The 109,128-nt window shown below is 68.7% G+C and carries 111 protein-coding genes, 1 tRNA gene and 2 pseudogenes (2 of these 114 cut by a window edge); 56 read left to right on the plus strand and 58 right to left on the minus strand.

All coding sequences use genetic code 11. The annotated features are described in order from the left end of the window. A protein-coding gene (locus NBE95_RS03810) for an LrgB family protein (protein ID WP_289894552.1) crosses the window boundary here: on the plus strand, positions 1-208 show its final stretch. Its footprint begins 509 nt before the window's first position; 208 of the gene's 717 nt are visible here — the last part of the coding sequence; its start codon lies beyond the left edge, outside the window; it ends in the stop codon at positions 206-208. A gap of 34 nt (positions 209-242) precedes the next feature. On the opposite strand, the gene NBE95_RS03815 is transcribed toward NBE95_RS03810, so the two are convergent. Both NBE95_RS03815 and NBE95_RS03820 read right to left on the minus strand, forming a co-directional pair. Beyond that, complete coding sequence (locus NBE95_RS03815; RefSeq protein ID WP_289894553.1) at positions 243-1,019, minus strand: aminoglycoside adenylyltransferase family protein; 777 nt, start codon at positions 1,017-1,019, stop codon at positions 243-245. A 118-nt stretch (positions 1,020-1,137) separates the two neighbouring features. Then, positions 1,138-1,458: a DUF6280 family protein gene (locus NBE95_RS03820; protein WP_024842734.1), complete on the minus strand. Its 321-nt coding sequence runs from the start codon at positions 1,456-1,458 to the stop codon at positions 1,138-1,140. Positions 1,459-1,805: 347 nt separating this feature from the next. Between NBE95_RS03820 and efp the strand changes: the two genes are divergently transcribed. The 10 genes and pseudogenes from efp (at position 1,806) to NBE95_RS03870 (ending at position 11,062) form a co-directional block, all read left to right on the plus strand. Further along, the gene (efp, locus tag NBE95_RS03825; RefSeq protein WP_289894554.1) at positions 1,806-2,369 is read left to right on the plus strand and encodes an elongation factor P; all 564 of its coding nucleotides are present in this window, start codon (positions 1,806-1,808) and stop codon (positions 2,367-2,369) included. 115 nt (positions 2,370-2,484) lie between these two features. After that, positions 2,485-2,790, plus strand: a complete 306-nt coding sequence (locus tag NBE95_RS03830) for a GNAT family N-acetyltransferase (RefSeq protein ID WP_289894555.1) — start codon at positions 2,485-2,487, stop codon at positions 2,788-2,790. 275 nt (positions 2,791-3,065) lie between these two features. Beyond that, positions 3,066-4,130, plus strand: a complete 1,065-nt coding sequence (chvE, locus tag NBE95_RS03835; RefSeq protein WP_289894556.1) for a multiple monosaccharide ABC transporter substrate-binding protein — start codon at positions 3,066-3,068, stop codon at positions 4,128-4,130. Between the two features lie 63 nt (positions 4,131-4,193). After that, positions 4,194-5,768 carry a multiple monosaccharide ABC transporter ATP-binding protein gene (gene mmsA / locus NBE95_RS03840; protein ID WP_289894557.1) on the plus strand — a complete coding sequence of 525 codons (1,575 nt, stop codon included), beginning with the start codon at positions 4,194-4,196 and terminating at the stop codon, positions 5,766-5,768. Further along, positions 5,761-6,945, plus strand: coding sequence for a multiple monosaccharide ABC transporter permease (mmsB, locus tag NBE95_RS03845; protein WP_289894558.1), 1,185 nt, complete (start codon positions 5,761-5,763; stop codon positions 6,943-6,945). The genes mmsA and mmsB overlap by 8 nt, the downstream gene beginning before the upstream one ends. After that, the gene (locus NBE95_RS03850) at positions 6,942-7,859 is read left to right on the plus strand and encodes a 2-dehydro-3-deoxygalactonokinase (protein ID WP_289894559.1); all 918 of its coding nucleotides are present in this window, start codon (positions 6,942-6,944) and stop codon (positions 7,857-7,859) included. Before mmsB ends, NBE95_RS03850 begins: the two co-directional genes overlap by 4 nt. Then, entirely contained in the window at positions 7,856-8,458 is a 603-nt protein-coding gene (locus tag NBE95_RS03855; protein WP_289894560.1) for a 2-dehydro-3-deoxy-6-phosphogalactonate aldolase, read from the plus strand. Before NBE95_RS03850 ends, NBE95_RS03855 begins: the two co-directional genes overlap by 4 nt. Then, a pseudogene (locus NBE95_RS03860) lies at positions 8,455-9,297 on the plus strand (SMP-30/gluconolactonase/LRE family protein). The gene NBE95_RS03855 and the pseudogene NBE95_RS03860 overlap by 4 nt, the downstream one beginning before the upstream one ends. Continuing rightward, entirely contained in the window at positions 9,294-10,304 is a 1,011-nt protein-coding gene (locus tag NBE95_RS03865; RefSeq protein WP_289894561.1) for an aldose epimerase family protein, read from the plus strand. Before NBE95_RS03860 ends, NBE95_RS03865 begins: the two are co-directional and overlap by 4 nt. 44 nt (positions 10,305-10,348) lie before the next feature. After that, positions 10,349-11,062, plus strand: coding sequence for a GntR family transcriptional regulator (locus NBE95_RS03870; protein ID WP_289894562.1), 714 nt, complete (start codon positions 10,349-10,351; stop codon positions 11,060-11,062). A gap of 89 nt (positions 11,063-11,151) precedes the next feature. On the opposite strand, the gene NBE95_RS03875 is transcribed toward NBE95_RS03870, so the two are convergent. The 3 genes from NBE95_RS03875 to NBE95_RS03885 form a co-directional block, all read right to left on the minus strand. Next, the gene (locus NBE95_RS03875) at positions 11,152-11,997 is read right to left on the minus strand and encodes an ureidoglycolate lyase (RefSeq protein ID WP_289894563.1); all 846 of its coding nucleotides are present in this window, start codon (positions 11,995-11,997) and stop codon (positions 11,152-11,154) included. A gap of 31 nt (positions 11,998-12,028) precedes the next feature. Further along, positions 12,029-12,766 carry an SDR family oxidoreductase gene (locus NBE95_RS03880; RefSeq protein ID WP_289894564.1) on the minus strand — a complete coding sequence of 246 codons (738 nt, stop codon included), beginning with the start codon at positions 12,764-12,766 and terminating at the stop codon, positions 12,029-12,031. 115 nt (positions 12,767-12,881) lie between these two features. Further along, on the minus strand, positions 12,882-14,324 hold the full coding sequence (locus NBE95_RS03885; protein WP_289894826.1) for an aldehyde dehydrogenase family protein: 1,443 nt from the start codon (positions 14,322-14,324) through the stop codon (positions 12,882-12,884). Between the two features lie 181 nt (positions 14,325-14,505). Here NBE95_RS03885 and NBE95_RS03890 point away from each other — a divergent pair, with 181 nt between their 5' ends. The 3 genes from NBE95_RS03890 to NBE95_RS03900 all read left to right on the plus strand — a co-directional run bounded on the left by NBE95_RS03890 (position 14,506) and on the right by NBE95_RS03900 (position 17,311). Then, positions 14,506-15,162: a peroxiredoxin gene (locus NBE95_RS03890; protein WP_289894565.1), complete on the plus strand. Its 657-nt coding sequence runs from the start codon at positions 14,506-14,508 to the stop codon at positions 15,160-15,162. A gap of 149 nt (positions 15,163-15,311) precedes the next feature. After that, entirely contained in the window at positions 15,312-16,223 is a 912-nt protein-coding gene (locus NBE95_RS03895) for a glycosyltransferase family 8 protein (RefSeq protein WP_289894566.1), read from the plus strand. Positions 16,224-16,279: 56 nt separating this feature from the next. Continuing rightward, positions 16,280-17,311 (plus strand): polysaccharide pyruvyl transferase family protein, encoded by a 1,032-nt coding sequence (locus tag NBE95_RS03900; protein ID WP_289894567.1) that lies wholly within the window; start codon positions 16,280-16,282, stop codon positions 17,309-17,311. A 113-nt stretch (positions 17,312-17,424) separates the two neighbouring features. Here NBE95_RS03900 and pnp read toward each other — a convergent pair whose 3' ends face one another. From pnp to NBE95_RS03935, 7 genes are all read right to left on the minus strand, one after another. Continuing rightward, positions 17,425-19,572, minus strand: coding sequence for a polyribonucleotide nucleotidyltransferase (gene pnp, locus NBE95_RS03905; RefSeq protein WP_289894568.1), 2,148 nt, complete (start codon positions 19,570-19,572; stop codon positions 17,425-17,427). A 285-nt stretch (positions 19,573-19,857) separates the two neighbouring features. Next, positions 19,858-20,610, minus strand: coding sequence for a hypothetical protein (locus NBE95_RS03910; RefSeq protein ID WP_289894569.1), 753 nt, complete (start codon positions 20,608-20,610; stop codon positions 19,858-19,860). Between the two features lie 296 nt (positions 20,611-20,906). Beyond that, positions 20,907-21,176: a 30S ribosomal protein S15 gene (gene rpsO, locus NBE95_RS03915; RefSeq protein ID WP_017999129.1), complete on the minus strand. Its 270-nt coding sequence runs from the start codon at positions 21,174-21,176 to the stop codon at positions 20,907-20,909. A 149-nt stretch (positions 21,177-21,325) separates the two neighbouring features. Next, a complete protein-coding gene (locus tag NBE95_RS03920) occupies positions 21,326-22,228 on the minus strand; it encodes a calcium-binding protein (RefSeq protein ID WP_289894570.1) in 903 nt (300 codons plus the stop codon). A 107-nt stretch (positions 22,229-22,335) separates the two neighbouring features. Continuing rightward, positions 22,336-22,914: a DUF1643 domain-containing protein gene (locus tag NBE95_RS03925; protein ID WP_354670354.1), complete on the minus strand. Its 579-nt coding sequence runs from the start codon at positions 22,912-22,914 to the stop codon at positions 22,336-22,338. Next, the gene (locus tag NBE95_RS03930) at positions 22,850-23,503 is read right to left on the minus strand and encodes a YggS family pyridoxal phosphate-dependent enzyme (RefSeq protein WP_289894571.1); all 654 of its coding nucleotides are present in this window, start codon (positions 23,501-23,503) and stop codon (positions 22,850-22,852) included. The genes NBE95_RS03925 and NBE95_RS03930 overlap by 65 nt, the downstream gene beginning before the upstream one ends. 69 nt (positions 23,504-23,572) lie before the next feature. Further along, complete coding sequence (locus tag NBE95_RS03935; protein ID WP_289894572.1) at positions 23,573-24,568, minus strand: porin; 996 nt, start codon at positions 24,566-24,568, stop codon at positions 23,573-23,575. 340 nt (positions 24,569-24,908) lie between these two features. On the opposite strand from NBE95_RS03935, the gene NBE95_RS03940 reads away from it, so the two are divergent. From NBE95_RS03940 to NBE95_RS03960, 5 genes are all read left to right on the plus strand, one after another. Further along, the gene (locus NBE95_RS03940) at positions 24,909-25,403 is read left to right on the plus strand and encodes a DUF3576 domain-containing protein (RefSeq protein ID WP_289894573.1); all 495 of its coding nucleotides are present in this window, start codon (positions 24,909-24,911) and stop codon (positions 25,401-25,403) included. A gap of 67 nt (positions 25,404-25,470) precedes the next feature. Continuing rightward, positions 25,471-28,005: a leucine--tRNA ligase gene (gene leuS, locus NBE95_RS03945; protein WP_289894574.1), complete on the plus strand. Its 2,535-nt coding sequence runs from the start codon at positions 25,471-25,473 to the stop codon at positions 28,003-28,005. Beyond that, positions 27,992-28,477, plus strand: coding sequence for an LPS assembly lipoprotein LptE (gene lptE, locus NBE95_RS03950; RefSeq protein WP_289894575.1), 486 nt, complete (start codon positions 27,992-27,994; stop codon positions 28,475-28,477). Before leuS ends, lptE begins: the two co-directional genes overlap by 14 nt. Next, the gene (gene holA / locus NBE95_RS03955; RefSeq protein WP_289894576.1) at positions 28,474-29,502 is read left to right on the plus strand and encodes a DNA polymerase III subunit delta; all 1,029 of its coding nucleotides are present in this window, start codon (positions 28,474-28,476) and stop codon (positions 29,500-29,502) included. Before lptE ends, holA begins: the two co-directional genes overlap by 4 nt. Before the next feature lie 47 nt (positions 29,503-29,549). Continuing rightward, positions 29,550-30,707, plus strand: coding sequence for a TIGR03862 family flavoprotein (locus tag NBE95_RS03960; protein WP_289894828.1), 1,158 nt, complete (start codon positions 29,550-29,552; stop codon positions 30,705-30,707). On the opposite strand, the gene NBE95_RS03965 is transcribed toward NBE95_RS03960, so the two are convergent. Next, positions 30,683-31,270, minus strand: coding sequence for a glutathione S-transferase family protein (locus NBE95_RS03965; RefSeq protein WP_019352217.1), 588 nt, complete (start codon positions 31,268-31,270; stop codon positions 30,683-30,685). The two genes, NBE95_RS03960 and NBE95_RS03965, sit on opposite strands and share 25 nt — an antisense overlap. Before the next feature lie 120 nt (positions 31,271-31,390). Here NBE95_RS03965 and NBE95_RS03970 point away from each other — a divergent pair, with 120 nt between their 5' ends. The 7 genes from NBE95_RS03970 (at position 31,391) to NBE95_RS04000 (ending at position 39,297) form a co-directional block, all read left to right on the plus strand. After that, on the plus strand, positions 31,391-32,635 hold the full coding sequence (locus tag NBE95_RS03970) for an MFS transporter (protein ID WP_289894577.1): 1,245 nt from the start codon (positions 31,391-31,393) through the stop codon (positions 32,633-32,635). A gap of 90 nt (positions 32,636-32,725) precedes the next feature. Next, positions 32,726-33,523 (plus strand): 5'-nucleotidase, lipoprotein e(P4) family, encoded by a 798-nt coding sequence (locus NBE95_RS03975; RefSeq protein ID WP_289894578.1) that lies wholly within the window; start codon positions 32,726-32,728, stop codon positions 33,521-33,523. A gap of 81 nt (positions 33,524-33,604) precedes the next feature. Beyond that, positions 33,605-34,804 carry an MFS transporter gene (locus tag NBE95_RS03980; RefSeq protein WP_289894579.1) on the plus strand — a complete coding sequence of 400 codons (1,200 nt, stop codon included), beginning with the start codon at positions 33,605-33,607 and terminating at the stop codon, positions 34,802-34,804. Beyond that, positions 34,791-35,822 carry a glycosyltransferase family 4 protein gene (locus NBE95_RS03985; protein WP_289894580.1) on the plus strand — a complete coding sequence of 344 codons (1,032 nt, stop codon included), beginning with the start codon at positions 34,791-34,793 and terminating at the stop codon, positions 35,820-35,822. Before NBE95_RS03980 ends, NBE95_RS03985 begins: the two co-directional genes overlap by 14 nt. Continuing rightward, entirely contained in the window at positions 35,819-36,433 is a 615-nt protein-coding gene (locus NBE95_RS03990; RefSeq protein ID WP_289894581.1) for a glycosyltransferase family 29 protein, read from the plus strand. The genes NBE95_RS03985 and NBE95_RS03990 overlap by 4 nt, the downstream gene beginning before the upstream one ends. Before the next feature lie 101 nt (positions 36,434-36,534). After that, the gene (locus tag NBE95_RS03995) at positions 36,535-37,557 is read left to right on the plus strand and encodes an aspartate-semialdehyde dehydrogenase (RefSeq protein ID WP_289894582.1); all 1,023 of its coding nucleotides are present in this window, start codon (positions 36,535-36,537) and stop codon (positions 37,555-37,557) included. A 96-nt stretch (positions 37,558-37,653) separates the two neighbouring features. Then, entirely contained in the window at positions 37,654-39,297 is a 1,644-nt protein-coding gene (locus NBE95_RS04000) for a DUF4139 domain-containing protein (protein ID WP_289894583.1), read from the plus strand. Between the two features lie 65 nt (positions 39,298-39,362). Here the strand turns inward: NBE95_RS04000 and NBE95_RS04005 are convergent, their stop codons facing one another. Beyond that, positions 39,363-41,012, minus strand: coding sequence for a peptidoglycan-binding protein (locus tag NBE95_RS04005; RefSeq protein ID WP_289894584.1), 1,650 nt, complete (start codon positions 41,010-41,012; stop codon positions 39,363-39,365). Between the two features lie 231 nt (positions 41,013-41,243). Here NBE95_RS04005 and NBE95_RS04010 point away from each other — a divergent pair, with 231 nt between their 5' ends. Beyond that, the gene (locus tag NBE95_RS04010) at positions 41,244-41,534 is read left to right on the plus strand and encodes a hypothetical protein (protein ID WP_289894586.1); all 291 of its coding nucleotides are present in this window, start codon (positions 41,244-41,246) and stop codon (positions 41,532-41,534) included. Positions 41,535-41,550: 16 nt separating this feature from the next. Here the strand turns inward: NBE95_RS04010 and speB are convergent, their stop codons facing one another. After that, a complete protein-coding gene (gene speB / locus NBE95_RS04015) occupies positions 41,551-42,522 on the minus strand; it encodes an agmatinase (protein WP_289894587.1) in 972 nt (323 codons plus the stop codon). Positions 42,523-42,591: 69 nt separating this feature from the next. After that, positions 42,592-43,254 carry a hemolysin III family protein gene (locus NBE95_RS04020; protein WP_289894588.1) on the minus strand — a complete coding sequence of 221 codons (663 nt, stop codon included), beginning with the start codon at positions 43,252-43,254 and terminating at the stop codon, positions 42,592-42,594. Between the two features lie 247 nt (positions 43,255-43,501). Between NBE95_RS04020 and NBE95_RS04025 the strand changes: the two genes are divergently transcribed. The 3 genes from NBE95_RS04025 to NBE95_RS04035 all read left to right on the plus strand — a co-directional run bounded on the left by NBE95_RS04025 (position 43,502) and on the right by NBE95_RS04035 (position 44,192). Continuing rightward, positions 43,502-43,627, plus strand: a complete 126-nt coding sequence (locus tag NBE95_RS04025) for a hypothetical protein (protein ID WP_289894589.1) — start codon at positions 43,502-43,504, stop codon at positions 43,625-43,627. Between the two features lie 2 nt (positions 43,628-43,629). Further along, complete coding sequence (locus tag NBE95_RS04030) at positions 43,630-43,890, plus strand: hypothetical protein (protein WP_289894590.1); 261 nt, start codon at positions 43,630-43,632, stop codon at positions 43,888-43,890. Positions 43,891-44,015: 125 nt separating this feature from the next. Next, the gene (locus NBE95_RS04035; RefSeq protein WP_289894591.1) at positions 44,016-44,192 is read left to right on the plus strand and encodes a hypothetical protein; all 177 of its coding nucleotides are present in this window, start codon (positions 44,016-44,018) and stop codon (positions 44,190-44,192) included. A 94-nt stretch (positions 44,193-44,286) separates the two neighbouring features. Here the strand turns inward: NBE95_RS04035 and NBE95_RS04040 are convergent, their stop codons facing one another. The 3 genes from NBE95_RS04040 to NBE95_RS04050 form a co-directional block, all read right to left on the minus strand. Beyond that, positions 44,287-44,949 carry a 5'-methylthioadenosine/S-adenosylhomocysteine nucleosidase gene (locus NBE95_RS04040; RefSeq protein WP_289894592.1) on the minus strand — a complete coding sequence of 221 codons (663 nt, stop codon included), beginning with the start codon at positions 44,947-44,949 and terminating at the stop codon, positions 44,287-44,289. A 65-nt stretch (positions 44,950-45,014) separates the two neighbouring features. Beyond that, positions 45,015-46,598 carry a PAS-domain containing protein gene (locus NBE95_RS04045; protein WP_289894593.1) on the minus strand — a complete coding sequence of 528 codons (1,584 nt, stop codon included), beginning with the start codon at positions 46,596-46,598 and terminating at the stop codon, positions 45,015-45,017. Between the two features lie 75 nt (positions 46,599-46,673). Continuing rightward, positions 46,674-48,011 carry an ActS/PrrB/RegB family redox-sensitive histidine kinase gene (locus tag NBE95_RS04050; protein WP_289894594.1) on the minus strand — a complete coding sequence of 446 codons (1,338 nt, stop codon included), beginning with the start codon at positions 48,009-48,011 and terminating at the stop codon, positions 46,674-46,676. Between the two features lie 88 nt (positions 48,012-48,099). Between NBE95_RS04050 and NBE95_RS04055 the strand changes: the two genes are divergently transcribed. From NBE95_RS04055 to NBE95_RS04065, 3 genes are all read left to right on the plus strand, one after another. Then, positions 48,100-48,516, plus strand: coding sequence for an SCO family protein (locus NBE95_RS04055; protein ID WP_289894595.1), 417 nt, complete (start codon positions 48,100-48,102; stop codon positions 48,514-48,516). Positions 48,517-48,569: 53 nt separating this feature from the next. Beyond that, on the plus strand, positions 48,570-49,118 hold the full coding sequence (locus NBE95_RS04060) for an ActR/PrrA/RegA family redox response regulator transcription factor (protein WP_289894596.1): 549 nt from the start codon (positions 48,570-48,572) through the stop codon (positions 49,116-49,118). Between the two features lie 84 nt (positions 49,119-49,202). Beyond that, positions 49,203-49,511 (plus strand): H-NS histone family protein, encoded by a 309-nt coding sequence (locus tag NBE95_RS04065; RefSeq protein WP_289894597.1) that lies wholly within the window; start codon positions 49,203-49,205, stop codon positions 49,509-49,511. 44 nt (positions 49,512-49,555) lie between these two features. Here NBE95_RS04065 and NBE95_RS04070 read toward each other — a convergent pair whose 3' ends face one another. The 3 genes from NBE95_RS04070 to NBE95_RS04080 form a co-directional block, all read right to left on the minus strand. Further along, on the minus strand, positions 49,556-50,164 hold the full coding sequence (locus tag NBE95_RS04070) for an HD family hydrolase (RefSeq protein ID WP_289894598.1): 609 nt from the start codon (positions 50,162-50,164) through the stop codon (positions 49,556-49,558). Positions 50,165-50,300: 136 nt separating this feature from the next. Further along, entirely contained in the window at positions 50,301-50,822 is a 522-nt protein-coding gene (gene secB, locus NBE95_RS04075; protein WP_289894599.1) for a protein-export chaperone SecB, read from the minus strand. 49 nt (positions 50,823-50,871) lie between these two features. Further along, a complete protein-coding gene (locus tag NBE95_RS04080; protein ID WP_289894600.1) occupies positions 50,872-51,453 on the minus strand; it encodes an FxsA family protein in 582 nt (193 codons plus the stop codon). Positions 51,454-51,564: 111 nt separating this feature from the next. On the opposite strand from NBE95_RS04080, the gene NBE95_RS04085 reads away from it, so the two are divergent. Together NBE95_RS04085 and NBE95_RS04090 are read left to right on the plus strand one after the other, a co-directional pair. Beyond that, a complete protein-coding gene (locus NBE95_RS04085) occupies positions 51,565-52,221 on the plus strand; it encodes a Tim44/TimA family putative adaptor protein (RefSeq protein ID WP_289894601.1) in 657 nt (218 codons plus the stop codon). A gap of 3 nt (positions 52,222-52,224) precedes the next feature. Next, positions 52,225-52,827, plus strand: coding sequence for a Smr/MutS family protein (locus tag NBE95_RS04090; RefSeq protein ID WP_289894602.1), 603 nt, complete (start codon positions 52,225-52,227; stop codon positions 52,825-52,827). Here NBE95_RS04090 and NBE95_RS04095 read toward each other — a convergent pair. The 4 genes from NBE95_RS04095 to hslV all read right to left on the minus strand — a co-directional run bounded on the left by NBE95_RS04095 (position 52,824) and on the right by hslV (position 56,164). Then, positions 52,824-53,897 (minus strand): alpha/beta fold hydrolase, encoded by a 1,074-nt coding sequence (locus NBE95_RS04095; protein ID WP_289894603.1) that lies wholly within the window; start codon positions 53,895-53,897, stop codon positions 52,824-52,826. The genes NBE95_RS04090 and NBE95_RS04095 overlap by 4 nt on opposite strands. Before the next feature lie 60 nt (positions 53,898-53,957). Then, positions 53,958-54,134: a PLD nuclease N-terminal domain-containing protein gene (locus NBE95_RS04100; protein WP_019351746.1), complete on the minus strand. Its 177-nt coding sequence runs from the start codon at positions 54,132-54,134 to the stop codon at positions 53,958-53,960. Positions 54,135-54,190: 56 nt separating this feature from the next. Then, the gene (gene hslU, locus NBE95_RS04105) at positions 54,191-55,495 is read right to left on the minus strand and encodes an ATP-dependent protease ATPase subunit HslU (RefSeq protein ID WP_289894604.1); all 1,305 of its coding nucleotides are present in this window, start codon (positions 55,493-55,495) and stop codon (positions 54,191-54,193) included. Positions 55,496-55,609: 114 nt separating this feature from the next. Further along, complete coding sequence (gene hslV / locus NBE95_RS04110; RefSeq protein WP_289894605.1) at positions 55,610-56,164, minus strand: ATP-dependent protease subunit HslV; 555 nt, start codon at positions 56,162-56,164, stop codon at positions 55,610-55,612. Between the two features lie 113 nt (positions 56,165-56,277). Here hslV and NBE95_RS04115 point away from each other — a divergent pair, with 113 nt between their 5' ends. Continuing rightward, positions 56,278-57,180 (plus strand): hypothetical protein, encoded by a 903-nt coding sequence (locus NBE95_RS04115; protein ID WP_289894606.1) that lies wholly within the window; start codon positions 56,278-56,280, stop codon positions 57,178-57,180. A 22-nt stretch (positions 57,181-57,202) separates the two neighbouring features. On the opposite strand, the gene trxA is transcribed toward NBE95_RS04115, so the two are convergent. From trxA to dapB, 6 genes are read right to left on the minus strand one after another with little or no spacing between them, the layout of a single operon-like run. Next, positions 57,203-57,526, minus strand: coding sequence for a thioredoxin (gene trxA / locus NBE95_RS04120; RefSeq protein ID WP_199259637.1), 324 nt, complete (start codon positions 57,524-57,526; stop codon positions 57,203-57,205). Positions 57,527-57,579: 53 nt separating this feature from the next. Further along, the gene (gene addA / locus NBE95_RS04125; RefSeq protein WP_289894608.1) at positions 57,580-60,954 is read right to left on the minus strand and encodes a double-strand break repair helicase AddA; all 3,375 of its coding nucleotides are present in this window, start codon (positions 60,952-60,954) and stop codon (positions 57,580-57,582) included. Then, positions 60,944-63,886: a double-strand break repair protein AddB gene (gene addB / locus NBE95_RS04130; RefSeq protein ID WP_289894609.1), complete on the minus strand. Its 2,943-nt coding sequence runs from the start codon at positions 63,884-63,886 to the stop codon at positions 60,944-60,946. The genes addA and addB overlap by 11 nt, the downstream gene beginning before the upstream one ends. Continuing rightward, the gene (locus NBE95_RS04135; protein ID WP_289894610.1) at positions 63,879-64,550 is read right to left on the minus strand and encodes a nucleotidyltransferase family protein; all 672 of its coding nucleotides are present in this window, start codon (positions 64,548-64,550) and stop codon (positions 63,879-63,881) included. Before NBE95_RS04135 ends, addB begins: the two co-directional genes overlap by 8 nt. Next, complete coding sequence (tsaE, locus tag NBE95_RS04140) at positions 64,547-65,965, minus strand: tRNA (adenosine(37)-N6)-threonylcarbamoyltransferase complex ATPase subunit type 1 TsaE (protein WP_289894611.1); 1,419 nt, start codon at positions 65,963-65,965, stop codon at positions 64,547-64,549. The genes NBE95_RS04135 and tsaE overlap by 4 nt, the downstream gene beginning before the upstream one ends. Before the next feature lie 30 nt (positions 65,966-65,995). Beyond that, positions 65,996-66,802 carry a 4-hydroxy-tetrahydrodipicolinate reductase gene (gene dapB / locus NBE95_RS04145; protein WP_289894612.1) on the minus strand — a complete coding sequence of 269 codons (807 nt, stop codon included), beginning with the start codon at positions 66,800-66,802 and terminating at the stop codon, positions 65,996-65,998. A gap of 69 nt (positions 66,803-66,871) precedes the next feature. Here dapB and rbfA point away from each other — a divergent pair, with 69 nt between their 5' ends. The 3 genes and pseudogenes from rbfA (at position 66,872) to truB (ending at position 68,931) form a co-directional block, all read left to right on the plus strand. Further along, a complete protein-coding gene (rbfA, locus tag NBE95_RS04150; RefSeq protein ID WP_289894613.1) occupies positions 66,872-67,288 on the plus strand; it encodes a 30S ribosome-binding factor RbfA in 417 nt (138 codons plus the stop codon). A gap of 43 nt (positions 67,289-67,331) precedes the next feature. Next, a pseudogene (locus NBE95_RS04155) lies at positions 67,332-68,033 on the plus strand (phosphodiester glycosidase family protein). A gap of 1 nt (position 68,034) precedes the next feature. Further along, positions 68,035-68,931: a tRNA pseudouridine(55) synthase TruB gene (gene truB, locus NBE95_RS04160; RefSeq protein ID WP_289894614.1), complete on the plus strand. Its 897-nt coding sequence runs from the start codon at positions 68,035-68,037 to the stop codon at positions 68,929-68,931. Here truB and NBE95_RS04165 read toward each other — a convergent pair. The 10 genes from NBE95_RS04165 to NBE95_RS04210 form a co-directional block, all read right to left on the minus strand. Further along, the gene (locus NBE95_RS04165; protein ID WP_289894615.1) at positions 68,918-69,763 is read right to left on the minus strand and encodes an isocitrate lyase/phosphoenolpyruvate mutase family protein; all 846 of its coding nucleotides are present in this window, start codon (positions 69,761-69,763) and stop codon (positions 68,918-68,920) included. The genes truB and NBE95_RS04165 overlap by 14 nt on opposite strands. Before the next feature lie 99 nt (positions 69,764-69,862). Further along, the gene (locus NBE95_RS04170; protein ID WP_289894616.1) at positions 69,863-70,819 is read right to left on the minus strand and encodes an MBL fold metallo-hydrolase; all 957 of its coding nucleotides are present in this window, start codon (positions 70,817-70,819) and stop codon (positions 69,863-69,865) included. A 127-nt stretch (positions 70,820-70,946) separates the two neighbouring features. After that, entirely contained in the window at positions 70,947-71,594 is a 648-nt protein-coding gene (locus NBE95_RS04175; RefSeq protein ID WP_289894617.1) for a pseudouridine synthase, read from the minus strand. After that, complete coding sequence (locus NBE95_RS04180; RefSeq protein ID WP_289894618.1) at positions 71,591-72,217, minus strand: LysE family translocator; 627 nt, start codon at positions 72,215-72,217, stop codon at positions 71,591-71,593. Before NBE95_RS04180 ends, NBE95_RS04175 begins: the two co-directional genes overlap by 4 nt. 49 nt (positions 72,218-72,266) lie before the next feature. Beyond that, entirely contained in the window at positions 72,267-72,662 is a 396-nt protein-coding gene (locus NBE95_RS04185; protein WP_289894619.1) for a GFA family protein, read from the minus strand. Further along, a complete protein-coding gene (locus tag NBE95_RS04190; RefSeq protein ID WP_289894620.1) occupies positions 72,640-73,092 on the minus strand; it encodes a GAF domain-containing protein in 453 nt (150 codons plus the stop codon). Before NBE95_RS04190 ends, NBE95_RS04185 begins: the two co-directional genes overlap by 23 nt. A 31-nt stretch (positions 73,093-73,123) precedes the next feature. Next, positions 73,124-73,498, minus strand: a complete 375-nt coding sequence (locus NBE95_RS04195; RefSeq protein WP_289894621.1) for a hypothetical protein — start codon at positions 73,496-73,498, stop codon at positions 73,124-73,126. Positions 73,499-73,602: 104 nt separating this feature from the next. Continuing rightward, positions 73,603-74,424: an NAD(P)-dependent oxidoreductase gene (locus tag NBE95_RS04200; RefSeq protein ID WP_289894622.1), complete on the minus strand. Its 822-nt coding sequence runs from the start codon at positions 74,422-74,424 to the stop codon at positions 73,603-73,605. Beyond that, the gene (locus NBE95_RS04205; RefSeq protein ID WP_289894829.1) at positions 74,421-75,257 is read right to left on the minus strand and encodes a glycosyltransferase; all 837 of its coding nucleotides are present in this window, start codon (positions 75,255-75,257) and stop codon (positions 74,421-74,423) included. Before NBE95_RS04205 ends, NBE95_RS04200 begins: the two co-directional genes overlap by 4 nt. 8 nt (positions 75,258-75,265) lie before the next feature. Beyond that, positions 75,266-76,483 (minus strand): NAD-dependent epimerase/dehydratase family protein, encoded by a 1,218-nt coding sequence (locus NBE95_RS04210; RefSeq protein WP_289894623.1) that lies wholly within the window; start codon positions 76,481-76,483, stop codon positions 75,266-75,268. A 150-nt stretch (positions 76,484-76,633) separates the two neighbouring features. Here NBE95_RS04210 and NBE95_RS04215 point away from each other — a divergent pair, with 150 nt between their 5' ends. The 6 genes from NBE95_RS04215 to NBE95_RS04240 all read left to right on the plus strand — a co-directional run bounded on the left by NBE95_RS04215 (position 76,634) and on the right by NBE95_RS04240 (position 80,882). Then, positions 76,634-77,080 carry an Rrf2 family transcriptional regulator gene (locus NBE95_RS04215; protein WP_289894624.1) on the plus strand — a complete coding sequence of 149 codons (447 nt, stop codon included), beginning with the start codon at positions 76,634-76,636 and terminating at the stop codon, positions 77,078-77,080. A 165-nt stretch (positions 77,081-77,245) separates the two neighbouring features. Beyond that, positions 77,246-78,109 (plus strand): shikimate dehydrogenase, encoded by an 864-nt coding sequence (locus NBE95_RS04220; RefSeq protein ID WP_289894830.1) that lies wholly within the window; start codon positions 77,246-77,248, stop codon positions 78,107-78,109. Further along, the gene (coaE, locus tag NBE95_RS04225) at positions 78,106-78,702 is read left to right on the plus strand and encodes a dephospho-CoA kinase (protein WP_289894625.1); all 597 of its coding nucleotides are present in this window, start codon (positions 78,106-78,108) and stop codon (positions 78,700-78,702) included. Before NBE95_RS04220 ends, coaE begins: the two co-directional genes overlap by 4 nt. Then, entirely contained in the window at positions 78,695-79,414 is a 720-nt protein-coding gene (dnaQ, locus tag NBE95_RS04230; RefSeq protein ID WP_289894626.1) for a DNA polymerase III subunit epsilon, read from the plus strand. Before coaE ends, dnaQ begins: the two co-directional genes overlap by 8 nt. A gap of 74 nt (positions 79,415-79,488) precedes the next feature. After that, on the plus strand, positions 79,489-80,367 hold the full coding sequence (locus tag NBE95_RS04235; protein WP_289894627.1) for a YihY/virulence factor BrkB family protein: 879 nt from the start codon (positions 79,489-79,491) through the stop codon (positions 80,365-80,367). 83 nt (positions 80,368-80,450) lie between these two features. Then, positions 80,451-80,882, plus strand: a complete 432-nt coding sequence (locus tag NBE95_RS04240; protein WP_289894629.1) for a nuclear transport factor 2 family protein — start codon at positions 80,451-80,453, stop codon at positions 80,880-80,882. A 16-nt stretch (positions 80,883-80,898) separates the two neighbouring features. On the opposite strand, the gene NBE95_RS04245 is transcribed toward NBE95_RS04240, so the two are convergent. The 3 genes from NBE95_RS04245 to NBE95_RS04255 are packed head-to-tail and all read right to left on the minus strand — an operon-like array spanning position 80,899 to position 83,433. After that, a complete protein-coding gene (locus tag NBE95_RS04245) occupies positions 80,899-82,680 on the minus strand; it encodes a histidine kinase dimerization/phosphoacceptor domain -containing protein (protein ID WP_289894630.1) in 1,782 nt (593 codons plus the stop codon). A gap of 8 nt (positions 82,681-82,688) precedes the next feature. Then, on the minus strand, positions 82,689-83,282 hold the full coding sequence (locus NBE95_RS04250; protein WP_289894631.1) for an RNA polymerase sigma factor: 594 nt from the start codon (positions 83,280-83,282) through the stop codon (positions 82,689-82,691). Between the two features lie 4 nt (positions 83,283-83,286). Then, on the minus strand, positions 83,287-83,433 hold the full coding sequence (locus NBE95_RS04255) for a NepR family anti-sigma factor (protein WP_019352327.1): 147 nt from the start codon (positions 83,431-83,433) through the stop codon (positions 83,287-83,289). A gap of 95 nt (positions 83,434-83,528) precedes the next feature. Here NBE95_RS04255 and NBE95_RS04260 point away from each other — a divergent pair, with 95 nt between their 5' ends. Continuing rightward, positions 83,529-84,332: a response regulator gene (locus NBE95_RS04260; RefSeq protein WP_289894632.1), complete on the plus strand. Its 804-nt coding sequence runs from the start codon at positions 83,529-83,531 to the stop codon at positions 84,330-84,332. Positions 84,333-84,443: 111 nt separating this feature from the next. On the opposite strand, the gene NBE95_RS04265 is transcribed toward NBE95_RS04260, so the two are convergent. From NBE95_RS04265 to NBE95_RS04315, 11 genes are all read right to left on the minus strand, one after another. Then, positions 84,444-85,412 (minus strand): nitronate monooxygenase family protein, encoded by a 969-nt coding sequence (locus NBE95_RS04265; protein ID WP_289894633.1) that lies wholly within the window; start codon positions 85,410-85,412, stop codon positions 84,444-84,446. A 74-nt stretch (positions 85,413-85,486) separates the two neighbouring features. Beyond that, positions 85,487-86,542 (minus strand): aldo/keto reductase, encoded by a 1,056-nt coding sequence (locus NBE95_RS04270; RefSeq protein ID WP_289894634.1) that lies wholly within the window; start codon positions 86,540-86,542, stop codon positions 85,487-85,489. A gap of 21 nt (positions 86,543-86,563) precedes the next feature. Next, a tRNA-Sec gene (locus NBE95_RS04275) sits at positions 86,564-86,659 on the minus strand. Positions 86,660-86,663: 4 nt separating this feature from the next. Continuing rightward, the gene (gene selB, locus NBE95_RS04280) at positions 86,664-88,589 is read right to left on the minus strand and encodes a selenocysteine-specific translation elongation factor (protein WP_289894635.1); all 1,926 of its coding nucleotides are present in this window, start codon (positions 88,587-88,589) and stop codon (positions 86,664-86,666) included. Continuing rightward, positions 88,586-89,920, minus strand: coding sequence for an L-seryl-tRNA(Sec) selenium transferase (gene selA / locus NBE95_RS04285; protein ID WP_289894636.1), 1,335 nt, complete (start codon positions 89,918-89,920; stop codon positions 88,586-88,588). The genes selB and selA overlap by 4 nt, the downstream gene beginning before the upstream one ends. Continuing rightward, positions 89,920-90,828, minus strand: coding sequence for a formate dehydrogenase accessory protein FdhE (gene fdhE / locus NBE95_RS04290; RefSeq protein WP_289894637.1), 909 nt, complete (start codon positions 90,826-90,828; stop codon positions 89,920-89,922). The genes selA and fdhE overlap by 1 nt, the downstream gene beginning before the upstream one ends. A 44-nt stretch (positions 90,829-90,872) precedes the next feature. Beyond that, positions 90,873-91,559: a formate dehydrogenase subunit gamma gene (locus NBE95_RS04295; protein WP_289894638.1), complete on the minus strand. Its 687-nt coding sequence runs from the start codon at positions 91,557-91,559 to the stop codon at positions 90,873-90,875. Further along, the gene (gene fdxH / locus NBE95_RS04300; protein WP_289894639.1) at positions 91,559-92,551 is read right to left on the minus strand and encodes a formate dehydrogenase subunit beta; all 993 of its coding nucleotides are present in this window, start codon (positions 92,549-92,551) and stop codon (positions 91,559-91,561) included. The genes NBE95_RS04295 and fdxH overlap by 1 nt, the downstream gene beginning before the upstream one ends. Further along, a complete protein-coding gene (fdnG, locus tag NBE95_RS04305) occupies positions 92,548-95,631 on the minus strand; it encodes a formate dehydrogenase-N subunit alpha (protein WP_289894640.1) in 3,084 nt (1,027 codons plus the stop codon). The genes fdxH and fdnG overlap by 4 nt, the downstream gene beginning before the upstream one ends. Before the next feature lie 173 nt (positions 95,632-95,804). After that, positions 95,805-96,881, minus strand: coding sequence for a hybrid-cluster NAD(P)-dependent oxidoreductase (locus tag NBE95_RS04310; protein WP_289894641.1), 1,077 nt, complete (start codon positions 96,879-96,881; stop codon positions 95,805-95,807). Next, positions 96,881-98,119, minus strand: a complete 1,239-nt coding sequence (locus NBE95_RS04315) for an aromatic ring-hydroxylating dioxygenase subunit alpha (protein WP_289894642.1) — start codon at positions 98,117-98,119, stop codon at positions 96,881-96,883. Before NBE95_RS04315 ends, NBE95_RS04310 begins: the two co-directional genes overlap by 1 nt. Positions 98,120-98,678: 559 nt before the next feature. On the opposite strand from NBE95_RS04315, the gene NBE95_RS04320 reads away from it, so the two are divergent. The 7 genes from NBE95_RS04320 to NBE95_RS04350 all read left to right on the plus strand — a co-directional run bounded on the left by NBE95_RS04320 (position 98,679) and on the right by NBE95_RS04350 (position 105,902). Further along, the gene (locus tag NBE95_RS04320) at positions 98,679-99,125 is read left to right on the plus strand and encodes a CopD family protein (RefSeq protein ID WP_289894643.1); all 447 of its coding nucleotides are present in this window, start codon (positions 98,679-98,681) and stop codon (positions 99,123-99,125) included. Between the two features lie 120 nt (positions 99,126-99,245). Continuing rightward, the gene (gene rho / locus NBE95_RS04325; protein WP_028711757.1) at positions 99,246-100,517 is read left to right on the plus strand and encodes a transcription termination factor Rho; all 1,272 of its coding nucleotides are present in this window, start codon (positions 99,246-99,248) and stop codon (positions 100,515-100,517) included. 16 nt (positions 100,518-100,533) lie between these two features. Then, positions 100,534-101,793: a tRNA uridine-5-carboxymethylaminomethyl(34) synthesis GTPase MnmE gene (mnmE, locus tag NBE95_RS04330; RefSeq protein ID WP_289894644.1), complete on the plus strand. Its 1,260-nt coding sequence runs from the start codon at positions 100,534-100,536 to the stop codon at positions 101,791-101,793. 8 nt (positions 101,794-101,801) lie between these two features. Then, a complete protein-coding gene (gene mnmG / locus NBE95_RS04335) occupies positions 101,802-103,661 on the plus strand; it encodes a tRNA uridine-5-carboxymethylaminomethyl(34) synthesis enzyme MnmG (RefSeq protein WP_289894645.1) in 1,860 nt (619 codons plus the stop codon). Beyond that, a complete protein-coding gene (gene rsmG / locus NBE95_RS04340) occupies positions 103,658-104,245 on the plus strand; it encodes a 16S rRNA (guanine(527)-N(7))-methyltransferase RsmG (RefSeq protein WP_354670355.1) in 588 nt (195 codons plus the stop codon). The genes mnmG and rsmG overlap by 4 nt, the downstream gene beginning before the upstream one ends. Further along, the gene (locus tag NBE95_RS04345) at positions 104,238-105,014 is read left to right on the plus strand and encodes an AAA family ATPase (RefSeq protein ID WP_289894646.1); all 777 of its coding nucleotides are present in this window, start codon (positions 104,238-104,240) and stop codon (positions 105,012-105,014) included. Before rsmG ends, NBE95_RS04345 begins: the two co-directional genes overlap by 8 nt. Positions 105,015-105,023: 9 nt before the next feature. Continuing rightward, a complete protein-coding gene (locus tag NBE95_RS04350; RefSeq protein WP_289894647.1) occupies positions 105,024-105,902 on the plus strand; it encodes a ParB/RepB/Spo0J family partition protein in 879 nt (292 codons plus the stop codon). Positions 105,903-105,989: 87 nt separating this feature from the next. Here NBE95_RS04350 and NBE95_RS04355 read toward each other — a convergent pair whose 3' ends face one another. Together NBE95_RS04355 and hrcA are read right to left on the minus strand one after the other, a co-directional pair. Continuing rightward, entirely contained in the window at positions 105,990-106,535 is a 546-nt protein-coding gene (locus NBE95_RS04355) for a nucleotide exchange factor GrpE (protein ID WP_289894648.1), read from the minus strand. A gap of 7 nt (positions 106,536-106,542) precedes the next feature. After that, entirely contained in the window at positions 106,543-107,598 is a 1,056-nt protein-coding gene (gene hrcA / locus NBE95_RS04360; RefSeq protein ID WP_289894649.1) for a heat-inducible transcriptional repressor HrcA, read from the minus strand. Positions 107,599-107,684: 86 nt separating this feature from the next. Between hrcA and rph the strand changes: the two genes are divergently transcribed. The 3 genes in view from rph to NBE95_RS04375 are tightly spaced (each overlapping or abutting the next) and all read left to right on the plus strand, a layout consistent with a single transcriptional unit that may run on beyond the window. Beyond that, a complete protein-coding gene (gene rph / locus NBE95_RS04365) occupies positions 107,685-108,407 on the plus strand; it encodes a ribonuclease PH (protein ID WP_289894832.1) in 723 nt (240 codons plus the stop codon). After that, positions 108,395-109,000, plus strand: a complete 606-nt coding sequence (rdgB, locus tag NBE95_RS04370) for an RdgB/HAM1 family non-canonical purine NTP pyrophosphatase (protein ID WP_289894650.1) — start codon at positions 108,395-108,397, stop codon at positions 108,998-109,000. The genes rph and rdgB overlap by 13 nt, the downstream gene beginning before the upstream one ends. Next, positions 108,993-109,128, plus strand: the beginning of a protein-coding gene (locus NBE95_RS04375; protein ID WP_289894651.1) for a RidA family protein. Its footprint extends 239 nt past the window's final position; the window shows 136 of its 375 coding nt (coding positions 1-136); its start codon is at positions 108,993-108,995; the stop codon falls past the right edge of the window. The genes rdgB and NBE95_RS04375 overlap by 8 nt, the downstream gene beginning before the upstream one ends.

Here is a 109,128-nt window from a genome sequence, read left to right on the forward strand (position 1 = left end):
GATCATCGCCACGCCGCTGCTGAACGCGCTGGGGATCCGCGACTGGCGGGCGCGCGGCTTTTCGCTGGGGGTGGCGGCGCATGGCATCGGCACGGCCCGCGCCTTTCAGGTGAACGAGACCGCCGGCGCCTTCGCCGGCATCGGCATGGGGCTGAACGCGGTGCTGACCTCGATCATCGCGCCGCTGGCGCTGCATCTGTTCGGGTAAGGACCGAGGCGAGGCGGCCCGGAGGCCATTCTTGTCACAGGGAACCGGCGACCTGTTCGCCCATATGCGCTGCCAACCTCCGGGCAGCATCATCCTGGCTGGACCAATCGTCGGCGATCTCGCCAAGATAGGCCCGTCGCGCATGGTCCAGCGTCGCCGCGCGCTGTCCCGACAGGCGCGCAATCGCCCAGCCGGCGGCGACATCCTTTGCCACGAACCGGCCCGTGCAGGCCGTATGCCACATCCGGGCAAGCGTCAGCAGGACATTCCGCTCATCCCCATGCAGCCCGTCCAGCAGATCCGGTAGCGCATCGCGCATTGCCTGACGGACCTGCTCGGGGGGAACCTCTGCCAGCAGTTCGTCCCCCGGCGGACCGAACAGGGGAACGGCCTGGCGACGGGCCTGCGCGATAACCAGTGAATACTCGGGATTTCGGTCGGGCATTGGCGTTTCCCCGGCCTCGAAAGCGTCGCGGAGCCACTCTCCATAGACGAACTCGGCCCGGGCCGGATAATCGCCCCGGGCAAGGTCGGACCGGCGAAAAATCATGACCTCAAGGCAGCGGGCGCCGCCGGGCGCGGCAGGGTGGCGACCGGAAAGGCGCAGCAGTCCCGCCAGCAGATCATGACGCTGGCTCTCGCTCAGCCCAGACTCGACCACTGCCAGCAGATCAATGTCGCTTTGCGGCCGAAGCCCGCCTGACACCAGCGACCCATGCAGATACGCGCCGATCAGCGCATCGCCAAGACTGCGATGCAAGATGTCCAAAGCTGACCGGATCTGTTTTGTCTGCCGGGGCGTCGTCTGCATGATCGTCTTCTAACCGGCGCAGCCCGTCATCGGAAGGCGGCTCCGTCCCGCAGGCCCCGTCCCCCCAATAAAAAAGGCCGCCCCGCGGGACGGCCCAGCCTATGCGCGGCGCCGGCGCTTATGCCGCGTCGGCTTCCTCGGCGGCGTGGCGGCGCTCGCTTTCCTCGCGCGACAGCGCGACCGAGGTGCGCACGCCCTTGGCCACGAATTCCATCAGCCCCTTCACCACCCGCTCGTTCGGGTCGATGCCGGCGCAGGACAGCACCTCGCGCCCATCGCGCGAGCGGGCCCAACGGGCAATCTGATCGGGCCCGTTGCCGTATTTCTTGTCATCGGCGATCGCGTCGTCCAGCGCAGCCAGCACAACGGCCGCAAAAAGCTTGCGGGCCCGCTGTCCCTGTTCGAAATTGAAAGCCGAGCCATCCACGAAATCGCGCATCATCTGTTTCCTGTTTTTCTTGCGGTGCCCCCGCACCTTGACCAATGCCAAGGTTGCTGCATCATCTTGCCTCATAGGCGGCGCTCGCCGGCTTAGCCGATCCGGGCCGTGATTCGGTATGCCTCCAGCCGCATGACCGCCATGCATGTCGTGCAAGCCCCGGCAGATATGCGAAATAACCACCAAAAGCAACGATCTTGCGACATGCGGAAATGCGCAGGAACCCTTGACAACGCCCAAAACCGCTTTCAGTTGCCTTGACGCACGGCTATGGATATAGGGTGGCGCAATCGCGGTTCAACCCTTGGGCCGCCAGAAATTCCCCAATATTTTCAAGGTAATCCCGAATGGCCAAGATCAATGGCAATGAAATCAAGCCCGGCTTGGTGCTGGAACATGACGGCGGGCTCTGGGCGGCGGTCAAGGTCAGCCATGTCAAGCCCGGCAAGGGCGGCGCCTTCGCCCAGGTCGAGCTGAAGAACCTGCGCGACGGCCGCAAGCTGAACGAGCGCTTCCGCTCCGAGGACAAGGTCGAGCAGGTTCATCTGGAGTTCAAGGACCAGCAATTCCTTTACGAAACAGACGGCAAGCTGGTGTTCATGGACAGCGAGACCTTCGAGCAGACCGAGCTGGACGCCGATCTGCTGGGCGACCGCCGCCCCTTCCTGCAGGACGGCATGATCGCCGCGGTGGAATATTACGGCGACGAGGCGCTGTCGGTGCGCCTTCCCCAGAAAGTGATCTGCACCGTGGCCGAGACCGAGCCGGTGCTGAACGGCCAGACCGCCGCGAAAAGCTTCAAGCCGGCGATTCTCGACAACGGCCTGCGCATCATGATCCCGCCCTTCGTCGGCGCCGAGGAACGCATCGTCGTCAATACCGAACTGTTCGAATATTCCGAGCGGGCCTGAGCCCGGCCGGCGGCGCCCCCCTTCGGCGCCCCCCTTTGGCGGATTCGTGACGTCACGTCACGGACCCCGGTCGCACCGCCATGCGTTATCGCCCGGAAAGCAGCGGGAGAGACGCATGGCGCAACCCACCTTCCATGTCGCGCATGAGGATTACGGCAGTTCGGGCCGCTATGTGGTCACGCTGCCCGGCATCCAGGGCGAGGCCGAGCTGACCTGGCGCAACGGCGGCCCCGGCATCATCGTCGCGGACCACACCTATGCCCCGGATTCCATGCGCGGCACCGGCGTCGCCGCCGCCATGGTGCAGCGGCTGGTGGCCGATGCCCGGGCCCGCGGCCTGGTGATCGTGCCGGCCTGCAGCTATGTCCGCGCCCAGTTCGAGCGGCATCCCGAATGGGCCGATCTCTGCGCCGATGGCTGAGGCCATCGGGCGGGCGCCGGCGGGCGCCGGCATGTTAGCGCCAACCGCCATACCAATTCCGGTATGCAAACGCACTTTCTGAATAATTGACGGACATATCGGGCGGGTCTAGCCTCGCGCTCAGGCAGGTGGTCCGCGACCGCTGCCGCGGCGCTGAATGGCCGGGCACGACCCGCATTCCGCCCCGCGCCGGAGACAGGGGGGAGGGCACCGGCCGGACCAGGACCGTGGAGGCGGTCCCCGGCGCGGGGCGCGACAATCGACATGGAGGAAACATGCTGAACTTCAGGAAATACGCCGTGGCGCTGGCCTCGGTCGCCGCGCTGGCCCTGCCGGGCGTCGCCGCGGCCGAGGGCATGGTCGGGATCTCGATGCCGACCAAGACCTCGGCGCGCTGGATCGACGACGGCAACAACATGGTCAAGCAGTTCCAGGACGCGGGCTATCAGACCGACCTGCAATATGCCGACGACGACATCCCGAACCAGCTGGCGCAGATCGAGAACATGATCACCAAGGGCGTGAATGTGCTGGTGATCGCCGCCATCGACGGCACCACGCTGTCGAACGCCCTGGCCAATGCCAAGGCCGCCGACATCAAGGTCATCGCCTATGACCGGCTGATCCGCGACACGCCCGACATCGACTATTACGCCACCTTCGACAATTTCAAGGTCGGGGTCGAGCAGGCCACCACCCTGGTCGACGGGCTCAAGGAGCGCTTCCCGGACGTGAAGCCCTGGAATGTCGAGCTGTTCGGCGGCAGCCCGGACGACAACAACGCCTATTTCTTCTACGACGGCGCCATGTCGGTGATCCAGCCGCTGATCGACGACGGCTCGATCGTGATCGCCTCGGGGCAGATGGGCATGGACAAGGTCGGCACCCTGCGCTGGGATCCGGCCACCGCCCAGGCGCGCATGGACAACATCCTGTCGGCCAACTACACCGACAAGCAGGTGAACGGGGTGCTGTCGCCCTATGACGGGCTGTCCATCGGCATCCTCAGCTCGCTCAAGGGCGTCGGCTACGGCTCGGGCGACCTGAAGATGCCCATCGTCACCGGCCAGGATGCCGAGGTGCAATCGGTCAAGTCGATCCTGGCGGGCGAGCAGTATTCCACCATCTTCAAGGACACCCGCGAACTCGCCAAGGTCACCGTCGGCATGGTCGACGCGATGATGAAGGGCGAGGAGCCCGAGGTGAACGACACCAAAAGCTATGACAACGGCGTCAAGGTGGTGCCCTCCTACCTGCTGGAACCCGTCGCGGTCACCGAAAAGAACCTCAAGGACGTGCTGATCGGCTCGGGCTATTACACCGAAGACCAGCTGAAGTGACCCCACCGCCGCCGCCGCGGAAAGCCCTGCGGCGGCGCATCCCTTTCAAGGCGGCAGGCGAGCATGGACCATATCCTGGAAATGCGGGGGATCACCAAGGAATTCCCCGGCGTGAAGGCCCTCGACAACGTCAACATGACCGTGCGCCGCGGCGAGATCCGCGCCCTGGTCGGCGAGAACGGCGCCGGCAAGTCCACGCTGATGAAGGTGCTGTCGGGCGTCTACCCGCATGGCAGCTACCAGGGCGAGATCCTCTACAAGGGCCAGCCCATGGCCTTCCGCGACATCAAGGACAGCGAGGACCGCGGCATCGTCATCATCCACCAGGAGCTGGCGCTGGTGCCGCAGATGTCCATCGCCGAGAACATCTTCCTGGGCAACGAGATCGCCACCCGCGGCGTCATCGACCGGCGCGAGACCAACCGCCGCACCGCCGAGCTGCTGGCGCAGGTCGGCCTGCGCGAAAGCCCCGAGACCCGCGTCGGCGAGCTTGGCATGGGCAAGCAGCAGCTGATCGAGATCGCCAAGGCGCTGTCGAAAAAGGTCGATCTGCTGATCCTGGACGAGCCGACCAGCTCGCTCAACGAACATGACAGCGACGCGCTGCTGCGCCTGCTCGCCGGCTTCCGCGACCGGGGCATGACCGCGATCCTGATCTCGCACAAGCTCAATGAAATCAGCCAGGTCTGCGACAGCATCACCGTGCTGCGCGACGGCGCCACCGTCGCCCATCACGACGGCATGGTCGAGGAATCGCGCATCATCCGCGACATGGTCGGCCGTTCGATGAACGACCGCTATCCGCCGCGCCAGCCCCGGGTCGGCGAGGTGGTGATGCAGGTCAGGGACTGGACCGTCGCCGACCCGGCGCGCGAGGGGCGGCTTCTGGTCAACCGCGCCAGCTTCGAGCTGCGGCGCGGCGAGGTGCTGGGCATCGCCGGGCTGATGGGCGCCGGCCGCACCGAGCTGGCGATGAGCCTGTTCGGCCGCTCGATGGGCGACTGGCAGTCCGGCTCGGTCAGCATCCACGGCAAGCCCGCCGACCTGACCACCGTGCCGCGCGCCATCGCCGCCGGCCTCGCCTATGTGACCGAGGACCGCAAATCGCTGGGCCTGGTGCTCGAGGACACGATCCGCCGCAACATCCCGCTGGCGAACCTGGCCGGCATCTCGGCCCGCGGCGTGGTCGACCGGGCGCGCGAAGGGGCGGTGGCGCGCGATTATCGCCAGCGCATCAACATCCGCTCGCCCTCGGTCGAGCAGAAGACCGTGAACCTTTCCGGCGGCAACCAGCAAAAGGTGGTGCTGGCGAAATGGCTGTTCGCCGAGCCCGAGATCCTGATCCTGGACGAGCCGACGCGCGGCATCGACGTCGGCGCGAAATACGAGATCTACACCATCATCCGCGACCTGGCCGCTTCGGGGAAATCCATCATCGTGATATCCTCGGAAATGCCCGAGCTTCTGGGCATCACCGACCGCATCCTGGTCATGAACGAGGGCCGGCTGGTCGGCGAGATGCCCACCGCCGAGGCCACGCAGGAGCGCATCATGCAGGTCATCATCAGGTCGGGCCACGACCTGACCGACAAGACCGTCACCCCCGAGGAAATCGAGGCAGAGGCCGCCCATGTCTGACACGACCACCGAGCGCCGCGGCGACACTTTCGGCTTCATCCGCCGCAACATCCGCGAATACGGCATCCTGTTCGCGCTGGTCGTGATCATGGTCTTCTTCCAGATCGTGACCGGCGGCATCCTGTTCCGGCCGGTGAACCTGACCAACCTGTTCCTGCAGAACAGCCATATCGTCATCATGGCCGTCGGCATGCTGCTGGTGATCGTCGCCGGCCATATCGACCTGTCGGTCGGCTCGGTCGCGGCCTTCGTCGGCGCGCTGGCGGCGCTGATGGTGGTCAAGCTGGGCCTGCCGATTCCGCTGGTGGTGGTGCTGAGCCTGGCGGCCGGCGCGGTGATCGGCGGCATCCAGGGCTACTGGATCGCCTATTGGAAGATCCCCAGCTTCATCGTCACCCTGGCCGGGATGCTGGTGTTCCGCGGCCTGACCATGTGGATCCTGCAGGGCCAGTCGATCGGCCCCTTCCCGCGCGGCTTCCAGATGATCTCCTCGGGCTTCATCCCCGACCTGTTCGGGCCGGACAAGCCCAACACCCTGTCGCTGGTGCTGGGCTGGGGCGCGGCGGTGCTGATCCTGTGGCTGCAGATCCGCGCCCGCAGGCGCGAGGAGGCGGTGGGCATCGCCGACGAACCCTTCGCCTTCTTCGCCGCCAAGAACGCGCTGATCTTCCTGGCGCTGGTCTGGATGACCTGGGCGCTGGCGAATTTCCGCGGCCTGCCGAATGTCTTCCTGGTCATGGCGGTTCTTGTGGCGCTCTACGCCTTCGTGTCCGAGCGCACGACGCTGGGCCGGCGCATCTATGCCATCGGCGGCAATGCCAAGGCCGCCAAGCTCTCGGGCATCAATTCGGAACGGGTGGTGTTCCTGACCTTCATGAACATGGGCATGCTGGCAGCGCTGGCCGGGATCGTGGTCTCGGCCCGGCTGAACTCGGCCACGCCCAAGGCCGGCGTCGGCTTCGAGCTGGACGTGATCGCGGCGGTGTTCATCGGCGGCGCCTCGATGGCGGGCGGCGTCGGCACGGTGATCGGCGCGGTGGTCGGCGCCTTCATCATGGGGGTGATGAACAACGGCATGTCCATTCTCGGCATCGGCATCGACTACCAGCAGGTAATCAAGGGCCTGGTGCTGATGGCGGCGGTGATCTTCGACGTCTCGAACAAGTCGAAGTCGTGACGCCCGAACGATCCGCCATCGACTGGATCGCCGTCGACTGGGGCACCACCCGGCTGCGCGCCTGGGCCATGCGGGGCGGGCAGCCGCAGGCGGCCCGCGCCTCGGACCGCGGCATGGGCGCGCTGTCGCCCGAGACGTTCGAGCCGGCGCTGCTGGATCTGGTCGCGGACTGGCTGCCGGCGGCTGGGCGGATGCCGGTCATCGCCTGCGGCATGGTCGGCGCCCGCGGCGGCTGGGTCGAGGCGGATTACCGCCCCACCCCCTGCCCGCCGCTGGACCCGCGCCGCGCCGCCGTGCCGCCGACCAGCGATCCGCGGCTGGATGTCCGCATCCTGCCCGGCCTGTCGCAGGCCGATCCGCCCGATGTCATGCGCGGCGAGGAAACCCAGATCGCCGGCTTCCTGGCCGGCGAGCCGGGCTTCCGGGGCACGCTTTGCCTGCCCGGCACGCATAGCAAATGGGTGCGCATCGCCGATGGCCAGGTGCTGGGCTTCCGCACCTTCCTGACCGGAGAGCTTTTCGCCCTGCTGGCCCGGCAATCGGTGCTGCGGCTGACCATCGCGGCGGCCGAGCCCGACCCGGACGCCTGCCTGCAGGCCGGTCGCCAGGCGCTGGCCGACCCGCATGCCGCGTCATCCGGGCTGTTCGCGCTGCGCGCCGCATCGCTGCTGCAGGGGCTGGCGCCGCCACAGGCCGCCGGCCGCCTCTCGGGCCTGCTGATCGGCGCCGAGCTGGCCGCCGCCCGCGCGTTCTGGCAGGCCGCGCCGGTGGCGCTGATCGGCGCCCCCCGCTTGACAAGGCTTTACGAAACCCTGCTGTTGGCAGCAGGCGCCCGGGCATGCCACAAGGATGGCGGAACTGCCGTCCTTGCGGGTCTCGCCGCCGCGCGCCAGGCCATGCTGGAGGAGACATGACCCAGCCCATCATCGCCATCCTTCGCGGCCTCACCCCCGCCGAGGCCCTGCCGATCGGCCGCGCCCTGATCGAGGCCGGCATCGACCGCATCGAGGTGCCGCTGAACTCGCCCGAACCGCTGGAAAGCATCCGCCTGATGGCGGACATCCTGGGCGGCCGGGCCAGCATCGGCGCCGGCACCGTGCTGACGGTCGAGCAGGTGGCGCGGGTCGCCGAGGCCGGCGGCCGGATGATCGTCTCGCCCAATGCCGACCCGGCGGTGATCCGCGAGACGCGGGCGCGCGGCCTGGAATCCTGGCCCGGCGTCTTCACCGCCACCGAATGCTTCGCCGCCATCGCCGCCGGCGCCAGCGGGCTGAAGCTGTTCCCCGCCGACCAGGCCGGCACCGGCACGCTCAGGGCGCTGCGGGCGGTGCTGCCGCGCGAAACCGCCGTCTATGCGGTGGGCGGCGTCGGCCCGGCGGAGTTCGGCGCCTGGCTGGCCGCCGGCGCGCAGGGCTTCGGCCTCGGTTCGGCGCTCTACCGGCCCGGCGACAGCCCGGCCACCGTCGCCGCCCGCGCGCGCGAGGTGACCGCGGCGCTGCGGAACCTGGCATGAGCGCCGCGGTCTTCGACCCCCGCATCTGCGCGCTGGGCGAAGGCGCCTTCTGGCACCCGGAACGGGCGCAGCCCTTCTGGTTCGACATCCTCGGCCGCCGGCTCATGTCGCAACTGGATGGCGCGCCGCTGGAATGGCAATTCGACGAGATGGTCTCGGCCGCCGGCTGGATCGACCGCGACCACCTGCTCATCGCCAGCCAGACGGCGCTGCTGCGCTTCGACCTGCGCACCGGCGGCCAGAAGAAGCTGATCGCGCTCGAGGCGGACAAGCCCGGCAACCGCTCGAACGACGGCCGCGCCGACCCGCGGGGCGGTTTCTGGATCGGCACCATGTCGCGCCGCGCCGAGGCTGGAAAAGGCGCGATATACCGCTATCTTGACGGCGAACTGCGACTCCTGCGGGGCAATATGTCGATCCCGAATGCCATCTGCTTTTCCCCCGACGGGCGCCTGGCCTATTTCGCCGACACCGCCGCCCAGACCGTCTGGTCGCAGGACCTGGACCCGCAGGGCTGGCCCTGCGCCGAGGCGCGGGTGTTCCTGGACCTCGCCGGCACCGACCAGTTCCCCGACGGCGCCGTCACCGACGACCAGGGCCGGTTCTGGAACGCGCGCTGGGGCAGCGGCTAGGTCGCCTGCCACGCGCCGGACGGGCGGCTGCTCAGGCGGCTGGACCTGCCCGCCGCGCAGCCCAGCTGCCCGGCCTTTACCGGGCCGGGACTGGCGCAGCTTCTGGTCACCAGCGCCGCCGAGGGGCTGGACGGCCGGCAGGACGGCTGCACCTGGCTTCTGGACCCCGACGCAAGCGGCCGCCCCGAGCCTCGGGTGCGCATATGAGCGAACAGCGGTTCGGGACGCTTCCCGACGGCCGGCCGGTGCTGCGGATGACGATCTCGGCGCATGGGCTGACCGCCGCGGTGATCACGCTGGGCGCCTCGCTCCAGGACCTGCGGCTCGACGGCATCGACCACCCGCTGGTGCTGGGCTTCCCCCGGCTCGAACCCTACCTGGCCGAGGGACGCTATTTCGGCGCCGTGGTCGGGCGCTGTGCCAACCGCATCGCCCATGGCCGCGCCCGGCTCGACGGCCGCGAACTGCAGCTCGACCGCAACCAGCACGGCCGGCACATGCTGCATGGCGGCAAGGACGGCAGCGACCAGCGCAACTGGATGCTGGCCGACCGGACGCCGGATTCGCTGGCGCTGGCCGATCACCTGCCCGCCGGCCATATGGGCTTTCCCGGCGCCATGCTGGTCCGGGCCACCTATACCATCCTGCCCGGCCCGGCGCTGATGCTGACCATCCTCGCCACCGCCGACGAAACCACCTTCTGCAACTTCGCCCAGCACAGCTATTTCAACCTCGACGGCAGCGCCACGGTGGCGGAGCACCGCCTGACCGTCCCGGCCGAGACCTATCTGCCGGTGGATGCCGAACTGATCCCGCGCGGCGCCCCCGCCCCGGTGGCCGGCACGCATCTGGATTTCCGCGCCCCGGTGCGGCTGGAAACCCGGCTCTCCGGCCCGGCCATCGACCACAATCTCTGCCTCGACCGCCAGCGCCGCGCCCTGCCGCGCAAGGTGGCGGTGCTGCAGGCCGGCGGGCTAAGCATGGCCTTGCGTTCGACCGAACCGGGGCTGCAGGTCTATCCCGCCAACCACCTTGCGCCCGGCGCCGCCGGACTGGCCGGCCGGCCCTATGGCCGCCATGCCGGCATCGCCCTGGAATCGCAGCTCTGGCCGGATGCGCCGAACCATCCCGACTATCCTTCGGCAGAGCTGCAGCCCGGCCAGCTCTACCGCCAGACCACGGTGATGGGTTTCCACCGCACCGCCAAAGGTTGACGCCGGGTAAACCAAGCTACTAATGCGGGAGGCAAGGAGGATTCATGCACCCCGCGACGATCAGGCATTCCCCCGCCCAGGCGCCCTTCGCGGCGCAATTGCAGGGCCGGCTGCGGCAGCGCATCATGCGCGGCGAGCTGCCCCCCGGCACCCGGCTCTCGGAACAGGAGATCGCCGACCAATACCGGCTGTCCCGCCAACCCGTGCGCGAGGCCTTCATCCGCCTGGCCGGCGAAGGGCTGCTCGAGGTGCGGCCGCAGCGCGGCACCTTCGTCACCCGCATCGACATGGAATGGGTGCTCTGCACCCGCTTCATCCGCGAATCGGTCGAGGCCGACATTCTCCGCCAGGCCGCCCGCGACGCCACCCCGGCCGATCTGGACCTGCTCTACCGGCAGATCGCCCTGCAGGAAGCGGCGCCGGACGTCGCCGGCCTGGCGCAGCTCGACGAGGAATTCCACGCCATGCTCGCCGGCATCGCCGGCAAAACCCGGGTCTGGACGCATCTGCAGCAGATGAAGATCCACCTGGACCGCGCCCGCCACCTGCTGACGGCGCTGACGCCGCGCGACGTGATCATCGGCCAGCACCGCGCCGTGGTCGAGGCGGTGGCCGCCGCCGATCCCGACCGGGCCGAGGCGGCGATCCGCCGGCACCTGCGCCGGGTGCTGCAGGACCTGCCCGAGGTGCTGAAACTCTCGCCCGACCATTTCACCCGCACCGACGCGCTGGCCGAGGCCCTCGCCGCCGAGATCTGAAACGGCCTTCTTCCCCCATCCGCGGCCGGGCCGTCCCGCGGCACCGCGCCCGGCTTCACCGTTTCCCAAATAACCCCGCGCCGGCGCCGTCAGTCGCTGCGCCGCACCCTCTGGCGCTGCTCGCCCAGTCCGGCGATGCCCAGCCGCATCACCTCGCCGCCGCGCAGGAACACCGGCGGCTTCCGCCCCATGCCGACGCCCGGCGGCGTGCCGGTGGTGATCACGTCGCCCGGCATCAGCGTCATCAGCCGCGAGCAATAGGCGACGATCTCGGCCACGGTGAAGATCATCGTCGCGGTCGAGCCCTGCTGGAAGCGCTGGCCGTCCACCTCCAGCCACAGCGCCAGCGCCTGCGGATCGGGCACCTCGTCGCGGGTCACCAGCCAGGGCCCGATCGGGCCGAACGTGTCGAAGCCCTTGCCCTTGTCCCAGGTGCCGCCGCGCTCGGCCTGCCATTCGCGTTCGCTGACGTCGTTGACCACGCAATAGCCGGCGACATGCTCCAGCGCCGCCGCCTCCGCGACATGGCTGGCGCGCGAGCCGATGACCACGCCCAGCTCGACCTCCCAATCGGTCTTCTGCGCCCCGGGCGGGATCAGCACGTCGTCCTCCGGCCCGCTGATGCAGCTGGTCCATTTGTTGAACACCACCGGCTCGGACGGCACCGGCAGCCCGGCCTCGGCGGCGTGATCGGCATAGTTCAGCCCGATGGCGACGAATTTCGGCACCTGCCCCACGCAGGCCCCCAGCCGCGGCTGGCCCGAGACGATGGGCAGCGCGTCCAGCTCCAGCGCCGCGATCCGCGCCAGCCCCTCGGGGCCCAGCGCCGCGCCGGCAATGTCGGCGACATGGGCCGACAGGTCGCGGATCCGGCCCTCGCCGTCCAGCAGCCCCGGCTTTTCCCGGCCCGCCGGGCCATAGCGCAGCAGTTTCATCGCTCGTCCTTTCGCTCGTCCGGTCTCGCCCTCAGCCCCGTCCCACGAAGGGCATGGTGGTCGCCATCACCGTCATGTGCAGCACGTTGGCGCCCTCGGGCAGGCTGGCCATGTGCAGCACCGCCTCGGCCACGGTCGCGGCGTCCATCAACGGCTCGGCCCTGAACGAGCCGTCGGCCTGCGGCGCCCCCACCCTGCCCACGGCGGAAATCATCTCGGTCGCGGCATTGCCGGCGTCGATCTGGCCGCAGGCGATGCCAAATGGCCGCCCGTCCAGCGCCAGCGTGCGCGTCAGCCCGGTCACCGCGTGTTTCGACATGGTATAGGGCACCGAGCCGGGGCGCGGCGCCTCGGCCGCGATCGAGCCGTTGTTGATGATCCGCCCGCCCATCGGTTGCTGGCGGCGCATCTGCCGGAAGGCGGCGCGGGCGCACAGGAACATGCCGTCGATGTTCACCCGCGCCACGCCCTGCCATTCCTCCCAGGAAATCTCGTCGATCAGCCGCGAGATCAGGATGGCGCCGGCATTGTTGAACAGCACGTCCAGCCGGCCCCATTCGGCGACGGCGCGGGCAAAGGCCGCATCCACCGCCTCGGGCACGGTCACGTCGCAGGGCAGCACCAGCGCCTGCGGGTGGCCCGCCGCGGTCTCGGCCAGCGCCGCCGCGCGCCGGCCGATCAGCCCGACCGTCCAGCCGGCCTCCAGGAACCGCCGGGCGGTCAGCCGGCCGATGCCGCTGCCGCCGCCGGTGATCAGGATGGTCTTCACGCGCCTGCCCCCCTCGTCCCGTCGCCCGTCGCCCGTCGCGGGCGGATGCTAGCGGCAACAGCCGGCAAGGAAAAGGGCCGCCCCGGCGGACGGCCCCGATGATCGCCCGCCGGGCTCAGGCCTCGGGATCCCAGCCGCTGATCTGCTTGCTGTCCATGAACTCCTCGAGCCCCCAGACGCCGCCCTCGCGCGCCCGGCCCGAGGCCTTGACGCCGCCAAAGGCCGACCCCCTGCCCCGGCTTTTCCCGTTCATCTCGACCATGCCGGCGCGCAGCTGCCGCGCCAGCCGGTTGCGCCGGGCGCCGTCCTGGCTCTGGACGTAGTTGGTCAGGCCATAGACGGTGTCATTGGCGATGCCGACCGCCTCCGCCTCGGTATCGAAGGGGATGATCGACAGCACCGGGCCGAAGATCTCCTGCCGGGCGATGGTCATGTCGTTGTTCACATCCGCAAACACCGTCGGGCGCACGAAATAGCCGCGGTTGACACCCTCGGGCAGGCCGGGGCCGCCGGCGACCAGCCGGGCGCCCTCGTCGATGCCCTTCTGGATCAGATCCTGGATCTTGTCCCATTGCGGCTTGCTGACCACCGGGCCGATATGCCGCCCCGGCTGATGGGCGCTGGCCACCGCCGTCTCCTCGGCCACCTTGCGGGCCTGCTCGACGGCGGTCTCGTAGAAGGACCGCTCGACCAGCATCCGCGTCGGCGCGTTGCAGCTTTGGCCGCTGTTGTAGAAGCAATGCCGCGCGCCCCGCGTCACCGCCTTCTCGTCGGCATCGGCAAAGACCAGGTTGGCGCCCTTGCCGCCCAGTTCCAGCACCACCTTCTTCACCGTGTCGGCAGCGGCCTTGGTGATGGCGATGCCGGCGCGGGTCGAGCCGGTGAAGCTGATCATGTCCACGTCGGGATGCACCGAAAGCTGCGAGCCGACGCCCGCGCCGTCGCCGTTCACCATGTTGTAGACGCCCTTGGGCAGCCCGGCCTCATCGACGATCTCGGTGAAGACGACCGAGGACAGCGGCGCGATCTCGCTGGGCTTCAGCACCACCGTGTTGCCGGCCAGCAGCGCCGGGATCACCTTCAGCGTCACCTGGTTCATCGGCCAGTTCCAGGGCGTGATCGCGCCGACCACGCCCACCGGCTCCCAGGCGACCATGCTGGTCGGGGCGTCGGGGCGCAGCGGGCGGACGAATTCGAAACCCTTGAAGGCCTCGATGAAATTCTCGATGTGATAGCTGCCGGCCGCGGTCTGGTCGGCCAGCGCCATGTCCTGCGGCGCGCCCATCTCGGCGCTGATCGCCGCGGCCATGTCGGGGGCGCGGCGCTGGTAGATCTCCAGGATCTTCTCGACATGGGCCAGCCGTTCGGCCGGCGCGGTCGCGGCCCAGGCCGGAAAGGCCGCCTTGGCCGCCGCCACCGCCGCATCGGTATCGGCCTGGCCGCCCAGGCTGATCACCGCCACCGGCTCCTCGGTCGAGGGGTCGATGACCTCCAGGTCGCGCGGCGCGGCCGGCGCGACCCATTGCCCGTTGATGTAGAACTTCCGCTTGTCTGCCAATTCGCTCATGAGCGGCTCCTTTCGGTCTCTCGCCGGTAACGTGACACCCGCACCGCCGCTTCGCAAGAGAGGCCGCCCGGCTTCCCCGGCCGCCGGCCTTAACACGACTTTGCGGGTCGTGTTGCAAATGCCCGTGCAGAACCTATGGTGATGCGCAGCGAACCAACCGAAAGGATCGGATATGTCCCTGCGCATCAACGACACCGCCCCGGATTTCACCGCCGACTCGACCGAGGGCCAGATCCGCTTGCACGACTGGATCGGCGACGGCTATGCGATCCTGTTCTCGCATCCGCGCGACTTCACCCCGGTCTGCACCACCGAATTTGGCGCCGTGGCGCAGCTGGTCCCGGAATTCGAGAAGCGCGGCACCAAGGTTCTGGGCGTCTCGGTCGATTCGGTCGAGGACCATGGCAAATGGAAATCCGATATCGAGAAGGTGGCCGGCGTGCCGGCGAATTTCGCCATCATCGACGACAGCGACCTGGCGGTGGCCAAGGCCTATGACATGCTGCCGGCCGACTACTACCTGCCGACCGAGGGCCGCACGCCGCAGCATTCGGCGACGGTGCGCACGGTGTTCATCATCGGCCCGGACAAGAAGGTGCGGCTGACGATGACCTATCCGATGTCGGTGGGCCGCAACTTCGCCGAGATCATCCGGGCGCTGGACGCGGTGCGGAAGACCGACGGCGTGCCGCTGGCCACGCCCGCGAACTGGGTGCCGGGCCAGGACGTGATCGTGGCGCTGGCGCTGGACGACGCAGCGGCCGAGGCGCAATACGGCGCGCTGGACAAGCAACTGCCCTATCTGCGCTTTGCCAGGGATCCGGCGTAAGCCCGGGCGGGGCCGCGCCTTCCGGGGCGCGGCTTTGGCGCGGGGCGCGCGGGCCGCGGCAAGGGCGCCGGGTGCAGCAGCGATGTTGCCCGGATTGGAAAAGTCCAATATCAGGGATCTGTCCCGATCCGGAACGAACGGAGCCTTCGTTGACGACGCCGCCCCGCACGGTCAAGGTTGCCTATGTTACCGACCGCGGCTTTCTCAGGCCGACCCTGGTTTCCGTCTGGAGCCTGCTGCGGCATCTGCAGGGCCCGGCGGAATTGCACGTCTGGGGCGACGGGCTGCAGGCCGCGGACTGGGCCGATGTCGAGAAGGTCGCTTCGGAAAACCCCCGGGTGACGCTGCATTGCAAGGATATCGGCAACGGCTATCTCGAGGGCGCGCATGGTCCGCAAAGCTACATCTCGGCCGCCACCATGGGCCGCCTGTTCATTCCCAGCCTGATCGAAGGCTATGTGCTCTACATCGACGGCGACACGTTGGTGACCGGCGATGTGTCCGAACTGTTCCGGCTTGACCTGGGCCAGGCCTATGCCGGCGTGGTGCGGGATTACACGGTCGCGCATTGGCTGGCCGATCGGGATGGACGATCAGGCTCGCGGAACGACAGGCTTTCCGAACTCCGGCAGCTGATGGATCCGGCCCCGGTCCAGGACTATTTCAATGCCGGGGTGCTCTTGCTGAATTGCGACGCCCTTCGCGATGAACCGGCCCTGCTGGAGCGGGTCACGGATGTCGTTGCGGCATCGGCCTGCAGCCATGGAGACCAGGACCATCTGAACGCCCTGTTCCGCGGCAATGTCGTCCAGCTGGACCTGGGATGGAACGCATCCTGGGGCCGGATCCGGAAACACCGTGCCCATCTGTCGCGCAATGGCGCCCCGGCAGCCGGCGCCATGCCCGATCGGGGATCCGTCATCCTGCACTATCATGGGCCGGAAAAGCCTTGGCGGGCTGCGGGATGGGATATCTGGTCTTCTCGTGGCCGGGCGACCAGGATCTATCACCGGAGCCTGCGCCGTTTTCTGCGCAAGCATCCCGATCTGCGCCCGACCTGACCAGGAACGATACGCACCAGGCGCATAAGCACAGAGGCACGCTTCAGGAGCTGGATTTGACGCAAGACCATCGCGCCCCTTCGCAAGGCAGCCCCGCCCGCGCGCTTCTGGTGGGGCATCTTTCCACCGTGGGCGATGTCGAGGTGCTGCGGCAGATCGAGCGGCGGCTCGATGCCCTGGGCATGGATTACGACGTTTCCCCCTATACCGATGCCCGGCTGACCGTGGACCGGTCCTGGCTGGACAAGCACCGGCTGGACCCGCGGCGCTATACGCATCTGATCGTGATCTGCGGACCCTTCACGCCCCAGATGGCCGTGCAGCACGACAGCATCTTCGGCCGGTTCCAGCATTGCGTGCATATCGGCGTGAACCTGACGATGGTGGAGGGGCTTCAGGACTTCAATCCGTTCGAAGTCCTGCTGGAACGCGACAGCGACAGGGCCGTGCGCGCCGACCTGAGTTTTCGCGAGGCATCGGACCCGGTTCCGGTCGTGGGACTGTGCCTTGCCAGCCCGCAGCGCGAATATGGCGAGCGTCGCCGCGGCGATCTGGCAGCCCAGAGGCTGCGCCGCCTGATCCGCGAGTCCGGCGTTGCCTTCATCGAGCTGGATACATCGGTGCCCGTCGAAACCAACCGTTTCGGCCTGTCCAGCGGCGCCGAGTTCGAGGCGATCTGCCGCCGGCTTGACGCCATGCTGACGACAAGGCTTCACGGCATGGTGCTGGCGCTCAAGAACGGCATCCCGACACTGGCGATCGACCCGGTGGCGGGGGGCGACAAGGTCACGCGCCAGGCGCGGGAACTGGGCTGGCCCGAGGTGTTCGACGCCGACGCCGCAAGCGATGACGACCTCGCGGCGGCGCTTGCGCGTTGCCTTTCCCCGGAAGCCCGCGAAAGGGCGGCCCGCGTCCGGGATGCGGCGCTTGCGTCGCTTGCGGATTTCGACGCGCAGTTTGCCGCGGCGCTGGCGGTTCCCGCCGATCCGGCGCTGCGTGCCGACCTGGTGCCGCAGGTCGGCCGGGTGCAGGCCTGGCGCAAGCGGTTCAAGGCCTGGAGGCGCGCGCGAAGGAACAGGCGGTCATAGGCCGGCGCGAGTCGATCCGACGCCGCCGAACTTGCCTCGGGCGCTGTTGCGCGGCCCGGCAGGCATGAAGAAAGGCCCCGCGAATGCGGGGCCTTTCCGGAACCGTCGGCCGATCACTCGGCCTGGGCTTCCTCTTTCTTCTCGGGGGCGATTTCCTCGCCGGTCTCCTGGTCGACCATCTTCATGCCCAGGCGCACCTTGCCGCGGTCGTCGAAGCCCAGCAGCTTGACCTTGACCTCCTGGCCTTCCTTCAGCACCTCGTTGGGGTGGTTCAGGCGCTTGTTGGCGATCTGGCTGACATGCACCAGGCCGTCGCGCTTGCCGAAGAAGTTCACGAAGGCGCCGAAATCGACCAGCTTCACCACCTTGCCGACATAGACCTTGCCCTCTTCCGGCTCGGCCACGATCGAATAGATCATGTCATGGGCCTTCTTGATCGAATCGGCATTGGCCGAGGCGATCTTGATGGTGCCGTCGTCGCTGATGTCGACTTTCGCACCCGAGGTCTCGACGATCTCGCGGATCACCTTGCCGCCCGAACCGATCACTTCGCGGATCTTGTCGGTCGGGATGGTCATGGTCTCGATGCGCGGGGCATGGGCGCTGAACTCGCGCCGGCCCTCGGTCAGGGCCTTCGCCATCTCGCCCAGGATGTGCATCCGGCCGTCCTTGGCCTGGGCCAGCGCCTGCTCCATGATCTCGGGGGTGATGCCCGCGACCTTGATGTCCATCTGCAGGCTGGTGATGCCGTTTTCCGTTCCGGCGACCTTGAAGTCCATGTCGCCCAGGTGGTCCTCGTCGCCCAGGATGTCGGTCAGCACCGCCCAGCGGCCGTCCTCTTCCAGGATCAGGCCCATGGCGACGCCGGCCACCGGCGCCTTCAGCGGCACGCCCGCATCCATCATCGACAGCGAGCCGCCGCAGACCGAGGCCATCGAGGACGAGCCGTTCGATTCGGTGATCTCGGAAACCACGCGGATGGTATAGGGGAAGTCGGTCGCGGCCGGCAGCACCGCCTGCAGCGCCCGCCAGGCCAGCTTGCCATGGCCGATCTCGCGGCGGCCGGGGCTGCCGACGCGGCCCACCTCGCCCACCGAATAGGGCGGGAAGTTGTAATGCAGCAGGAAGTTCGAGCGCGAGTTGCCGTGCAGCGCGTCGATGATCTGCTCGTCGTCGCCGGTGCCCAGCGTGGTGACGACCAGCGCCTGGGTCTCGCCGCGGGTGAACAGCGCCGAGCCGTGGGTGCGGGGCAGGAAGCCCACTTCGCTGTCGATCGGGCGCACGGTGCGGGTGTCGCGGCCGTCGATGCGCGGATGGCCGTCGATGATGCCGCCGCGCAGGATGCCCGATTCCAGCTTCTTCAGCGCCGAGCCCAGGGCGGTATCGGCCAGCTCGTCCTCGGTCAGGCCGGCCAGCACCTTGGCCTTGGCGGCCTCGATGGCGTCGCGGCGCTCGCCCTTGTCGCGGATCGCGTAGGCGGCGCGCATCTCGGCCTCGCCCAGCGATTTCACTCGGGCATAGAGCGCGCTGTAATCCGGCGCCTGGAAGTCGAAGGGCTCTTTCGCGGCCGCCTCGGCCAGGTCGATGATCAGGTCGATCACCGGCTGCATCGCCTCGTGGCCGAACTTCACCGCGCCCAGCATCTCGGCCTCGGTCAGCTCATAGGCTTCCGATTCGACCATCATCACCGCGTCGCGGGTGCCGGCGACGACCAGGTCCAGCCGCTGCTCGGGGTTCGAGCGCAGATGGTCCATGTCCTGCACTTCCGGGTTCAGCACGTATTCGCCATTGGCGAAGCCGACGCGGGCGGCGCCGATCGGGCCCATGAACGGCACGCCCGAGATGGTCAGCGCCGCCGAGGCGGCGATCATCGCCACGATGTCGGGATCGTTGACCAGGTCATGCGACAGCACCGTGCACATCACCAGCACTTCGTGCTTGAAGCCGGGGACGAAAAGCGGGCGGATCGGCCGGTCGATCAGGCGCGCGGTCAGCGTCTCCTTTTCCGAGGGACGGGCCTCGCGCTTGAAGAAGCCGCCGGGGATCTTGCCGGCCGCGTAGTATTTTTCCTGGTAATGGACGGTCAGGGGAAAGAAGTCCTGGCCGGGTTTCGGTTCCTTCGCGAAAGTGACGTTGGCCATCACGCTGGTCTCGCCCAGGGTGGCGATGACCGAGCCGTCGGCCTGACGGGCAACCTTGCCCGTTTCCAGCGTGAGCGTTTCCTGGCCCCACTGGATGGATTTCTTCACTTCATCAAACATCTGGTTTCCTCTGGCGACGCGCCGGCCCTTCCGGTCGCGTCCCGTGTCAAATGGCGGCCCCATTGCCGCCGCCCCTATCCTTTGCATGTGCCACGGGGCATGGCGTCACGTCACAGATGGCCGGCGCATACAGCAAAACAAGGCGTTTGGGAAGAGAATTGACGATTCAGCCGCCGCCGCCTTCACGCGCCGCCATCAGGGACAAAGGCGCATGGCCGGGGGCCCGCCGCGGCCTGCGGCGGGCATTCGACACGGCGCCTTTGTCCCTGATGGCGGCGCGGCGGGTCAGGCCCGGATCAAGGTCCGCGGCTCCGCCGGGCCGGCGCGATGGGCGCCGTCGCCGGCCACGAAGCGGCTGGCCGCCGGCGGGCTCTGCGCCAAGGTCGTCAGGACGCTGAAGCCGTCCAGCCGCTCGCGCTCCAGCATGGCGATGGCCCAGGCCCGGATGCTTTCCTCGTCCGGCCAGCCGCCTGCGGCCTCGCCTCGGTCGCCGCCACCGGCTTGGCCCGGCGCGGCCGGCTCGGTCCCGGCCGCGCCGGCGCCGGCCGGCCAGCCGGCCAAGGCGCCCTGCCCCGCCGTCGCGGGTGCCGCCGGTCCGGCCGCACCTGTCGCCTGCGGATCCGTCGCGGCCGGCTCTGTGGCCAAGGCGGCCAAGGCCGTGCCCACCGCCGATGCGGGCGGCATCTGCGCCGGCGCGGCAGCCGCATCGGCGGGCGCCCCGCTCCGGCCCGGTCCGCGCAGCCCGTCGGTCGCGGCGGCCGCCGCCGCGTCCCCTGCCCCGGCGACCGCCGAAACCGCGGTTTCCGCCGCCTGCCCGGCCGGCCGGGATGTTCCGGCGGCCGCCGCCGCGACGGCCCCCGGCGGGAAATCGAAAGTCGCACCGCCGCTCTGCCCGGCCGCATCCGGTCCGCCCGCCGGTGGCGGCGGGGGGGTTGCGACCCGTTCGACCGGCGGCAGCGGCGCGGGCGGGGTGGCGGGTTGCGGGGCCAGCGTGCTCAGCAGCGATCTGGTCGATTCGAGCAGGGAACCGATCGGCATTCCGCGTCTCCTTTTCATTTGCGCAGGCCAAAGCCTAGCCGGGCCCGGTCAGCGGTCCAGAAAGGAATGTCGCGCATTTTAGCGAAACGCGGTGTACGCCCGGTGTACGCGCCGTGCACGGTTTCTGCACGCCGATCACCGCCAGAATCCCAGCAATCGCCGGGTTTTCGTCGCGGGCGGCGGGGGCGGATGCCGGGGCAACGCCCGCAGCCGTTGCGCGGCATGAAAAACGCCCGCGGCTTTCGCCGCGGGCGTGGTTCCAGCGTCAGGGGCCGCGCCTCGGCGCGGCGCGCCGGTCAGCGGCGCAGGCCCAGCTTGCCGATCAGGTCGGTATAGCGGGCTTCGTCCTTGCGCTTCAGATAGTCCAGCAGCTTGCGGCGCTGCGCGACCAGCTTCAGCAGACCACGACGCGAATGGTTGTCCTTCTTGTGGGTCTTGAAATGCTCGGTCAGCGTCGCGATGCGCGACGACAGGATGGCGACCTGCACCTCGGGCGAGCCGGTGTCGCCTTTCTTGGTGGCGAATTCGCTCATCACGCGGTTCTTTTCTTCAACCGTGATCGACATCGGGGTCTCCTTTCAGAGTCAAGGGGTTATGGCGCAGGCCGGGATGTCGTCCAGCACAGGCCCGTGGAGGAAACCGCCGGATTCGGACCGGCGGATGCGGGCGTATAGGCGGAATCCACCACAAAGGAAAGGCTTTTCTGCCGACCCGCTCAGCCGGCCGGCGGCAGCGCCGTCAGGGTGATGTCGCCGGCCCGCAGCCCCTCGGCCGCCAGCAGCCGCGCCACCGCGACGCCGTCCATGCGGATCATCGTCGCGCCCTCCGGGTCCAGTTCCAGCGTAAGCTGCGGCACGCTGCCATCGCCCGGATCGGGATAGCGCAGCTCGATCCGGTCCTCGGCCTGGTTGAAATCGCCGATCACCGGCACGGTCTCGCCCGGCTCCTCCAGCGCCGGGTCCGCCGGGCCGATCAGGAACAGATCCTCGCCCTCGCCGCCCTCGGCGAAATCGCCCGCCCCGGCGATCAGCGTGTCCCGGCCCGCCCCGCCATGCAGCCAGGCCGCATCCGGCCGTGCCGAGCCGGTCAGCAGATCGTCGCCCGCGCCGCCATCCAGGTCGTCGGTGCCGCTGCCGGCGACCAGAGTGTCATGGCCGGAATTGCCGGTGATCCAATCGTCGCCCGCGCCGCCGGTCAGGGAATCGTCGCCCGCGCCGCCGAAAATCGTGTCGTTCCCGGCCTGGCCATGCAGCGTATCGTTGCCGCCCTGCCCGGCCAGGGAATCGTCGCCCGCGCCGCCCGCGATCAGATCGGCGCCGCCGGGTCCGTAATCGCCGTCGCCATAGATCCAGTCGGTGCCGCCGCCGCCCAGCAGCGTGTCGTCGCCCTGCCCGCCATGCAGGTCGTCATTGCCGCCATGGCCGGTCAACGCATCGTCGCCTTCGCCCCCGGCCAGCCAATCGTCGCCCTCGGTGCCGTCCAGCGCCGCGCCTTCGGCATCGTCGCCGTCTTCGGGCTCCACCGGGGTGGGATTGTCCGGGTTGTCGGGATCGTCCTCTTCGGCCGGACGGGTCAGCGAGGTCACATCGATCGCCAGACCCGCAAACAGCAAGCTCATCACACTGGCCAGCAGCAACATGACATCACCAAACACGAATCACACAACCCTTGCGGGCAGATTATCCCGCCGCCCACCCCTTGGCATCCTCTTTTGTTAAGAAAGGGTTAACGCCACTCGACCGGCGCCAGGGCGCGCGGCCGATAAAGCGGATGCCGCGGCGCGCCGGATTTCGTCAACCCCAGATGGAGGAGCGGCCGCCCAAGGCTGCGCAGCATCGCCTCGACCACGCGATCCCGCTCCTGCAGCTTGCCGTCGGCGCCCCAGGCGCAAAGCACCAGGTCGGCCCAAAGCGCGGCGCGGCGGATGGTGGCGTCGTTGCCGGCGCCGACCGGATCCGCGGCCGCCCGCAGCTCGTGCGGGAAGGTCGCGCGCCAGGCGAACAGGTTCACGATGCGCAGGGCGCCCATGCCCATGTCGCGCGCCCGGATCTCGCAGCGGGCGATGGTCGGATCGTTGCGGCGGTGGTCGGCGGTCGAGGGGTTCAGCATCACCACCGCCAGCCGGCCGCCCGTCCCCCATTGCCGGGTCAGCGCATAGCGATAGCGCCCGCAGGCCGAGAAGACGGCGCTGGAGCGCTTCTCGCCGTCGCGGTGCCGGCGGGTGATGCGCCCGGCCGCGTCAGCTATAGTCGCGCGCCCCGAAGATCGCGCTGCCGACCCGGATATGGGTGGCGCCCTCGGCAATCGCCGTCTCGAAATCGGCGCTCATGCCCATGGAAAGGCCGGCAAGGCCGTTGCGGGCCGCGATCCCGCGCAGGGCGCGGAAATGCGGCACCGGATCCTGATCCTCGGGCGGGATGCACATCAGGCCGGAGAGCGCCAGGTCCAGCGCCTGGCAATCGGCGATGAAGGCATCGGCCTCGTCCGGCAGGATGCCGGCCTTTTGCGGCTCGGCGCCGGTGTTCACCTGCACGAAAAGCTGCGGACAGCGCCCGGCGCCCTGCACCTGCCGCGCCAGCTTCTGCGCCAGCGAGGGGCGGTCGAGCGTGTGGATGGCGTCGAAAAGCTCAAGCGCCGGTTTCAGCTTGTTGGTCTGCAGCGGGCCGATCATGTGCAGATCGACCCCCGGGAAATGCGCGCGCCAGGCAGGCCATTTGGCCCCGGCCTCCTGCACGTAATTCTCGCCGAAGACGCGATGGCCGGCGGCCAGCACGGCCTCGACCCGCTCGGGCGGCTGCACCTTGCTGACGGCGATCAGCGTGACGCTGCCGGCGGGACGGCCAGCGGCGGATTCGGCCGCGGCGATGCGGCGCCTGATGTCATCCAGTTCCATGGCGCATGGATCCCAAAAGAAAAGAGCGGGCGCAAGGCCCGCTCTTTCCTTGTTGCTTGTCCTGACGGATCAGAACGAGAACTTGATGCCCATGTCGGCAACGGTGTCCTCGAGGTAGTCCGAGTCGATGATGCCGCCGGCCAGAACGGCACCGCCGCCCAGGTCGTATTCGGCGCCGATGCCGAAAGCATCGAACTTCTCGCTGTCGCCACCGAACAGGTCGTACTTGTCCTGGCGCCAGAAGCCTTCGACCAGGATCGCGTCCATCTGGTAGGAAGCGCCCAGACCGGCGGTGTACTTCATCTCGTCCAGATCGAAGAAGCGATCTTCATAGGAGAGGTAGACACCTTTGACGGCGAAGTTGTTGAACGAACCTTCAGCGCCCAGGCCGATTTCGCTGGCATCGCCCCATTTCGAGTAGGACAGCGAGGCCCAGAAGTTCGAGCCTTCGTACTTCGCGGCGACCGAGTAGGCGGTGTCGGATTCGACATCGTCACCCGCAACGTTGCAGGTCGCGTCGTAACCGACGACGGCGCCGACGCCGCACTGGCGGTTGTCCGAACCGTCGCTGGCCGAAGCGAAGAGCGAGATGTTGTTGATGGTGTATTCGTACAGGATCGACGGACCCTGATCTTCGTTCTCGCCGTCGCCGGTCAGGAACCACAGCTCTTCAATGTCGCCACTGAATTCGCCGTCGGTGTAGCCGATTTCATACAGGTCGCCGATGGCGGCTTCCGAAGCCGAGACCACGTCGCCCATCGACAGTTTGCCGTAGGTGCCCGAGATCCAGACCGAACCGGCGGTGCCGCGAGCGGCCGAACGTTCGGTAGCGTCGTTACCAGCGGTGTAGTCGCTTTCCTGGTCGACGCGGAACGCACCGCCGAAGGACAGGCCGGCATCCGATTCACCGGTCAGGGTGAATTTCACGCGGGCGCGGCTGGAGAACTGCACGTCGTTGCCGTCATAGATCATACCCATGCGGCCGTCGCCCGACACGGCGACTTCGGCTGCAGCGACGCCGGCCGTCATGACCAGGGCGCTGGTGGCGAAAAGAACCTTTTTCATGGTTTTCCCTCTTGTCTCTCTCGTGTGCCCCACCCCGGCAGGCCGGCTTGGGGTATGATGGTTGTGTCGCGCTTTCACCCCGGCAATGCAACGGAATCGCATCGGCTTAACCTGTTTCGGCCCCTCTGTGATGCACATGGGCCACACCCCCGTTGCAGGGCCGAAGCGCGGCGAAAGCCCGGGCGGCAAAACCCGGATTTCGCCGCCTTGCGCGCGCGAGCCTTGTCATACCGGCAAAGCCGTATCGGCAAAAAGCCCCGGCCGCGGCGGGCCGGCCTCTCTTGTCGCAAGGGGCGGAATTGCGCTATGGCTCGCGCAAGGACGATCCGGGGGACACCAAATGACCAGACGCGCCGCACGGCTGACCGCCGCCCTGCTTATCTCGGCCGGGCTTGCCGCATGTTCGGGCGGCGGCTCGGGCTCGGCCGGATCCGCGACCTCGGCGCCGGGCGGGAACCGGCAAGCCCAGGCCGCACAGCCGCAACGGCAATCGACGTTTTGGGACCTGTTCTCGAATCGCCGCAGCTCGAACGACACCGTGGCGGTGAACAAGTATCTGTGGAACGCCAGCCTGGAAGTGCTGAACTTCCTGCCGATCCAGTCCATCGACCCGTTCACCGGCGTGATCGTCACCGGCTACGGCACGCCGCCCGGCGGCGGCCGCGCCTATCGCGCCACGGTCAAGATCAGCGATCCGTCGCTGGACGCCCGGGCGCTGAAGCTGTCGCTGCAGGGCGCCGGCGGCGCGGCGGTGGCGCCCGACACGGCGCGCGCGGTCGAGGATGCGATCCTGACCCGGGCCCGGCAGCTGCGGGTGCGCGACGGCCAGCTCTAGACCCCGCTGGACCTGCACCGGGCAAGCGGCTAATACCCTGCGGGCAATCTGACGCCCGGAGGTTCCCATGCCCTATGATCCCGCAATCAGCGAACCGCGCTGGCAAAAGGCGTGGGACCAGGCCGACACGTTCCGCGCGGTGCGGGACGAGCGGCCCAAATATTACGTCCTGGAAATGTTCCCCTATCCTTCGGGGCGCATCCATATGGGCCATGTCCGCAATTACACGATGGGCGACGTGGTGGCCCGCTTCAAACGCGCGCAGGGCTTTTCGGTGCTGCACCCGATGGGCTGGGACGCCTTCGGCATGCCGGCCGAGAACGCCGCCATGGAGCAGGGCGGCCATCCGCGCGACTGGACCTATGGCAATATCGCCACCATGCGCGGCCAGCTGAAGCCCTTGGGCCTGTCCATCGACTGGAGCCGCGAATTCGCCACCTGCGACGATGCCTATGTGGCCCAGCAGCAGGCGCTGTTCCTGGACATGCTGGACGCCGGGCTGATCACCCGCAAGTCGGCGCAGGTGAACTGGGATCCGGTCGACATGACGGTTCTGGCCAACGAGCAGGTGATCGACGGCAAGGGCTGGCGATCCGGCGCCGCGGTCGAGCGCAAGGAGCTGACGCAGTGGTTCTTCAAGATCTCGGACTACTCGGACGAGCTGCTGACCGCGCTGGACGGGCTGGACGGCTGGCCGGAAAAGGTGCGGCTGATGCAGGCGAACTGGATCGGCAAGTCGCGCGGGCTGCAATTCCGCTTTGATACCGTCGACCTGCCGGATTTCCCGCAGATCGAGGTCTATACCACCCGGCCCGACACGCTGATGGGCGCGAGTTTCGTGGCGCTGTCGCCGGACCACCCGCTGGTCAAGGCGCTGGCGGCTTCGGACCCGACAGTCGCGGCTTTTGTCGAAGAATGCCGCAAGATCGGCACCACCGAGGAAGCCATCGAGACCGCGCCGAAGCTGGGCTTCGACACCGGCCTGACCGTGCGCCACCCGCTGGACCCGGATTGGCAACTGCCGATCTGGATCGCGAATTTCGTGCTGATGGATTACGGCACCGGCGCGATCTTCGGCTCTCCGGCGCATGACGAGCGCGACCACGAGTTTGCGACGAAATACGGGCTGCCGATCCGCGCCACCTTCGGCGACAAGGGCATGACGCTGGAACAGGCCGATGCGCTGGTGGCGAAAGCGCCCTTTGTGCCGCTGAAATCCGACACCGTGAGCTATGTGCGCGGCTTTGCCGGCCCGGCCGACCAGACCGGCGAGGCGGCGGTGGATGCCGCCATCGCCCATGCCGAGGCCAAGGGCTATGGCGAGGGCGTGACGAAATTCCGCCTGCGCGACTGGGGCATCTCGCGGCAGCGCTATTGGGGCTGCCCGATTCCCGTGGTGCATTGCGAAAAATGCGGCACCGTGCCCGAGGCCAAGGCGAACCTGCCGGTGCTGCTGCCGCAGGACGTCAGCTTCGACGTGCCCGGCAACCCGCTGGACCGCCACCCGACCTGGCGCAACGCCGCCTGCCCGCAATGCGGCGGCCCGGCCCGGCGCGAGACCGACACCATGGACACCTTCGTCGATTCGTCCTGGTATTACGCCCGCTTCACCTCGCCCCATGCCGCGGTGCCGACCGACCGGCCCGAGACCGACTACTGGATGAACGTGGACCAGTATATCGGCGGCATCGAGCACGCGATCCTGCACCTGCTCTATTCGCGCTTCTTCGCCCGGGCGATGGTCAAGACCGGCCACCTGCCCGAAAGCGCCAAGGAGCCGTTCGATGCGCTGTTCACCCAGGGCATGGTCACGCACGAGATCTACATGACCCGCGACGCGCGCGGCCGGCCGGTCTATCACCTGCCCGAGGACGTGACCGACGGCAAGCTGGCCGACGGCACCGCGGTCGAGATCATCCCCTCGGCCAAGATGTCGAAATCCAAGAAGAACGTCGTCGATCCGGTCAATATCGTCGCCAATTTCGGCGCCGACACCGCGCGCTGGTTCATGCTTTCGGACAGCCCGCCCGAGCGCGACGTGGAATGGACCGCCGCCGGGGCCGAGGCCGCGAATCGCTTCTTGGCCCGGGTCTGGCGGCTGGCCGACGAGATCCCCGAGGGCGGCGACGATCCGGACCTGCTGCGCGCCGCGCATCGCGCCATCGACGAGGTGACGAAATCCATCGAGGGCTTCGCCTTCAACAAGGCCGTAGCCAAGCTCTACGAGCTGGCGAACGCCATCGGCAAGTCGGGCGCAGGCGGCGAAAGCCGGGGCGCGGCGCTGCGCATCCTCGCGCAGCTTCTGGCGCCGATGGTGCCGCATCTGGCCGAAGAGGTCTGGGCCAAGGCCGGTGGCCAGGGCATGGTGGTCGATGCCGCCTGGCCCAAGGCGGATCCGGCGCTGCTGGTCTCGGATTCGGTGGTGCTGCCGATCCAGATCAACGGCAAGCGCCGGGCCGAGATCGAGGTGCCCAAGGACATGCCCAAGGAAGAAATCGAGGCCATCGTGCTGGCCGACGAGACCGTGCAGCGCTTCATGGAGGGGCAGGCGCCCAAGAAGCTGATCGTGGTGCCGGGGCGGATCGTCAATGTCGTGGTCTAGGCGCAGCGTGATCCTGGCCGGGCTGGCGCTGGCCGCCTGCGGCTTCTCGCCGGTCTACGGGCCGGACGGCACCGGAACCCGGCTTTTCGGCCAGATCCGCACCGCCGATCCGCGCACGCCCGACGATTTCAGCTTCGCCGGCCGCATCGCCGAGCGGCTGGGCCCCGAGGCCGAGGCGCGCTTCCTGCTCGACTATCGGCTGCGCATCGCCGTGGTGCCGCAGGCGATCACCCCGGACGAGGTGACGACGCGCTATGCGCTGAACGGCACCGCCGAATTCACCCTGACCGAGGCCGCGACCGGCCGCGAGGTGACGCGCGGACAGGTCAGCAGCTTCACCTCCTATTCCACCACCGGCACCACCATCGCCACCATGGCCGCCGAACAGGACGCGCATGAGCGGCTGGCGCGGATGCTGGCCGACCAGGTGGTGACGCGGCTGATCGCCGTGGACCCGGCCGCTGTTCCATGATCCTGAAGGGCGCCGAGATCGGACGCTACCTGGCGCGGCCCGATCCGACGCGCCCGGCGCTGCTGATCCATGGCCAGGACGCCATGCGCGTGGCGCTGAAGCGGGCCGAGGCGGTCAAGGCGCTGGTCGGACCCGGCGCCGAGGAGGAGATGCGCCTGACCCGCATCCCCGGCGCCGATCTGCGCAAGGATCCGGCGGCGCTGCTGGATGCGGTGAAAGCGGTGGGCTTCTTTCCCGGCCAGCGCGTGGTGCTGGTCGACGACGCGCCGGACGCCGCGGCGCCCGCCATCGCTGCGGCCATCGCGGAATGGAAAAGCGGCGATGCGGTGGTCGTGGTGGCGGCCGGCGGGCTCGGCAAGTCCTCGGCGCTGCGCAAGCTCTTCGAGCCGCATCCCGCCGCCGTGGCCGCGCCGATCTATGACGACCCGCCCGGCGAGGAGGAGATCGGCCGCTGGCTGCATGACGCCGGCCTGCGCGAGGTGCCGCGCGACGCGATGCGCGACCTGATGGCGCTGTCGCGCGCGCTGGACCCCGGCGATTTCCGCCAGACGGTGGCAAAGATCGGGCTTTACAAGCATGGCGACCCGGCGCCGCTGACCCCGGCCGAGATCGCCGCGCTGGCGCCCGCCACCATCGAGGCCGAGGTCGACGAGCTGATCGACTGCGTGGCCGAGGGCCGGGCGCGCGAATTCGCCACGCTGATGCGGCGCATCGAGGGGCAGGGCATCGCGCCGGTGACGCTCTGCATCGCGGCGCTGCGGCATTTCCGGGCGCTGCATGCCGGGGCCTCGGACCCCGGCGGGCCGGGTGCGGGGTTTTCGCGGCTGCGGCCGCCGGTTTTCGGTCCGCGCCGCGACCGGATGATCCGGCAGGCCCAGGACTGGGGCATGCGGGCGCTGGAGGATGCCATCCACCAGCTGATCGAGACCGACCTGGTGCTGCGCTCCTCCTCGCGGGCGCCGGCCATGGCGCTGATGGAGCGGATGCTGCTGCGGCTGTGCATGATGCCGCGGGGCGGGCGGTGAGCGAGGCGGTCGAGGCGCTGGTGATCGGCGCCGGGCCGGCCGGGCTGATGGCGGCCGAGGCGCTGGCCGGGCAGGGCGCGCGGGTGGTTCTGGCCGAGGCCATGCCGACCCCGGCGCGCAAGTTCCTGATGGCGGGGAAATCCGGGCTGAACCTGACGCGGGACCAGCCGCGCGCCGCCTTCTTCGCGCATTATGGTGGCGCTGCCCCCGGCCTTCGGCCTCCCCCGGGGGATTTGGAAAACGGTGAAATGGGGCCGGCCGAGGTCATGACCTGGGCGCGCGGGCTGGGGATAGAGCTGTTCGTGGGATCGACGGGGCGGGTGTTTCCCGTCGGCATGAAGGCCTCGCCGCTGCTCAGGGCCTGGCTGGCGCGGCTGGCCGGGCTGGGGGTCGGGCTGCGGACGCGCTGGCGCTGGAGCGGCTTTGACGGCGACGACTGGCGCTTCGAGGCGCCGGGCGGGATCGAGCGCCTGCGCCCGCAGGTCGTGGTGCTGGCGCTGGGAGGGGCGAGCTGGCCGGGGCTGGGTTCGGACGCGGCCTGGGTGCCGTGGCTTCGCGACAGGGGCGTCGCGGTGGTGCCGTTCCGACCGGCGAACATGGGCTTCCGAGTCGCCTGGTCGGCGGAGATGGCGCGGCATTTCGGCCAGGCGGTGAAGGGCGTGGCGCTGCAGGTCGCGGGCCGGGTCGGACGCGGCGAATGGGTGATCAGCGCCGCCGGGGTCGAGGGCGGCGGGATCTACGAGGTCGCGGCCGCGATGCGCGACGGGGCCGAGGCTTTCGTCGATCTGGCCCCGGATGTCGCGCCGGAGGAGTTGGCGCGGCGCTTCGCCCGGGTCCCGGCCAGGCTCTCGGTCGGCAACCGGCTGCGGCGGGTGCTGGGCGATCCGGTCCGGGCGGCGCTGCTGCTGGAATGGGGCCGGCCGCTGCCCGCCGAACCCGCGCGGCTGGCGGCGCGCGCCAAGGCGCTGCGGCTGCGGCACGAGGGGCCGATGGCGATCGAGCGGGCGATTTCCTCGGCCGGCGGCATCGCCGCCGACAGCCTGAGCGCGACGCTGGAGCTGAAGGCGCTGCCCGGGGTCTTTGCCGCCGGCGAGATGCTGGACTGGGAGGCGCCGACCGGCGGCTATCTGCTGACCGGCTGCCTTGCCACCGGGCGCCGGGCCGGCCGGGGCGCCGCCGCCTATCTGGCCGCGGCGCGCAGATAGGCCGGGCGGGCGCGCATGCGGTCCAGATAATCGGTCAGCCGGTGCTCGGTGATCGGGAAGCGCGCCGTCAGCGCCCAGGTCAGGCAATGCGCCAGGATGATGTCGGGCACCGTCATGTGCTCGCCCATCAGAAAGCCGCCATCGGCCATGCGATGCACCAGGGTGCGCTGGCTGCGCTCGAATTCCCAGCGCAGGGTGTTCTTGATCGCCGCCAGCCGCATCTCCTCGGGCAGCACGAAGCTGTGGCGCGCCGCCAGCCACAGGGCGGCGTCGAACTCGTCCAGCACGAATTGCGTCAGGCTGTCCTGCCGCGCCCGGTCCAGCGTTCCGGCCGGATGGGTCAGCGCCCCGTGCTTGTCGGCGAGATAGGTCAGGATGGCGGTGGAATCGGTGATCGGCGTGCCGTCCACGATCAGCACCGGCACCTTGCCCGCCGGGTTGAAGGGCGTCACCCGCTCGCTATGCGGGTTGACCGGCACATGCTCATAAGGCTGGCCCAGTTCCTCGAGCAACCAGAGCACCCGCATGGCGCGGCTGCGTGCAGTTCCAATGACCTGATACATGGACAGCCCCTTGCGGTTGACGAGGCCAAGGCTAGCGCCCGGCCGCGCCCCGCGCAATGAGCGCCATTGACGCCGCCTGCACCCCGGCGCAGGAATGGCCGGCCGGAGAGAGGAAAAGCCATGTCCGCCAGCACACGCGCGCCGCTGTTCACCGCCGTCCTGGTCGGCGGCTCGATCATCCTGCTGATCAATTTCGCCCTGCGCGCCAGTTTCGGCGTCTTCCAGATCCCCATCGCGCAGGAATTCGGCTGGCCGCGCTCCGAGTTCAGCCTGGCCATCGCCATCCAGAACCTGGCCTGGGGCATCGGCCAGCCGATCTTCGGCGCACTGGCCGAGCGCTGGGGCGACCGCTGGTCGGTGATCATCGGCGCCTTCCTCTATTCCGCCGGGCTGATCCTGACCGCCTATGCCACGGACCCGCTGACCGTGCAGCTTCTGGAGGTGATCGTCGGCTTCGGCATCGCCGGCACCGGCTTCGGCGTCATCCTGGCGGTGATCGGCCGCGCCGCCAGCGACGAGAACCGCAGCCTGGCGCTGGGGATCGGCACCGCCGCCGGCTCGGCCGGGCAGGTCTTCGGCGCGCCCCTGGCCGAGGTGCTGCTGATGCATTACCCGTGGCAGAGCGTGTTCGTCATCTTCGGGGTGATCGTGCTGGCCTGCCTGTTCTTCCTGCCCATGCTGGGCGGCGGCAAGCCCGCCAGCCGCGGCGAGCTGGAAGAGAGCCTGGGCTCGGTGCTGAAGCGGGCCTTCACCGATCCCTCCTATCTGATGATCTTCGCCGGGTTTTTTTCCTGCGGCTACCAGCTCGCGTTCATCACCGCGCATTTCCCCGCCATGGTGACCGAGATGTGCGGGCCGATCAGCCCGATGGGCACCCTGGCCAGCATCGGCATCACCACCACCTCGGCGCTTGGCGCCGCCGCCATCTCGCTGATCGGGCTGGCGAATATCGCCGGGGCGATCTTCGCCGGCTGGCTGGGCAAGCGCTATACCAAGAAATACCTGCTGGCCGGGATCTATACGCTGCGCACCATCGCCGCCGCCGCCTTCATCCTGACGCCGATCACCCCGACCACGGTCATCGTGTTCTCGCTGGTCATGGGCGGGCTGTGGCTGGCCACCGTGCCGCTGACCTCGGGCCTGGTCGCCTATATCTACGGGCTGCGCTACATGGGCACGCTTTACGGCTTCGTGTTCCTGAGCCACCAGCTCGGCTCGTTCCTGGGCGTCTGGCTTGGCGGCAAGATGTATGACGTCTACGGCGACTACACGCTGGTCTGGTGGGTGGGCGTCGGCGTCGGCGCCTTCAGCGCCTTGATCCACCTGCCGGTGCGCGAGGCGCCCTCGCGGCTGGCCGCCGCCTGATCCGCCGGTTTTTGTTTGACCGGTCAATCAACAAACCCTAGCCTTCCCGGTCAGGCGCAGAACGCGCCGGCACATAACGGGGAGAATTCCATGTTCCACAACCGCCTTGCCCGCCGCCTGATGCTGGGCCTGACCGCATCGGCCCTGCTGGCGCCCGGCCTGACCGCGACCGCCGCGCTGGCCCAGGACGCCGCGCAGATGCCGCAATGCCAGGTCCGCGAGTTCGCCATGGGCCTGCGCTACCAGCAGCAATCGGCCGAGGTCCGGGCATTGCAACTGCAGGCCTATGCGCTGGCCAAGGCCAATCTGCAGGCGGCCATCGCCAAGGCCGAGGACCCCGCGAAACTGGCCGTGGTCACCGACCTGGACGAGACGGCGATCGACAATACCCCGCTGCTGGTCCGCGACATGCGGGAATGCCATGTCTACGACACCTGGGACACCTGGGGCGACTGGGAGCTGCACGGCAAGCCGAACGCCATCCCCGGCGCGCTGGAGTTCTTCGACTTCGCCGACAAGGCCGGGGTGGCGATCTATTACGTCTCGGACCGTTTCGGCGAGCCCGAGAACAAGGCCGCGACCATCGCCACGCTGAAGGAGCTGGGCTTCCCGCAGGTCTCGGACGATCATGTGCTGCTTTACGGCACCTCGAAGGTCGAGCGGCGGGCGGTGGTGGCCAAGGATCACCAGATCGTGCTGCTGCTGGGCGACACGCTGCATGATTTCGACGGCGCCTTCCACAAGGCGGCGACCGAGGCGAAGCGCGCCGCGGTGGACGAGAACGCCGCGCATTTCGGCGCCGACTGGATCGTCTTCCCCAACGCCACCTATGGCGAGTGGAGCGAGGCGCCGCTGGCCGCCTGGGACGCGGCGCTGAAGGTCGAGTGACGGGCAGGCCGGGGGCTGACCCCGGCTTGCACTTTCCGGCGGCCTGACGCAGCTTTCGCCCGCAAGGGGGACGGGAAAAGTATGCGCTGGATCATGTCGCCGGGACTGATGTCCCTCGTGCTGGGCTATGCGCTCAGCCAGTTCTACCGGGCCTTCCTGGCGGTGCTTTCGCCGACGCTGCATGCCGAGCTGGGGGCGGGGCCGGCCGATCTGGCGCTGTCCTCGGGGCTCTGGTACATCGCCTTCGCCGCCATGCAGCTGCCGGTCGGCTGGGCGCTGGACCGCTTCGGCCCGCGCGAGGCGGTGTCGGTCCTGCTGGCCGTGGGCGGCGCCGGCGGCGCGCTGGTTTTCGCGCTGGCCCAGGCGCCCTGGCACATCCATGTCGCCATGGCGCTGCTGGGCATCGGCTGCGCGCCGGTGATGATGGGCAGCTTCTTCATCTTCGCCCGCACCCTGCCGCCCGCTTCGATGAGCGCGGCGGGCGGCGCGGTGGTCGGGCTCGGTTCGCTCGGCAACATGCTGGGCGCGGCGCCGCTGGTCTGGATCATCGACCAGACCGGCTGGCGCGAGGCCCTGGGCGGCCTGGCGCTCATCACCCTGGCGGTGTCGCTGGCGATCTTCGCCATCGTCCGCAACCCGGCCAGCCCGGCCGGCAAGCTGCCGCCGGCGCGGCTGCGCGACCTGCTGGCGGTGCGCGAGCTGCGCTGCATCCTGCCGCTGATGGGCGTGACCTATGCCGCCTCGGCCTGCATCCGCGGGCTCTGGGCCGGGCCTTATCTGGCCGAGGTGTTCGGCGCCAGCGACTATCGCATCGGCTGGGTGACGCTGGGCATGGGGCTGGCGATGGTGACGGCCAACCTGTCGGTGGGCCGGGTGGTGCGGCTCATCGGCTCGGACAAGCGGACCTCGGTGGCGAACACGCTGCTGCTTTGCGCGGTGCTGGCGACGCTGTGGCTGGCGCCGGGGGCCAGCCTGTGGCTCTCCTCGGTGCTGCTGGTCATGGTCTGCATCTCGGACAGCTCCTATTCGCTGATCATGTCGCATGGCCGGGTCTACCTGCCGCATCATCTGGTGGGGCGCGGCATCACCTTCATGAACATGGTCTCGATCTCGGGCGTGGGGATCATGCAATTCCTGTCGCGGCCGGTCTATCTGCAAACCTCGGCCGCGCATCCGCCGGCGCAGGCCTATGGTTACATTTTCCTGTTCTTCCTGATACCTCTGGCCATCGGATTGGTGTTCTACCTGTTCAGCCCCGAGGATCGTCATGCCGGATATTGAAGTCGTCGCGCCGAACCTGAAACGCCGCCTGTCGGGGGTGACGGCGACCGTGGTTCGGCTGATCCCGGTGCAGGCGCGCATGATCGGAATCGTCGCCACCGGGCCGGGCCTGCCGCCCGCGCTGCCGCATATCCCGCTGGCCCGCGCCGCGACCCTGCCACGCGACCGCTGGCGGGTCTGGCACGCGCGCCGCAATACCGAAATGGCGGTGGGGCTGATCCTGCGCCGCATCCTGCGGCGCAAATACAAAATGTTGTTTACGTCGGCGGCTCAAAGACAACATACGGGGTTCACCCGCTGGCTGATCCGCCAACAGGACGCGCTGATCGCCACCTCGCCCCAAGCCGCCAGCTACCTGGAGCGGCCGGCGACGGTGATCCTGCACGGCGTGGACCTGTCGGTCTTTCACCCCGCATCCGACCGCGAGACGCTGCGGGCGGGGCTGGGCTTTGCGCCGGACGACATCGTCATCGGCTGTTTCGGCCGCATCCGGGCGCAGAAGGGCGTGGACCTGCTGGTCGAGGCCGCGCTGCGCCTGTTTCCGCAGCGCCCCCGCGCGAAGCTGATCTTCACCGGCCGCGTCACCCCGGACAACCAGGCCTTCTTCGACGCGCAACAGGCGCGGATCGCCGCGGCCGGCCTGTCGGACCGCATCCGCTTCCTGGGCGAGATCCCGTGGGAGCAGGTGGTGCGCATCTATCAGGCGCTGGACCTGTTCGCCGCCCCGGCGCGCTGGGAGGGCTTCGGCCTGACCCCGCTGGAAGCCATGGCCTGCGGCGTCCCCGTGGTCGCCGCCCGCGTCGGCGCCTATGAGACGCTGATCCGCGACGGCGAAACCGGCAACCTGGTGGCGCGCGACGACGCCGAGGCGCTGGCGGCGGCGCTGGCGCGCTGGCTCGACGACGATGCCGGCCGCCGGGCGGCGGGGCAGGCGGCCCGCGCCCATGTCGAGGCCAACCACGCCATCGAGGCCGAGGCCCGCGCCATCGTCGAGGTTTATCGCAGGCTGCTGACGTGACCCGGTCGGGTTTCCTGATCGCGCGGACCCTGCGGAACGATGCCGCGCTGCAACGACTGTCCATGCCGCAGGCGGCGATCCTCGACGCGCTGGCCGGCAAGCGCATCGCCCTGATCGGCAATGCCAGGGCACTGGCCGAGACCCGGCATGGTGCCGAAATCGACGCGGCCGACCTGGTGATCCGCATCAACCGCGCGCCGATGCCCGCGGCCGAAAGCCACGGCACCCGCACCGACTGGCTGGCGCTGGCGACGCGCCTGCCCGATGCCGACCGCGCCCGCATCGCCCCGGATCGCATCCTGTGGATGTCGCCCAAGCGCAAGCGGCTGGACTGGCGGACGGCGACCAGTCCCGGCTTCTACCTGCACCCGCTGGCCGATTATCGGGCGCTGATGCTCCGGCTGGGCGCCCCGCCCACCACCGGCGCGATGATGATCGACCTGATCACGCGCTCGGACATGGCCCGGCTGGACCTTTACGGCTTCGATTTCTTCGCCTCGCTGTCGCTGTCCGGTCGGCGAACCGCCGAACAGGTTCCCCATGATTTTACAGGGGAATCCCGCTGGGTTCAGGAGCTGGAACTGGCAGATCGCCGGATCCACCGGCATTAAGCCGAAATTTCGCTATATCATCAGGCGTTTCGCCGAAATCTCGCTTTCCCTTTCCGGGGAAACGCCCTATATCGCGGCGTCCTTTGTTGAAGGAGACCCCAATGGGCTACAAGGTCGTTGTCGCCGGCGCCACGGGGAACGTGGGCCGTGAAATGCTGAACATCCTGGCCGAGCGCCAGTTTCCTGCTGATGAGGTTGTCGCTCTGGCTTCGCGCCGGAGCATTGGCACTGAGGTCAGCTATGGCGACAAAACCCTGAAATGCAAGGATATCGAGGGGTTCGACTTCACCGGCTACGACATGGCGCTGTTCGCCATCGGCTCGGAGGCGACCAAGACCTATGCGCCGATCGCCGCCAGCCAGGGCTGCGTGGTGATCGACAACTCGTCGCTTTACCGCTACGACCCGGAAATCCCGCTGATCGTGCCCGAGGTGAACGCCGACGCGATCGAGGATTACCGCAACAAGATGATCATCGCCAACCCCAACTGCTCGACCGCGCAGATGGTGGTGGCGCTGAAGCCGCTGCATGACCGGGCGCGGATCAAGCGCGTCGTCGTCTCGACCTATCAGTCGGTTTCGGGCGCCGGGAAAGAGGGCATGGACGAACTGTGGAACCAGACCAAGGGCGTCTACGTCCCGGGTCAGGAGGTCGAGCCGAAGAAGTTCCAGAAGCAGATCGCCTTCAACGTCATTCCGCAGATCGACGTGTTCCTGGACAGCGGCGACACCAAGGAAGAATGGAAGATGGTGGTCGAGACCAAGAAGATCGTCGATCCGGCGATCAAGGTCACGGCGACCTGCGTGCGGGTGCCGGTCTTCGTCGGCCATTCGGAATCGGTGAACGTCGAGTTCGAGGATTTCCTGGACGAGGACGAGGCCCGCGACATCCTGCGCGAGGCGCCGGGCGTGCTGGTCATCGACAAGCGCGAGCCGGGCGGCTACTCGACCCCGGTGGAATGCGTCGGCGATTTCGCCACCTTCATCAGCCGCATCCGCCAGGACGTGACGGTGGAGAACGGCCTGAACATGTGGATCGTCAGCGACAACCTGCGCAAGGGTGCGGCGCTGAACGCGGTGCAGATCGCCGAGCTTCTGGGCAATCGCTGCCTGAAGAAGGGTTGATCGCAAACGGATATGTGAGGGGCGCCCGGACGGGCGCCCTCTTGCTTTTCCGCCCCCCGTCGCGGACCTTGTCGGCGGTCATGAACGAGGGGTCCGATGCGTCATCTGCTGCTTTCCACCACCATCCTGTTCGCAGGGCCGGCACTGGCCGACCGCATCGAGACGACCGCTCGCGTCACCGACGTCACCGTCTATCCCTGGGGCGCCGGCGTCACGCGCGAGGCGGCGCTGGACCTGCCGGCCGGTGCGCATGAGCTGGTGATCCCCGGCATTCCCGAAGGCGTGGACCCCGCCAGCCTGCGCATCCTGGGCGAGGGGGCGGTGATCGGCGCGGTGGGCTTTCAGCAGGAACGCGCCCTGCCCGAGACGCCGGCCAAGTCCCCCGAGCTGCGCGCCGCCGAGGATGAACTGCGCGGGCTTCGGACCGAGCTGGCCCAGCGGGACAGCCGCAAGGCCGAGATCGAGGCCCGCGGCGAGGCGGCCGAGGATCTGATCGAGTTCCTGATGAAACTGGCCGAATCCGACGGCATGGCCGGCAACGACATCGCCACGCTGTCCGCCGCGGTCGGCCAGCAATTGCTGGAGGCGCGTCAGACCGCTATCCGCGCCGAGGCCGAAGCCGAGGCCGCCGACGAAGGCCGCGATGAGCTCGAGGAGCGCATCGCGCGCGCCGAGGCCCGGCTGGAGGCGCTGCGCGGCCCGGAATCGGATCGCGGCGCGCTGGTCGTCGCCGTCCAGGGCCAGGGCCAGCCGGCCCGCATCCGCATCACCACCCTGACCGACGAGGCCAGCTGGCAGCCGGTCTACGACCTGTCGCTGCAGCGCAAGGAGGGCCGGCTGCGCATGGATCGCGGCTTGCTGGTCCGCCAGCAGACTGGCGAGGACTGGACCGGCGTGCACCTGCAGCTTTCCACCGCCCGGCCGATGGACCAAGCGGCGCCCAGCGAATTGGAGCCGCGCTTCCCGCGCCTTGGCGAGAATGAGGCGAAGCTCTACAGCCGCTCGGCCGCGCCGATGGCCGAAGCCGCGATGGATGCCGCCGAGCGTGCCTATGCCCCCGCCCCGGTCGAGGCCAAGGCCGATGGCGTGGCCGGCTCGGCGTTGGCCGGGGTGGTCGGGGAAACCGTGGTCTATGACTATCCGACGCCCGTCACCCTGCGCGACGGCGCCGATGCGCTGCGCCTGCCGCTGGATTCGCACGAGCTGGCCCCCCAGGTGGTGGCCGAGGCGGTGCCGCGCCGCGACGACACCGCCTATCTGGTGGCGGACACGGTGAATTCGACCGGCGCGGTGATCCTGCCGGGGGACGCGACCTTCCATGCCGACGGCGCCATGGTCGGTCGCGGCGCGCTGACGCTGACCGCCGCCGGCGACGAGATGAAGCTCGGCTTCGGGCCACTGACCGGCATCAAGCTGGAGCGCCGCATCCCCGACCGGGTCGAGGGCGATCGCGGGCTGATCTCGTCATCCTCGGAACGCAAGGAGGTGGCCGAGCTGCGCATCCGCAATCTGACCGGCGAGGCATGGCCGCTGCGGGTGATCGACCAGGTTCCGGTCTCGACCCAGAAGGATCTGCGCGTCGACTGGTCGGCCGATCCCGCCCCGGACGAGACCGACCCCGACGGCAAGCGCGGCCTGCTGGTCTGGAACGGCCCGATCGCCGCGGGGGCCGAGCGCACCATCACCCTGACCACCACCCTGCGCTGGCCGGAAGGCCAGATGCTGTTCGACGGCTTCTAGGCCCGTTTTCTGGACCCCGGCCCGGCCGGCCCCGGACCGCAGAAGCGGCCGGGCCCGGCTGCCGGTCATTTCACCAGTTCGCGGATGATCGTGTCCAGCCCGATCACGCCGTTGCCCATCTGGCCCTGATTGATCAGCCGGTTGCGGCGCTGGCGGGCCTGCTCGGCATGTTCGCCGCGCGGCCAGTTCTGCAGATATTGCGTATAGGACGGCACGGTATCCAGCTGCCGCGCCCGGTTCCAGGCGCGATCCTCGCGCTCATCGCGCGGAATGTCCCGGTCCAGCGCCGCGGCCAGGCGCTGCCGCGCGGTCCGGGCATAGATGCCGTTCGGATAGCGATCCAGATAGGCGCGCAGATTGCGGGCCCCGCCGCGGGCCCCGGTCTGCTGCCAATAGGCGCGGTCCTGCTGGTCGCGGCTGGGCGTGGCCGCCCCGGCCTGCGCCCGCAGCGTGCCAAGCTGCGCCGCGGTCAGATAGCCGGTCACCGCATAGCCGTTGCGCTGCTGCCAGCCGCGGATCGCCGAACGGCTGCGCGAACCGAACACGCCGTCCGCCCCGCCGGTGGAATAGCCAAGCGCGTTCAGCCGGCGCTGGATCGTCACCCGGTCGCCGCGGCTCAGGCCCAGCCGGCTTTCGGTCAGTTCGGCCTGCGAAGGCTGGCGCGGCGCCACCACCTCGCGCGGCTGCTGGATCTCGGGCGCCCGCGGCGGCCCGGGTTGCGGGACGGGTTCAGGGGCGGGGGCGGGTTGCGGGGCGGGGGCCGGGCGCAGTTCGGCCAGCCGCCTTTGCGCCGCCTCGGCATATTCGCCGCGGGGATAGCGGGCCAGGTAATCCTCATAGGCGGCGGCGGTATTGGCGGCGGCGGCCTCGGCCCAGAGGTCGCGATCGCTCTGCGCCGGTCCCAGCGCCTCCAGCCGCGCCTTGGCGGCCGCCGAATAAAGGCCAGTGGGATAGCGGTCCAGATAGCCGCGATAGGCTTCGGCCGTGTCTTCGGCCGCGGCCTTGGCCCACAGGTCGCGATCCGCCTCCAACGGGTCTGCGGCAGCATCGGCTGCGGTATCGGCATCCGCCCGCGCCGCGACCAGCACCAGTTGCGCATCGCCGCCCTCGGCCAGGGCCAGCCGGTCGTCGGCGTCGACCACCGCTTCGACCGAGGCGCCGGGCTTCAGCAGCGCCGCCGCCGCCGCCGTGGTCGCGGCCGGCGGACCCCAGATCACCGTCACCCCTTCGGGCGCGGCCAATGGGCCGATGCCGTTTTCCAGCCCGGCGGCATGGTCCATGCCCTGCCGGTCCGAGCCGAGCAGCAGCACCGCGCCCGGCTGCGCCTGTTTCATCAGGTCCAGCACCATCGACAGCGGCACGCCCTGCGAGCCGGCGCGCACCAGGTCGGGCTGGTCGGCATCGGTGCCCATGTACCAGCTGTCGCTGTCGCCATGCAGGAAGCGGCCGTTCAGCAGCACCAGCCGCGCCCCGGGGGCCTCGTCGGGCCGCAACAGGTCGGCCAGGGCCTTGCGCAGGTCGGCGCTGGTCAGGTCGGCACCGGCCACGGTGCGGAACCCGGCCGCCTTCATCGCCTCCGAGGCGGGGCCGGCATCGGCATCGGCCAGTTCCGGCGCGTTCTGGTAGCGCGCATTGGCGATCGCCACGCCGCGATCCTCGGCCCAGGCCGGTCCCGCCGCGACCAGGGCGGCCAGAAGAAGCGACAGGGTGCGCATGACATTCTCCTTCATCGATGCTTGCCGTCGGTCTACGGCTGGCCAGGGGATTTATTCCGGTTATCGGCGCCGGCGCGGCCCAACAAGCCACGGCCGGACACATGACTGCGAGGCCGGCGACGGTTCGGCAAGGGACCGCCGATCCGCCGGCCAGGCCGCCGTTCCGGCACGGTTCTTGCACCCAGAGGGTCCAGGCTTTAGACCGCCCGTTTTCAACGGATGGACTTGATCATGCCTGATATCAAGCGATTGCTTTTCCCGGCCGTGGCGGCGCTGGCCGTCGGCTTCGGCTTCATGACCTATGACAAGATGCGCGGCGCCGAATGGGTGGTCTCGCCCCGGCAGATCGCCGAGGCCAGGGCGGCAGGCCAGCCGGGTCACGAATCGCGCCCCGGCACCGTCACCGTCCTGCCGATCCGCAGCGAAACGGCCGACGCCCTGCCCTTCAAATGGGCGATGGCCGGCATCGCCGCCGGCGCCTTCGTCTTCGGCGCCATGCGCCGCAAGGCCAAGGCCGCCTGAACCGGCCGGCAGGCGTCTAGGCCGGCGGGCCCCCGGCATTGCCGGCCAGGACGCAGAGCAGCTCGAACACCATGGTGGCGCCGGCCAGCGCCGTCATGCCGCCCAGATCGAAGGGCGGCGAGACCTCGACCACGTCGGCGCCGACGATGTCGAGCCCGGCCAGGCCGCGCAGCATGGCCTGCGCCTCGCGGGTGGTGAAGCCGCCGATCTCGGGCGTGCCGGTGCCCGGAGCCATCGACGGGTCGATGCCGTCGATATCGAAGCTTACATAGGCGGGCCCGGAGCCGATCAGCGTCCGGACCTCGGCCATCACCGCCTCGGGACCGCGGCGGGCGAATTCCTCGATATAGATGATGCGGACGCCCTGGTCCCGCGCCCATTGATGCTCGTCGGCCGCGTAGACCGAGCCGCGGATGCCGATCTGCACCATGCGCGCGGGATCCAGGATCCCCTCCTCGATGGCGCGGCGGAAGGGCGTGCCATGGGTATAGGGGTTGTCGCCGAAATAGCGGTCATTGGTGTCGGAATGGGCGTCGAACTGCACCAGGCCCAGCCGCCCGCGCCCGGGATCGGCCTTGCGAAGCGCGCGCAGCACCGGCAGCGTCGTCAGATGATCGCCGCCCACGCTCAGCGGCAGGGCGCCGGCAGCGCAGATCGCGGCAATGCCGGCCTCGATCTGCTGCAGCGCCGCCATCAGGTCGATGGGCTGCACGGCCAGATCGCCCAGATCGGCGACCGCCAGCCGCTCATAGGGGGCGATGCCGGTGACGTGGTGGACGCGGCGCATCAGGCTGGACTGGTTGCGCACCTCGCGCGGGCCGTGGCGCGCGCCGGCCCGGTTGGTGGTGCCGCCGTCCCAGGGAATGCCCAGGATGGCGACATCCAGCCCCTCGGCGCTGGTCGCCGCCGGCAGGCGCATGAAGGTCGAATGGCCGGCGAAACGCGGCACAAGGGCCGCATCGACGGGTTCATTGAGCTGTCTGGACATCGGTGCTCCCGCAAGGTTTCCGGGCAAGGTTAGCCGGGCAGAGACGGGAAGATCCAGCGCCTCGCGCCGTCAGACCACCGGCCAGTTGGCAATGCAGAGCGCGACGGCGATGAAGAAGATCACGCTGCCGCCCAGCACGAAGACATGCCAGATGGTGTTGTGAAACGGCAACCGCTCGAGCAGGAAGAACAGCACGCCGACGGTGTAAAGCCCGCCGCCGGTCAGCATCAGCGCCAGCACCCCGGCGGGCAGCTCGGCCAGCATGGCGCCGCCGGCGTAAAGCCCCGCCCAGCCCATCGCCAGGTAAAGCGCCAGCGCCAGCCATTTCAGCCGGGCGGGGGCGATGATCTTCAGAGACAGCCCCAGCGCCGCCGCCGCCCACAGCCCGGCCAGCAGCCCGCTGGCCTGGCCGCCGGACAGCAGCGTGAAGGGCGTGTAGGTGCCGGCGATCTTCATGTAGATCGCCGAATGGTCCAGACGCCGCAGCAGACCGGTCCATCGCGGATTGTCGATCATGTTGTAAAGCGCCGAGAAGGCCAGCATCAGGATCAGCGTCGTGCCGTAGACCGCGGCGCCGACCACCGCCGCCGCCCCGGCGCCCGAAGCCACGGTCAGCGCGATCAGCGCCGGCACCGCTGCCAGCGCCAGCACCACGCCGATGACATGGACCACGCCGTCGCTGATCCGCTCGGCGCGGCTGTAGGGCCGGGAAAGATGCGCGATCGACACCATGCGGCCAGACTAGATCGGCCGGGGGCGGTCAGGCAAATCAAACCCGCTCATGCCCGGCGCCAGCGGTGCAAACCGCTGGCGGGGCGACCGGCAAGGCGGGTTTCGGACAGCGGATGCGGGCGCCGTTTCGGCACGGCGATTCGGCCCAGACCCGCCGCGAGATGGGCGGTTTCGTGCCGAGGCGTTCTGCCTTCTGCGTTGACATGGCAGCCGCCCCGACGCTCGGGGCAGAACAGGAGGACTCGCAATGCCGCACGCACCCGTCCTTGCCTTGCTGCTTCTGGCCGGACTGACTGCCGGCGCGACCCTTGCCGCCGGCACGGTCATCGCCCTGCAATCCTTGGGGATCTGGCTGCCCGGCCGGATGCTCTAGCCGTGGCCGCGGCCGGTTTCGGCTTGCTGGCCTGCCTCGTGGCGCCGATCCTGCTGCTGCGGCTGATGCCGGGGCTGCGCTCGCTGCTGGCCGGAGGCGCCGGCCTGCTGTTGTTCTGCGCCTGGCTTTACGCCCGGATGGGCGGCGGCAAGGGGCTGGAAGGCGAATCGATCATCGTCCTGATCGTCGGAACCGTGCTGGCGGGGACGGTCATCGGCTTTGTCGCCCGGGTCATCACGCTGCTTCGCCGCGACGATTCCTGATATTTTCCGGTCGGTTGACGGCTGGGAAATTTCCCAGAAATCACGACTGCTTTTATCGTGAAATACGGGGTCCGACATGTTATGGTCATGCGGTGCGCGACCGACGCGCCCTTGGAGGACTCGCAATGACCAGCAAGCCCAGCAAAAGCGACGTGAAGCAGGCCGTGTTCGAAGAGCGCCGGAAGCTCAGGGGCGCGGCCGGCATTCTGGACGACAGCGCCGCCGTCGACGAGGCGCGACCGGCCGCCGGCCCGCAACGGACAGCGGCGGGGAAGCGGCGCTGCGACACCCTTGGCAGATGATGAAGGACCGGGCGGCAGGACGATCCCGCCGCCCGGACCGCAAAGACGGCCGAGGTAAGACGGCCGAGGTCGTCCGACAGTCGCGACCCCGTGCTCAGATCCCGATCTCGTCCCGCTGCAGGGCTTCGGCCAAGCGATCCACCGCCTCGGCCAGGCGTTCGTCGATCAGATGCAGATATTGCGTCCAGTCCGACAATTGCCGCAGATCCTCGGCGCCGTCCGATATGCCGCGCAAGCCGATCAGCGGGATGCCGAAGCGCTGGCAGGCGCGCAGCACCGCGAAGCTTTCCATATCCACCATCTCGGCGGCGATGGTGTCGTAATCTCCGCCGCTGACGATGCTGGCGCCCGTAGCGAGGCTCGCCGAGGCAAGACCGGGGATCCGGTGCGGCAGCTCGATCCGGGCGGGCAGACCCAGCAACGGCGTCTCGCCCCGGGCAAAACCCAGGGCCGAGGCGTCCATGTCGCGATATTCCAGCGACGCGACCTGATAGACGCCCAGTTGCCGCAACTGCCGCGATCCGGCCGAACCCAGCGACACCACCAGTTCCGGCAACTCGTCGCGCGCCGCCAACTGCGCCAGGGCCGCGGTCAGCTGCACCGCCGCCTCGACCGGGCCGACGCCGGTCATCAGCGGCGAGATGCGGGCGCGCAACTGCGGCCCGTATTCCGCATCCAGCGCCATCACGAAAAGCACGCTCCGCCCGCCCAGCCTGTCGGGGTCGATGCCCGGGCCCTGCCGTCCGATTGCCGCCATGTCCGATCCCTTCTCAGCCCGGGCGCAGGGAAGCGCAGGCGGGGCGGGCGTTCAAGGGGGCATCGTCATCCGGTCATGGCGCGCTGCATGTCCGCCGCCGCCGGCGCGGCGTCGGCCGCAACCGGGACATCGCGCCCAAGCGGCAGGGTCGGAACCGGCGCGGCAAAGCTCAGCAGCAAGCGCCCGCCCGACAGCCCGCGCAATCCCCAGGACAGCAACCCGCCCGAAGGCCCGGCCATGGCGCCGCGCAGCGGCTCGTCGGGCAGGGCCGACATCAGCGCCTCGCGCAACCGGGCAAGGCCCGGGCTTTGGCCGCAGGCGCCCAGCCAGATGGCGATATGGTCGTCCAGCGTGCCCGGCGCCGCGGCGCGCCAAAGCTCGGCATAGCGTCGGTTCGAAATCAGCAAATCGCCGTTGGCGGCAAAGACCGCCACCGCGTCCTCGAGCGAATCCAGCACTTCGGCGCCCAGCGACAGGTCGGCGCGGAACTTGCGGGTCAGCGAGATTTCCGAGGTGATGTCCTCGAACAGGAAGGCCACCGCGCCATCGGGATGCGGCCGGCCGGTGACGCGATAGGTCTGGCCGCCGGGCAGCGACCAGGTCTCGACATGGTGACCCGAGGCGGCCGCGGCCTCCAGCGTGTTCATCTGGTGGCGCCAGCTTCGGTAGTCCTTGGGCTCGGGCACCATCCGCGCCTCGCGCAGCCGGTCGAGGAAGGCGTGCAGAGTCGGGCGCGCGGTCAGGAAGCCGGTGGCGAGTCCGGTCAGGTCGATCAGCGCCGGGTTGAACAGTTGCAGATTGCGGTCACGGTCGAAGATCGCCAGCCCGATGGGCAGATCGGCAAAGGTCTTGGTCAGCGTCTGCACGAATTCGCGCAAGCTGCGCTCGGCCCGCACGGCGGCGTCGGCGGGCAGGGCGATGGCGACGGTCTGCTCCGCGATCTCGTGGACATGGCAGTCGTACCAGCGGCTTTGCCCGTCATGTTCGACCTGCACGCGCCTTGCCGGGCCGGCGCCGGATGGCGGCCGCGCCGCCAGGTCGATCAGCGGCGGCAGCGGCCAGACCGTCTGACCGTCGGCCTTGGCCTCGGCCAGTTGCAGATAGGCCGAATTCGCCCAGGTCACCTGCCCCAGCCGGTCCTGCCGCCAGGCCAGCATCGGCGAATGGTCCATGGTGCTGCGCAGGATCTCCAGCTCCTGCTCCATGGCGCCGAGCGACAGCGAATCGACCAAAATGCCGGCATTCTCGGCCGAGGGATCGGCCAGGGTCAGACGCAGCGTGCCGTCGCCCAGATCTTCGGCCAGCAGGCGCAGGGGATTGCCCGCGGTCCGCTCCTTCAGCTCCAGCCGCGCGGCGCCGCCCAGGTCGGGCAAGACCGCGCCCAGCTCGGGCAGGCGCATCCCCAGCCAGCAGGTCAGCCTTTGCCAGTCGCCCTCGCCCGGCAGGGCGGCCAGCAGGGCCCGGGCCGGGCCGGTGGCATCCAGAAGCAGCTGGTCGCGGAACAGGAAGATGATCGGCTCGATCCCCAGGTCGAGGCCGCGCGCGGCGCCGCGTCCCGCCATGCGCCGGTCCGCCAGCCGGATCAGCAGCAGCGCCAGCAGCACGGCCAGCGCCGCGGCGGCAAAGGCGATGAGGAAATGCGCAACCATCGCAGGAACCCATGAGCAAACCACTAGGATACAACTATAGCGCGATGTTTTAAAAAGGGGTTAACGCGCGCAGGATCAGGAGCGAATTTCCGGATTCTGCCCCAGCGCGCCGCGATTCTCGGTCTCGATCAGCTCGCGCGGCCAGGTCACCGTCACCTCGGCCCCCTGCGTGCCGTTGCCAAAGCGCAGCCGCGCGCCCGAGCCTTCCAGCAGCGCCTTGGCGATGAACAGGCCAAGGCCCATGCCTTCGTAGCTGCGCCCGTCCTCGGCCCGCGGCCGGGTGGTCAGGAAGGGGCTGCCGATGCGCGGCAGCAGCGTGGGCGGAAAGCCCGGCCCGTCATCGCTGATCCGCACCCGGATGTCGCGGCGATCCATCCCGGTCTCGACCGTCACGCGCTCGGACGCGAAATCCACCGCGTTCTGGATCAGGTTGCGCAAGCCATGGATCACAGCGGCGTCGCGATGCACGATGGGATCCTCGGCGCCGGGCTTCAGCAGGATCTGCGCACCGCGGCCGCGATGCGGCGCCGCCGCCTCGGACAGCACTTCGGACAGCGGCGCCGAGCGGATCAGCAGGTCGTCGCGCCCGGCCCCGCCCATGGATTTCAGGATGTCGCGGCAGCGATCGGCCGACTGGCGCAGCAGGGCGACATCCTCGGCCAGATCCTCGCGGTCCGGCAGCGCCTCGGACAGCTCGTCGGCCAGCTCGGCGCTGACCAGCTTGATGGTGGCCAGCGGCGTGCCCAGCTCATGCGCGGCGGCGGCGACCACGCCGCCCAGGTGCTGCAGCTTCTGCTCCCGCTCCAGCGCCATGCGGGCGGCGAACAGCGCGTCCGAGGTGGCGCTGACCTCTGCCGCGACCAGCCGGGCATAGGCCGCAAAGAACAGCGCGCCGATCACGATGGCGAACCAGTGCCCGACCAGCAGCGGATGCTGCAGCGACAGCCGGCCCGGCACGAAGGTCAGCGGCTGGGCAAAGATCGCGGCCAGCGTCACCATGGCAAAGGTCGCCACCCCCAGCGCCAGCAGGTGCCGCCCCGGCAGAGCCGTCGCGGCGACGGTGACCGGCGCCAGCAGCAGCAGGGCAAAGGGATTCTCCAGCGCCCCGGTCAGCGCCAGCAGCGCGGCGATCTGCGCCAGGTCGAAGCCGAGCTGCCAGGCGGCCTCGCGCGCCGGGATCCGGCGGCCCGGCCGCAGCGACAGCCCGAGGTTCAGCGCGATGGCCAGGCCGATCACCCCCAGCACCGCGGCCAGCGGGAATTTCGCCCCGATCGCCAGCGCCGCGCCCACCGCCGCCAGTTGGCCGGCGATCGCCACCCAGCGCAGCAGGATCAGCGTCCGCAGCCGGATCGGCTCGGGTCCCGGCTGGCCGGGCAGAAGGTCGATGCGGCGGGACACGAAGCCGATGGGCACGCGGGTTCTCCGGGTTCGGGCGGGCTTTGGCATTGATACCCATGGCGGGATGGGCGATCAATGCGCCCAAGGGAAAAGGCGCGCGATGATGGGCGAAGACGGAAGGATGCTGATCCTCGGCGGTCTCGGCACGGGCCCGGGCGTCTGCCGGACGGACAATGCCCGCAATGCCGGGGCGGTTTCGATCCTGGACGAGAACGGAATGCAGGTCACGCCGGTCTTCATTACCGCGGCGCCGCGCCGCAATACCCCCGAACATCCGCGCATGATCGGCCTGACCGGCAGCCGGGCGGAAATCGACGCGGTTTCGAAAACCTGGGGCCATTATTGCCGGCTGAACGACCGGCAGGACGCCAAGACCCATCCGGCCGATCACCTGACCAATACCTCTCTGGCCCTGGCCGCCGCCGGTCCGGCCGAGATTGTCGACCGCGATCATTCCGCGCGACAGATCGCCGACCGCTCCGCCTGTTTCATCGACGCTGCGTCAAATGCGAGGATTTGACCCGTCGGACAAAACCCCCTAATCAACCGAAAAACTGCAAGGGCACGCGAAATATGGCAGAAGAATACGAGATCGGACCCGATCCCAGCCTGCTGCTGGTCGATGACGACGAGGTCTTTCTGAACCGCCTGGCCCGAGCAATGGAAAAACGCGGCTTCGATGTGATCCGCGCCGCCTCGGTCGCCGAAGCCCGCGCCCTGCTGGCCGAGAAAGCCCCGGCCTATGCGGTGGTCGACCTGCGGCTCGAGGATGGCAACGGCCTGGACGTGGTGGATGCGCTGCGCGAGGCGCGGACGGATGCCCGCATCGTGGTGCTGACCGGATATGGCGCCATCGCCACGGCGGTGGCCGCGGTCAAGATGGGCGCGACGGATTATCTTTCCAAACCGGCGGATGCGGATGACGTGACCCGGGCCCTGCTGGCCCGCGGCGACACCCTGCCGCCGCCACCCGAAACGCCGATGTCGGCCGACCGGGTGCGCTGGGAACATATCCAGCGCGTCTATGAGCAATGCGACCGCAATGTCAGCGAAACGGCGCGCCGCCTGCATATGCATCGCCGCACCCTCCAGCGGATTTTGGCCAAACGCAGCCCGCGTTAATAATCTGGTTCTCAAAAACGATTGCATTTCGTTTTGGAATGCAAATATTGGGGCCATAACTGCCAAAACCCAGGGAAAGCCATAATGACCATCGACCTGGACGCGATGTCCCTTCGCGAACTGCGCGATCTGCGCAACAAGCTTGATCGCGCCATTTCCACCTTCGAGGATCGCCGCAAACGCGAGGCTTTGGCCGCAGCCGAAAGCGCCGTCCGCGAATTCGGCTTCAACTTGGCCGATCTGACGGTCGCCAAGCAGGGCCGCGGCAAGGTGGCGCCGAAATATGCCAATCCCGAGGATCCCTCGCTGACCTGGACCGGCCGCGGCCGCAAACCGCGCTGGGTCCAGGAGGCGCTGGATTCCGGCAAAAAGCTGGAAGAGCTGGAAATCTGATCGCTTGCCCCCGCATCCCGATGCGGGGGCTTGCATTTCCGGCGTCAGGATTTGCGATCCATTTCTTCAATTAGCGCGTTGAAGCGCGCCAGATAGGCATTGCGGGTTTCCAGCGGCGGCCGCAGCCGGATTTCCAGCCCCTGCAGCAATTCCGGTTCCGGCGCCGGAAACAGGCGATCCGCCTCGGCTCGCGAAAATCCGGCAATCTGAATGGCTTCCAGCCAGGCGGAAATCCGGTCGGCGCGCTTTATCGCCCGCCTTACCGCAACCGGCAGCTGCGCGGGCAATCCGAAACGGCGGTGGATCGCCGCCGCCAGCCGCGCGTCCATTTCCCCATATTCGCTGCCGATCGCCGCCTTGACCGGAGAGATCATGTCGCCGATCACATATTCCGGCGCGTCATGCAGCAGGGCCGCCAGACGCCAACGCGGTTCGCAATCAGGATCGGCGCGGGCATGGATCTGTTCCACCAGCAGCGAATGCTCGGCCACCGTATAGGCCCAGTCGCCGCGGGTCTGGCCGTTCCAGCGCGCGACGAAGGCCAGGCCATGGGCAATGTCGGCGATCTCGATATCCATCGGCGTGGGGTCCAGAAGATCCAGCCTCCGCCCCGACAGCATCCTTTGCCACGCGCGTTTCGCGGCTCTTGCCATATGGCGCCCCCATGCTCTCTGTGCCGGCGAGGCTAGCCGCGCGGTCGGACCGCGCCAACCGCGGATCGGAAAGGCGAAGGGCCCGCGGCATGGCGGCCGCGGGCCCGAAACCCGTCATCACGCAGAAGTGACCGCGTCAGGACAGCGGCTGGTCCGCGGGTTTTTCGGCCTGCATGCGGCGGGCGATCTCTTGCCGATACAGCGCCACGAAGTCGATCGGGTCCATGTTGAAGGGCGGGAAGCCGCCGTCGCGGGTCATGTCCGAGACGATGCGGCGCACGAAGGGGAACAGCATGCGCGGGCATTCGATCATCAGGAACGGGTGCAGCTGGTCCTCGGGCACGCCCTCGACATGGAAGATGCCGCCGTAATCCAGCTCGCACAGGAAGATCGGCGACTTGTCCTTGGAGTTGGTCGACTGCACGCGGAACTTGCTGATCACCTCGTACTGGTGCTCGGCCGGGCGCTTGCGGGCATCCAGGCTGACCTGGACGCTGATCTCGGGCTGCACCTCGCCGGCGCCCAGGCCCTTCTGCGCCACCGCGTTCTCGAAAGACAGGTCGCGGATGTATTGCGTCAGGACCTGCAGGCGGACCGGCTGTTGGGCGCCGTTCGGGGCCTCGGTCGCGGCCACGCCGTTGTTGTTCTCGTCGCTCATTGAGTTCTCCTCGGATCTGCCGGGGTTCTAGCACCCCGGCGCCGCACGCTCAATGCCGGGTCCAGCCCGAATCGCCGCGCCGCGGGCCACCCTCGGGGCCCTTCTGCGCGCTCTGGTCGGTCAGCCCCTCGCGCACCGGGGCGGGCGGGTCGTCCTGGACCGAATACTCGCCGTCGATCACACCTTCATCCCGCCAGCCGCGGCCGGGACGGAAACCCGCCGGATCGGCGCCGAATTCGGATTCGGCGCCATGGGTCTGGCGATAGCTGAACCCACTGCCCGAGACCCGCACCCGCGCCGCCATCTGCCGCAGGATCAGCGACCGCACCGCGGGGATCAGCAACAGCAGGCCGACCGCGCTGGTGAACAGGCCCGGCACCACCATCAGCAGACCGGCGATCATCACCAGCGCGCCATGCGCCATCGGCCGGCCGGGATCGCGGAATTCCTGCATGGCCCGCTGCAGGTCCAGCGCCGCCCGCGCGCCCTGATGGCGCATCACCGTCACCCCGGCCACCGCCGAGGCCAGCACCAGCGCAATCACCGGCAACACGCCGATCAGTCCGCCGACCTGGATGAACAGTGCGATCTCGACGATCGGCAGGATCACGAACGGCAACAACAGCCACATAAAGCCTTCCCCTCTGGCACGTTCTATTTCCGGCGCCAAACTGGACTTGGGCCGGCCCTCACCCTACATAAGCATTGGAAACCATCCTTACAAAGCTCGTTAGGTCCGTCGATGTCGAACCCCCTGCTGCAACTCCTCGTCCTGGGCGCGATCGCCGTGTTCCTGATCCTGCGCCTGCGCGGGGTGCTGGGCACCCGCGACGGGTTCGAGGCGCCGCGCATCCCCGAGGAACCGGCGCAACGCAGCCGCTTCGACGTGATCGACGGCACCGCCGAAGCCGGCGACAGCGACATCGCCGACCATGCCGAGCCGGGCAGCCCCACCGCCGCGGCGCTGGCCGAGATGAAACGGGTCGAGGCCGATTTCGCCGTGGGCCCGTTCCTGTCCGGCGCCAAATCCGCCTATGAGATGATCCTGATGGCCTTCGAGCGCGGCGACCTTTCCGAGGTGCGCGGCTTCCTGGCCCCGCCGGTGGCCGAGGCCTTCGAGTCGGTGATCGAGGACCGCAAGGCCCGCGGCCTGGTCACCGAGGCGCAGTTCCTAGGCACCCGCGAAACCGCGCTGGCCGGGGCCGAGTTCACCCCGGCCACCGGCATGGCCGAGCTTTCGGTCCGCTTCGTCGGCGAGATGATCGTCGCCACCCGCGACGCCCAGGGCAACGTGGTCGAGGGCGATCCCAAGGCGGCGCGCAAGCAGCGCGACACCTGGACCTTCGCCCGCCGCATGGGTCAGGACGACCCGAACTGGCAGCTCGTCGCCACGGCCTGAACCATGGCGCGCCGGCGGGGACTCTCGGCCGAGGACAAGGCCCTGTGGTCCCGCATCGCCGCGACCGCAGTGCCGATGCATCCGGCCCGCAAGCAGGCCGAACCGATCCCCGAACCCAAGCCGCTGAAAACCCCGGTCCCCGCCCCGCAGGTCACGCCGCCGCCGCCGTTGGCCGGCCTGCGCATCGGCGCCAAGCCGGGCGGCCCCGGATCGACCCGCATCGACCTGTCGCCGCCGCCGCGCGAGGCGCTGCATGCCCAACCCTTGCGCATGGATCACAAGACCCATCGCCAGATGACCCGCGGCAAGCTGGCGCCCGAGGCGCGGATCGACCTGCACGGCATGACGCTGGCCGTGGCGCAGCCGGTGCTGACCCGCTTTCTCCTGCAGGCCCGCGCCGACGGCCGGCGGCTGGTTCTGGTCATCACCGGCAAGGGGCGCGAGGGTGGGCCGGACGCGCCGCTGCCGGTCCGGCCCGGGGCGCTGCGCCACAACGTCCCGCATTGGCTGCATATGCCGCCCCTGAATGCCGTGGTGCTGCAGGTCCGCCCGGCGCATCGCCGCCATGGCGGCGAGGGCGCCTATTACATCTACCTGCGCCGTTAGAAGGCCGGCGAGATCACGATCTGCGCCGCGCGCTCGGCATGCAGCGCCGCGCGGGTCAGCGGCCCGACCCCGCCGCCCACATCCGAGGAAAACACGCTGTTCAGCTCCTGCGCCTGCGACAGGATGCGCAGCAGCGCCGGCGAGGTCGCGACGTTGAAATGCCCGGTGCCGTTGCTGAAGGCGCCGACATCGACCAGCGTCACCGGCAGGTCCGCCACCGGCCCGGCATCGGTCAGGCTGCCCAGCCGCACCGGCTCGGCCGAGATCAGCGCCGACAGGCTCAACGCCCGGTCCCGCCCCGAGGTGAAGATGACGAAGGGCTGCGGCAACCTGCCGATGGCCCGGACCTGACTGCGAAACACGCCGACGTCGATATCGGGCGACAGCAGCAGCACCGCGCCGATCCGGTCCAGCGTGCGCCGGTCGCCGGCGATGGCCATCTGGCGCAGGCTTTCCATCAGCAGCAGCGCGCCCATGGAATGCGCGACCAGGATCGCCTTGCCGCCGCCCGCCTCGGTGGCGATCTCGATGCTGCGTTTCAGCCCGTCGCGGGAATAGAGCACGCTGTCGCGATCCGCCGCATAGGCCAGCGGCTGCCCGCGCGACGGCCACGAGAAATGCAGCGGCACGCCGGGCAGGCTCAGGTCGCGCTCGATCTGGGCAAAGCGATAGAGACCCTCGGCGAAGGTGTTGTTGTAGCCATGCACGAACAGCACCACATCGCGATCGCCCGGCGGGCGGGCGGCGACGGCGCGGCGCAGATCGGCGCGGAAATCCTCGGGCCGGGCAAAGCGGGCATAATCCGAAACCAGGAAATCCCGCTGCGGATCGGGCGAGGCACCCTTGCGGGGATAGGTGATCGAGCCGGGCCGCCGTTCGGGCGGCACCGAGACATCGACGCGGCCGAAGCTCACCCCTTCCTGCCGACTGCCGCCGGGGGTGCGGTTGGTGGCGACATAGATGCGCTCGACATGGCCGGCGCGCGCCGCCTCGGGGGCAAGGGTGATCTCGCCGCGCGGCGCGCAGGCCGCCAGCAGCAGAAACAGCGAAAGAAAGATCCGCCCCGGCATGTCCCGCGTCCCGTTCTGGTCAGCGGGACCATGCCATCGCGCGCGGCGGCGGAAAAGCCCTCAGCCGTAAGTCGCCTTGGGCCCCGCGAACCACCAGATGATCAGCCCGACCACCGGCAGGATCGCCACCAGCGCGATCCAGATCAGCTTGGTGGTCGTGCTTTCATTGGTGTTGATGATCGAGGCGATGGCCCAGACATCAAGCGCGAAAATGATGATTCCAAAGATATAATTCATGGGCTCCCCCGTCCGTTTGCCTGCCGGCACAACGGGCGGAGGGGCCCCGCGGTTCCCTAGAGCACGTAGCGCGACAGATCGGCCGAACGCGACAGGTCGCCCAGGTGCTTTTCGACGAAAGCCGCATCCACCACCACCTCCTCGCCCGAGCGGTCGGGGGCGCTGAAGGACAGCTCCTCGAACACCCGCTCGATGACGGTATAAAGCCGCCGCGCGCCGATATTCTCGACCGAGCCGTTCACCTCGGCGGCGATGCGGGCCAGGGCGCGGATGCCGTCCTCGGTGAACTCGACCACGACCCCCTCGGTCGCCATCAGCGCGGTATATTGCCGGGTCAGGGCATTGTCGGTCTCGGTCAGGATGCGGACGAAATCCTCCTCGGTCAGGGCGCGCAGCTCGACGCGGATCGGCAGCCGGCCCTGCAGCTCGGGCAGCAGGTCCGAGGGCTTGGCGATATGGAACGCGCCCGAGGCGATGAACAGGATATGATCGGTCTTGACCGGGCCGTATTTGGTGCCGACGGTGGTGCCCTCGATCAGCGGCAGCAGGTCGCGCTGCACCCCCTCGCGCGAGACATCGCCGCCGCGGGCATCGGTGCGGGCGGCCACCTTGTCGATCTCGTCGATGAAGACGATGCCGCTTTCCTGCACCGCCTCCAGCGCGGCGGTCTTGACGGCCTCGTCGTCCAGAAGCTTGTCGGCCTCCTCGGCGATCAGCAGCTCATAGCTTTCCGCGACGCTGACCTTGCGCCGCACCCGGCGGCCGCCAAAGGCCTTCATCAGCCCCGACAGGTCCATCATGCCGCCGATGGCGCCGGGCTGGCCGGGAATCTCCATCATGCCCAGCGGATTGGAATTGTCCTGCACCTCCAGCTCGATCACCGTGTCGTCCAGCTCGCCGCGCTTGAGCTTGTCGCGGAACATCTCGCGGGTCTGTTCGCGCGCGCCCTCGCCGGCCAGGGCGGCGACGACCCGCTCCTCGGCGGATTTATGGGCGCGGGCCTTGACCTCCTCGCGCATGCGCTCGCGGGTCTCGATGACGGCGGCATCGGCCAGGTCGCGGATGATCTGTTCGACATCGCGGCCGACATAGCCGACCTCGGTGAACTTGGTCGCCTCGACCTTCAGGAAGGGGGCGCGGGCCAGCTTGGCCAGCCGGCGGCTGATCTCGGTCTTGCCGACGCCGGTCGGGCCGATCATCAGGATGTTCTTGGGATAGACTTCGTCGCGCAGGTCGTCGCCGAGCTGCCGGCGCCGCCAGCGGTTGCGCAGCGCCACGGCCACGGCGCGCTTCGCCTCCTTCTGCCCGATGATGAAACGATCCAGCTCGGACACGATTTCGCGCGGGGTCAGGTCACTCATGTTCTGCCTTTCTGTCGCGGGCACTGGCCGCAGCCTTGGTTCTTGCCCAAATGTTCCGGAGAACGCCGCCCATGCCCCGCCGAGGGACGGGTGCGGCGAGGGGCAGGGGCCCCGTCACCCCATGGCTTCAACGGTCAGGTTGCCGTTGGTGTAGACGCAGATATCCGCCGCGATCGCCATGGCCTTGCGTGCCACCGCCTCGGCATCCAGGTCGCTTTCCATCAGCCCGCGCGCCGCGGCCAAGGCGAAATTCCCGCCCGAGCCGATGGCGGCCACGTCATGCTCGGGCTCCAGCACGTCGCCGGCGCCGGTCACCACGAAGATCTCGCGCCCGTCGGTCACGATCAGCATCGCCTCGAGATTGCGCAGATACTTGTCCATGCGCCAGTCCTTGGCCAGCTCGACGCAGGCCCGGGCCAGTTGGCCGGGGGCCGCCTCGAGCTTCTTTTCCAGCCGCTCCAGCAGGGTGAAGGCATCGGCGGTCGAACCGGCGAAGCCCACCACCACGTCATGCCCGCCGGGGCTCAGCCGGCGCACCTTGCGCGCCGTGCCCTTCATCACCGTCTGGCCGACGCTGACCTGGCCGTCCCCGGCGACGACGACGCGGCCGCCGCGCCGTACCGCCAGGATCGTGGTGCCGTGCCAGCCGGGAAATCTCTCTTCGGACATGGTTCTCTCCGCTTTCCTCTGGCCCGTCAGATATGGGCCGGATCCCTGTTTCGCAACCCGACCCTTCGCGACCCGGCCTTTCGCAACCCGGCCGGCCCGGCTAGCCTGCCGGCATGAGCCATGCCCCGATCCTGCGCATCTATCTGGAGCCGCCGCTGCTGCGCACCGCGCGGACCGGCGGCGTCAACTTCCTGAACCTGCTGAGGTCCGCGGTCGAGGGCCGGGGCTGGCGGGTGGAATGGCAGGAAGCCGGGCCCGCGGCCCGCGCCGCCGCGCCCGGGCTGCCCGGCTATGCGCTGTTTCACATGCAGGCGCCCACGCATGGCCGGGCGCTGACCTTCCGCCGCGCCTATCATTACCCGTTCTGGCGCATCGAGGACACCCAGCAGCGCTGGCGCTTCGCCGTCGCCCTGAACCGCTTCGACCCCGCCGCGGTGGATGCCGCTCCGGCCCGCGACTTCGCCGCCAGGCTGCGCGCCCGGGTGCTGCCCGGCCCGGAACCCGGGCGGGGCGACACGGTGCTGGTGCCGCTGCAGGGCCATATCCGCCGCTGCCGCTCCTTCCAGACCATGAGCCCGGTCGCCATGCTGAAGGCGGTCGCCGCCACCGGCCGGCCGGTGGTCGCCACGCTGCATCCGAAAGAGAAATATGACGATGCCGACCACGCCGCCCTGGCCCGGCTGACGGCGCGCCACCCGAAGCTGCGGATCGGCGGCGACACGATGCGGCTTTTGCGCGACTGCGCCTTCGTCGCCACGCAGAACAGCGCCGTGGCCTTCGACGGCTACCTGCTGGGCAAGCCGGCGGTGCTGTTCGGGCAGATCGACTTCCACCATATCGGGCTGAACGTGGCCGAACTGGGCGCCGAGGCGGCGCTGGCCCGCGCCGAAAGCCATGCCCCGGATTTCGCGCGCTACCTGTGGTGGTTCCTTCAGGAACAGGCCATCAACACCACCCGGCCCGAGGCGCCCGGCCGCATCCTTGCGGCCCTGCGAAGGGGCGGCTGGCCGATCTGACCAACCGCGCCCCGACGCGCAATCAGATCGAGTCGTCGATCCACGCTTTCAGCGCCGCCTTGGGCGCGGCGCCGATCTTGTTCGAGACCACCTGGCCGTCCTTGAACAGGAACAGCGCCGGGATGCCGCGTACGCCAAGCGCGGCGGGGCTTTCCGGGTTCTCGTCCACATTGACCTTCACGATCTTGACGCGGCCTTCGTATTCGGCGGCCAGCTCCTCAAGCGAGGGGCCGATCTGGCGGCAGGGTCCGCACCATTCGGCCCAGAAATCCACCACGACTGGGGTCGGGGACTGGCGGACTTCGCTGTCGAAATCGGCGTCGGAAACGGCTTGGGTGTTGGCCATGGGGCTCTCCTGCGATGTGCCGGCGGGCACCGGCGGGGCGTATGGGTCAAGAGCTATGCACCGGGGCGGTTGGGGTCAAGGCCCACCATCACCCGGTCCAGCAACTCGTCGGGCAGCGCCATCAGGCTGCGCGAGGCCGTCCACAGCACCGCCACCTCGACCCGCCGGGCCGGCCAGATCTGCCGCAGCGCCGCGCGATAGGCCGCCATCTGCCGCAGGATGCCCGGCGGCACCGCCTGCGGCGTGCCCGGCAGCTCGCGGTTCGACTTGTAGTCCACCGCCAGGATCCGGTCCGGCTCGACCACCAGCCGGTCCACGGCGCCGGTCAGGATGCCGATGCCCGGGACCGGCGCGGCCAGCGCCACCTCGGCCAGCACCTCGGCCGCGTCCGAAAGCGCAAAGACCGGCGCCAGGTCCGGCGCCGCGATCACCGCGGCGGCCTCGGCCAGCAGCGCCGCCAGCGCCTCGGGACCGGGCAGGCCGCCCTCGGCATCGGCCAGCACGTCGCGGGCCAGTTCGGGCCAGCCGGCCGGGTCGCGCCCCGGCAGATGCTCCAAGAGCAGGTGCAGCCGGGTGCCGAACAGCATCGCCGCCGCCGCATCGCCCGCACCGGGCATGCCGATCACCTTGGCGCCGCCCAGTGCCGTCGCGGCGACGGGCCGGACCTTCGCGGGCGCCGGCGGCAGCGGGGCGCGCAGCCAGTCCGGTTCGGCCAGCGCGGGCTTTTCCGACAGCACCGGCTGCGGCGCGTCCTCGGGCCAGTCGCCAAAGGACAGCCGCCGGATCTCGCCGCCCCAGGGCGCGGGCAGCCGCATCTCGGTCAGGTTGGTGCGGCCCATGCCGGCCTCGACCATGGCGTGCCAGCTGTCCTCGGCCGCGCCGGTCTTGCCGGCGGCGGCGACGATCAGCCAGCTTTCGGCGCGGGTCAGGCCGACATAGAGCAGCCGCTTGCGTTCCTGCAACTGCCGCTGGGTCTGCAGGGCGGCCAGTTCCTCGACCGGGTCGGGCCGGTCGCCCTTCCTGCCGCGCCACAGGGACAGCCCGTCCGGGCCGGGCAGCACCGGCGCCTCGCGCGGGGGGCGGCGCTCGGCGCAGTCGGGCATCACGACGATAGGGCTTTCCAGGCCCTTCGAGCCATGCACGGTCATCACCCGGATCAGCCCCTCGCCATCGCCGGCCGAGCCGGGCTGGCGGCGCACCTCGACATCGTCGCCGGTCAGCCAGACCAGGAAGCCGGTCAGCGACGGCGTTTCCGAGCTTTCATAGGCCAGCGCCTGCGACAACAGCTCGTCGATGCCGTCCTGCGCCTCGGGGCCCAGCCGGGCGATCAGCCGCGCCCGGCCGCCGTGGCGGATCAGCAGCCGCTGGATCAGGTCATAGGGGCGCATGAAACCGGTCTGGCCCATCAGGTCAGCCAGCAGCTCGACCGCATGGCGATGCGGCGATTCGCGCAACCGCCGCCACAGGTATTCGCCGCGCTTGCGCCCGGCGGCGAGGCGGTAAAGCTCCTCCTCGGTCAGCCCGAACAGCGGCGAGCGCAGGCAGGCGGCCAGCGACAGGTCGTCCTCGGGCGTGGCCAGCACCGACAAGAGGGCGCGGATGTCCTGCACCGCCATCTCTCCGGCCAGCTTCAGCCGGTCGGCGCCGGCGACCGGCAGGTTCGCCGCCTTCAGCGCCGCGATGATCTCGGCAAACAGGTCCGAGCGGCGCTGCACCAGGATCAGCACATCGCCGGCGCGGATCCGGCGCAACTGCCCGGTCTTGGCGTCGAAGATCGGCTGGCCCAGCATCTTGCCGATGGCATCGGCGACGGCACGGGCCAGCTGCACGGTTTCCGAGTTCTCGGCCGGCTGGTCCACCGGATCGGTCCAGTCGCCCGGCTCGGGCTTTTCGGGCTTCGGGACCGGCGGCCACAGGTCCACCCGGCCCGGCATCGCGGTGCGAAAGGCGCGGTGCTGCGGCGGATCGCCGAGACCGCGCGCCGCATCGCCGGCAAAGACCTGATCGACCAGCGACAGGATCGCGGTCGAGCTGCGGAAGGAATGCCGCAACTCCAGCACCTGCATGGGGTTCTGCACCGCCTGGAAGGCCTGGGCGAAGCCCATCCGCCGCGCCTCGAACACCGCGATGTCGGCGCCCTGGAAGGAATAGATCGACTGTTTCGGGTCGCCCACCACGAACAGGCTGCGCGTCTGGTCGCGCGCGCCCTGCCCCGAGGTGAATTCATCCGTCAGCCGCTCGATCACCTGCCATTGCGCCGGGCTGGTGTCCTGCGCCTCGTCGACCAGGATATGGTCGATGCCGCCATCGAGCCGGAACAGCACCCATTGCGCCATGCTGCTTTCCGACAGCAGCCGCGCGGTGCGGTCGATCAGGTCGTCGAAATCCAGATGGCCATGCGTCGCCTTCTGCGCCCGGTAGCGGGTCAGGAAGGCATGGCCGAAGCGGTGCAGCGCCAGCGTGCGCTCGGCATGGGCCAGCGCGATGCGGCGCGGGCGGGCGGCTTCCACCCGCTCCATCAGGATCGCCAGGTCGTCCAGCAGCGCGGCGCAGGGACCGCTGCGCAGCGCCTTGGTCGGGAAGCCGTCGTATTTCGCGGTGAACGGCGCCTTGGCGCCCGCCCCGGTCAGCAGCACCGATTCCAGGATCGCCAGCTCCGCCAGGCCCGGCTGTGCCCAATTGCCGGGCGCCAGCTTCGCCGCCGCCTTCTGGTCGGTCGCGCCGCCCTTCAGCAGATGCGGGATCAGCGCCGGAATGACCATGGCGCCGTCGCCGAAACAGGCGGCCAGCAGCGCCTGCATGTCCTCGCCCGGCGCCAGCCCGCAGGCGGTCCAGAGCGCGTCGCGGTCCGCCGGGGCCTCGAACCCCCGCAGACCGGCCAGGAAAGCGTCGAGCCTTTCGCCGGAATGCAGCGCCAGCAGATCCTCCAGCGCCGGCGCGCGCTCGCGGGCCATGTCCTCGATGATCTCGGCCCGGATCAGCGCGGCGCTGCGGTCGTCAAGCTCGGTGAAACCATGCGGCACCCCGGCCTCGATCGGAAAGCGGCGCAGCACGCCGGCACAGAAGCTGTGGATGGTCTGGACCTTGAGACCGCCCGGCGTCTCGATGGCGCGGGCGAACAGCCGGCGCGCGGCGGGCAGGTCGGGGGCGCCGGCCTCGCCCAGCCGGGCCAGCTCGGCGCGCAGCGCCGGCTCGGGCAGCATGGCCCATTGGCCCAGCCGCGCCAGCAGGCGGTTCTGCATCTCGGTCGCCGCGGCCTTGGTATAGGTCAGGCACAGGATGCGCTCGGGCGCGGTGCCGGCCAAAAGCAGCCGCGCCACCCGGTCGGTCAGCACCCGCGTCTTGCCCGAGCCGGCATTGGCCGTCAGCCAGGTCGAGCGGTGCGGGTCCGCCGCCCGCACCTGCGCCAGCGTCGCCTCATCCATCATCGCCGAACCTCTGCGGGGCCGCGACCTCGGTCGTGTCCCATTCGCCATGCCGCGACAGGTGGTCGTAATCGCTGGCATGGTCGCTGCGCTCCATCGCCAGCCGGGCGGTAAAGCCGCGCTCGCCGGCCAGATAGCGGCGGATCAGGCTGACGAAGCCGGCCCAGGTTTCCTCGGCGAAGCCGGCCGAGAACTCGCGGCCCTCGGTTTTCCCCTCGCCGCCAAGCTGGATATAGCTGATGCCCTCGACCTCGGCCGGTCCCAACGCCTTGAAGGCGCCGTGCCGGACCATGGCGGCCTCCAGCGGCAATTGCTTGTCGAAATGCGCGATCTGGTTGTCGGTCGGCGGCTTGCCGGATTTGTAGTCATAGACATGCACCCGGCCGTCATCCAGCCGGTCCAGCCGGTCGGGGCGGGCGATCAGCCGGAAATCCAGGCCGGGGATGCCCTGTTCGCCATATTCCTCGACCACGGTGGGCGTGCCGCGCCCCAGCCTTTCGGCCTCGTCCGCCATCAGCCGGTCGGCGATGCCGGCGATGCGCGCCCGCCAGAACAGCCGGGCCGAGGGCCAGGGTACCTCGGCTTCCAGCACCGCGTCGGCAATGCCCAGCAGCCGCGCCTTCATCGCCGCCGGCGTCTCGGGCAGATCGGGAAGGCCGCGCAGGAAGCGGTCCATGATGTGATGCAGGACATTGCCGCGCTCGGCCGCGTCGGGTTCGGGCCGCAGCGGGTCCAGCGCGCGCAGGCCCAGCACGCGGCGGGCATAGACGGCATAGGGGTCGCGGATCAGCGTCCTGACCTCGGTCACCGACATCTCGCGCAGCGCCGGCGGCGGCGGGATGGGCGAGGGGCGCGGCGCCGGCGCCAGCCGCGTCCGCGGCCGGGCCTGCAACGCGGCCAGGTCCAGCCACTGGCGGCCACGCCGGCGCATCTCGGCCAGCGCCTGCGGCCCCTGCTGCCCGGGCAGGCCGCCCAGCAGGTTCACCAGCCGGTTCAGCCAGCGCGAGGGGATGGTCTCGGCCTCGGCATCGCGGCGGGCGCGGGTCAGCACCACCTGCGCCGCGCCGACCGCCTGCTGGAAATCATGCGCGGACAGGCCCACCCGGCGCTCGGGCAGGGTCAGCCCGGCGGCCAGCCGCATCGGCCGCGACAGCCACGGATCGGGCGGCAGCGCCTGCGGCCAGCCGCCCTCGTTCAGCCCGGACAGGATCACCAGCCCGGCATCGTTCCCCACCGCCTCGGTGCGCGCCTCGCGCGGGCCGCGGAAGCGGACCAGCGGATGCGCGGCCACGTCCTGACGCACCGCCTGTCCCTGCAATTCGTCCTGCAGCAGGTCGCAGAACTCGGCCGGGCGCAGGGCGTGGCCCAGATGCGCATGGGCGTCCAGATGATCCAGCACCGCACGCGCCAGCCCGCCCGAAGCCTTGGCCCAGAGCTCCGAGGCATCGGCATCGCCGCCGGGCCCGGCGGCCAGATCCCCGGCCAGGGCGCGCAGATCGCGCAGCCGATCCGCCAAGGCGCGCGGCGCCCGATCCTGGGCCAAGGGCACGATGCGGTCCAGAAGCGCTGCCAGCCACAGCGCCCAGGGCTTGCTGGAGGCGTCGCCCCGCTCGGCCCAGGCCCGCAGCGCCGCGCCGTCGGGAAAGGCCGGGCCGTTGCGGCGCAGGTGCAGTTCAAGGTCGCGGGTGTGGCGGTTGTGCTCGCGCCGGTAATCCGGGCCAAGGCCGGTCGCCGCGACCGGGTGCTTCAGCAGCACCAGAAGCGCGTCCAGCATCATCTCGGCCCCGAAAAGGTCGGCGACATGGCGCAGGAACAGGCCGGGCGCGGTCAGCGGCAGGGGCTGGCCGGCGGAATCGTCGGGGATGATGCCCCAGCGATCCAGCGCCGATTGCACCCGGCGGGTCAGCATCCGGTCGGCGGCGATCAGGGTGACCGGGCTGTCACGCTGCACCGCCTCGCGGATCACCAGCGCCACGGCCTCGGCCTCCTCGCCGGGCTGTTCGGCCTCGATCAGGGTCAGCCGCTCGGTGGCGGGAATCAGCGGGCCAAGGCGCGGACCTTCCTCGATCCATTGGTCGGTGACGGGTGCCGGGCGCAGCGCCAACGAGATCAGCCGGTTGCGCGCCGGGTCGGGGGCGGTGCCCGCCAGCCATTCGCCGGGCGGGCCGAACTCGGCCGCCAGCGGCGCATAGCGCGCCTGCGGGTGATCCTCGGCGCGGAGGTCGAGCCCGTCCCAGACCGCCTGCGGCAGGTCGGCATCGAAACCCGGCAGCACCACCGCGCCCATCGGCAACCGGGCGACCGCGCGCATGAAATCCCGCGTCGCACCATGCGAGCCGGTCGAGCCGGCGACGACCACCGGGCCCTGCGGCAGATCCTCGCCCCGCGCCCAGGCCGCGGCCAGCGCCTGGGCCGCGGCGCGCTGCCGGGCCTCGCGGTCCTGCGGTGGGTCGGACAGGTAATAGCCGGCGGCGATCTTCAGGAAGGCCAGCGCCCGGCCCCAATGCTGGGCGTGTTCGCTGGCGTCGATGCGGTCCAGCGCCTGCGCGTCCAGCCCTTCCAGCTGCATCTCGGCCATCAGCGCCGCCAGCGAGGCGGCCAGTTCCGGCACCGATTGCCCCTGCGCCAGATCGGGATCGGCGCGCAGCGCCGCGTCGATCAGCCGGCCCAGCTCCAGCCGCCGCGCCAGCGGCGGCGTGGCCGCGCCGCCACCCAGATCGGCGATCAGCCGCAACCGCGGCAAAAGCAGCGGCCCGCGCCCGATGAAGGCCTGGCGCAGGGCCATCAGCGACTGGCCGGAATTGGCATAGACCGTGACCCGCGCCATGTCCTGCGGCGGGCGATGGCCCATGCGCCGGATCAGCCCGTCGGCGAAGGCGCCGGGGAAATCGGCGCCGCAGGGCAGGGCGAAGATGCCGTTCCGCCAGTCAGGCATCCAGCAGCGCCTCGGCCAGCGGGATGCAGTCGGGGCGGCCGACATCGCACCATTCGCCGGGATGGACCAGCCCGTAGGCGCGGCCCTCGGCAATCATCAGATCCCAAAGCCGGTTCAGCGAGAACACCGGATCGGGAATCCCGGCCAGCCGGTCGGGACGGATGATCTGCACGCCGCCATAGACCAGATCGCCCTTGCGGATCAGCCGGCCGGCGGGGTCAAGGCTGAAATCGCCGCCGCCTTGCCGGCCATGCGTCCGCTCCAGCGGCACCAGCATCAACAGCGCATCCATTTCCTCGTGCCAGCCGTCCAGCAGGGCGCGGACCGGGTTCGGGCCGCTCCAGACCACATCCGGGTTCATCGTGATCACCGGGCCGGGGCCCAGCAGCGGCAGCGCCTTGCGCAAGCCGCCCCCGGTCTCGAGCAGCAGGTCGGATTCGTCCGAGACGGCGATGTCCCGCCCGGAAATGTGATCACGGATCTGGCCGCCCAGGTGGTGGATGTTCACCGCCACCGGCCCGACGCCCGCTTGCCGCCCCAGGGCCAGCGCCCGGTCCAGAAGGGTCTGGCCGCCGACCGGGATCAGCGGTTTCGGCACCGTATCGGTCAGCGGCGCCATGCGGGTGCCCTTGCCCGCGGCGAAGATCATCAGCGGCAGGCTCATCCGGCGATGCCCTCGATCACCTCGGGCGTCGGGGCCGGGATGCCTTCCAGCGCGGCAGCCAGCGGCGCCAGGGCCGGATGCGCCAGGTCGCGCCGGATCGCCGCCCAGACGCGCGGCATCATCGCCAGATAGCGCCGCTTGCCCTCGCGCTGCGCCAGCCGGGTGAAGATGCCCATGATGCGCAGGTTGCGCTGCGCGCCCAAAAGCGCATAGGCGGCGCGGAACCGCGCCTCGTCCACCCCGGTCGCGGCGACATAGCGGGCGATCTGCGTCGCCTCGATCTCGGGCGCGACGTCGCGGCGGGCATCCTGCAGCGCCGAGACCAGATCATAGGCCGGATGCACCGCCACGGCGTCCTGGAAATCCAGCAGACCCAGCGGCGCATCCGCGCGCCAGACCAGGTTCTCGGCATGGAAATCGCGCAGGCCCAGCACCGGCGGCATGTCGGCGGCCAGTTCGGCATGCAGCCGCTTGATCACCGCCGCAACCTCGGCGCCCTTGCCGGGCGCCCCGGCGGCGGCGGGATAGTATTCGGCGAACAGCCCGACCTGACGCGCCAGTTCCGGCCCGTCGAGACGCAGCACGAAATCCGGCGGCGCATGGCCGTGCAGCTGGACCAGCAGATCGGTCATGCGGTCATAGATGCGCGGCGCCAGCTCGGGCCGCGTTTCCAGCACCCGGGCGACCAGGTCGTCGCCCAGATCCTCGATCAGCAGCAGGCCTTGCGCCTGATCGGTGGCCAGGATCTCGGGCGCATGCAGGTCCAGCGCCCGCAGCCATTGCGTCATGGCGACATAGGGCGCGGTCACGCCGGGCGAGGCGTCCATCAGGACCGCGCTGCGCCCGTCCGGCGCGACCAGCCGGAAATAGCGCCGCGACGAGGCGTCGCCGGCCAGCGGGATCAGCCGCGCCTCGGCCCAGCCGGCACGGTGGATCAGCCGGGCCATGGCGGGCAGACGGGTCATGATGCCCCAATGCGGCTCGGAGCCGGCCAAGGTGATGCGGCGCAGGTCGGGGGCGTCCGCCAAAGGCTCCAGCCCCACGGTCAGCGCGCCCTCCAGCGGGCTGCCATGTTCGGGCCATTCGACCAGCACGACGGCCTCGCGCATGGCCTCGTCGAGGCCAAGCTCGGCCAGTTCCTCGGGATGGGTCAGGCGGTAAAGATCGGCATGCCAGATCTCGGTCCCCAGCGGGTCGGCATAGGTCTGGACCAGGGTGAAGGTGGGGCTGGGCACCTCCTCGGCCGCCTCGCCCTGGCGGGCGCGGATGAAGGCGCGGGCGAAATGCGTCTTGCCGGCGCCGACCGGCCCTTGCAGCGCCACCACGTCGCCGGGTTTCAGGACAGCCGCCATCACCCGCGCCAGGCAGGCGGTCAGATCGGCATCGGCATCGTCAAGCGTCGCAAGCAGGGTCATGGCGTGACCCTAATGCGGGACGCGGCCCTGTCAAAGCCCCAGAACGTCGGCCATGTCGTATTCGCCCGGCCCCTTGTCCTGGCCCCACAGCGCCGCCCGCAGCGCCCCGCGGGCAAAGATGGCGCGGTCGGTGGCGACATGGCGCAGCACCACCCGCTCGCCCGCGGTGGCGAAGATCACGTCATGCTCGCCCACGATGTCGCCGCCGCGGATGGCGCTGAACCCGATCGAGCCGGGCGCGCGGGCGCCGGTGATGCCCTCGCGCGCCGGGGTGCGCAGCTCGTCCAGGCCGTGGCCGCGTCCCGCGGCGGCGGCCTCGCCCAGCATCAGCGCGGTGCCCGAGGGCGCATCGACCTTGCGGTTGTGATGCGCCTCGACCACCTCGACGTCCCAATCCTCGCCCAGGGCGGCGGCGACCTTGCGGGTCAGCCCGACCAGCAGGTTCACGCCCAGGCTCATGTTGCCGGCGCGGATGATCGGCGCGTGGCGGGCGGCGGCCTTCAGCCTGTCCAGATGGGCGGGCTCGAAGCCGGTGGTGCCGATCACATGCACGGCGCGGGCCTGGGCGGTCAGTTCGGCGAAGGCCACCGTCGCCGCCGGGGCGGTGAAGTCGATCACCGCCTGCGCCCTGGCGATGGCCTCGACCGGATCGTCGGTGACGGTGATTCCCAGCGCCGCGCCGCCCATCGCCTCGCCCAGGTCGCGGCCGACCCAGGGGTTGCCCTGACGCTCGATGGCGCCGACAAGGCGGGCCTGATCCGATGCAAGAACGGTGCGCACCAGCATCTGCCCCATGCGGCCCGACGCGCCCGTGATGACGATTCCCGGTTTTTCCATGCTCGATCCCCCGTTTCCGGCATGTCTATCCCGTTGCGGCGCGGCCCGCGACCCCCTACATCTGCGCGCATGGCACAGAACCGCTTTCATTCCGGCACCGGCCCCTCGCAGCGCCAGCTTCGCGTGGGCGAGCTGATCCGCCGCACGCTTTCCGACGTCCTGCTGCGCGGGGACGTCCACGATCCCGACCTGAACCGGCATTCGATCACGGTCGGAGAGGTGCGGACCTCGCCCGACCTGAAGGTCGCGACCGCCTATGTGCTGCCCTTGGGCGGGCACGACGCCGAGGAGGCGCTGGCCGCCCTGCGCCGCAATGCGGGCGAGCTGCGCCACCTGGTCGCCAAGGCGATGACGCTGAAATACGCGCCGCAACTGCGCTTCGTCCTCGACGAGACCTTCGACCGCATGGACGACACCCGCCGGCTCTTGTCCGAGGACCGGGTGCGCCGCGACGTCGAATCGCATCCGGAAGACGATGAGGATTGATCTCAAGCGCCGGCTGGGCCTGGCCATCGGCGCGCTGATCGCCATGACCCTGCCCGCCATGGCCGGGATCTGCGAAAAGCGCGACTTCGACGGGTAAGGCTATGTGATCTGCACGCTGGAGGCCGGGCAAGAGCCGGGGCTGCGGCTGTGGCTGAACGGCCCGGACGGCCGGGTCCTGGGCGATTTCACCGCCGTGCGAAACACGCTGGCCGAGGGCGAGATCCTGGGCTTTGCCATGAATGCCGGCATGTATCACCCCGATTTCACCCCGGTCGGGCTTTACGTCAGCGACGGCGTCAGCCAGCACGATCTGGTGACGGCGGGCGGCGGCGGCAATTTCGGCATGCTGCCGAACGGCGTGTTCTGCACCGGCGGCGCGCGGCCCTATCAGGTGATCGAAAGCCGGGCCTTTGCCAGGGCCACGCCGGAATGCCGCATCGCCACGCAATCGGGGCCGATGCTGGTGATCGACGGCGCGCTGCATCCGCGCTTTCTGGTCGACAGCGACAGCCGCTATGTCCGGAACGGCGTCGGCGTCTCGGCGGACGGGCAGACGGCCTGGTTCGCCATCTCGGACCGGGCGGTGACGTTCCACGAATTCGGCCGGCTGTTCCGCGACGGGCTGGGGGCGCGGGACGCGCTGTATTTCGACGGCTCGATTTCGCGGCTATACGCCCCGAGCCTGGGCCGCGCCGATTTCGGGCGGCGGCTGGGGCCGATCATCGGATATGTAGGACAGAACTAGAATGGCGCGAAAAAAGGGACGCGAGATCCACGGTTGGCTGATCGTGGACAAGCCGGCGGGCATCGGCTCGACCGACGTGGTCAGCAAGGTGCGTTGGGCGCTGGACGCGAAGAAGGCCGGCCATGCCGGGACGCTGGACCCGGATGCGACCGGCGTGCTGGCCGTGGCGCTGGGAGAGGCGACCAAGACCGTGCCGATCCTGGCCGAGGCGCTGAAAGCCTATGACTTCACGGTGACCTGGGGGACCGAGACCGCGACCGACGACGCCTCGGGCGCGGTGGTGAAAACCAGCGACACGCGCCCCGACGAGGCGGCGATCCGCGCCGCGCTGCCCGCCTTTACCGGCGAGATCATGCAGGTTCCCCCCGCCGTCTCGGCGGTGCGCGTCGATGGCGCGCGGGCCTATGACCTGGCGCGAGAGGGCGAGGTGGTGGAGCTTGCCGCCCGGCCGCTCTGGGTGGATTCTCTGGAGCTGCTGGCCACGACCCGCGACAGCGCCGAGCTGCGGATGGTCTGCGGCAAGGGCGGCTATGTCCGCGCCATCGCCCGCGACCTCGGCCGCGAGCTGGGCTGCCTTGGCCATGTCGCGCAGTTGCGCCGCATCTGGTCGGGACCGTTCGAGGCCGGGGACGGCTTGGCCTTCGACCGCATCGACCGCGCCAACCAGGCCGAGATCGAGGCGGCGCTGCTGCCGCTGCAGGCGGCGCTGGCCGACCTGCCCGAGATGCAGGCGACCGAGATCGGCGCCACCCGCATCCTGAACGGCAATCCCGGCCAGGTTCTGGGCCATGCCGAATTCGGCGAGGAGGTCTGGGTCAGCCGCAACGGCCGGGCGCTGTGCATCGGCCGCTACATGGGCGGCGACGTGCAGCCCGCGCGGGTGTTCAACCTGGGCTAGACCCCTTGTCGCCGGGCGCCATGATCCGGGCCACCATGGCGCCGGGCAGGGCGTCCGCGGCATAGGTGAAGGTGCCGGCGGATCGGACCTCGGCGGCGGCGCGCATCAGCGCGCCGAGCGCCGCCCGCGCGAAAGAGCCGCCGACGCTGATCCGCCGCACCCCGGCCTGCGCCAGCTCGGTGACCGACCAGGTCGGGCCGGCCAATCCCATGACCACATTGACCGGCTTGTCCACGGCGGCGCAGACGGTGCGGATCGCCTGCAGGTCCGGCAGGCCCGGCGCGTAAAGCACATCCGCGCCGGCTTCGGAAAACGCCTGCAGCCGCCGGATGGTATCGTCCAGGTCCAGCCGGCCCCACAGGAAATTCTCGGCCCGCGCCGTCAACAGGAAGGGCAGGCCCCGCGCCGCCTCGGCCGCGGCCCGGACCCGCGCGGCCGCCAGGGACAGGTCGTGGATCGGATCGTCGGCATCCCCCGTCGCATCCTCGATCGAGCCGCCGACCAGCCCCACCCGACAGGCCAGCCGGATGGTTTCGGCGCAGGTTTCCGGTGTGGCACCGAAACCGTCCTGCAGATCGGCCGAGACCGGCAGCTCGGTCGCGCCGACGATCTCGGCGGCATTCTGCAGGATCTCGTCGCGACCAAGCTCGGCGATGGAATCCAGCTTGCCCTTGGAAAAGGCGTAGCCGGCGCTGGTGGTGGCCAGCGCCTGAAACCCCAGGCTGGCCAGCAGCCGGGCCGAGCCGGCATCCCAGGGATTGGGCATGACGAAGGCGCCTTCCGCCCGGTGCAGCGCCTTCAGCGCCTCAAACTTCGCCCGTTGATCCGGCATCACGACTCTCCTGCAAGGGTTCCGGCGCGATTCTGGCGGGCTGGAACCAATTATCACCGGTTTTCCCGGCCCCCTGGGGCCATAGCAGGGCGCCGGTCGTCAGCCGAACTGATAGGTCGCCGGCACGAAGCGGAACGACCCCTCGCCGTTCGGGGCGATGAAGCCAAGCGCCGGGAAGGGCATGTGATAGCCGATGAAGGGGATCTTCTCCTTGGCCAGCCGGGCCAGCACCGCCTGGCGGGTGGCGGCGCCCCGTTCCTTGTCCACGTCGAAGCGCACATGCCAGTCCGGGCGCTGCACCGAATAGACGTAATGGTTGAAGCTGTCGCCGGTGATCAGCAGCCGCTGCCCGTCGCTTTCCAACAGATAGGTGGTATGGCCGGGGGTGTGGCCATGCGCCTGCTCGGCGCGGATGCCGGGCAGGATCTCCTCGGTGCCCTCGATCTGCCGCGCCTTGTCCAGCAACGGCAGCACCCTGGCGGTATAGGCCTCGCTGGGATTGGCCGCCCAGTAATCGTTCTCGGGCCGGGGCAGGATCAGCTCGGCATTGGGAAAGGCCGGGGTCTCGCCGTCCATCAGCCCGCCGATATGGTCGGGATGCATGTGGGTCAGCACGACATGGGTCACATCCTCGGGCGTCAGCCCGGCCTGCGCCAGCGAAGCGGCGTTGTTGGCTGGAACCATGCCGGTGTCGAACAGCACCAACATGTCGGCGGCCCGCACCAGCGTCGGGGTGAACGAGCTGCCGCTGCGGTCGGCGGGAATGAAATTCTCGGCGCTGAGGCTTTCGAACGCCGCCGGCTCGGCATTGAGGCCGAAGGTCCCGATCGGATTGTCGCTCATGCTGGCGCCGCCCAGCAGCGTCGTCACCTCGAAGCCGCCCAACTGGACGGTGCTGGCGCGGCCGACGAAAACCGGCGCCTCGCCCGCCGGCTTGGCGGGCGCGGTCTGGGCGGGGGCGGCGGTCTGGGCATGGGCGGGCAGCCCCAGCGCCAGGGGCAATGCGCCGCCCATCGCCATGGCGCCGCGGCGGGTGGTCTTGAACAGTCCGGCCATCAGTCCTCTCCCTCTGCCGATCTGAGCGCCCAACCCAAGCCGGGGCGGCAAGGTTCCGCCGGCCGGCGGCTTCTTCGTTGCCCCAATACCCATGCGGCCGTGCCGCTGGGCCGACGGCCGGACCGGCTCAGAACGGCGCCGGGGCGGAAAAGCCTTGCATCACCCCGGTTTCGGGATGCTTGAAGCGCAGGCTTTCGGCATGCAGCATCAGCCGCGGGAAATCCGCCGCCGCGCCGGTGGCGTAAAGCGGATCGCCCAGGATCGGGTGGCCCAGTTCGGCCATGTGCACGCGCAGCTGGTGGCTGCGGCCGGTGATCGGCATCAGCCGCACCCGCGTCTCGGCATCCGTGGCCTTCACCACCCGCCATTCGGTCTGCGCCGGCCGGCCCTCGGCATGATCGACCTTCTGGCGCGGTCGGTTCGGCCAGTCCACGATCAGCGGCAGGTCCACCATGCCGGTCTTCGGCTCCAGCCGGCCCCAAAGCCGCGCGGCATAGGTCTTTTTCGTGCGCCGGTCCTCGAACTGCCGGGACAGGTGACGCTGCGCATGCGGGGTCAGGGCAAAGACCATCACCCCCGACGTGTCCAGGTCCAGCCGATGCACCAGCAGCACGGTCGGAAAGGCGGTCCGCAGCCGCTCGATCAGGCAATCGGCGCGGTCCTCGCCCCGGCCGGGGACCGAGAGCAGGCCGGCCGGCTTCTCGACCACCAGGATCTCGTGATCGGCATTGATCACGCGCGGCTGTTCCGCCGTCGGCTGGTAGAGGAAGCTCATTTCCAGACCAGCCGCAGCGCCAGGCCGGCGAACATCACCGCGGCGATGCGGTTCACGATGCCCAGCCGCTTGCCGATCACCTGGCCGGCGAAGCCGCCGACCAGGCCATAACCCATGGTGACCAGCATGCCCGACAGGGTGAACATCAGTCCCAGCCCCAGGATCTGCTGCCAGATGGGACCGTATTCCGGCCGGGTGAACTGCGGCAGGAAGGCCAGCAGGAACAGCACCGGCTTGGGGTTCAGCAGGTTCGAGAGCGCGCCGCGGCGGATGATGTTCCAGGTCCGGCTGGCGGCGCGGGCCCGGGGATCGACCTCGCCGGCGGTCCAGCTTTTCCAGGCCAGGAACAGCAGATAGGCGGCGCCGGCATATTTGATCGCCACCAGCGCGCCGGGATGGGCGGCGACCAGCGCGCCCAGGCCCACGGTCGCCATCACCACATGGCAGACCACGCCCAGCCCGACGCCGAAGCCGGCCAGCGCCCCGGCGCGCGGGCCGTTCTGGATGCCGCAGGCGCTGGCGAAGAACACGTCCTGTCCGGGCGCGAAATTCAGCACCAAAGCCCCGGCCATGAAGGCCAGAAGCTGTTGCAACGGAAAATTCGCCAGCGTGTCCCAGATCATCGCGCGCCCCCTTTTCCTGCCGCCTAGGCCGGGCGCCGCGCCGCGTCAACTATTCGCGCGGATCCTGCGGCAGCCCGTCGGCGATATCGTAATAATCGCCCTTGTCGGCGACGAAGATATGGCCCAGCAGCCGCAGCCCGGTCGGGCTGTCGATGGCGCCCGCCGCCACGTCGATGATCTCGGACCCGTCGCGCTGCCAGAACAGCGAGCTGCCGCAGTCCGGGCAGAAGCCGCGCCGGGCGAAGTCCGAGGCGCGATACCATTTCGGCTGCCCCTCGATCCGCAGCGATTTCGGCAGGATGGCGGCCCAGTAATGCCCCGACCAGCGCCGGCACTGGCCGCAATGGCAGGCCTTGAGATCGTTGCCGGCGTCATAGGTGCCGCGGAAGCGGATGGCGCCGCAAAGGCAATGGCCGGTGAATTCAGTCGCGTCCGAAGGTGGCATCCAGGATCTCCTGCAGGCGGTCGGCGTCGTCTTGCGTGAAAGCCTCCGGCCGGTCGCTGTCGATGTCGAGCACGCCGATCAGCCGTCCGCCCGGGCCGATCACCGGGATCACCAGCTCGGACCGGGTCGAGCTGGCGCAGGCGATATGGCCCGGGAAAGCCTCGACATCCGGCACCAGCTGGGTCTGCCGCGTCCGCGCCGCCGCGCCGCAGACCCCGCGCGAGAACGGGATCACCAGGCAGCCATGGCCGCCCTGGTAGGGGCCGATCTTCAGCATCTCGGGCGCGGTGACGCGATAGAAGCCGGTCCAATCGAAACGCGCGTCCGAATGGTGGATTTCGCAGGCGAGCGTCGCCATCAGCGCGACCTCGTCGGTCTCGCCATGGGTCAGGGCGCGGATGCGGGCGGTCAGGTCGGCATAGTCGGGCATGGCGCGACACTAGCGGCCCGGCCGCCGCCTGTCACCCCGCCACGCGCCAGTAGCTGATCGGCATCCGGGTCAGCGGCGACAGCGCCAGCCCGGCGGCGGTCAGGCACAGCAGTGCCGTCCCCGCCAGCCCGGCGACATGCGGCAGCCCGAATTGGCAGGGCACGAAGATCGCGCAGCCGGCCACCAGCGGCGCCCAACCCTCGCAGCGCGAGCGCAGGGCCAGGCCCGCCCCCAGCAGCGCCAGCGCCAGCGCCGCCCAGGACAGGGGGCCGAAAATCCGGCCCAGCATCACCAGGTCGATCGCCCGCAACGCGGGCTGCGCCGAGGCGACGACGGTCGAGCAGGCCAGGAAAAAGCCGGCCATGACCGCGAAGGACAGGCCGCAGAGGATCGAAAGGACGCGCATCGAAAACCAACCCACCGATGACAAAACGTACAAAACCCGGCGTCACCATGTGCAGAGCCGCGATGCCGTCGCAAGAAGAACGGAACGCATCGGCAAAATTCTGCCTATGGTTGTATTTCGGTTAAAATTTTAGGCAATTCCTGCAGGAGCAGCGCCCTTCCCCCCGGCTGCCAGTCCAAGGCCTGCAGCCGGGCGCAGAGCGGGCGGCGCAGCGGACCGGGATCGGCGCTGGCGGGCAGCGGCGTAGCGCAGCCGGTCAGGCGCGCGACCTCGGCCAGCAGGTCGCGGCGGTCCAGCACCAGGTCGCTGACATTGTAGCTGCCCGCCATGGCCGGATCTGCCAGCACCAGCAGCACGGCGCGGGCGAAATCGGCGCCGTGCACCTCGGTCGCGAGGCGCGGGGGCGGGGTGATGCCGCGCAGGAAATCCGCGATCAGCCCGGCCCATTTCTGCGGCTTGCCCGGCCCGTAGATGCCGGTCGGGCGCAGGCTGGCGGTCCGGAAACCGGGACCGGCCATGGCCGCCAGCGCCGCCTCGGCCTGGGCCTTGACCTGGCCGTAAAGGTTTGTCGGGGCGGGGGAAAGTTCGTCCGGCAGCGCCATGCCCCCGGGATGGCCGTCATGCACGGCGCGCGAGGACAGGAAGATCACCCGGCCGACGCCCTGATCGCGGGCGGCGCGGAACAGCGCCAGCGAGCCGTCGAGATTGGCGCGGATGAAGCCCTGCGGATCCGCGCCCTCGCCGCCGCGATAGCGGCCGGGAAGGTGGTGGAAGGCGGCGTGGATCAGCGCATCTTTTCCTGACAGATCAACGGGCTGGCCCAGGCGCCAGCCGGGCAGCGGGTCGAGGTCGTGGCCGGCCTCGACCGCGGCGCGGGCGATCCAGCGGCCGACGAGGCCCGAGGCGCCGGTCAGGGCGATTCTCATGGCCGCGGCGGGTCCGGAAGGTCGCGCGGATCGGGCACCGGCCCGGCGCCGGCATGGGCGTGCCAAAGGTCGATCAGCGGGCGCAGCGCTTCCGCCTTGGCGTGATTTTGCCAAGGTTTTTCATACTGATAGTGCAGGACGCGGATGTCCTGCCAGCGCCAGAGTTCGGGCAGGTTCAGCCAGACATATTGCAGCATATTGTCGAAAACCGGCAGGCCGTGCCAGTTCGGGAAGAAATGTTCGAGAAAGGTCTGGTCGGTGCGGCGCCAGAAGCGGCCGGGCTGGTCGAGTTCGGACAGCATCCGCGCGAAGGTTTCCGGCGACGGACGCGCCGTGAACACGCCGGAATTCAGGCGGTGGAAATCCGCCAGGCTCTCGTAAACATTTGGCGCGGCTGAAAATTCCGGGTAGTCGAACAGCCGGTCGATGTTTTGCAAGACCAGCGCGTCGGCGTCGATGAACACCACGCGGCCATAGTCGAGCTGCCAGAGCCGCAGCTTGACGAAATTGTCCAGCGGCGTGTGGAAGGGCGGCTTTTCGCCCTTGGTGAAGGGGGCGATGCCATGCACCCGGTCGCGGGCATGCAAGGCGTTGAAATCGCTGGAGGTGGGCAGCAGATCCGCGTGCACGGCGCGTACACCGAGCGTACACAGATCGTCGATCAGATTCTGCGGCAGCTCGGTATAGAGCAGCACCAGGTCGGCCGTGGTGCCGGTGCGGATCAGCGACTTGAACAGCGCCCGCGCCCCGGTGACGTAATCCGGGTTGGTCGCCAAGGTGACGAAGGCGCGGTCGGACCGCGCCTTGCCGGTGAGGTGCAGACCCTCGGTCATGGGCGGGTTCACGATACGGAACGCAGCCGCTTGTGTTCGGGATCGTGCTCGACGCGCTTGGCGATGTCCTTGGTCCAGGCCGAGACCGCCGGCACCCGCGAGCGGTCGATGCGATGCGCGTATTTGCGCGCCACCTCGACCACCTCGGAGAGCAGACCCTCGGCCAGGGTGATCGGCTGCAGGCCCAGCGCCAGGAACTGGTCGTTCTTGACGATCAGGTCGTTCTCCTCGGCCTCCTTGCGGGGGTTGGGCAGCCAGGCGATCTCGGCCCCGGTCAGCTTGGCGACCAGCTCGGCCAGGTCGCGGACGCGGTGGGTCTCGGTCATCTGGTTGAAGATCCGCACCCGCTCGCCCGCCGCCGGCGCGTCCTGCAACGCCAGCTCGATGCAGCGCACCGAATCCTGGATATGGATGAAGGCGCGGGTCTGGCCGCCGGTGCCGTGCACGGTCAGCGGATAGCCGATGGCGGCCTGGATCAGGAAACGGTTCAGCACCGTGCCATAGTCGCCGTCATAGTCGAAGCGGTTGATGAGCTGCTCGTGCCGGCGGGTCTGGTCGGTATGGGTGCCCCAGACGATGCCCTGATGCAGGTCGGTGATGCGCAGCCCGTCGTTCTGGGCATAGAACTGGAACAGGATCTGATCGAGGCTCTTGGTCATGTGATAGACCGAGCCGGGCCGCGTCGGATAGAGGATCTGCTGGTCGCGCGGGCCGGCGGGCGTGTCGATCTGCACGTCCAGATAACCCTCGGGGATCGGGGCGCCGACCGAGGAATAGCCATAGACCCCCATGGTGCCCAGATGCACCAGATGCGCGTCGATGCCGGTTTCCACCAGCGCCGCCAGCAGGTTATGCGTGGCGTTGGTGTTGTTGTTGACCGTATAGACCTTGTGGCGGTCGGTCTTCATCGAATAGGGCGCGGCGCGCTGCTCGGCGAAATGGATCACCGCATCGGGGCGCTGCTCGGCCAGCCAGGCCTTGAGGCGTTCGTATTCCGTGGCCAGGTTCAGCAGGTGGAAATGGATCCGCCGGCCGGTCTGCTGGTGCCAGATCCGGCAGCGTTCCTGGATCGAATCCATCGGGGTCAGCGACTGCACGCCCAGTTCGGTGTCGATCCAGCGCCGCGACAGGTTGTCCACGATATGGATTTCGTGGCCCAGGTCGGACAGATGCAGGGCGGTCGGCCAGCCGACGAACCCGTCGCCGCCAAGAACTGCGATGCGCATGATGGTCTCCTTCTGCTGCGCGGCAGGAATGCGCCGACAATGTGACAAAACTATGACGTTCTTACGATGGTTCCGTGGCGATGCCAGCCCGGCACGCGAAATCTTGCCGAAAACATTGCATGATGTGACGGGGATCACTAAGGATTCGCTATGATCTCGCAGAAAACGAAATACGCGATCAAGGCCTTGATGGCACTTGCCGATGAGGTCGCCGCCGGCGGCAATGCCCTGACGATCGAGGAGATCGCGCAGCGCTCGGGCGCGCCCAAGCGATTCCTGGAACATATCATGCTGGAATTGCGCAATGCCGGCTATGTCGGCTCGCGCCGCGGCCGGGCGGGGGGCTATGTGCTGATCAAGCGGCCGGCCGAGATTTCCATCGGCGAATTGCTGCGCCAGGTGGACGGGCCGATCGCGCCGCTGCCCTGCCTGTCGCGGCGGTCCTATCAGCGCTGCGAGGATTGCACCGACGAGGCGAGCTGCCGGCTGCGCAAGATGTTCGGCCAGGTGTTCTGGTCCTATCTGCTGCTGATCGAATCGCTGACGCTGGAGGATCTGGTGGCCGAGGGCGGCCTGCCCGAGATGGGCGTCGTCTAGGCCGCCGGGCCCGCCCGGCACGCGGAGGTTGCATTCCTGCCATGGCGGCCGGGCAAGGCGGCGATACGGCTTGACCCCGGGCCGGCCGGGTAGCAGTTGTGATCGAACCGATCCATCCCGATGCCGGGCGATCCCCGCGTCGGAAAGCAGCGCAAGGTCGTCACCATGTCAGACAGCCCGAACCCGCAGAAACCCGCGCCGCCCCGGAACATTCCGCTGGCCGGGGTGATCGGCTGGCCGGTGGCGCATTCCCGCTCGCCCCGGCTGCACGGGCACTGGCTGGCCCGCCACGGCATCGCCGGGCATTACGTGCCGCTGCCGGTGATGCCCGAGCATCTGGCCGAGGTGCTGCGCGCCATGCCGCGCATGGGCTTCGTCGGCGCCAATGTCACCATCCCGCACAAGGAATCGGTGCTGGCGCTGGCCGATGTCGTCACCGACCGCGCGGCGCTGATCGGCGCGGCGAACACGCTGATCTTCCGCCCCGACGGCAAGATCCATGCCGACAATACCGACGGCTACGGCTTCATCGCCAATATCCGGCAAAGCGCCCCGGACTGGATCCCGGACCTGGGGCCGGCGGCGGTGATCGGCGCCGGGGGGGCGGCGCGGGCCGTGGTCGCCTCGTTGCTGGAAAGCGGCGTGCCGGAGCTGCGCCTTGCCAACCGCACCCGCATCCGGGCCGAGCAGATCCGGGCCGAGTTCGGCGCCAAGGTGGTGGTCTATGACTGGGCGCAGGCCGGCAACATGCTGGAGGGGGCGATGACGGTGGTCAACGCCACCTCGATGGGCATGGAGGGCAAGGAGCCGCTGCGGGTGCCGCTGGACGCGCTGTCGCCCGACGCGCTGGCGACGGATCTGGTCTATACGCCGCTGATGACGCCCTTCCTGGCCGAGGCGCAGGCGCGCGGCTGCGAGATCGTGGACGGGCTGGGCATGCTGCTGCACCAGGCCGCGCCGGGCTTCGAGCGCTGGTTCGGCCAGCGCCCCGAGGTGGACGAGGAATTGCGCCGGGCCGTGCTGGCATGAGCTTCCGGCTGGGCCTGACCGGCGGCATCGGCATGGGCAAGTCCACCGCCGCCCGCATGTTCCGCGAGCTGGGCCATCCGGTCTGGGACGCGGATGCGGCCGTGCACCGGCTTTATGCGCCGGGCGGCGCCGCGGTGGCGCCGGTGGCGGCGGCCTTTCCCGGCGTGCTGCGGCAGGGCGGCATCGACCGCGCGGCGCTGCGCGCGGCGCTGGCCGCCGATCCCTCGGGTTTCCAGCGGCTCGAATCCATCGTGCATCCGCTGGTGGCCGAGGATCGCGCCGGTTTCATCGCCGCGCATGAGGACGCGCCCATCGTGGTGCTGGACATCCCGCTGCTCTACGAGGGCGGGTCGCAGGCGCAGATGGACGGGGTGGCCGTGGTCTCGGCCCCGGCCGAGCTGCAGCGGGCGCGGGTGCTGGCCCGTCCCGGCATGACCGAGGAGAATTTCCGCCTGATCCTGGCGCGGCAGATGCCGGATGCGGAGAAGCGGGCGCGGGCCGACTGGGTGATCCCCTCGGCCACGCTGGCGGGCGCGCGCGCCGCCATCGTGGACATCTGCGCCCGGATCATGGCAGAACGCGGCCATGCGTGAGATCGTCCTGGATACCGAAACCACCGGCTTCGACCCCGATACCGGCGACCGCATCGTCGAGATCGGCGCGGTCGAGCTGATGAACCACCTGCCCACCGGCCGGACCTTCCACGTCTATGTCAACCCCGAGCGCCCGATGCCGCAGGAGGCCTTCGAGGTGCACGGGCTTGGCGACGATTTCCTGCGCGACAAGCCGAAATTCGCCGAGATCGCGGCGGATTTCATCGCCTTCATCGGCGAGGAAGCCCGGCTGGTGATCCACAATGCCGGCTTCGACATGAAGTTCCTGAACGCCGAGCTGCGGCTTTGCGGCTATCCGGTGATGCCCTACAGCCGCGCGGTGGACACGCTGGACATCGCCCGCAGCCAGTTCCCCGGCGCGCAGAACTCGCTGGACGCGCTGTGCCGGCGCTTCCGCATCGACAATTCGAACCGCACGCTGCACGGCGCGCTGCTGGACAGCGAATTGCTGGCCGAGGTCTATCTGGCGCTGCGCGGCGGCCGCCAGCCGGGGCTGGTGCTGGACAGCGGGCCGCTGGGCGCGGGCGCGGGGCCGGGCCTTCAGGCGCCGGGCGCGGCGCGGCGCGGTCCGCGGCCCCGGCCGCTTGCCCCCCGCATCACCGAGGCCGAGGCGGCGGCCCATGCCGGCTTCGTGGCGACGCTGGGCGAAAAGGCGGTCTGGCTGCGTTATGGCGGCGGCGAAAACCTGTAGCCACGCGGGAACCTTTCCGAAGGGAAACGGGGTTCCCCACGGGCCGGCGACCGGAACGGGAAGAGGACGGAACATTGATCAGGGATTGGTGGCGGTTCATCCTGGCGATCTTCGAGCGGATGGACAAGATCCACATGAGTCTGATCGCGGCGGGCGTCGCCTTCTATGCCATGTTCGCGGTCTTTCCCGGCCTGGCCGCGCTGTTCGCGCTGTGGGGGCTGTGGTACGACCCGCAGGTGATCGAGCAATATGTCCACGCCACCGACGATTTCATCCCGTCGAGCGCGGCGGACATCATCTATGGCCAGATCAGCGCGCTGGTCGCCGCCGGGCGCACGCAGCTGGGCTGGACCACGGCGATTTCCTTTCTCATCGCCACCGTCTCGGCCCGGGCCGGGGTGGACGGGCTGATCCGCGGGCTGAACGCGGCGCATGGCGTGCGCTCGCATTCGACGGTGATGGGCTTCGTGCTGGCCTATGTGCTGACGCTGGTCATCGTCGCGGTGATCGCCCTGGGGCTGGCCACCATCATCGTGGTGCCCATCGCCTTCAACTTCCTGCCCGACGTGCCGCTGCGCAACTGGCTGATCGGCTCGGTGCCGTGGATGGCGATCTTTTTCATCGTGCTGGTGGTGATCGGCATCATCTATCGCTACGGGCCGAACGTGAAGACGCCGCGCACCGCGATCTTCACCTGGGGCTCGCTGTTCGCGGCGCTGGCCTGGGCGGCGGCCTCATACGGGTTCTCGGCCTATCTGGCCAGCTTCAACAGCTACAACCGCATCTATGGCTCGATCGGCGCGGTGATCGCGCTGTTGATGTGGTTCTATCTGGGCGGGTTCTCGGTGATGCTGGGGGCGCTATTGAACCTGGAGCTGGCCCGCCGCCGCCGCTTCATCGCCGCAAGGAAGCTGCGCCACGCCGCGCGCCAGGACGGCACGCCGGGCGGATAGCGGCGGCTTGCCGCCGGCCGGCGGGCGGGAGACAGTGGTCATGCTGCCCGGGCAAGACCCGGACCCGATCGGGGAGACCGGAGATGGAAACCGCCGTCAGGAGGTTTTTCGCGCGTTACGAAAGCTGCTTCAACCGCGGGCTCGCCGGCGAGATCGAGCCCGGCGAGGTGGCGTCGCTCTATGCCTCGGATTTCGTCGCCGCCTCGCCCGCCGGGGTGATGTCGGGCAAGAACGACGACGGGCTTCGGCAGGCCATGGCGCAGGGCTATGCGCATTATCGCGCCATCGGCACCCGGGCGATGCGGATCACGCATCTTGCCCTGTCGCCGATAGACGCGAACCATTGCCTGGCCCATGTCGGCTGGAGCGCGACCTATGCCCGCGCCGACCTGCCCGAGACGGTGATCGCCTTCGAGGTGCATTACCTGGTCCAGATCCTGCAGGACGAGCCGAAGGTCTTCGGCTGGATCTCGGGCGACGAGCAGGCGCTGCTGAAGCGGCACGGCGTTCTTTGACGGCCGGCGCGGCCGCCTAGTGCCGCGCCCCGGGCCGCGCCGCCGAGGTCAGCACCACGCGCGGCATCTCGGCCGGTTCGCGCTTGTGCAGGTTCTCGACCCGGAAGCGCAGCCGCAGCAGGTAGCGGCCGGCATCCATCTCTTGCTCGGCCTCGCCTTCCAGCTGCATGGCGAAGGCTTCGATCAGCTGGCTGCCAAGGCCGGTGCTTTCGGCCAGGCTGGCGGCGCCGACCGAGTTCTCGACCTCCAGAACCGCATGTTTCGGCCCGTCCATGCCCAGCCGCACCCGCACCCAGGGCGCGGCGCCGGGATCGGTGACGCCGGAATATTTCAGCGCATTGGTGAAGGCCTCGGTCGCCAGCAGCGTCAGCGGCACCGCCTGGTCGGGCATCAGCACCAGCGGCTCGAGCTCGGTGTCGATGCGCAGCCCGGCGCCCGGCCCGACCGAGGCATTGGCCATCTGGTTGATGATGTCGCGGATCAGCCGGTCGGCCTCGACCGAATCGAGATGCTCGGCCTGGTAGAGGTTGCGATAGATCGTCGCCAGCGAGGCCACCCGGTCCTGGACCGAGCGCAGCACCCGGCGGGCATCGTCATGCTCGATCACCCGGATCTGCATGTTGATGATCGAGGCGATCAATTGCAGGTTGTTCTTGACCCGGTGATGCACCTCTTTCAGCAGCACGGTCTTTTCGTTGACCGAAGCCTCCATCGCCTCCTCGTCGCGGATCAGGATGCGGGCCATGTTGTGGAAGGTCTGGCTCATGTCCTCGATCTCGGCCGGGGCGTCGGCCAGCACCGGCGGCGGCGCCGAGCGGTCGCCGATGGCGAAGCGGCGCATCTGGCTGCGCAGCTCGCGGATATGGCGCAGGACCAGGCGATAGACGGCGAAATAGGCCACCGCCAACGAGGCGGCCCAGAGGATCAGCGGCAGGATCAGCGCCGTGCGCCGGGTGATGTCGATGCCGGTGATGCCGGATTCGGCACGGTTCCACGAGCCCAGCGCATAGACCAGGCCCGGCACCACCGGCACGACGCTGAACACCCGGCTTTCGCCGGAATTGGAATGGTCGCGGAAGGTGGTCTCGCTGCGCGACAGCAGCGAGGTCAGCGATTTGCCGCGCGGCAACACCCGTTCGAGATCGTCCCCCGCCTCGCGGTCGGTGGACAGGATCTGGCCCTGGTTGTTGAAGGTCAGGATGCGCGCCCCGTCGGTGCCCAGGCCCGAGACATGGGTCGAGCGCAACAGGTCATGCGACATCGAGACGCTGATGAAGCCCAGAAGCTCGACCCCGCGGTAAAGCGGCTGGATGACCAGCACCACGGACTGGCCGGTGACCGGCCCGGACTGGCTGGTGGTGACCAGGGTGCCGGGGCTGTCGCGGAACTGCTGGAAGGCGGCTTCGTGCGACAGGTCGTGCACGCCCGGCACCGAGGAGCATTCCGTCACCCCGTCCAGCCGGGTGAAGCCGGCATAGACGAAATTCACCGTGCGCTGGACGAAGCCGCGCATGATGTCGGAACAGGCCTGCGGCCGGTCCATGGTTTCCAGCACCGCCGGGCCCAGCGCGTCGGCGGTGCCGAGCGCGCTTTGCAGCAGCGCGCGTTCGCCGGCGGCGGCGGTGGCGGTGCGGCCGAGCAGCGCGATTTCCGAGCTGCGCTCGTATTCGCGCGACAGGTGCAGGGTCTGGATGACCGAGATCAGGCCGATGGGCAGGATCGCCACCGACAGAAGCCCGCCGAGCCGGAAGCCCAGACCCTTGGTGAATTCCAGCCGGTCCAGAAGGCGCCGCAACACCGGGCGCCTCAGCGCAGGATCGGGGTGTTCTGCGCCATGACCGCCAGCGTGGCGCGGTCGGTCATCTCGAATTCCTCGCCTTCCTCAAGATGCAGCAGCTCGGCCAGCCGGCGGCGGCCGCGATTGGCCCGCGACTTGACGGTGCCCACCGCGACGCCGGTCATCGAGGCGGCTTCCTCGTAGGAAAAGCCCGAGGCGCCGACCAGGATCAGTGCCTCGCGCTGTTCGTCGGGCAGCTTGTCGAAGGCGGTGCGGAAATCGTTCAGCGCCAGGCGGCCGTCATGTTCGGGGCGGGTGGCCTGGCGGGCGGCATGGATGCCGTCGGTGTCGCTGACCTCGCGCCGGGTCTTGCGGCGGGCGGAATAGAAGGTGTTGCGCAGGATGGTGAACAACCAGGCGCGCAGGTTGGTGCCGGGCTGGAACTTGTCGATATGGGTCCAGGCCTTGACGATGGTGTCCTGCACCAGATCGTCGGCCGACGCCCCCTCGCGGGTGAGGGACAGGGCGAAGGCGCGCAGGGCCGGCAGATGCTCGACCAGCTCGTCCCGAGGGTCGCCATGGGCGTCGGAACGGGCGGTTTGCGCCGCTTTGCGATCGGTCATGCAGTCACTCCTGCTCGCGCAACTTGTCGAGCAATTGCAGGAACCTGTCGGGAATCTGCTGGGTCGCGTCCTGCTCGTAGACTCGGCGCAGGTTCTCGTCGATCTGCTTCTCGATGGCGGCTCGCCTGCGTTCCTCACGCCTGGTATTCATTTTTTAGTTATTCCCGATAATCTTGTGCGCACCTTGCCTAACCGTTACGTATCCGGTCAAGTTCCAAACACATGACGTCTTTTTTCGAGGTAGCCATGACCGCAGCGGATCTCGCCCAGTCCATCAGCCGAGAGCTGCCCTATCTGCGCCGCTATGCGCGCGCGCTGACCGGCAGCCAGACCGCCGGCGACAATTATGCCGCCGCCACGCTGGAGGCCATCCTGACCGATCGCAGCCTGATGGATGGCGAGGATACCCGCATCGGGCTGTTCCGCACCTTCCACGCCATCTGGCAAAGCTCGGGCCAGCCGGTGGAACAGGAGACGCAGACCCCGCGCGAGGCGCGCGCCCAGGCGCATCTGCGCGGCCTGACCCCCAATTCGCGCGAGGCGCTGCTGCTGCGCACCATCGAGGAGCTGCGCTACGACCAGATCGCCGCGGTCATGCAATGCCCGCAGGCCGAGGCCGAGGAGCTGGTGCAGATCGCCCTGAGCGAGATGGGCCAGGCGCTCTCCGGCAAGGTCATGGTGATCGAGGACGAGACCATCATCGCCATGGACCTGAGGGGCATCGTCCAGGCCATGGGTCATGAGGTGACCGGCATCGCCCGCACCCACAGCGCCGCCGTCGAGCTGGCGCATCAGAAGCGGCCGGACCTGATCCTGGCCGATATCCAGCTGGCCGACGGCTCGTCGGGCATCGACGCGGTGAACGAGCTCTTGGCCGACATGGGCGATATCCCGGTGATCTTCATCACCGCCTTCCCCGAGCGGCTGCTGACCGGCGACCGGCCGGAGCCGGCCTTCCTGATCTCGAAACCCTATTCCGAGGAGCAGGTGCGCTCGGCGGTGTCGCAGGCGATGTTCTTTGCCTCGACCGAGGGGCTGGCCGTGTCCTGAGGCGCCGCCGCGCCGGGCGGCGCGGTCGCGGGGGTATTTGACAAACGGTGAAAGCCGCGGGGCGGGTCCCCCGCCGCGCCGCGGCGGGGGATTCGGGCAAGGAAGGAGCCGTCAGGCGCCGCAGAGGGCGGCGCGGGCTTCGGCATGTTCCCGGGCCAGGCGGTCGACCAGCCCGGCGGCGGCAACCACCTCGCGCACCGCGCCGATGCCCTGGCCCGAGCCCCAGATCTGGCTCCAGGCTTTGGGGCGGGGGGAGTTTTCGTCGAAGCTCATGTCCGAGACCTCGCCGCGCTCCAGCCGGTCCGGGTCGAGCCCGGCGGCGCGGATCGAGGGCGCGAGGTAATTGCCCGAGACGCCGGTGAAAAGCGAGGAGGTGACCACGTCCTCGGCCCCGGATTCCACGATCATGCGCTTGTAGTCGGCGGGGGCATTGGCTTCCTCGGTGGCGATGAAGGGGCTGCCGACATAGGCCAGGTCCGCGCCCATGGCCTGCGCCGCCAGCACCGCGCGGCCGGTGGCGATGGCGCCCGACAAGAGCAGCGGGCCGTCGAACCAGGCGCGGATCTCCTGCACCAGCGCAAAGGGCGATTGCGGGCCGGCATGGCCGCCGGCGCCCGCCGCCACCGCGATGAGGCCGTCGGCGCCCTTCTCGATGGCCTTCCTGGCGAAGCGGTCGTTGATCACGTCATGCAGGGCGATGCCGCCGCAATCATGCGCGGCCGCGTTCACCTCGGGCCGGGCGCCGAGGCTGGTGATCCAGATCGGCACCCGATGCTTGTGGCAGATCTCGATGTCGCGCTGCAGCCGGGCGTTCGAGCGGTGCACGATCTGGTTCACCGCGAAGGGCGCCGCCGGATGATCGGGATTGGCCTGGTTGTGGCGGTCGAGTTCCTCGGCGATGCGGGTCAGCCAGGCGTCGAGCAGCGCCGGCTCGCCGTCCTTTTCGCGGGCGTTCAGCGCCGGGAAGCTGCCGACGATGCCGGCCTTGCATTGCGCGATCACCAGATCGGGGCCCGAGACGATGAACATCGGCGAGGCGACGACGGGAATGCGCAGGTTGGCAAGGATGGGCGGCAGCATGGTTTCTCCTCCGGTCGGGTCGCGGGCAGATTGCCCGCCCCCGGTCGCGCTGCCAACGGTTCCGTCGCGTCGGCTCAATAGGGCATCGGGTGGGCGCGGTGCAGCTGGTCGATGCGGCGCAGCGCCTCGTCGGACAGCACCAGGTCCAGACCGGCAAGCAGGTGGTCGAGCTGCCCCGTATCGGTGGCGCCGATGATCGGGATCGACGGGAACGGCCGCTGCCGGGTGAAGGCGATGGCCATGTGGATCGGGTCGAGCCCCAGTTCGGCCGCCAGCCGATGCCAGGCCGCGACGGCGGCGATGGCGCGGTCGGTGCGGCGGCCGCCCAGATTGCCCAGGCCGCCGGTCTCGGCATCGACCGCCGCGCGGCTGCCGGGCGGATTGCCGCCGCCCTGGTACTTGCCGGTCAGGAGCCCCGCCGCCAGCGGCGAGTAGGCGAGCAGCGTCACCCCCTCGTTCACCGCAAGCTCGGCGAGGTCGGTGTCGAAGGCGCGGTAGAGCAGGGAATATTCGTTCTGGATCGCCGCGACGCGCGGCGCGCCCAGCCGCTCGGCCGTGTCGATCCAGCGCGCCGTGCCCCAGGCGGATTCGTTCGAGAGGCCGAAGGCGCGGATCTTGCCGGCCCGGAGCAGATCCGCCGCCGCTTCCAGCACATCCGCCATATGCGCCAGCGTCGCGGCGCGGTCCTGCAGCGAGGGATCGTAGCGCCAGTTCTGGCGAAAGGCGTAGCTGCCGCGCAGCGGCCAGTGCAGCTGGTAGAGGTCGATATGATCGGTCCCGAGCCGCTTCAGCGAGGCGTCGACGGTCCGGCGCAGAATGGCCCCGTCATAGCCCTGCGGGCGGACGGTGCCGCTGGGGCCGGTGATCTTGGTGGCGATCTGCACCCGGTCGCGGCCGCCGCGCGCCGCCAGCCAGTCTCCGAGGATCTCCTCGCTGCGGCCGACGCTCTCGCGCCGGACCGGGTTCACCGGATACATCTCGGCCGTGTCGAGGAAGCTGACGCCGGCGGCCAGCGCCCGGTCCATTTGGGCATGGGCCTCGGCGGCGGCGGTCTGGTTGCCGAAGGTCATCGTGCCCAGGCAGATCCCGCTGACCGAAACGCCGCTCTCGCCAAGCTCCATCCTGTGCATCCCACCTTACCTTTTCGGATTTGGCGGAAGAGAGTGGGAGTCGAACCCACCCGGGACAGGCTCACTGCCCCAACCGGATTTGAAGTCCGGCCGCCCCACCGGGGACGCTTCTCTTCCCTGTTCACATCGCGGACCCACCCGGGCCGAACAGGTCGATCCGGTGCGGATTGATGCGACGAAGATCGCCCCGGCGCAAGGTCAGACCGAGCCGGTCGAAGAAATCCAGGATCTGGATCGCCACCTTGCGGCCATTCTGCACCCGGTCGCGAAAGGCCGGGGCGCTGAACCAGCCATCCGGGCTGGCGGCGGAAAGGTCGCGGATGATGCCGACCATCTCGATGGTGGTGGCGCGGGCGAAGAAATGGTCATGCGCGATCTGGTCGATGCGGCCCTGCCGCGCCGCCATGCGCATCATGCGGCGCAGCTCGGTCTCGTCCAGGCCGAGTTCATGGGCGAAGTCGCGGACGCGCGGCGGGCGGAAACGGTCCTCGCCGGCAAGCCGCGGCAGGATCCGCGCCAGGGTTGCCTCGTCTTCGTCCGAGAGGCGCGGCAGGTGGCCGGGCAGGCGGATGAAGGCACCGTCGAGCGCGATGCGTCCGGCCCCGGCCTCGGCGCGCAGGAAGGCGGCGAAGGCGTCCTTGGGCAGGCGCGGTTCCAGCTTCAGCCGCAGCCTTTCGCGGCCCAGGCCCTGCAGGTCGGCATTCTCGGCGTGAAAGGCGGCCAGCTCGGCCAGCATCGCCGCGCGCAGGGCGGCCAGCCGCTCGGGGGCCAGCGCCTGCCGGGTGCCGGCGATCACGGCCACGCCCGCGCCGGCGACGGCAGCGTCCAGACCGGCGGCGGCCAGTGCCCGGTCGCGGGCGAAGGCGTCGAGATCCACCGCCGCCGCCCCGGCCAGCGCCGCCAGCGCCCGGCCCGGATCGGGCAGCGCCATGGCGCGCAGCAGCGCCAGCCGCTCGGGCCGGGCGCGGCGGCGGGCGGGCGGGCGCAGGTCGATCAGGCTGCCGCCGCCGATGGTGCGCCGGGCCGAGGTGTCGCGCAGGATGAAGCGCTCGCCCCAGGCGGCGGCGACCGGGCGGTCGAGGACGATCTGCGCAAGGCCGGTCGCGCCGGGGGCGATGGGGCCTTCCAGCGGCACGATGCGGGCGCCGGTCTCGGCCGCGCCCAGATGCAGGCGGGCGGGAAACCAGGTGGCCAGCGGCTTCGGCTCGCTGTCGAGCACCCGCAGGTTGACGTCGATGCGCTGGGTCGGGGCGTGCAGGGCGGGGTCCAGCACCACGTCGCCGCGATGGATCGACTCGCGCGTCACGCCCTCGCCAGCCAGGTTCAGCGCGCAGCGCTGGCCGGCCAGGCCGGCGTCGGCCTTGCGGTTCTGGGCGTGGATGCCGCGCAGCCGGGCGGCCAGTCCCGAGGGGCTGACCGTCACATGGTCGCCAGCCGCGACCCGGCCGGAAAGCACGGTGCCGGTGACGACGGTGCCGGCGCCGGCCAGCGTGAAGCTGCGATCGACGGCCATGCGGAAGCGCGCCCCGGTGGCGCGGGTGGCGGTCTGCGCCTCGGCCTCGGCCAGGGCGGCGCGCAGGGCCGCGATCCCGGCGCCGGTCAGGGAGGAGACCGGAAAGACCGGCGCGCCGGCCAGGCCGGTCGGGGCCAGCAGCGCGGCGATCTCGGCGGTCAGCGCGACGATGCGGGCCGGCTCGGCCAGGTCGGCCTTGGTCAGCGCGACGATGCCGCGGGTGATGCCCAGCAGGTCGAGGATCGCCAGATGCTCGCGCGTTTGCGGCATGATGCCGTCATCGGCGGCGACGACCAGCAGGGCAAGGTCGATGCCGCCGGCGCCGGCCAGCATGGTGTGGACGAATTTCTCGTGCCCCGGCACGTCGACGAAGCCGGTGACGCGACCGCCGCCCAGGTCGGCATAGGCGAAGCCCAGCTCGATGGTGATGCCGCGGGCCTTTTCCTCGGCCAGCCGGTCGGCATCGGTGCCGGTCAGCACCTTCACCAGCGCGGTCTTGCCGTGGTCGATATGGCCGGCGGTCCCGACGATCATGCCAGCGCGTCGAGCAGCGCCGCGTCATCCGGCAGGCAGCGCAGGTCGAGGATCAGCGCGCCGTCATGGATGCGGCCGATGATCGGGGTCGCGAGGCCGCGCAGCCGTTCGGCCAGCGCCTCGGGCCGCGGGGTCAGGGCCAGGCCGGCGCTGGGGATGGTCTCGGTCGGCAGCGCGCCCGAGCCGATCTGGCTGGCGCAATCAATGACCGTGGCCGCGCAGCCCAGGGCCTCGGCGACGCGCGGCGCCAGCCGTTCGGCCTGGGCACGGATCTCGGCCTGCGGGCGCGACAGCAGGCGCAGCGTCGGCAGGCGCGCGGCCAGACGGTCGGGATCGCGGTAGAGGCGCAGCGTCGCCTCGGTCGCGGCAATGCGGATCTTGTCGAGGCGCAAGGCACGTTTCAGCGGGTTGCGGTTGATCGCCGCGATGATCGCGCGCCGGCCGACGATGAAGCCGGCCTGCGGACCGCCCAGCAGCTTGTCGCCGGAAAAGGTCACCACATCGGCGCCCTCGGCCACCGCCTCGGCCACGGTAGGCTCGGGCGCGAGACCCCAGCGGCGCAGATCGACCAATGTGCCCGAGCCCAGGTCGTTGACCATGGGCAGGCCCGCCGCATGGGCGAGGGCGGCCAGTTCGGGGGCGGACACCTCCTTGGTGAAACCCTCGATGCGGTAGTTCGAGGTGTGGACCTTCATCAGCAGCCCGGTCTCGGGGCCGATGGCCTCGCGGTAGTCGCGGGGATGGGTGCGGTTGGTGGTGCCGACCTCGCGCAGCTTGCAGCCGGCCTGCTCCATGATCGCCGGCATCCGGAAGGCGCCGCCGATCTCGATCAGCTCGCCGCGCGACACCACGGCCTCGCGGCCGCGGGCCAGGGTGTTCAGCACGATCAGCACGGCGGCGGCGTTGTTGTTGACCACCGTGGCGTCCTCGGCCCCGGTCAGCTCGCACAAGAGCCCGCGCAGATGGCTGTCGCGTTCACCGCGGCCGCCGCTGTCGAGGTCGAATTCCAGCGCCGCCGGGGCGCGCATGGCGATGGTGGCCGCCGCGACGGCCGCCTCGGCCAGAAGCGCCCGGCCGAGGTTGGTGTGCAGCACGGTGCCGGTCAGGTTCAGCACCGGGCGCAGCTTCGATTGCGCCTGCGCCGCCAGCCGGGCTTCGATCCCGGTCAGGATCGCCGCGTCGTCCGGCAGCGGATCGGGGCGCGCGGCGCGGATCGCGGCCAGTTCGGCCCGCAGCGCCTTCGTCACCGGCGCCCGGCCATGCGCGGCGATCAGCGCCCCGCAATCGGCCAGCAGCCGGTCCACCGAGGGCAGCGCGCGCAGGCCGCTCATCAATAGCCCGTCAGGAACGGGTTGAAACCGCCGCGCTTCCACTCGGTCTCGCGCATCATCAGATCAAGACCCAGGCTCGCCACATCGTCTGCTACAACTTCCAGGGTAGGGTTCTTGTTCTGATACAAAATCTTGACCCATTGGCCGCATTCCCGGCAGCATTCGGCCTTGACCGTCGCCTCTTCGGTCTCGACCGAGCGATAGGTGATGCCCTTGGTCGAGCCGCAGCGGGTGCATTTCACCCGCACCTCGTTCCAAAGCGTCTGGCAGGTGGCGCAGGAGCAATAGCGCGCGCCCTCGGCGCCGATGCTTTCGGTGACGAGGCTGGCGACCGGGCGGCCGCCGCAGGCCGGGCAGGTGCCGGTACGGATCGGCACCAGCTTGTCCTCGGGCAGGACCGAGGCGGCAAGCGCCGCCACGACCTGAAGCGCGGCGGCGGCGAAAAGATGCGGCGCCACGCTGTCCTCGGGGATGGTGTCGGACAGCAGGTTCGCCATCACCCAGTCGCGATCCGCAGGCCCGGCGGCGCGCAGGGCGGAAAGCGCCGCCCGCGCCGGCTGCGGCATCTCGATCGGCTCAAGCAAGGCCGACAGCCGGTCCATCGCCTGCGCCAGCGCCGCCCGCATCTCGCGGCGGTCGAGCGGCGGCATGTGCGCGGCGCGGGCAAGCTCGACCCGCTCGGCCGCCGGCGGCGCGGGCGGCGGCAGCGTGCGCGCCAGTTCCGCCTGCGCCCGGCAGATCGCGGCCAGGAAACGCAGATAGGGCGCCAGATTGGCATAATGCCCGGCGAGGAAATCGAAACGCTCGGCACGGGTCAGAAACACCGCCTCGGGGTCCGGCAGCCGCGCCAGGGGAACCTTGGCGACGCCGCCGATCATCGAGGGGTCGGGTTTGGGACTTGCTGACATCGCTTCCTTCGGGCCGACCGGCCACCTTTGGGCTCGTGCTTGCCTTACTCTGCCGGGCCGCGGTCTTCGCGTCCAGCCAGTTCACGCAGCCATTTGCGGTGATGGCGCCAGGCCCAGCCGCCGGTGACGGTGCCCTTCGTCATGGCGCGGATGGTGCCGCGGGTCCAGAACGCCGCATAGACATGCAGGATGAAGACCAGGATGATCGCCACCGCCGCCAGCGAATGCACCAGCACCGCCCAGCGCCGCAGCGGGATCGAGACGAGATGCGGAAAATACTCCTCCCAGATCATCACGCCCGAGACGATCAGCACCAGGATCAGCGCCGACATCGCCCAGAAAACGAATTTCTGCCCGGCATTGTATTTGCCCAGTTCGGGCAGCTTCTCCTCCTCGCCCTTCATCACCTCGCCGATATGCTCGACCCAGGTCACGTCCTCGGGACGCGGCAGGTTCAGCCGCCAGAGCTGCAAGAACAGCACCAGGAAGCTGAAGAACAGCAGCACGCCGACGAAGGGATGCAGCCAGCGCGTGGCCTGGCCGCCGCCGAACAGCGCCGTCAGCCCGTAAAGCGAGGGGTGGAACAGCGCCATCCCCGAGACCAGCAGCACGATCAGGCTGGCCGCGGTCAGCCAGTGGTTCGCGCGGGTGAAGCCGCGATAGCGGCTGACCGTCACCGGCGCCCTGGTTTCGATATGATCGCCCGGTTGCGAATAGAAACGCTTTTCCATCACACCCTCTCGGTCCCGGCGGGGGGATTGCTGTGATCGACCAGTTCCTCGGCCTCGCGCTCGTCCTGCGGCGACACCTGGTTGGCGCGGGTCAGAAGCCCGTGCAGGACCGAGCCGACGGCCGCCACGCCGATGGCAGCCAGGCCGACGGTCTTGGTCACGCCCTTCCAGCCGCGCACCACCGGCGAGATCTGCGGATCCTCGGGCAGGTCGGAATAAAGCGAGGGCTGGTCGGCATGATGCAGCACATAGAAGACATGCGCGCCGCCGACGCCCTGCGGGTCGTAGATGCCGGCCTTGTCATAGCCGCGCGACTTCAGATCCTCGACCCGGGCCTCGGCATGGGTCAGCATGTCCTCCTTGGTGCCGAAGACGATGGCCTGGGTCGGGCAGGCCTTGGCGCAGGCCGGGCCCTGTCCCACCGCCACCCGGTCCGAGCAGAGCGTGCATTTGTAGCTGCGATGATCGGTCTTGCTGATCCGGGGGATGTTGAAGGGGCAGCCGGTGATGCAATAGCCGCAGCCGATGCAGTTCTCGTGGATGAAATCCACGATGCCGTTGGAATATTGCACGATGGCGCCGGGGGCCGGGCAGGCCTTGAGACAGCCCGGATCGGCGCAATGCATGCAGCCGTCCTTGCGGATCAGCCATTCGAATTCGCCGCTTTCCGGGTTCTCGTATTCCGAGAACCGCATCAGCGTGAACATCTCGGGCGTCAGGTCGTGCGGGTTTTCATAGACGCCGGTGTTGTAGCCGATCTCGGGTTCGGTGTCGTTCCATTCGGCGCAGGCCGCCTGACAGGCCTTGCAGCCGATGCATTTCGACACGTCGATCAGCTTGGCCACCGGCGTCAGCTCGCGCTCGGGCGGCGGCAGATCGGGCATGGCCGAGGCGCGGACCACGTCGCCCGGCCCCAGATTGGCCTTCATCGGCTGCACCGGCGGGTTCGAGACCGCGGTGCGCGGACTGTCGAGGTTGGGGTCCATCGTCATGACACGGCCTCCCCTTCAGCGGGTTCGATATTGACGAGGAACGCCTTGAACTCGGGCGTCTGTATATTGGCGTCGCCGACGAAAGGCGTCAGGCTGTTCGGCCCGAAGCCCTTGCGCGCCGCGCCGGTGAAGCCCCAGTGCAGCGGAATCCCGACGATATGCACGGTCTTGCCGTCGCAGGTCAGCGGCCGGATGCGTTTCGTCACCACGGCCTTGGCCCAGACCTCGCCGCGGTTCGACCAGACCCGCACCTGCCCGCCGCGGGCGATGCCCTTCTCGGCCGCCAGTTCCTCGCTGATCTCGACGAAGAATTCCGGCTGCAGCGCCGCGTTGATGCGGTTGTGCTTGGTCCAGAAGTGGAAATGCTCGGTCAGTCGGTAGGAGGTGGCGACGAAGGGAAAGGCGTCGCTGGTGCCGAGTTGCTTCAGATCCTCCTCGAAGATCCGCGCCGCCGGGTTGCCCAGCAGCTCGGGGTTCAGCGGATTGGCCACCGGGCTCTCGAAGGGTTCCATATGGGTCGGGAACGGCCCGTCCACCATCAGCTTGCGCACGAACAGCCGGCCGGTGCCCTCGTTGGTCATGATGAAGGGCATCACCTCCTCGGGCCGGGCGGTCGGGGCGATGTCGGGCACGTCGTAGCCCGTCCATTTCTCGCCGTTCCATTCGATCAGCTTGCGGGCGGGATCCCAGGGCTTGCCGGACAGGTCCGCCGAGGCGCGGTTGTAGAGGATGCGCCGGTTCGCCGGCCAGGAAAAGGACCAGTTCAGGAACGTGCCGGCATCGTCGGGGTCGGAATTGTCCCGCCGGGCCATCATGTTGCCGTCCTGGGTCCAGGAGCCGGTGAAGATCCAGCAACCCGACACGGTGGTGCCGTCGTCGCGCATCACGCCGAAATTCGGCAGCAGCTCGCCGGCCCGGACCAACAGCTTGCCGGGATCCTTGGGATCGTAGAGATCGGCCAGCGCCCGGCCGTTCATCTCCTGCGCCAGTTCCTGGGCGCTGGGTTCATTGGGATCCTTGTAGTCCCAGCTGAGATTGACGATCGGGTCGGGGAAGGGCCCGCCCTCGGTCCGGTAAAGCTCGCGCACCCGCTGGAACAGGTTGCCCATGATCCAGGTGTCCTGCCGCGCCTGGCCCGGCGGGGTCGCGCCCGCCCAGTGCCATTGCAGCCAGCGGCCCGAGTTGATCGTCGCGCCCTCGTCCTCGGCGAAGCAGGTGGTGGGAAGCTCGATCACCTCGGTCTGGATCGAGGCCGGGTCCACGTCGTTGTAGATGCCATGATCCTGCCAGAAGGCGGCCGTCTCGGTCTGCAGCGGGTCCATGACCACCAGCAGCTTCAGCCGGGACAGCGCCCGCGTGACCTTGGCCCGGTTGGGAAAGGACAGCATCGGGTTGAAGCCCTGGCAGAAATAGAGGTTCACCTCTCCCTTGGCCATCATGTCGAACATGCGCAGGATGTCGTAGCTCGGCACGTCCAGCTTGGGCAGGTAGTCATAGGCCCAGTCGTTTCCGGCCGTGGCGGCATCGCCCCACATCGCCTTCTGGAACGAGACCATGAACTTGCGGTAGTTCTGCCAGTAGCTGGTCTGGCCCGGCCGCAGCGGCGCATTGCCCTTGGTGGACATATAGGTCTCGAAATCGACCTCGCTGTCGCGGGGGATGCTCAGATAGCCGGGGATCAGGTTCGACATCAGGCCGATATCGGTCAGGCCCTGGATGTTGGAATGCCCGCGCAGCGCGTTCACCCCGCCACCGCGCATGCCGATATTGCCCAGGATCAGCTGCAGCATCGCCATGCCGCGGATGTTCTGCGCACCCTTGGCGTGCTGGGTCCAGCCCAGGGCATACATCGAGGTCATGACCCGGTCCGGCGCCGAGCATTCGCCGATCGCCTGGCAGATGTGCAGGAAGCGGTCGCGGGGCGTGCCGGTCACGCGTTCGACGAATTCGGGGGTGTAGACCTCGACATGCGCCTTGAGCAGGTTCCAGACGCAGCGCGGATCCTGCAGGGTCGGGTCCACCTTGGCGAACCCGTCATCGCCCAGCTGGTATTCCCATTCGCTCATGTCATAGGCGCGCTTGTCGGCGTCATAGCCGTTGAACAGGCCCTCGCTCCAGCCATAGCCGTCCTTCACCAGGAAGGCGGCGTTGGTGTAGTGGCGGACATAGTCCCATTGCACCTTGTCGTTCTCGATGCACCAGCGGATCACGCCCATCAGGAAGGCGATGTCGGTGCCGGGGCGGATCGGGGCATAGTAATCCGCCACGCTGGCCGTGCGGGTGAAGCGCGGATCGACCACGATCAGCCGGGCGCCGCGCGTGGCCTTGGCCTCGGTCACCCATTTGAAGCCGCAGGGATGCGCCTCGGCCGCGTTCCCGCCCATGACGATCACGAGGTCGGTATTCTTGATGTCGGTCCAGGCGTTGGTCATCGCGCCACGGCCAAATGTCGGGCCCAAACTGGACACCGTGGGGCCGTGTCAGACGCGTGCCTGGTTGTCGAATCCGACGATGCCCAGCGAACGGACGACCTTGTAGGTGACCCAGGCCGTTTCGTTGGTGCTGCCCGAGGCGGCCAGGAAGCCGGTGGTGGTCCAGCGGTTGACGGTCTGGCCCTCGGCATTCCGTTCGATGAAGTTCGCGTCGCGGTCATCCTTGATGGCGCGGGCGATCTTGTCGAAGGCCTCGTCCCAGCTGATGTCCTGCCAGTCGCTGCCGCCGGGGGCGCGATAACGCGGCTTGGTGGCGCGGGTCTCGGAGCGGACGAAATCCTTCAGCGCCGACCCCTTGGGGCAAAGCGTGCCGCGGTTGGTCGGATGATCCGCATCGCCTTCGATATGGATCAGCTCGGCCTTTTCGCCGGCCTTCAGATCCCCCTTGGAATACATGATGATGCCGCAGGCGACCGAGCAATAGGTGCAGATGTTGCGCGTCTCGGTGGTCGAGGCCAGCTTGAAGGCGCGCACATGCGCCTGTTCCGCCGCCTCTGCTTCGCCGAAGCCCATGGCCCCCAGCGATGTCGCCGCGACACCCGCACCCGCCAGTTTCAGGAAACCGCGGCGTGAGAGGTCGATATTCATCGGTGCCCCCTTTTGCCTGTCGAAGAGATAGGTACAGGGTCAGGATCACCCGGTATGGTAGACATGTCAAGCATTGCAAAGAAAAGGGCGGGCCTTTCGACCCGCCCGTTTTCCCCTGAAAAACAAGGGATTTCTGTCAGGCTTGCGCCTTGGTCTGCGTCTTGGCCGAGGACTCAGACCTCGACCGAGACGGCGCCGATCGGATGCGAGCAGCAGGCCAGGATATAGCCGTCCTCGATATCCTCGTCGGTGATGCCGCCGTTATGGACCATGTGCACCTCGCCGGCGGTCTTCCTGACCTTGCAGGTGCCGCACAGGCCGAAGGTGCAGCCCGAGGGGATGTTCAGCCCGTTGGCCTTGGCCACCGCCAGCACGGTATCGGTCTCGTGGCATTTCGCCACAACGCCCGAGCTTTCGAAGGTGATCTGCGCGGCGCTGTCCTCGTCGGGAATGACGTCCTCCAGCACCGGGGCCTCGGCCTCGTTGCGGATCGGGGCGCCGAAACTTTCCTGATGGTAATGCTCCATGTCGAAGCCGAGCGCGATCAGCATGTCGCGCACCGCCTGCATGAAGGGCTCGGGCCCGCAGCAGAACACCTCGCGCTCCAGATAATCCGGGGCCATCAGGCCCAGCATGATCTGGTTCAGCCGGCCGTGATAACCGTGCCAGGTGCGGAACGGGTCGGATTCCTCGATCGTGAAACGCAGTTGCAGGCCCGGCACCCGGTCGGCCATGCCCTCCAGCCGCTGGCGGAAGATGATGTCGCTGGGGCTGCGGGCGGCATGGACGAAGACGATGTCCGGCATTTCGCCCGAATCCCAGGCCCAGGTGGTCATCGACATCACCGGGGTGATGCCCGAGCCGGCCGAGATGAACAGGTATTTCGGCGCCTCGTGCCGCACGAAGGAGAAGATCCCCGCCGGCCCGAACGCCTTGAGCCGCATGCCCGGCCGCAGGTGGTCGATCATCCAGCGCCCGCCGACGCTGCCCGGCTGCGCCTTGACCGTGACCGAGATCGACAGCGGCCGCGACGGGCTGGAGCTGATGGTGTAGGTGCGCTGCACGTTGCCGCCGGGCACCGGCAGGTCGAGCGTGACGAACTGCCCCGGCTGATAATCGAACCAGGATCCGGAGGGCGCGCGAAAGGTGAAGGTGGCGGTGTCCGATGTCTCGGGCACCACCATCACGCATTCCAGCGGCTCGTCATCCTTCCACGGCTTGTCGCCGAATGCCTTGACCAGGACCGCCATTATTCCGCCGCCATCGCCGGGCTCGGGGACAGGCGATCCAGCATCTGCCGCACATACCAGTCGACGAAATGGATCACGCCCTCTTCCTGGCTGGGCGAATAGGGGCCGGGCTCGTAGGCCGGGGACAGGATGCCCTTCTGGTTCTCCTCGACCACGCGGCGGTCCTCGTCATTGGTCGCCAGCCAGACCTCGGTCAGCTTCTGCAGATCATAGTCCACGCCTTCGACCGCGTCCTTGTGGACCAGCCATTTCGAGGTCACCTCGGTCTCGGTGGGCGAGATCGGCAGCAGCCGGAAGACGATGGCATGGTCGGGCAGGAAGTGGTTCCAGCTGGACGGGAAGTGATAGAACATCAGGCTGCCGGCGTCGCTCCACGGGATCGTGCCCATGCGCCGGTTCACCGCCGCCTTGGTGGACATGGTGAAGCTTTCGGCATTGTTCAGCAGCGGCACGCGGGCGAAGCGCCATTGCATGCCCGGATCGTTCACGAAGCGCGCCGGCAGGCCGGCCTTGTCGCAGCGGTCCCAATGCGACAGGATCTCGGGCGAGGCGGCATTCGGCCCCTCCATCACCGTCATCAGCGGGTTGTCGGAATAGGTCCGGCACAGCGAGGGGTGGCTGCCGCCGCAATGGTAGCATTCGCGGTTGTTCTCGATCACCAGCTTCCAGTTGCCCTTCTCGACGATGGTCGAGGTGAAGGCCACCTTGGCGTTCGACAGGTCGCTGGCCCCGACATAATCGCGCAGATAGCTGCCAAGATGCTCGAAATCCGGCGGATTGTCGGCCAGGCAGATGAAGACCATGCCGCCCTCGGTCCGGCAATGCACCGGCTTCAGGCTGAATTTCGACGGGTCGAAATCCGGCCCCATGTCGCGGGCGAACAGCAGCTTGCCGTCCAGGTCGTAGGTCCACTGGTGATAGGGGCAGACCAGCTTGGGCGAGGAGCCGTTCTGCTTGGGACAAAGCCGCTGGCCGCGGTGACGGCAGACATTGTGGAAGGCGCGGATCTGGCCGTCGCCGCCGCGCACGATCACGACGGGATAGGCGCCGATCTGCAAGGTAGCGTGGTTGCCGGTCTTGGGGATGTCGCAGGAGGGGATGGCGAACACCCATTCCCGATACCAGAGATTCTCCAGATCGGCGTGAAAGACGCCCTCGTCGCAGTAGAGGTCGCGGCCGAGCGAGAAGTTCTTCTGCCGGTTGGCGAGCGCGTTCAGGATTTCGGCTGTGTTCAGCATGGCATGATTCCGCTGGCTAAAGGGACGCTGTCTTCAGCATTGCACCCGTTTTGCGACTCGCAATTCTCTAAATGCGACGCTTGGGTGACGGAAACGAACCTCGGAGGGCTGCGGCGGCGCAGCCGGCGGGTTTTCCGGCCCTCGGGAGCCGGTTTCGGCCGGGCCGTTCTGCATAAGCCTGTGGATAAGCCGCGGCGACTCGGGGGGCCGGTTCTGTGGAGCGTTCGTGTCCCCCGCCGGGCCGGTGGATGACCGGCCGGAACGAGACACGAACGGCGCCGGCTTCTCCACATGTCCAAAACCTGCGAGGAAGCTTCCACATGCTGTGGACAAGAAAAATTTTCACAAACTTATCCACAGAGCATGTTCTTGCAAAACATTGAAAATGGCTGATTTTTCTATTAACAGATCGTTAACGGGATTTTTCTCCCCAGACCGGCGAAGTTGGGGAACCTTGCCGTGAAACCGGGATGTCCCGTCATCCACAGGCCCAACAACAACATCATCTTCCTTTATCTTTATCCTTTTTTATTAGAGGAGATGGCCTCGGAGGTGTCCGATGACCGATTTCCTGGCTTCTGCTTACCCCTGGATCAAAGCCCTGCATGTCATGGCAGTGATTTCCTGGATGGCCGGGCTTTTCTATCTACCCCGGCTGTTCGTCTATCATGCCGAGCGCGGGCATATCGGCCAGGAACCCGTACAATCTTTTGTAATCATGGAAGAAAAACTTCTTCGCATGATCATGAATCCCGCCATGGCGGTCAGTTGGGCCGCGGGTCTGGCGCTGGTTCTGACCCCGGGCATTGTCGATTGGACCATGGTTTGGCCCTGGAGCAAGGCCGCGGGCGTGCTGGGCATGAGCTGGTTTCACATGTGGCTTGCGGTCCAGCGCAAGGCGCTTCTGGCCGGGCGCGGGCTGAGCGGGCGGCGTTACCGCATGATGAACGAGCTGCCGACGCTTCTGATGCTGGTGATCGTGCTTTCGGTGATCGTGAAGTTCTGAAGAATTGACTCGCGGCCGGTTTCTTCCTATGTGAGGCCGGTCCGCCGTCCGGCGGGACTTTTCCAGACACAGTTTCCAGCGCGGACCGATGCCGTCGGGCGTCGCGCATATAGGCAAGCGATGACCGAAGAACGTCTCAATCTGTCCGATCTCAAGGCCAAGAGCCCGGCCGATCTGCTGTCCATGGCCGAGGAATGGGAGATCGAGAACGCCTCGACCATGCGCAAGGGCGAGATGATGTTCTCGATCCTGAAGGAGCATGCCGAAGAAGGTTTCGAGATCGGCGGCGACGGCGTGCTCGAGGTGGTGCAGGATGGTTTCGGCTTCCTGCGCTCGACCGAGGCGAACTATCTGCCCGGCCCCGACGATATCTATGTCAGCCCCGACATGATCCGCCAGCATTCGCTGCGCACCGGCGACACCGTCGAAGGCGTGATCCGCGCCCCCGGCGAGAACGAGCGCTATTTCGCCCTGACCAAGGTCGAACGGATCAATTTCGAGCATCCCGAGAAGGCCCGCCACAAGGTCGCTTTCGACAACCTGACGCCGCTCTATCCGAACGAGCGGCTGAAGATGGAAATCGAGGATCCGACCATCAAGGACCGTTCGGCCCGGATCATCGACCTGGTGGCGCCGATCGGCAAGGGCCAGCGTTCGCTGATCGTGGCACCGCCGCGCACCGGCAAGACCGTTCTGCTGCAGAACATCGCCCATTCGATCGAGAAGAACCATCCCGAATGTTACCTGATCGTGCTGCTGATCGACGAGCGGCCGGAAGAGGTGACCGACATGCAGCGTTCGGTGAAAGGCGAGGTGATCTCCTCGACCTTCGACGAACCGGCCAGCCGGCACGTCGCGGTCTCGGAAATGGTGATCGAAAAGGCCAAGCGCCTGGTCGAGCATAAACGGGATGTTGTGATCCTTTTGGATTCAATCACAAGACTTGGTAGGGCGTTCAACACCGTGGTGCCGAGTTCCGGCAAGGTTCTGACCGGCGGCGTCGATGCGAACGCGCTGCAGCGGCCGAAGCGGTTCTTCGGCGCGGCGCGCAACATCGAGGAGGGCGGTTCGCTGACCATCATCGCCACGGCGCTGATCGACACCGGCTCGCGCATGGACGAGGTGATCTTCGAGGAGTTCAAGGGCACCGGCAACAGCGAGATCGTGCTGGACCGCAAGGTCGCCGACAAGCGGGTCTTCCCGGCGATGGACATCCTCAAGTCCGGCACCCGCAAGGAAGAACTGCTGGTGGATGCTAAGGATCTGCAGAAGACTTATCTGCTGCGCCGCATTCTGAACCCGATGGGCACCACGGATGCGATCGAGTTCCTGATCTCGAAGCTGAAGCAGACCAAGACCAACAGCGAATTCTTCGACTCGATGAACGCCTGACGGCGCGGAGGATGCGGTGGACACGATCTTTGCCGAGGCGACGCCTCCCGGTCGCGGGGGCGTTTCCGTTGTCCGCCTGAGCGGACCGCGGGCGCGCGCCGCGCTGGAATCGCTGGTCGGTCCGGTTGCGGCGCCTCGCGCGGCGGTACTGCGGGCGGTGCGCGATGGCGAGGAGCTGATCGACCGCGCCCTGGTGCTGTGGTTCGAGGAGGGCCGCAGCTTCACCGGCGAGCAAGTCGCCGAACTGCACCTGCATGGTGCGCCGGTGATCGCCAACCGGCTGTCCCAAGCCCTGTTGGCGCGCGGATTGCGCCGGGCCGAGGCGGGGGAGTTCACCCGCCGGGCCTTCCTGAACGGTCGTATGGATCTGGCCGAGGCCGAGGGGCTTGCCGATCTGCTATCGGCCGAGACCGAGGCGCAGCGCAAGCTGGCGATGCGTGCCACCGAGGGGGAACTGGGGCAAAAAGCCGATCTGCTGCGGGCTGCCCTGGTCCGCGCCGGGGCGCTGATCGAAGCCAGCATCGACTTCGCCGATGAGGAGGTTCCGGAGGAGGTTCCCGAGGAGGTCTTTGCGCTGATCAAAACGGTCTGCGCCGAGATTGGTGCGCTGCTGGCGACCTATCCGGCCACCGAACGGCTGCGGCAAGGCTACGAGGTGGCGATCATCGGACCACCGAATGCCGGAAAATCCACATTGCTGAACCGGATCGGCCAGCGCGAGATCGCCTTGGTGTCGGACATTGCCGGTACGACCCGCGACATCCTGGAGCTTCGCACCGATTTGCGCGGTCTTCCGGTCACCTTCCTGGACACGGCCGGCTTGCGCGAAAGCGAGGATCCGGTCGAAGCGATGGGCGTGGCCCGGGCCATGAAACGGGCGCAGGCGGCAGATCTGCGGATCCATCTCTCGGCAGCCGATGGGGCAACCGAGGTGCTGGGCGCAGATGATATCGTGGTGCAATCCAAGGCCGACCTGACGCCCGGAACCGGCAGGTCCATATCCGGTTTGACCGGGGAAGGGGTCGCGGAACTGCTCGACCTGGTTTATGATCGGCTGCGGGTCAGGGCGGCTGATTCCGGTCTGGTCGGGCACAAGCGGCAGGCGGAAGCTCTGGAACGCGCCTTGGCGGCGCTGCAGGTGGATGGCACTATGCCACCGGAATTTCTGGCCGAAGCGCTGCGTCAGGCGGCTCAGGCCTTGGCGATGATGGTGGGTCGGGTCGGGGCCGAGGATTATCTGGACGAGATCTTCAGTTCGTTCTGTATCGGAAAGTAAGGTTTCACGTGAAACATTTCGACGTAATCGTGATCGGCGGCGGCCATGCCGGGGTGGAAGCGGCGATGGCTTCGGCGCGCATGGGTGCTCAGACGGCACTGGTGACGATGAAACGGGACGATATCGGCACAATGTCCTGCAATCCGGCCATTGGTGGCCTGGGCAAGGGCCATCTGGTGCGAGAGATCGACGCGCTGGACGGCGTCATGGGACGGATTGCCGATGCGGCGGGCATCCAGTTCCGTCTGCTCAATCGCCGTAAAGGGCCGGCGGTACAAGGACCGCGCGCGCAGGCCGATCGCAAGCTGTATCGGACGGCGGCGCAAGAAGTTGTTGAAAATCAACAAGGATTGACTCTGATCTTGGGCGAGGCGGCGGAACTGATCCACGAAGCCGGACAGGTTCTTGGCCTGCGGCTGGCGGATGGAGAAGAGCTTAGTTCCCGCCAGGTGATCCTGACCACCGGCACTTTTCTCAACGGGCTGATCCATATCGGCGAGGTAACGCGCGCTGCCGGCCGCTGGGGCGGTGCGCCCTCGGTCAGCCTTGCCGAATCGCTGGGCCCGCTTTCGCTGCCGCTGGGCCGGTTGAAGACCGGCACCCCGCCGCGCATCGACCGCGCCAGCATCGACTGGGAAAGTTTGGAACGGCAGCCGGGCGATGCGGATCCGGTGATGTTCTCCTATCTGAACGCTGTGCCGCAGGTGCCGCAGATCAGCTGCGCCATCACCCACACCAACGCCGAGACGCACCGGCTCATCCGGGACAATCTGGATCGTTCCGCCATGTATGGCGGCCGCATCGACGGCGTCGGACCGCGCTACTGCCCATCGATCGAGGACAAGATCGTCCGCTTCGCCGACAAGGATTCGCATCAGATCTTCCTTGAACCCGAGGGGCTCGACAGCGATCTGGTCTATCCGAACGGCATTTCCACCTCGCTGCCGGAGGAGGTGCAACTGGCCTATGTGCGATCGATTCGTGGCCTCGAACAGGCGCGCATTGTCCAGCCGGGCTATGCGGTTGAATATGATTACGTCGATCCACGCGCACTCAGCCCGGCGCTGGAAGCCAAGTCGCTTGCCGGCCTGTTCCTTGCCGGGCAGATCAACGGCACGACCGGCTATGAGGAGGCGGCCGCGCAAGGTCTGGTGGCGGGTCTGAACGCGGCATTGAAGGCGCAGGGTCGGGCGATGCAGCATTTTAGCCGCTCGCAAAGCTATATCGGCGTGATGATCGACGATCTGGTCAGCCGCGGCGTCAGCGAACCCTATCGGATGTTCACTTCGCGCGCCGAATTCCGGCTGTCCCTGCGGGCGGACAACGCGGATCAACGCCTCACGCCGTTGGGAATCGAGCTGGGCTGCGTCGAAGAGCGTCGCCAGCAGGCGTTTCAGGACAAGATGCATCGCTATCATATGGCACGAAGCCGGGCCGAGGCGATCTCTTTTACGCCCTCGGAACTGGCGCGCCAGGGCATCGAGGTCCGTCAGGATGGTGCGCGCCGCAGCCTGTTCTCGCTGCTGGCACAGCAGGATATCCCGCAAGATCAAGTGCTTGCACTGGATGTCGCACTCTCTGGCCATGATGCGCGGACCATCCGGCAAGTCGCCACGGATGCGCTCTATCATCAGTATACCGAGCGCCAGGGCCGCGACGCCGAGATGTTGCGCAAGGAGGAGGCCGTGCGGATTCCGCCGGGCTTCGACTATCGGGCATTGTCCGGGCTCTCCAATGAGCTGAAATCCAAGCTGGAAACGCTCCGGCCCGCGACGCTTGCAGCGGCATCGCAAATCGAGGGCATGACCCCTGCCGCGCTTACCTTGATTCTGGCGATTATTCGCACCGGACAACGCCGCAGCGCATGATGAGTGTTTCACGTGAAACAGAGGAGCGGTTGGCCTGCTACGCCGCTTTGCTGCGGAAATGGAATCCGGCCATCAACCTGATTGCTTCGTCGACGGTCGGGCAAATCGAATCGCGCCATATCGCCGATGCTCGCCAGCTTGCGGTCTTGGCGCAATCTGCCACCGGCACCTGGGTCGATCTGGGAAGTGGCGGAGGGCTGCCGGGAATCGTTCTTGCGGTCTTGCGCGCGGATCTCGCCGTCAAACTGGTCGAGAGCGATCAGCGCAAGGCGGCATTCCTGCGCACCGTCATACGCGAGCTGAGCCTCGACAACGCCCAGGTGATCAACAAGCGCATCGAGGCGGCGGACCGGCTTGAAGCCGCCCAGATCAGCGCGCGGGCGCTTGCCCCGCTGGGCCAGCTCATGGCATATGTGAATCGCCACCTTCGCTCTGACGGCACCGCCTGGTTGATGAAGGGGCGGAACTGGCAGGCCGAGGTCAGCGAGGCGCAACGCGACTGGAAATTCGACATGAAAACCCATCCCAGCGCCACGGAACCGGACGCCGCCATTCTGGAAATTGCGAGAATTCGTCATGCCTGAAACCCGCATCATTGCCGTCGCGAACCAGAAGGGCGGGGTGGGAAAAACCACCACGGCGATCAATCTGGGCGCCGCTCTGGCCGAACAGGGCCAACGCGTCATCGTCATCGACCTGGATCCACAGGGCAATGCCTCGACCGGGCTTGGCGTTCCGCCGGAGGAACGCGTTCTGACATCCTATGATCTGCTGACCGGTGACCAGCCGCTGGAGCAGACCCTGCATGACACCGATATCGGCAATCTGCGCATCGTGCCGTCGAATCGCGATCTGGCCTCGGCGGATTTCGAGCTGTCTAGCCGACCGGGCCGCACCCAGCTTCTGCGCCGCAAGCTGTCGCATCCCATTGAATCCGATTACATTCTTATCGATTGCCCGCCGGCCCTGGGATTGCTGACCGTGAATGCCATGGTGGCGGCGGATAGCGTTCTGGTGCCGCTGCAGGCCGAGTTCTATGCCCTGGAAGGGCTGTCGCAGCTGCTGATGACCGTGCGCGAGGTGCGGCAGACCGCCAATCCCGATCTGCGGATCGAAGGCGTGCTGCTGACCATGTCCGACAATCGCAACAACCTGTCGCAGCAGGTCGAGGCCGATGCGCGCAGCACCTTGTCCGGTCTGGTCTATCGCACGGTGATCCCGCGCAATGTGCGCTTGTCCGAGGCGCCCTCGCATGCCATGCCGGTGCTGCAATACGATCCGAATTCCAAGGGAAGCACCGCCTATCGCGAACTGGCGAAGGAGTTCCTGTCCCGTCAACTCGCGACCGCCTAGGGAGGAAACATGTCCGATAACAAGCTGGAGAAGCGCGGCCTGGGCCGGGGTCTGTCGGCCCTGATGGCCGATGTGGACCTGATCCCCTCCGAGCGGCCGGCGCCGCGCCAGATGCTGCCGGTCGAGCAGATGACGCCCAATCCCGACCAGCCGCGGCGCAGCTTCGCGCCCGAGGCGCTGCAAGAACTGGCCGATTCGCTGAAGACTCGCGGCATGCTCCAGCCATTGATCGTGCGGCCACATCCGACAGATCGCGGGCTTTACCAGATTGTCGCCGGCGAGCGGCGCTGGCGCGCGGCGCAGATCGCGCAGCTTCACGAAGTTCCGGTCATCGTCCGCGATCTCAGCGATACCGAGGTGCTGGAGGTCGCGATTGTCGAGAACATCCAGCGCGCCGATTTGAACGCCATCGAGGAGGCGGCGTCCTATCGACAGCTGATGGATCGCTTCGGCCATACCCAGGAACGGGTTGCCGAGGCGTTGAACAAAAGCCGCAGCCACATCGCCAACCTGCTGCGGTTGCTGAACCTGCCCGAGCAGGTGCAGGCCTGGCTCAAGGAAGGCAAGCTTACCGCCGGTCATGCGCGCGCGCTGATCACGGCGCCGAACGCGGTCGAACTGGCCCGCAAGGTGATCGAGAAGAACCTATCGGTGCGCGAGACCGAGGATCTGGTGCGGCGCCAGGCCGAAGGGGCAAAGCCCGCGGCGGCCAAGCCGCCCAAGCCAGAGAAGGATGCCGATACCCGTGCCCTGGAGGGGGACTTGTCGGCACATCTGAAGATGAAGGTGGCGATCAACCATGCCGGCGTGGATGGCGGGCAGTTGGTGATCACCTATCGCGACCTGGATCAGCTGGATCGGCTTTGCCAAGTTCTGGCAGGAAACTGAGCATATTTTGTATTTCTTGGAAATCTGAATACAAAATATACGATTGTGATGAAAAACCCCGGAACTTCCGGGGTTTTCGCTTTCTGCTCAGCTCGCCTGGGTGGAGCTTACCCCGACCTTGGCCGGGCGCAGCAGCCGGTCATGCAGTTGGAAGCCGTTATCCATGACCTGAATGATATTGCCGGCCATGGTGCCGGGCACCGGCGCCTCGAACATGGCTTCATGCATCTGCGGGTCGAAGCGGTCGCCGATGGCCGGGGTGATGACCTTGATGCCATGCTTGGCGAAGACGTTGTTCAGCTCGCGCAGCGTCAGTTCGACGCCCTCGATCAGCGCCGCCGCCGCGGCGCGCTGCTCCTCGCCGGCGGCTTCCAGCGCCCGGCTCAGCGCGTCATGCACCGGCAGCAGGTCGCGGGCCAGCCGCGAGCCGCCATATTGCTCGGCATCGCGGCGCTCCTTGTCCGCGCGTTTGCGGGCGTTCTCGGCATCGGCCAGCGCACGCATGAAGCGGTCGCGGTAGTCGTCCCGCTCGGCGATCAGCGCCTCGACATCGGGCGAGGGGGCCTCATCATCGGCCAGCGGGTCAATGATCTCCTCGTCCAGCGGGCTGCCGTTCGGGTTTTCCTTCGTCATGTCCTCATCATCCTTTCCGGCCAGAGATCATCCGGCCGACAAGCTGCGCAGTATAGTCCACGATCGGCACGATGCGGCCATAGTTCAGCCGCGTCGGACCGATGACGCCGACCGCGCCAACAATCTTTCGGTCGGCATTCATATAGGGCGAAACCACCAGAGAGGAACCGGAAAGTGAAAAAAGCTTGTTCTCGGATCCGATGAAAATGCGCACGCCTTCGCCCTGTTCCGCCAGTTCCAGGAACTCGGCGATGTCGCGCTTGCGTTCCAGGTCGTCGAACAGCGTGCGGATAAGGTCCAGATCGGCCAGTTCATCCGCCAGAAGATTGGCCCGGCCGCGCACGATCAGCCGCGGATCGCTGCTTTCGCCGTCCCACAGCGCCAGTCCCGAGGCCACCAGTTCCGCCGCGATGCTGTCCAGCCTTTGCCGGCTCGTCTCGATCTCCTGCGTCACGCTGCGGCGCAGCTCGGCCAGGGTGCGACCTTCGGTCACGGCGTTCAGGAAGTTCGCCGCCTCGCGCATCGAGCTGGCGGTCTGGCCCGGTGGCGGGGCGAACACCCGGTTCTCGACCCGGCCGTCGGCAAAGACCAGCACCACCAGCGCCCGGTCGGGGGCAAGGCTGACGAACTCGATATGCCGCACCGGCGCCTCTTGCTTGGGCATCAACACCAGCGAGGCGCCGTGGGTCAGCGCCGACAGCGCCGTGCTGACCCGGTCCAGCATGGCGCCGGTATCGCCGCTGTCCTGGCCCAGCGTCTCGTCGATCATCTCGCGGTCGCTGGCCGAGACCGGCCCGGCCTCCATCAGCCCATCCACGAACAGCCGCAGCCCCAGCTGCGTCGGCAGCCGCCCGGCCGAGACATGCGGGTGATCCAGCAGGCCCAGATGTTCCAGGTCCTGCATGACATTGCGGATGGTGGCGGCGCTGACCTTTTCGGTCATGTCGCGGGTCAGGGTGCGCGAGCCGACGGGCTCGCCCGTGGCCAGATAGGCTTCGACCACGCGGCGAAACACTTCGCGCGAGCGGTCGTTCAGAAGGGAAAGCAGCGGAGTTTCAGACATCGGCGTTCTGTTGCGGGCGTTCACGGGTTGCGGTCATGGGCGTCGGACCTGTATCTGAACGGCAAAACCCCCGAAAGGAATGAATGATGCGCCCCTCTGGCCGGAATTTAAGTGATATGCGCCCGATTTCAATCGAAACGGGCATCATGCGCCATGCCGAGGGTTCTTGCCTGATCTCTTGCGGCGATACCCGCGTGCTCTGCTCGGCCACCATCGAGGACAAGGCGCCGCCTTTCCTCAAGGGCTCGGGGCAGGGCTGGGTCACGGCGGAATACGGTATGCTGCCGCGGGCCACCAACAGCCGCAACCGGCGTGAGGCCGCGGCGGGCAAGCAATCCGGCCGCACGCAGGAGATCCAGCGCCTGATCGGCCGCGCCTTGCGCGCCGGCGTCGACCGCCGCGCCCTGGGCGAGCGGCAGATCGTCATCGACTGCGACGTGATTCAGGCCGATGGCGGCACCCGCTGCGCCGCGATCACCGGTGGCTGGGTGGCGCTGCGGCTGGCGGTGAACAAGCTGCTGCAGGCCGGCATCGTCACCAGCGACCCGATCATGGACCACGTCGCCGCGGTGTCCTGCGGCATCTATGCCGGCCAGCCGATCCTGGATCTGGACTATGCCGAGGACAGCGAGGCCGGCACCGACGGCAATTTCATCATGACCGGGGCAGGGCGGCTGATCGAGGTGCAGATGTCGGCCGAGGGCGCCACCTTCTCGCGCCCCGAGATGAACCAGCTGCTCGATCTGGCCGAATCCGGCATCGCCGAGCTGGTCCGGGCCCAGAACGAGGCCATGGCATGCGCAAGCTGACCGAAAGGAAACTGCTGGTCGCCACCCATAACCAAGGCAAGCTGGACGAGATCCGCGCCATGATGGCCCCGCATGGCATCGAGGTCACCTCGGCCGGCGAGATGGGCCTGCCCGAGCCGCCCGAGACCGAGTCGAGCTTCATCGGCAATGCCCGCATCAAGGCCCGCGCCGCCATGCAGGCCACCGGCCTGGCGGTGCTGGCCGATGACAGCGGCATCACCGTGGACGGGCTGGACGGCGCGCCCGGCGTCTATACCGCCGACTGGGCCGAGACCCCGCAGGGCCGCGACTTCATGCAGGCCATGACCCGCACCTGGCGCGAGCTGGACGAGCGCGGCGTGCCCGAGCCGCGCACCGCCCAGTTCCGCGCCACCCTGATCCTGCTCTGGCCCGACGGCCACGAGGAGATCTTCGAGGGCGTGGCGCCCGGCCACCTGGTCTGGCCGCCGCGCGGGCAGCAGGGCCATGGCTACGACCCGATCTTCGTGCCCGAGGGCCATGACGTGACCTATGCCGAGATGGCGCCCGAGCGGAAGAACGCCATCAGCCACCGCGCCCGCGCCTTCCGCAAGCTGGAGGCGCTGTTTGCGTAGGATCTCGACCGGATCGCCCTTCGAATCGGCGCTCGGCTACAGCCGCGCGGTGGTGAAGGGGCCGTGGTGCTTCGTCTCGGGCACCACCGGTTACGATTACGCGGCGATGGCGATGCCCGACAGCGCCG

This window comes from Paracoccus sp. TOH, from assembly GCF_030388245.1.
Classification (GTDB): Bacteria; Pseudomonadota; Alphaproteobacteria; order Rhodobacterales; family Rhodobacteraceae; genus Paracoccus; species Paracoccus simplex.

What these genes read in the sequence shown, in the direction of transcription:
- NBE95_RS04350 (WP_289894647.1), top strand. Translation starts at nt 105,024, where the DNA reads ATGTCCGATAACAAGCTGGAGAAGCGCGGCCTGGGCCGGGGTCTGTCG.
- NBE95_RS04210 (WP_289894623.1), bottom strand. Translation starts at nt 76,483, where the DNA reads ATGCGCATCGCAGTTCTTGGCGGCGACGGGTTCGTCGGCTGGCCGACC.
- NBE95_RS03930 (WP_289894571.1), bottom strand. Translation starts at nt 23,503, where the DNA reads ATGGAACTGGATGACATCAGGCGCCGCATCGCCGCGGCCGAATCCGCC.
- lptE (WP_289894575.1), top strand. Translation starts at nt 27,992, where the DNA reads ATGTCGTGGTCTAGGCGCAGCGTGATCCTGGCCGGGCTGGCGCTGGCC.
- NBE95_RS04080 (WP_289894600.1), bottom strand. Translation starts at nt 51,453, where the DNA reads ATGTGGCTGTTGTTGCCGTTCGTGATCCTGCCGATCGTCGAGATCGCA.
- NBE95_RS04025 (WP_289894589.1), top strand. Translation starts at nt 43,502, where the DNA reads ATGCCGCACGCACCCGTCCTTGCCTTGCTGCTTCTGGCCGGACTGACT.
- NBE95_RS03865 (WP_289894561.1), top strand. Translation starts at nt 9,294, where the DNA reads ATGAGCGAACAGCGGTTCGGGACGCTTCCCGACGGCCGGCCGGTGCTG.
- NBE95_RS03965 (WP_019352217.1), bottom strand. Translation starts at nt 31,270, where the DNA reads ATGTATCAGGTCATTGGAACTGCACGCAGCCGCGCCATGCGGGTGCTC.
- NBE95_RS04070 (WP_289894598.1), bottom strand. Translation starts at nt 50,164, where the DNA reads ATGGCAAGAGCCGCGAAACGCGCGTGGCAAAGGATGCTGTCGGGGCGG.
- NBE95_RS04195 (WP_289894621.1), bottom strand. Translation starts at nt 73,498, where the DNA reads ATGCGCGTCCTTTCGATCCTCTGCGGCCTGTCCTTCGCGGTCATGGCC.
- addA (WP_289894608.1), bottom strand. Translation starts at nt 60,954, where the DNA reads ATGATGGATGAGGCGACGCTGGCGCAGGTGCGGGCGGCGGACCCGCAC.
- NBE95_RS04085 (WP_289894601.1), top strand. Translation starts at nt 51,565, where the DNA reads ATGTCGAACCCCCTGCTGCAACTCCTCGTCCTGGGCGCGATCGCCGTG.
- dapB (WP_289894612.1), bottom strand. Translation starts at nt 66,802, where the DNA reads ATGGAAAAACCGGGAATCGTCATCACGGGCGCGTCGGGCCGCATGGGG.
- NBE95_RS04095 (WP_289894603.1), bottom strand. Translation starts at nt 53,897, where the DNA reads ATGCCGGGGCGGATCTTTCTTTCGCTGTTTCTGCTGCTGGCGGCCTGC.
- mmsB (WP_289894558.1), top strand. Translation starts at nt 5,761, where the DNA reads ATGTCTGACACGACCACCGAGCGCCGCGGCGACACTTTCGGCTTCATC.
- NBE95_RS04185 (WP_289894619.1), bottom strand. Translation starts at nt 72,662, where the DNA reads ATGCCACCTTCGGACGCGACTGAATTCACCGGCCATTGCCTTTGCGGC.
- NBE95_RS04190 (WP_289894620.1), bottom strand. Translation starts at nt 73,092, where the DNA reads ATGCCCGACTATGCCGACCTGACCGCCCGCATCCGCGCCCTGACCCAT.
- NBE95_RS04000 (WP_289894583.1), top strand. Translation starts at nt 37,654, where the DNA reads ATGCGTCATCTGCTGCTTTCCACCACCATCCTGTTCGCAGGGCCGGCA.
- NBE95_RS03970 (WP_289894577.1), top strand. Translation starts at nt 31,391, where the DNA reads ATGTCCGCCAGCACACGCGCGCCGCTGTTCACCGCCGTCCTGGTCGGC.
- NBE95_RS04260 (WP_289894632.1), top strand. Translation starts at nt 83,529, where the DNA reads ATGACCGCAGCGGATCTCGCCCAGTCCATCAGCCGAGAGCTGCCCTAT.
- NBE95_RS04205 (WP_289894829.1), bottom strand. Translation starts at nt 75,257, where the DNA reads ATGACCGAGGGTCTGCACCTCACCGGCAAGGCGCGGTCCGACCGCGCC.
- NBE95_RS03870 (WP_289894562.1), top strand. Translation starts at nt 10,349, where the DNA reads ATGCACCCCGCGACGATCAGGCATTCCCCCGCCCAGGCGCCCTTCGCG.
- selA (WP_289894636.1), bottom strand. Translation starts at nt 89,920, where the DNA reads ATGAGCGGCCTGCGCGCGCTGCCCTCGGTGGACCGGCTGCTGGCCGAT.
- NBE95_RS03820 (WP_024842734.1), bottom strand. Translation starts at nt 1,458, where the DNA reads ATGCGCGATTTCGTGGATGGCTCGGCTTTCAATTTCGAACAGGGACAG.
- NBE95_RS03980 (WP_289894579.1), top strand. Translation starts at nt 33,605, where the DNA reads ATGCGCTGGATCATGTCGCCGGGACTGATGTCCCTCGTGCTGGGCTAT.
- NBE95_RS04315 (WP_289894642.1), bottom strand. Translation starts at nt 98,119, where the DNA reads ATGCTGAACACAGCCGAAATCCTGAACGCGCTCGCCAACCGGCAGAAG.
- NBE95_RS04100 (WP_019351746.1), bottom strand. Translation starts at nt 54,134, where the DNA reads ATGAATTATATCTTTGGAATCATCATTTTCGCGCTTGATGTCTGGGCC.
- NBE95_RS03940 (WP_289894573.1), top strand. Translation starts at nt 24,909, where the DNA reads ATGACCAGACGCGCCGCACGGCTGACCGCCGCCCTGCTTATCTCGGCC.
- efp (WP_289894554.1), top strand. Translation starts at nt 1,806, where the DNA reads ATGGCCAAGATCAATGGCAATGAAATCAAGCCCGGCTTGGTGCTGGAA.
- NBE95_RS03995 (WP_289894582.1), top strand. Translation starts at nt 36,535, where the DNA reads ATGGGCTACAAGGTCGTTGTCGCCGGCGCCACGGGGAACGTGGGCCGT.
- NBE95_RS04115 (WP_289894606.1), top strand. Translation starts at nt 56,278, where the DNA reads ATGAGCCATGCCCCGATCCTGCGCATCTATCTGGAGCCGCCGCTGCTG.
- NBE95_RS04200 (WP_289894622.1), bottom strand. Translation starts at nt 74,424, where the DNA reads ATGAGAATCGCCCTGACCGGCGCCTCGGGCCTCGTCGGCCGCTGGATC.
- rpsO (WP_017999129.1), bottom strand. Translation starts at nt 21,176, where the DNA reads ATGTCGATCACGGTTGAAGAAAAGAACCGCGTGATGAGCGAATTCGCC.
- NBE95_RS04045 (WP_289894593.1), bottom strand. Translation starts at nt 46,598, where the DNA reads ATGGTTGCGCATTTCCTCATCGCCTTTGCCGCCGCGGCGCTGGCCGTG.
- NBE95_RS04040 (WP_289894592.1), bottom strand. Translation starts at nt 44,949, where the DNA reads ATGGCGGCAATCGGACGGCAGGGCCCGGGCATCGACCCCGACAGGCTG.
- trxA (WP_199259637.1), bottom strand. Translation starts at nt 57,526, where the DNA reads ATGGCCAACACCCAAGCCGTTTCCGACGCCGATTTCGACAGCGAAGTC.
- rsmG (WP_354670355.1), top strand. Translation starts at nt 103,658, where the DNA reads ATGATGAGTGTTTCACGTGAAACAGAGGAGCGGTTGGCCTGCTACGCC.
- rdgB (WP_289894650.1), top strand. Translation starts at nt 108,395, where the DNA reads ATGCGCAAGCTGACCGAAAGGAAACTGCTGGTCGCCACCCATAACCAA.
- NBE95_RS04270 (WP_289894634.1), bottom strand. Translation starts at nt 86,542, where the DNA reads ATGCACAGGATGGAGCTTGGCGAGAGCGGCGTTTCGGTCAGCGGGATC.
- NBE95_RS03920 (WP_289894570.1), bottom strand. Translation starts at nt 22,228, where the DNA reads ATGAGCTTGCTGTTTGCGGGTCTGGCGATCGATGTGACCTCGCTGACC.
- NBE95_RS04035 (WP_289894591.1), top strand. Translation starts at nt 44,016, where the DNA reads ATGACCAGCAAGCCCAGCAAAAGCGACGTGAAGCAGGCCGTGTTCGAA.
- leuS (WP_289894574.1), top strand. Translation starts at nt 25,471, where the DNA reads ATGCCCTATGATCCCGCAATCAGCGAACCGCGCTGGCAAAAGGCGTGG.
- NBE95_RS03935 (WP_289894572.1), bottom strand. Translation starts at nt 24,568, where the DNA reads ATGAAAAAGGTTCTTTTCGCCACCAGCGCCCTGGTCATGACGGCCGGC.
- NBE95_RS03910 (WP_289894569.1), bottom strand. Translation starts at nt 20,610, where the DNA reads ATGCCGATCGGTTCCCTGCTCGAATCGACCAGATCGCTGCTGAGCACG.
- fdhE (WP_289894637.1), bottom strand. Translation starts at nt 90,828, where the DNA reads ATGTCAGCAAGTCCCAAACCCGACCCCTCGATGATCGGCGGCGTCGCC.
- NBE95_RS04345 (WP_289894646.1), top strand. Translation starts at nt 104,238, where the DNA reads ATGCCTGAAACCCGCATCATTGCCGTCGCGAACCAGAAGGGCGGGGTG.
- pnp (WP_289894568.1), bottom strand. Translation starts at nt 19,572, where the DNA reads ATGTTTGATGAAGTGAAGAAATCCATCCAGTGGGGCCAGGAAACGCTC.
- truB (WP_289894614.1), top strand. Translation starts at nt 68,035, where the DNA reads ATGGCGCGAAAAAAGGGACGCGAGATCCACGGTTGGCTGATCGTGGAC.
- NBE95_RS04055 (WP_289894595.1), top strand. Translation starts at nt 48,100, where the DNA reads ATGGGCGAAGACGGAAGGATGCTGATCCTCGGCGGTCTCGGCACGGGC.
- NBE95_RS04180 (WP_289894618.1), bottom strand. Translation starts at nt 72,217, where the DNA reads ATGATCTGGGACACGCTGGCGAATTTTCCGTTGCAACAGCTTCTGGCC.
- NBE95_RS03830 (WP_289894555.1), top strand. Translation starts at nt 2,485, where the DNA reads ATGGCGCAACCCACCTTCCATGTCGCGCATGAGGATTACGGCAGTTCG.
- NBE95_RS04355 (WP_289894648.1), bottom strand. Translation starts at nt 106,535, where the DNA reads ATGACGAAGGAAAACCCGAACGGCAGCCCGCTGGACGAGGAGATCATT.
- NBE95_RS03890 (WP_289894565.1), top strand. Translation starts at nt 14,506, where the DNA reads ATGTCCCTGCGCATCAACGACACCGCCCCGGATTTCACCGCCGACTCG.
- NBE95_RS04060 (WP_289894596.1), top strand. Translation starts at nt 48,570, where the DNA reads ATGGCAGAAGAATACGAGATCGGACCCGATCCCAGCCTGCTGCTGGTC.
- chvE (WP_289894556.1), top strand. Translation starts at nt 3,066, where the DNA reads ATGCTGAACTTCAGGAAATACGCCGTGGCGCTGGCCTCGGTCGCCGCG.
- fdxH (WP_289894639.1), bottom strand. Translation starts at nt 92,551, where the DNA reads ATGACGATGGACCCCAACCTCGACAGTCCGCGCACCGCGGTCTCGAAC.
- rbfA (WP_289894613.1), top strand. Translation starts at nt 66,872, where the DNA reads ATGGCACAGAACCGCTTTCATTCCGGCACCGGCCCCTCGCAGCGCCAG.
- NBE95_RS04320 (WP_289894643.1), top strand. Translation starts at nt 98,679, where the DNA reads ATGACCGATTTCCTGGCTTCTGCTTACCCCTGGATCAAAGCCCTGCAT.
- NBE95_RS04220 (WP_289894830.1), top strand. Translation starts at nt 77,246, where the DNA reads ATGTCAGACAGCCCGAACCCGCAGAAACCCGCGCCGCCCCGGAACATT.
- holA (WP_289894576.1), top strand. Translation starts at nt 28,474, where the DNA reads ATGATCCTGAAGGGCGCCGAGATCGGACGCTACCTGGCGCGGCCCGAT.
- NBE95_RS04010 (WP_289894586.1), top strand. Translation starts at nt 41,244, where the DNA reads ATGCCTGATATCAAGCGATTGCTTTTCCCGGCCGTGGCGGCGCTGGCC.
- NBE95_RS03960 (WP_289894828.1), top strand. Translation starts at nt 29,550, where the DNA reads ATGGCGGCCGAGGCGCTGGCCGGGCAGGGCGCGCGGGTGGTTCTGGCC.
- NBE95_RS04240 (WP_289894629.1), top strand. Translation starts at nt 80,451, where the DNA reads ATGGAAACCGCCGTCAGGAGGTTTTTCGCGCGTTACGAAAGCTGCTTC.
- mmsA (WP_289894557.1), top strand. Translation starts at nt 4,194, where the DNA reads ATGGACCATATCCTGGAAATGCGGGGGATCACCAAGGAATTCCCCGGC.
- NBE95_RS04265 (WP_289894633.1), bottom strand. Translation starts at nt 85,412, where the DNA reads ATGCTGCCGCCCATCCTTGCCAACCTGCGCATTCCCGTCGTCGCCTCG.
- NBE95_RS04135 (WP_289894610.1), bottom strand. Translation starts at nt 64,550, where the DNA reads ATGAGCCTGCCGCTGATGATCTTCGCCGCGGGCAAGGGCACCCGCATG.
- NBE95_RS04295 (WP_289894638.1), bottom strand. Translation starts at nt 91,559, where the DNA reads ATGGAAAAGCGTTTCTATTCGCAACCGGGCGATCATATCGAAACCAGG.
- NBE95_RS04255 (WP_019352327.1), bottom strand. Translation starts at nt 83,433, where the DNA reads ATGAATACCAGGCGTGAGGAACGCAGGCGAGCCGCCATCGAGAAGCAG.
- selB (WP_289894635.1), bottom strand. Translation starts at nt 88,589, where the DNA reads ATGATCGTCGGGACCGCCGGCCATATCGACCACGGCAAGACCGCGCTG.
- secB (WP_289894599.1), bottom strand. Translation starts at nt 50,822, where the DNA reads ATGAGCGACGAGAACAACAACGGCGTGGCCGCGACCGAGGCCCCGAAC.
- addB (WP_289894609.1), bottom strand. Translation starts at nt 63,886, where the DNA reads ATGCCTGACTGGCGGAACGGCATCTTCGCCCTGCCCTGCGGCGCCGAT.
- NBE95_RS03815 (WP_289894553.1), bottom strand. Translation starts at nt 1,019, where the DNA reads ATGCAGACGACGCCCCGGCAGACAAAACAGATCCGGTCAGCTTTGGAC.
- hrcA (WP_289894649.1), bottom strand. Translation starts at nt 107,598, where the DNA reads ATGTCTGAAACTCCGCTGCTTTCCCTTCTGAACGACCGCTCGCGCGAA.
- NBE95_RS03985 (WP_289894580.1), top strand. Translation starts at nt 34,791, where the DNA reads ATGCCGGATATTGAAGTCGTCGCGCCGAACCTGAAACGCCGCCTGTCG.
- NBE95_RS04250 (WP_289894631.1), bottom strand. Translation starts at nt 83,282, where the DNA reads ATGACCGATCGCAAAGCGGCGCAAACCGCCCGTTCCGACGCCCATGGC.
- NBE95_RS04005 (WP_289894584.1), bottom strand. Translation starts at nt 41,012, where the DNA reads ATGCGCACCCTGTCGCTTCTTCTGGCCGCCCTGGTCGCGGCGGGACCG.
- NBE95_RS03875 (WP_289894563.1), bottom strand. Translation starts at nt 11,997, where the DNA reads ATGAAACTGCTGCGCTATGGCCCGGCGGGCCGGGAAAAGCCGGGGCTG.
- NBE95_RS03855 (WP_289894560.1), top strand. Translation starts at nt 7,856, where the DNA reads ATGACCCAGCCCATCATCGCCATCCTTCGCGGCCTCACCCCCGCCGAG.
- hslV (WP_289894605.1), bottom strand. Translation starts at nt 56,164, where the DNA reads ATGTCCGAAGAGAGATTTCCCGGCTGGCACGGCACCACGATCCTGGCG.
- NBE95_RS04175 (WP_289894617.1), bottom strand. Translation starts at nt 71,594, where the DNA reads ATGAGCTTCCTCTACCAGCCGACGGCGGAACAGCCGCGCGTGATCAAT.
- rho (WP_028711757.1), top strand. Translation starts at nt 99,246, where the DNA reads ATGACCGAAGAACGTCTCAATCTGTCCGATCTCAAGGCCAAGAGCCCG.
- NBE95_RS04170 (WP_289894616.1), bottom strand. Translation starts at nt 70,819, where the DNA reads ATGGCCGGACTGTTCAAGACCACCCGCCGCGGCGCCATGGCGATGGGC.
- NBE95_RS03975 (WP_289894578.1), top strand. Translation starts at nt 32,726, where the DNA reads ATGTTCCACAACCGCCTTGCCCGCCGCCTGATGCTGGGCCTGACCGCA.
- NBE95_RS04165 (WP_289894615.1), bottom strand. Translation starts at nt 69,763, where the DNA reads ATGCCGGATCAACGGGCGAAGTTTGAGGCGCTGAAGGCGCTGCACCGG.
- hslU (WP_289894604.1), bottom strand. Translation starts at nt 55,495, where the DNA reads ATGAGTGACCTGACCCCGCGCGAAATCGTGTCCGAGCTGGATCGTTTC.
- coaE (WP_289894625.1), top strand. Translation starts at nt 78,106, where the DNA reads ATGAGCTTCCGGCTGGGCCTGACCGGCGGCATCGGCATGGGCAAGTCC.
- speB (WP_289894587.1), bottom strand. Translation starts at nt 42,522, where the DNA reads ATGTCCAGACAGCTCAATGAACCCGTCGATGCGGCCCTTGTGCCGCGT.
- tsaE (WP_289894611.1), bottom strand. Translation starts at nt 65,965, where the DNA reads ATGACCCTGCTTGCGACGCTTGACGATGCCGATGCCGATCTGACCGCC.
- NBE95_RS04090 (WP_289894602.1), top strand. Translation starts at nt 52,225, where the DNA reads ATGGCGCGCCGGCGGGGACTCTCGGCCGAGGACAAGGCCCTGTGGTCC.
- dnaQ (WP_289894626.1), top strand. Translation starts at nt 78,695, where the DNA reads ATGCGTGAGATCGTCCTGGATACCGAAACCACCGGCTTCGACCCCGAT.
- NBE95_RS04020 (WP_289894588.1), bottom strand. Translation starts at nt 43,254, where the DNA reads ATGGTGTCGATCGCGCATCTTTCCCGGCCCTACAGCCGCGCCGAGCGG.
- NBE95_RS04310 (WP_289894641.1), bottom strand. Translation starts at nt 96,881, where the DNA reads ATGGCGGTCCTGGTCAAGGCATTCGGCGACAAGCCGTGGAAGGATGAC.
- NBE95_RS04215 (WP_289894624.1), top strand. Translation starts at nt 76,634, where the DNA reads ATGATCTCGCAGAAAACGAAATACGCGATCAAGGCCTTGATGGCACTT.
- rph (WP_289894832.1), top strand. Translation starts at nt 107,685, where the DNA reads ATGCGCCCCTCTGGCCGGAATTTAAGTGATATGCGCCCGATTTCAATC.
- NBE95_RS04065 (WP_289894597.1), top strand. Translation starts at nt 49,203, where the DNA reads ATGACCATCGACCTGGACGCGATGTCCCTTCGCGAACTGCGCGATCTG.